Origin of the sequence: Baekduia sp. (assembly GCF_035318805.1) — a bacterium.
Classification (GTDB): Bacteria; Actinomycetota; Thermoleophilia; order Solirubrobacterales; family Solirubrobacteraceae; genus Baekduia.
In genome coordinates, this window is the sequence record NZ_DATHDY010000029.1 from 55,392 (window position 1) to 165,709 (window position 110,318).

The 110,318-nt window shown below is 73.3% G+C and carries 109 protein-coding genes, 1 other RNA gene and 1 pseudogene (1 of these 111 only partly in view); 55 read left to right on the forward strand and 56 right to left on the reverse strand.

The genetic code is table 11. The features are described from left to right. The 3 genes in view from VK501_RS06865 to VK501_RS06875 are tightly spaced (each overlapping or abutting the next) and all read right to left on the reverse strand, a layout consistent with a single transcriptional unit that may run on beyond the window. A protein-coding gene (locus tag VK501_RS06865) for a PstC family ABC transporter permease (protein WP_324335971.1) crosses the window boundary here: on the reverse strand, nt 1-261 show its beginning. 789 nt of this gene lie to the left of the window's left edge; the window shows 261 of its 1,050 coding nt (coding positions 1-261); its start codon is at nt 259-261; its stop codon lies off the left edge, out of view. After that, nucleotides 261-1,229 (reverse strand): phosphate ABC transporter permease subunit PstC, encoded by a 969-nt coding sequence (gene pstC, locus VK501_RS06870; protein ID WP_324335973.1) that lies wholly within the window; start codon nt 1,227-1,229, stop codon nt 261-263. Before pstC ends, VK501_RS06865 begins: the two co-directional genes overlap by 1 nt. Beyond that, nucleotides 1,229-2,044 (reverse strand): phosphate ABC transporter substrate-binding protein, encoded by an 816-nt coding sequence (locus VK501_RS06875; RefSeq protein ID WP_324335975.1) that lies wholly within the window; start codon nt 2,042-2,044, stop codon nt 1,229-1,231. The genes pstC and VK501_RS06875 overlap by 1 nt, the downstream gene beginning before the upstream one ends. A 229-nt stretch (nt 2,045-2,273) precedes the next feature. Here VK501_RS06875 and VK501_RS06880 point away from each other — a divergent pair, with 229 nt between their 5' ends. Next, on the forward strand, nt 2,274-3,737 hold the full coding sequence (locus VK501_RS06880) for an alkaline phosphatase family protein (protein ID WP_324335977.1): 1,464 nt from the start codon (nt 2,274-2,276) through the stop codon (nt 3,735-3,737). A gap of 131 nt (nt 3,738-3,868) precedes the next feature. Beyond that, nucleotides 3,869-4,498 (forward strand): hypothetical protein, encoded by a 630-nt coding sequence (locus VK501_RS06885; protein WP_324335979.1) that lies wholly within the window; start codon nt 3,869-3,871, stop codon nt 4,496-4,498. 1,157 nt (nt 4,499-5,655) lie between these two features. On the opposite strand, the gene VK501_RS06890 is transcribed toward VK501_RS06885, so the two are convergent. From VK501_RS06890 to VK501_RS06900, 3 genes are read right to left on the reverse strand one after another with little or no spacing between them, the layout of a single operon-like run. Beyond that, nucleotides 5,656-6,381, reverse strand: coding sequence for a DUF2334 domain-containing protein (locus VK501_RS06890; protein ID WP_324335981.1), 726 nt, complete (start codon nt 6,379-6,381; stop codon nt 5,656-5,658). Beyond that, nucleotides 6,378-7,514 carry a glycosyltransferase gene (locus VK501_RS06895; RefSeq protein ID WP_324335983.1) on the reverse strand — a complete coding sequence of 379 codons (1,137 nt, stop codon included), beginning with the start codon at nt 7,512-7,514 and terminating at the stop codon, nt 6,378-6,380. The genes VK501_RS06890 and VK501_RS06895 overlap by 4 nt, the downstream gene beginning before the upstream one ends. Further along, nucleotides 7,504-9,801, reverse strand: coding sequence for a glycosyltransferase (locus VK501_RS06900; RefSeq protein ID WP_324335985.1), 2,298 nt, complete (start codon nt 9,799-9,801; stop codon nt 7,504-7,506). The genes VK501_RS06895 and VK501_RS06900 overlap by 11 nt, the downstream gene beginning before the upstream one ends. A 182-nt stretch (nt 9,802-9,983) precedes the next feature. Here VK501_RS06900 and VK501_RS06905 point away from each other — a divergent pair, with 182 nt between their 5' ends. Next, nucleotides 9,984-10,349 carry a hypothetical protein gene (locus VK501_RS06905; RefSeq protein WP_324335987.1) on the forward strand — a complete coding sequence of 122 codons (366 nt, stop codon included), beginning with the start codon at nt 9,984-9,986 and terminating at the stop codon, nt 10,347-10,349. A 75-nt stretch (nt 10,350-10,424) separates the two neighbouring features. Here VK501_RS06905 and VK501_RS06910 read toward each other — a convergent pair whose 3' ends face one another. Together VK501_RS06910 and aroF are read right to left on the reverse strand one after the other, a co-directional pair. After that, a complete protein-coding gene (locus VK501_RS06910) occupies nt 10,425-10,769 on the reverse strand; it encodes a luciferase family protein (protein WP_324335989.1) in 345 nt (114 codons plus the stop codon). A 100-nt stretch (nt 10,770-10,869) separates the two neighbouring features. After that, nucleotides 10,870-11,889 carry a 3-deoxy-7-phosphoheptulonate synthase gene (aroF, locus tag VK501_RS06915; RefSeq protein ID WP_324335990.1) on the reverse strand — a complete coding sequence of 340 codons (1,020 nt, stop codon included), beginning with the start codon at nt 11,887-11,889 and terminating at the stop codon, nt 10,870-10,872. A 70-nt stretch (nt 11,890-11,959) separates the two neighbouring features. Here aroF and VK501_RS06920 point away from each other — a divergent pair, with 70 nt between their 5' ends. From VK501_RS06920 to VK501_RS06925, 3 genes and pseudogenes are all read left to right on the forward strand, one after another. Further along, entirely contained in the window at nt 11,960-12,520 is a 561-nt protein-coding gene (locus VK501_RS06920; protein ID WP_324335992.1) for a hypothetical protein, read from the forward strand. After that, a pseudogene (locus VK501_RS28730) lies at nt 12,517-12,672 on the forward strand (DUF1275 family protein); the annotation flags it as partial. The gene VK501_RS06920 and the pseudogene VK501_RS28730, both read left to right, overlap by 4 nt. Nucleotides 12,673-12,676: 4 nt before the next feature. Beyond that, the gene (locus VK501_RS06925) at nt 12,677-12,823 is read left to right on the forward strand and encodes a hypothetical protein (RefSeq protein WP_324335994.1); all 147 of its coding nucleotides are present in this window, start codon (nt 12,677-12,679) and stop codon (nt 12,821-12,823) included. Between the two features lie 69 nt (nt 12,824-12,892). On the opposite strand, the gene VK501_RS06930 is transcribed toward VK501_RS06925, so the two are convergent. From VK501_RS06930 to VK501_RS06950, 5 genes are all read right to left on the reverse strand, one after another. Further along, nucleotides 12,893-13,780 carry an MYG1 family protein gene (locus VK501_RS06930; protein ID WP_324335996.1) on the reverse strand — a complete coding sequence of 296 codons (888 nt, stop codon included), beginning with the start codon at nt 13,778-13,780 and terminating at the stop codon, nt 12,893-12,895. Nucleotides 13,781-13,808: 28 nt separating this feature from the next. Next, complete coding sequence (locus tag VK501_RS06935; RefSeq protein WP_324335999.1) at nt 13,809-14,711, reverse strand: sugar phosphate isomerase/epimerase; 903 nt, start codon at nt 14,709-14,711, stop codon at nt 13,809-13,811. 172 nt (nt 14,712-14,883) lie between these two features. Further along, entirely contained in the window at nt 14,884-16,857 is a 1,974-nt protein-coding gene (locus VK501_RS06940) for an ABC-F family ATP-binding cassette domain-containing protein (RefSeq protein WP_324336001.1), read from the reverse strand. A gap of 57 nt (nt 16,858-16,914) precedes the next feature. Further along, nucleotides 16,915-18,135, reverse strand: coding sequence for a D-alanyl-D-alanine carboxypeptidase/D-alanyl-D-alanine-endopeptidase (locus VK501_RS06945; RefSeq protein WP_324336003.1), 1,221 nt, complete (start codon nt 18,133-18,135; stop codon nt 16,915-16,917). Nucleotides 18,136-18,174: 39 nt separating this feature from the next. Then, nucleotides 18,175-18,906 carry an enoyl-CoA hydratase/isomerase family protein gene (locus VK501_RS06950; RefSeq protein ID WP_324336005.1) on the reverse strand — a complete coding sequence of 244 codons (732 nt, stop codon included), beginning with the start codon at nt 18,904-18,906 and terminating at the stop codon, nt 18,175-18,177. A gap of 28 nt (nt 18,907-18,934) precedes the next feature. Here VK501_RS06950 and VK501_RS06955 point away from each other — a divergent pair, with 28 nt between their 5' ends. The 4 genes from VK501_RS06955 to VK501_RS06970 all read left to right on the forward strand — a co-directional run bounded on the left by VK501_RS06955 (nt 18,935) and on the right by VK501_RS06970 (nt 23,401). Beyond that, complete coding sequence (locus tag VK501_RS06955) at nt 18,935-19,204, forward strand: hypothetical protein (protein ID WP_324336007.1); 270 nt, start codon at nt 18,935-18,937, stop codon at nt 19,202-19,204. A 105-nt stretch (nt 19,205-19,309) separates the two neighbouring features. After that, the gene (locus tag VK501_RS06960) at nt 19,310-20,077 is read left to right on the forward strand and encodes a crotonase/enoyl-CoA hydratase family protein (RefSeq protein WP_324336009.1); all 768 of its coding nucleotides are present in this window, start codon (nt 19,310-19,312) and stop codon (nt 20,075-20,077) included. 78 nt (nt 20,078-20,155) lie between these two features. Then, on the forward strand, nt 20,156-22,138 hold the full coding sequence (locus tag VK501_RS06965) for an SDR family oxidoreductase (RefSeq protein ID WP_324336011.1): 1,983 nt from the start codon (nt 20,156-20,158) through the stop codon (nt 22,136-22,138). Nucleotides 22,139-22,174: 36 nt separating this feature from the next. After that, nucleotides 22,175-23,401 (forward strand): MFS transporter, encoded by a 1,227-nt coding sequence (locus VK501_RS06970; protein WP_324336013.1) that lies wholly within the window; start codon nt 22,175-22,177, stop codon nt 23,399-23,401. Here VK501_RS06970 and VK501_RS06975 read toward each other — a convergent pair. Next, entirely contained in the window at nt 23,398-23,928 is a 531-nt protein-coding gene (locus VK501_RS06975) for a PadR family transcriptional regulator (protein WP_324336015.1), read from the reverse strand. The two genes, VK501_RS06970 and VK501_RS06975, sit on opposite strands and share 4 nt — an antisense overlap. Before the next feature lie 30 nt (nt 23,929-23,958). Here VK501_RS06975 and VK501_RS06980 point away from each other — a divergent pair, with 30 nt between their 5' ends. After that, nucleotides 23,959-25,386 (forward strand): carotenoid oxygenase family protein, encoded by a 1,428-nt coding sequence (locus VK501_RS06980; RefSeq protein WP_324336017.1) that lies wholly within the window; start codon nt 23,959-23,961, stop codon nt 25,384-25,386. Here the strand turns inward: VK501_RS06980 and VK501_RS06985 are convergent. After that, the gene (locus tag VK501_RS06985; RefSeq protein WP_324336019.1) at nt 25,373-26,056 is read right to left on the reverse strand and encodes an ArsR/SmtB family transcription factor; all 684 of its coding nucleotides are present in this window, start codon (nt 26,054-26,056) and stop codon (nt 25,373-25,375) included. The genes VK501_RS06980 and VK501_RS06985 overlap by 14 nt on opposite strands. 625 nt (nt 26,057-26,681) lie before the next feature. Between VK501_RS06985 and VK501_RS06990 the strand changes: the two genes are divergently transcribed. Then, the gene (locus VK501_RS06990; protein ID WP_324336021.1) at nt 26,682-27,602 is read left to right on the forward strand and encodes a histone deacetylase; all 921 of its coding nucleotides are present in this window, start codon (nt 26,682-26,684) and stop codon (nt 27,600-27,602) included. 88 nt (nt 27,603-27,690) lie between these two features. Here the strand turns inward: VK501_RS06990 and VK501_RS06995 are convergent, their stop codons facing one another. From VK501_RS06995 to VK501_RS07020, 6 genes are read right to left on the reverse strand one after another with little or no spacing between them, the layout of a single operon-like run. Next, nucleotides 27,691-28,536 carry a nuclear transport factor 2 family protein gene (locus VK501_RS06995; RefSeq protein WP_324336023.1) on the reverse strand — a complete coding sequence of 282 codons (846 nt, stop codon included), beginning with the start codon at nt 28,534-28,536 and terminating at the stop codon, nt 27,691-27,693. Continuing rightward, a complete protein-coding gene (locus VK501_RS07000; RefSeq protein ID WP_324336025.1) occupies nt 28,533-29,375 on the reverse strand; it encodes a phosphohydrolase in 843 nt (280 codons plus the stop codon). Before VK501_RS07000 ends, VK501_RS06995 begins: the two co-directional genes overlap by 4 nt. 25 nt (nt 29,376-29,400) lie before the next feature. Continuing rightward, entirely contained in the window at nt 29,401-31,575 is a 2,175-nt protein-coding gene (gene ppk1 / locus VK501_RS07005; protein ID WP_414641161.1) for a polyphosphate kinase 1, read from the reverse strand. After that, the gene (locus VK501_RS07010; RefSeq protein ID WP_324336029.1) at nt 31,572-32,204 is read right to left on the reverse strand and encodes a CHAD domain-containing protein; all 633 of its coding nucleotides are present in this window, start codon (nt 32,202-32,204) and stop codon (nt 31,572-31,574) included. The genes ppk1 and VK501_RS07010 overlap by 4 nt, the downstream gene beginning before the upstream one ends. Next, on the reverse strand, nt 32,201-32,698 hold the full coding sequence (locus VK501_RS07015) for a CHAD domain-containing protein (RefSeq protein ID WP_324336031.1): 498 nt from the start codon (nt 32,696-32,698) through the stop codon (nt 32,201-32,203). The genes VK501_RS07010 and VK501_RS07015 overlap by 4 nt, the downstream gene beginning before the upstream one ends. A 9-nt stretch (nt 32,699-32,707) precedes the next feature. Then, nucleotides 32,708-33,595 carry a hypothetical protein gene (locus tag VK501_RS07020; RefSeq protein WP_324336033.1) on the reverse strand — a complete coding sequence of 296 codons (888 nt, stop codon included), beginning with the start codon at nt 33,593-33,595 and terminating at the stop codon, nt 32,708-32,710. Between the two features lie 159 nt (nt 33,596-33,754). On the opposite strand from VK501_RS07020, the gene VK501_RS07025 reads away from it, so the two are divergent. Both VK501_RS07025 and VK501_RS07030 read left to right on the forward strand, forming a co-directional pair. Further along, nucleotides 33,755-34,645, forward strand: coding sequence for an ABC transporter ATP-binding protein (locus VK501_RS07025; protein WP_324336035.1), 891 nt, complete (start codon nt 33,755-33,757; stop codon nt 34,643-34,645). Next, nucleotides 34,638-35,390 carry an ABC transporter permease gene (locus VK501_RS07030; protein WP_324336037.1) on the forward strand — a complete coding sequence of 251 codons (753 nt, stop codon included), beginning with the start codon at nt 34,638-34,640 and terminating at the stop codon, nt 35,388-35,390. Before VK501_RS07025 ends, VK501_RS07030 begins: the two co-directional genes overlap by 8 nt. Before the next feature lie 81 nt (nt 35,391-35,471). Here the strand turns inward: VK501_RS07030 and VK501_RS07035 are convergent, their stop codons facing one another. Further along, nucleotides 35,472-36,083 (reverse strand): GNAT family N-acetyltransferase, encoded by a 612-nt coding sequence (locus tag VK501_RS07035; protein WP_324336039.1) that lies wholly within the window; start codon nt 36,081-36,083, stop codon nt 35,472-35,474. Nucleotides 36,084-36,103: 20 nt separating this feature from the next. Here VK501_RS07035 and VK501_RS07040 point away from each other — a divergent pair, with 20 nt between their 5' ends. Then, nucleotides 36,104-36,796, forward strand: coding sequence for a metallophosphoesterase family protein (locus tag VK501_RS07040; RefSeq protein WP_324336041.1), 693 nt, complete (start codon nt 36,104-36,106; stop codon nt 36,794-36,796). An 11-nt stretch (nt 36,797-36,807) separates the two neighbouring features. On the opposite strand, the gene VK501_RS07045 is transcribed toward VK501_RS07040, so the two are convergent. Then, nucleotides 36,808-37,950, reverse strand: coding sequence for a sensor histidine kinase (locus VK501_RS07045; RefSeq protein WP_324336043.1), 1,143 nt, complete (start codon nt 37,948-37,950; stop codon nt 36,808-36,810). 89 nt (nt 37,951-38,039) lie between these two features. On the opposite strand from VK501_RS07045, the gene VK501_RS07050 reads away from it, so the two are divergent. Together VK501_RS07050 and VK501_RS07055 are read left to right on the forward strand one after the other, a co-directional pair. Continuing rightward, the gene (locus VK501_RS07050; protein WP_324336045.1) at nt 38,040-38,537 is read left to right on the forward strand and encodes a hypothetical protein; all 498 of its coding nucleotides are present in this window, start codon (nt 38,040-38,042) and stop codon (nt 38,535-38,537) included. A 201-nt stretch (nt 38,538-38,738) separates the two neighbouring features. Further along, the gene (locus tag VK501_RS07055; RefSeq protein WP_324336047.1) at nt 38,739-40,097 is read left to right on the forward strand and encodes a reverse transcriptase family protein; all 1,359 of its coding nucleotides are present in this window, start codon (nt 38,739-38,741) and stop codon (nt 40,095-40,097) included. Between the two features lie 3 nt (nt 40,098-40,100). Here the strand turns inward: VK501_RS07055 and VK501_RS07060 are convergent, their stop codons facing one another. The 5 genes from VK501_RS07060 to VK501_RS07080 all read right to left on the reverse strand — a co-directional run bounded on the left by VK501_RS07060 (nt 40,101) and on the right by VK501_RS07080 (nt 46,340). Next, nucleotides 40,101-41,315 carry an acyl-CoA dehydrogenase family protein gene (locus tag VK501_RS07060; RefSeq protein ID WP_324336049.1) on the reverse strand — a complete coding sequence of 405 codons (1,215 nt, stop codon included), beginning with the start codon at nt 41,313-41,315 and terminating at the stop codon, nt 40,101-40,103. Continuing rightward, nucleotides 41,312-42,604 (reverse strand): acyl-CoA dehydrogenase family protein, encoded by a 1,293-nt coding sequence (locus tag VK501_RS07065; RefSeq protein ID WP_349260983.1) that lies wholly within the window; start codon nt 42,602-42,604, stop codon nt 41,312-41,314. The genes VK501_RS07060 and VK501_RS07065 overlap by 4 nt, the downstream gene beginning before the upstream one ends. 355 nt (nt 42,605-42,959) lie before the next feature. Beyond that, the gene (locus VK501_RS07070; protein ID WP_324336053.1) at nt 42,960-44,204 is read right to left on the reverse strand and encodes a cytochrome P450; all 1,245 of its coding nucleotides are present in this window, start codon (nt 44,202-44,204) and stop codon (nt 42,960-42,962) included. Nucleotides 44,205-44,243: 39 nt separating this feature from the next. Then, on the reverse strand, nt 44,244-44,750 hold the full coding sequence (locus VK501_RS07075) for a GNAT family protein (RefSeq protein WP_324336056.1): 507 nt from the start codon (nt 44,748-44,750) through the stop codon (nt 44,244-44,246). A gap of 120 nt (nt 44,751-44,870) precedes the next feature. Beyond that, the gene (locus VK501_RS07080; protein WP_324336058.1) at nt 44,871-46,340 is read right to left on the reverse strand and encodes an alkaline phosphatase family protein; all 1,470 of its coding nucleotides are present in this window, start codon (nt 46,338-46,340) and stop codon (nt 44,871-44,873) included. Nucleotides 46,341-46,445: 105 nt separating this feature from the next. Here VK501_RS07080 and VK501_RS07085 point away from each other — a divergent pair, with 105 nt between their 5' ends. The 3 genes from VK501_RS07085 to VK501_RS07095 all read left to right on the forward strand — a co-directional run bounded on the left by VK501_RS07085 (nt 46,446) and on the right by VK501_RS07095 (nt 49,736). Then, nucleotides 46,446-46,934: a flavin reductase family protein gene (locus VK501_RS07085; protein WP_324336060.1), complete on the forward strand. Its 489-nt coding sequence runs from the start codon at nt 46,446-46,448 to the stop codon at nt 46,932-46,934. After that, entirely contained in the window at nt 46,931-47,440 is a 510-nt protein-coding gene (locus VK501_RS07090) for a GNAT family N-acetyltransferase (RefSeq protein WP_324336061.1), read from the forward strand. Before VK501_RS07085 ends, VK501_RS07090 begins: the two co-directional genes overlap by 4 nt. A 481-nt stretch (nt 47,441-47,921) precedes the next feature. Beyond that, nucleotides 47,922-49,736 (forward strand): ABC-F family ATP-binding cassette domain-containing protein, encoded by a 1,815-nt coding sequence (locus VK501_RS07095; protein WP_324336063.1) that lies wholly within the window; start codon nt 47,922-47,924, stop codon nt 49,734-49,736. A gap of 12 nt (nt 49,737-49,748) precedes the next feature. Here the strand turns inward: VK501_RS07095 and VK501_RS07100 are convergent, their stop codons facing one another. Then, complete coding sequence (locus VK501_RS07100) at nt 49,749-50,141, reverse strand: DUF2237 domain-containing protein (protein ID WP_324336065.1); 393 nt, start codon at nt 50,139-50,141, stop codon at nt 49,749-49,751. A gap of 30 nt (nt 50,142-50,171) precedes the next feature. Between VK501_RS07100 and VK501_RS07105 the strand changes: the two genes are divergently transcribed. After that, a complete protein-coding gene (locus VK501_RS07105; protein WP_324336067.1) occupies nt 50,172-50,717 on the forward strand; it encodes an HhH-GPD-type base excision DNA repair protein in 546 nt (181 codons plus the stop codon). Between the two features lie 53 nt (nt 50,718-50,770). Beyond that, the gene (locus VK501_RS07110; protein ID WP_324336069.1) at nt 50,771-50,974 is read left to right on the forward strand and encodes a hypothetical protein; all 204 of its coding nucleotides are present in this window, start codon (nt 50,771-50,773) and stop codon (nt 50,972-50,974) included. Here the strand turns inward: VK501_RS07110 and VK501_RS07115 are convergent. Then, nucleotides 50,934-52,100: an acyl-CoA dehydrogenase family protein gene (locus tag VK501_RS07115; protein ID WP_349260984.1), complete on the reverse strand. Its 1,167-nt coding sequence runs from the start codon at nt 52,098-52,100 to the stop codon at nt 50,934-50,936. The genes VK501_RS07110 and VK501_RS07115 overlap by 41 nt on opposite strands. A gap of 97 nt (nt 52,101-52,197) precedes the next feature. Here VK501_RS07115 and VK501_RS07120 point away from each other — a divergent pair, with 97 nt between their 5' ends. Genes VK501_RS07120 through VK501_RS07130 form a run of 3 tightly spaced genes read left to right on the forward strand, consistent with a single transcriptional unit; the run spans nt 52,198 to nt 54,867 of the window. Beyond that, nucleotides 52,198-53,061 (forward strand): ABC transporter permease, encoded by an 864-nt coding sequence (locus VK501_RS07120; protein WP_324336072.1) that lies wholly within the window; start codon nt 52,198-52,200, stop codon nt 53,059-53,061. Between the two features lie 17 nt (nt 53,062-53,078). Further along, entirely contained in the window at nt 53,079-54,116 is a 1,038-nt protein-coding gene (locus tag VK501_RS07125) for an ABC transporter substrate-binding protein (RefSeq protein WP_324336073.1), read from the forward strand. Next, nucleotides 54,100-54,867 (forward strand): ABC transporter ATP-binding protein, encoded by a 768-nt coding sequence (locus VK501_RS07130; protein ID WP_324336074.1) that lies wholly within the window; start codon nt 54,100-54,102, stop codon nt 54,865-54,867. The genes VK501_RS07125 and VK501_RS07130 overlap by 17 nt, the downstream gene beginning before the upstream one ends. On the opposite strand, the gene VK501_RS07135 is transcribed toward VK501_RS07130, so the two are convergent. Both VK501_RS07135 and VK501_RS07140 read right to left on the reverse strand, forming a co-directional pair. Continuing rightward, nucleotides 54,854-55,654, reverse strand: coding sequence for an HAD-IIA family hydrolase (locus VK501_RS07135; RefSeq protein WP_324336075.1), 801 nt, complete (start codon nt 55,652-55,654; stop codon nt 54,854-54,856). The two genes, VK501_RS07130 and VK501_RS07135, sit on opposite strands and share 14 nt — an antisense overlap. Next, complete coding sequence (locus VK501_RS07140) at nt 55,654-56,436, reverse strand: alpha/beta fold hydrolase (RefSeq protein ID WP_324336077.1); 783 nt, start codon at nt 56,434-56,436, stop codon at nt 55,654-55,656. The genes VK501_RS07135 and VK501_RS07140 overlap by 1 nt, the downstream gene beginning before the upstream one ends. Nucleotides 56,437-56,513: 77 nt before the next feature. Between VK501_RS07140 and VK501_RS07145 the strand changes: the two genes are divergently transcribed. The 3 genes from VK501_RS07145 to VK501_RS07155 all read left to right on the forward strand — a co-directional run bounded on the left by VK501_RS07145 (nt 56,514) and on the right by VK501_RS07155 (nt 58,230). After that, complete coding sequence (locus VK501_RS07145) at nt 56,514-56,882, forward strand: hypothetical protein (protein ID WP_324336079.1); 369 nt, start codon at nt 56,514-56,516, stop codon at nt 56,880-56,882. Continuing rightward, complete coding sequence (locus VK501_RS07150) at nt 56,879-57,664, forward strand: FkbM family methyltransferase (RefSeq protein ID WP_324336081.1); 786 nt, start codon at nt 56,879-56,881, stop codon at nt 57,662-57,664. Before VK501_RS07145 ends, VK501_RS07150 begins: the two co-directional genes overlap by 4 nt. A gap of 161 nt (nt 57,665-57,825) precedes the next feature. After that, on the forward strand, nt 57,826-58,230 hold the full coding sequence (locus VK501_RS07155) for a hypothetical protein (RefSeq protein WP_324336083.1): 405 nt from the start codon (nt 57,826-57,828) through the stop codon (nt 58,228-58,230). 91 nt (nt 58,231-58,321) lie between these two features. Here the strand turns inward: VK501_RS07155 and VK501_RS07160 are convergent, their stop codons facing one another. Continuing rightward, on the reverse strand, nt 58,322-59,065 hold the full coding sequence (locus VK501_RS07160; protein WP_324336085.1) for a sulfite exporter TauE/SafE family protein: 744 nt from the start codon (nt 59,063-59,065) through the stop codon (nt 58,322-58,324). A gap of 114 nt (nt 59,066-59,179) precedes the next feature. Between VK501_RS07160 and VK501_RS07165 the strand changes: the two genes are divergently transcribed. Further along, entirely contained in the window at nt 59,180-60,157 is a 978-nt protein-coding gene (locus tag VK501_RS07165) for an ROK family protein (RefSeq protein WP_324336087.1), read from the forward strand. Then, nucleotides 60,154-60,816 carry a ribose-5-phosphate isomerase RpiA gene (gene rpiA / locus VK501_RS07170; protein ID WP_324336089.1) on the forward strand — a complete coding sequence of 221 codons (663 nt, stop codon included), beginning with the start codon at nt 60,154-60,156 and terminating at the stop codon, nt 60,814-60,816. The genes VK501_RS07165 and rpiA overlap by 4 nt, the downstream gene beginning before the upstream one ends. Before the next feature lie 3 nt (nt 60,817-60,819). On the opposite strand, the gene VK501_RS07175 is transcribed toward rpiA, so the two are convergent. After that, the gene (locus VK501_RS07175; RefSeq protein WP_324336091.1) at nt 60,820-62,430 is read right to left on the reverse strand and encodes a S8 family peptidase; all 1,611 of its coding nucleotides are present in this window, start codon (nt 62,428-62,430) and stop codon (nt 60,820-60,822) included. Here VK501_RS07175 and VK501_RS07180 point away from each other — a divergent pair. Further along, nucleotides 62,429-62,941 carry a GNAT family N-acetyltransferase gene (locus tag VK501_RS07180; protein ID WP_324336093.1) on the forward strand — a complete coding sequence of 171 codons (513 nt, stop codon included), beginning with the start codon at nt 62,429-62,431 and terminating at the stop codon, nt 62,939-62,941. The genes VK501_RS07175 and VK501_RS07180 overlap by 2 nt on opposite strands. A gap of 47 nt (nt 62,942-62,988) precedes the next feature. Then, on the forward strand, nt 62,989-63,531 hold the full coding sequence (locus VK501_RS07185) for a DUF1697 domain-containing protein (protein ID WP_324336095.1): 543 nt from the start codon (nt 62,989-62,991) through the stop codon (nt 63,529-63,531). 32 nt (nt 63,532-63,563) lie between these two features. Here VK501_RS07185 and infA read toward each other — a convergent pair whose 3' ends face one another. The 4 genes from infA to VK501_RS07205 all read right to left on the reverse strand — a co-directional run bounded on the left by infA (nt 63,564) and on the right by VK501_RS07205 (nt 66,891). Next, entirely contained in the window at nt 63,564-63,785 is a 222-nt protein-coding gene (gene infA, locus VK501_RS07190; protein WP_027006585.1) for a translation initiation factor IF-1, read from the reverse strand. Nucleotides 63,786-63,966: 181 nt separating this feature from the next. Continuing rightward, nucleotides 63,967-64,989, reverse strand: coding sequence for an acyl-CoA dehydrogenase family protein (locus tag VK501_RS07195; protein WP_324336100.1), 1,023 nt, complete (start codon nt 64,987-64,989; stop codon nt 63,967-63,969). Continuing rightward, entirely contained in the window at nt 64,986-66,131 is a 1,146-nt protein-coding gene (locus VK501_RS07200; protein ID WP_324336101.1) for an acyl-CoA dehydrogenase family protein, read from the reverse strand. The genes VK501_RS07195 and VK501_RS07200 overlap by 4 nt, the downstream gene beginning before the upstream one ends. A gap of 4 nt (nt 66,132-66,135) precedes the next feature. After that, nucleotides 66,136-66,891 (reverse strand): TetR/AcrR family transcriptional regulator, encoded by a 756-nt coding sequence (locus VK501_RS07205; protein ID WP_324336102.1) that lies wholly within the window; start codon nt 66,889-66,891, stop codon nt 66,136-66,138. 100 nt (nt 66,892-66,991) lie between these two features. On the opposite strand from VK501_RS07205, the gene VK501_RS07210 reads away from it, so the two are divergent. Next, nucleotides 66,992-68,983, forward strand: a complete 1,992-nt coding sequence (locus VK501_RS07210) for an MDR family MFS transporter (RefSeq protein ID WP_324336104.1) — start codon at nt 66,992-66,994, stop codon at nt 68,981-68,983. Between the two features lie 101 nt (nt 68,984-69,084). On the opposite strand, the gene VK501_RS07215 is transcribed toward VK501_RS07210, so the two are convergent. After that, complete coding sequence (locus tag VK501_RS07215; protein ID WP_324336106.1) at nt 69,085-69,519, reverse strand: nuclear transport factor 2 family protein; 435 nt, start codon at nt 69,517-69,519, stop codon at nt 69,085-69,087. Between the two features lie 98 nt (nt 69,520-69,617). Beyond that, the gene (locus VK501_RS07220; RefSeq protein WP_324336108.1) at nt 69,618-70,832 is read right to left on the reverse strand and encodes an ROK family transcriptional regulator; all 1,215 of its coding nucleotides are present in this window, start codon (nt 70,830-70,832) and stop codon (nt 69,618-69,620) included. 88 nt (nt 70,833-70,920) lie between these two features. Between VK501_RS07220 and VK501_RS07225 the strand changes: the two genes are divergently transcribed. Both VK501_RS07225 and VK501_RS07230 read left to right on the forward strand, forming a co-directional pair. After that, nucleotides 70,921-71,892 carry an ROK family protein gene (locus VK501_RS07225; RefSeq protein WP_324336110.1) on the forward strand — a complete coding sequence of 324 codons (972 nt, stop codon included), beginning with the start codon at nt 70,921-70,923 and terminating at the stop codon, nt 71,890-71,892. 43 nt (nt 71,893-71,935) lie between these two features. Then, nucleotides 71,936-73,066, forward strand: coding sequence for a sugar ABC transporter substrate-binding protein (locus VK501_RS07230; protein WP_324336112.1), 1,131 nt, complete (start codon nt 71,936-71,938; stop codon nt 73,064-73,066). Nucleotides 73,067-73,128: 62 nt separating this feature from the next. Here the strand turns inward: VK501_RS07230 and VK501_RS07235 are convergent, their stop codons facing one another. Beyond that, nucleotides 73,129-74,259, reverse strand: coding sequence for an MFS transporter (locus tag VK501_RS07235; protein ID WP_324336114.1), 1,131 nt, complete (start codon nt 74,257-74,259; stop codon nt 73,129-73,131). 77 nt (nt 74,260-74,336) lie between these two features. Between VK501_RS07235 and VK501_RS07240 the strand changes: the two genes are divergently transcribed. Genes VK501_RS07240 through VK501_RS07250 form a run of 3 tightly spaced genes read left to right on the forward strand, consistent with a single transcriptional unit; the run spans nt 74,337 to nt 76,392 of the window. After that, entirely contained in the window at nt 74,337-75,272 is a 936-nt protein-coding gene (locus VK501_RS07240; RefSeq protein ID WP_324336115.1) for a VOC family protein, read from the forward strand. Then, nucleotides 75,269-75,913 carry a phospholipase gene (locus VK501_RS07245; protein WP_324336117.1) on the forward strand — a complete coding sequence of 215 codons (645 nt, stop codon included), beginning with the start codon at nt 75,269-75,271 and terminating at the stop codon, nt 75,911-75,913. The genes VK501_RS07240 and VK501_RS07245 overlap by 4 nt, the downstream gene beginning before the upstream one ends. Then, nucleotides 75,892-76,392: a MarR family winged helix-turn-helix transcriptional regulator gene (locus VK501_RS07250; protein ID WP_324336119.1), complete on the forward strand. Its 501-nt coding sequence runs from the start codon at nt 75,892-75,894 to the stop codon at nt 76,390-76,392. Before VK501_RS07245 ends, VK501_RS07250 begins: the two co-directional genes overlap by 22 nt. Nucleotides 76,393-76,479: 87 nt before the next feature. Here the strand turns inward: VK501_RS07250 and VK501_RS07255 are convergent, their stop codons facing one another. After that, nucleotides 76,480-77,004 (reverse strand): hypothetical protein, encoded by a 525-nt coding sequence (locus VK501_RS07255; RefSeq protein ID WP_324336121.1) that lies wholly within the window; start codon nt 77,002-77,004, stop codon nt 76,480-76,482. An 83-nt stretch (nt 77,005-77,087) separates the two neighbouring features. Here VK501_RS07255 and VK501_RS07260 point away from each other — a divergent pair, with 83 nt between their 5' ends. Together VK501_RS07260 and VK501_RS07265 are read left to right on the forward strand one after the other, a co-directional pair. Continuing rightward, a complete protein-coding gene (locus VK501_RS07260) occupies nt 77,088-78,707 on the forward strand; it encodes an NAD(P)/FAD-dependent oxidoreductase (RefSeq protein ID WP_324336123.1) in 1,620 nt (539 codons plus the stop codon). A 9-nt stretch (nt 78,708-78,716) separates the two neighbouring features. Next, the gene (locus VK501_RS07265) at nt 78,717-79,406 is read left to right on the forward strand and encodes a TetR/AcrR family transcriptional regulator (protein WP_324336124.1); all 690 of its coding nucleotides are present in this window, start codon (nt 78,717-78,719) and stop codon (nt 79,404-79,406) included. A gap of 150 nt (nt 79,407-79,556) precedes the next feature. Here the strand turns inward: VK501_RS07265 and VK501_RS07270 are convergent, their stop codons facing one another. Next, nucleotides 79,557-80,585 (reverse strand): hypothetical protein, encoded by a 1,029-nt coding sequence (locus tag VK501_RS07270; RefSeq protein WP_324336125.1) that lies wholly within the window; start codon nt 80,583-80,585, stop codon nt 79,557-79,559. Between the two features lie 117 nt (nt 80,586-80,702). Here VK501_RS07270 and VK501_RS07275 point away from each other — a divergent pair, with 117 nt between their 5' ends. The 6 genes from VK501_RS07275 to VK501_RS07300 all read left to right on the forward strand — a co-directional run bounded on the left by VK501_RS07275 (nt 80,703) and on the right by VK501_RS07300 (nt 86,995). Next, entirely contained in the window at nt 80,703-82,253 is a 1,551-nt protein-coding gene (locus tag VK501_RS07275) for an AMP-binding protein (RefSeq protein ID WP_324336127.1), read from the forward strand. After that, the gene (locus VK501_RS07280; protein ID WP_324336130.1) at nt 82,250-83,053 is read left to right on the forward strand and encodes an SDR family oxidoreductase; all 804 of its coding nucleotides are present in this window, start codon (nt 82,250-82,252) and stop codon (nt 83,051-83,053) included. Before VK501_RS07275 ends, VK501_RS07280 begins: the two co-directional genes overlap by 4 nt. Continuing rightward, the gene (locus tag VK501_RS07285) at nt 83,050-83,712 is read left to right on the forward strand and encodes an HAD-IA family hydrolase (RefSeq protein ID WP_324336132.1); all 663 of its coding nucleotides are present in this window, start codon (nt 83,050-83,052) and stop codon (nt 83,710-83,712) included. The genes VK501_RS07280 and VK501_RS07285 overlap by 4 nt, the downstream gene beginning before the upstream one ends. Before the next feature lie 6 nt (nt 83,713-83,718). Continuing rightward, a complete protein-coding gene (locus tag VK501_RS07290; protein ID WP_324336133.1) occupies nt 83,719-84,972 on the forward strand; it encodes an acyl-CoA dehydrogenase family protein in 1,254 nt (417 codons plus the stop codon). A 197-nt stretch (nt 84,973-85,169) separates the two neighbouring features. Continuing rightward, nucleotides 85,170-85,718 (forward strand): RNA polymerase sigma factor, encoded by a 549-nt coding sequence (locus tag VK501_RS07295; RefSeq protein ID WP_324336135.1) that lies wholly within the window; start codon nt 85,170-85,172, stop codon nt 85,716-85,718. Further along, nucleotides 85,718-86,995: a hypothetical protein gene (locus tag VK501_RS07300; protein WP_324336137.1), complete on the forward strand. Its 1,278-nt coding sequence runs from the start codon at nt 85,718-85,720 to the stop codon at nt 86,993-86,995. Before VK501_RS07295 ends, VK501_RS07300 begins: the two co-directional genes overlap by 1 nt. A 151-nt stretch (nt 86,996-87,146) precedes the next feature. Here the strand turns inward: VK501_RS07300 and VK501_RS07305 are convergent, their stop codons facing one another. From VK501_RS07305 to VK501_RS07315, 3 genes are all read right to left on the reverse strand, one after another. Further along, complete coding sequence (locus VK501_RS07305) at nt 87,147-88,316, reverse strand: ATP-binding protein (RefSeq protein ID WP_324336175.1); 1,170 nt, start codon at nt 88,314-88,316, stop codon at nt 87,147-87,149. Between the two features lie 45 nt (nt 88,317-88,361). Beyond that, nucleotides 88,362-88,728: a transfer-messenger RNA gene (ssrA, locus tag VK501_RS07310) on the reverse strand. A 31-nt stretch (nt 88,729-88,759) separates the two neighbouring features. Beyond that, complete coding sequence (locus VK501_RS07315) at nt 88,760-89,317, reverse strand: GNAT family N-acetyltransferase (protein WP_324336139.1); 558 nt, start codon at nt 89,315-89,317, stop codon at nt 88,760-88,762. 236 nt (nt 89,318-89,553) lie between these two features. Here VK501_RS07315 and VK501_RS07320 point away from each other — a divergent pair, with 236 nt between their 5' ends. Together VK501_RS07320 and VK501_RS07325 are read left to right on the forward strand one after the other, a co-directional pair. Beyond that, nucleotides 89,554-91,356 carry a M3 family oligoendopeptidase gene (locus VK501_RS07320; protein WP_324336141.1) on the forward strand — a complete coding sequence of 601 codons (1,803 nt, stop codon included), beginning with the start codon at nt 89,554-89,556 and terminating at the stop codon, nt 91,354-91,356. A 17-nt stretch (nt 91,357-91,373) separates the two neighbouring features. Continuing rightward, nucleotides 91,374-92,249 carry a site-2 protease family protein gene (locus VK501_RS07325; protein ID WP_324336143.1) on the forward strand — a complete coding sequence of 292 codons (876 nt, stop codon included), beginning with the start codon at nt 91,374-91,376 and terminating at the stop codon, nt 92,247-92,249. Between the two features lie 91 nt (nt 92,250-92,340). Here the strand turns inward: VK501_RS07325 and smpB are convergent, their stop codons facing one another. The 6 genes from smpB to ftsE form a co-directional block, all read right to left on the reverse strand. After that, on the reverse strand, nt 92,341-92,820 hold the full coding sequence (smpB, locus tag VK501_RS07330; RefSeq protein ID WP_324336177.1) for an SsrA-binding protein SmpB: 480 nt from the start codon (nt 92,818-92,820) through the stop codon (nt 92,341-92,343). Between the two features lie 488 nt (nt 92,821-93,308). Then, nucleotides 93,309-95,060, reverse strand: a complete 1,752-nt coding sequence (locus tag VK501_RS07335) for a ribonuclease R family protein (RefSeq protein ID WP_324336145.1) — start codon at nt 95,058-95,060, stop codon at nt 93,309-93,311. Then, nucleotides 95,057-96,241, reverse strand: a complete 1,185-nt coding sequence (locus VK501_RS07340) for a S41 family peptidase (RefSeq protein ID WP_324336148.1) — start codon at nt 96,239-96,241, stop codon at nt 95,057-95,059. The genes VK501_RS07335 and VK501_RS07340 overlap by 4 nt, the downstream gene beginning before the upstream one ends. 34 nt (nt 96,242-96,275) lie before the next feature. Continuing rightward, nucleotides 96,276-97,142: an alpha/beta hydrolase gene (locus VK501_RS07345; protein WP_324336150.1), complete on the reverse strand. Its 867-nt coding sequence runs from the start codon at nt 97,140-97,142 to the stop codon at nt 96,276-96,278. Between the two features lie 61 nt (nt 97,143-97,203). Next, nucleotides 97,204-98,109, reverse strand: coding sequence for a cell division protein FtsX (locus VK501_RS07350; RefSeq protein ID WP_324336152.1), 906 nt, complete (start codon nt 98,107-98,109; stop codon nt 97,204-97,206). Next, a complete protein-coding gene (gene ftsE, locus VK501_RS07355; RefSeq protein ID WP_324336154.1) occupies nt 98,106-99,002 on the reverse strand; it encodes a cell division ATP-binding protein FtsE in 897 nt (298 codons plus the stop codon). Before ftsE ends, VK501_RS07350 begins: the two co-directional genes overlap by 4 nt. Nucleotides 99,003-99,075: 73 nt before the next feature. Between ftsE and VK501_RS07360 the strand changes: the two genes are divergently transcribed. From VK501_RS07360 to VK501_RS07375, 4 genes are all read left to right on the forward strand, one after another. Next, complete coding sequence (locus tag VK501_RS07360; RefSeq protein ID WP_324336156.1) at nt 99,076-100,326, forward strand: pitrilysin family protein; 1,251 nt, start codon at nt 99,076-99,078, stop codon at nt 100,324-100,326. Between the two features lie 113 nt (nt 100,327-100,439). Next, on the forward strand, nt 100,440-100,796 hold the full coding sequence (locus VK501_RS07365) for a hypothetical protein (RefSeq protein ID WP_324336180.1): 357 nt from the start codon (nt 100,440-100,442) through the stop codon (nt 100,794-100,796). An 82-nt stretch (nt 100,797-100,878) separates the two neighbouring features. Further along, on the forward strand, nt 100,879-101,862 hold the full coding sequence (locus VK501_RS07370) for a hypothetical protein (RefSeq protein ID WP_324336158.1): 984 nt from the start codon (nt 100,879-100,881) through the stop codon (nt 101,860-101,862). A 65-nt stretch (nt 101,863-101,927) separates the two neighbouring features. Continuing rightward, the gene (locus tag VK501_RS07375) at nt 101,928-102,614 is read left to right on the forward strand and encodes a DsbA family oxidoreductase (RefSeq protein ID WP_324336161.1); all 687 of its coding nucleotides are present in this window, start codon (nt 101,928-101,930) and stop codon (nt 102,612-102,614) included. A 7-nt stretch (nt 102,615-102,621) separates the two neighbouring features. Here VK501_RS07375 and VK501_RS07380 read toward each other — a convergent pair whose 3' ends face one another. The 3 genes from VK501_RS07380 to nadC all read right to left on the reverse strand — a co-directional run bounded on the left by VK501_RS07380 (nt 102,622) and on the right by nadC (nt 106,137). Further along, complete coding sequence (locus tag VK501_RS07380) at nt 102,622-104,118, reverse strand: ATP-dependent DNA ligase (RefSeq protein ID WP_324336163.1); 1,497 nt, start codon at nt 104,116-104,118, stop codon at nt 102,622-102,624. Between the two features lie 166 nt (nt 104,119-104,284). Next, on the reverse strand, nt 104,285-105,286 hold the full coding sequence (nadA, locus tag VK501_RS07385; protein WP_324336165.1) for a quinolinate synthase NadA: 1,002 nt from the start codon (nt 105,284-105,286) through the stop codon (nt 104,285-104,287). An 8-nt stretch (nt 105,287-105,294) separates the two neighbouring features. After that, nucleotides 105,295-106,137: a carboxylating nicotinate-nucleotide diphosphorylase gene (gene nadC / locus VK501_RS07390; protein WP_324336166.1), complete on the reverse strand. Its 843-nt coding sequence runs from the start codon at nt 106,135-106,137 to the stop codon at nt 105,295-105,297. Nucleotides 106,138-106,160: 23 nt separating this feature from the next. On the opposite strand from nadC, the gene VK501_RS07395 reads away from it, so the two are divergent. Together VK501_RS07395 and VK501_RS07400 are read left to right on the forward strand one after the other, a co-directional pair. Further along, nucleotides 106,161-106,712 carry a hypothetical protein gene (locus tag VK501_RS07395; protein ID WP_324336168.1) on the forward strand — a complete coding sequence of 184 codons (552 nt, stop codon included), beginning with the start codon at nt 106,161-106,163 and terminating at the stop codon, nt 106,710-106,712. A gap of 51 nt (nt 106,713-106,763) precedes the next feature. Next, a complete protein-coding gene (locus VK501_RS07400) occupies nt 106,764-107,570 on the forward strand; it encodes a tyrosine-protein phosphatase (protein WP_324336169.1) in 807 nt (268 codons plus the stop codon). A 118-nt stretch (nt 107,571-107,688) separates the two neighbouring features. On the opposite strand, the gene VK501_RS07405 is transcribed toward VK501_RS07400, so the two are convergent. Continuing rightward, complete coding sequence (locus VK501_RS07405) at nt 107,689-108,573, reverse strand: tocopherol cyclase family protein (RefSeq protein WP_324336171.1); 885 nt, start codon at nt 108,571-108,573, stop codon at nt 107,689-107,691. A gap of 147 nt (nt 108,574-108,720) precedes the next feature. On the opposite strand from VK501_RS07405, the gene VK501_RS07410 reads away from it, so the two are divergent. Beyond that, nucleotides 108,721-110,318, forward strand: a 1,598-nt coding sequence (locus VK501_RS07410; protein WP_324336173.1) for an ATP-dependent Clp protease ATP-binding subunit, incomplete at its 3' end; no start/stop codon positions are given.

Here is a 110,318-nt window from a genome sequence, read left to right on the forward strand (position 1 = left end):
GTGCGACCACAGCAGGCTCGGCTTCAGGTACTGCACGCCGCGCACCGCCATGTAGCCGACGATCAGCGCGGCGATCAGGCAGAGCCCGATGCCCGCCGCCCAGCAGAGCCCGTAGGCGATGCGGTCGGTCCAGCGCCAGGTCGAGATCGAGTCATAGCTCTTGCGCTTGCGGCCCGAGCCACCGCCTCCGCGCGGCGACTGATCCACGCCGAAGCCGCCGTGCGGCAGCTCGTCGAGCGTGCGCGGATGGGTGACCGACATCAGATGCGCGCTCCGTACTTCTTCATCGGCTGCTTGGCCAGGAAGCCGGCCAGCGAGAGGAACAGGCTCGAGAACAGCAGCAGCAGCGCGAAGGCATAGATGCTCGAGCGCACCGCGGGCGCCTGCAGCGACTCGGCGTCCTCGACGATCGTCGACGCGAGCGGACGCAGCGGCTCGAGCAGGAAGAGCGGGCCGTCGAACGGATTGGGCGCGAACCCCACCGAGCCCGAGACCATGGACAACATGATGGCCTCGCCCAGCGCGCGGGCGGTGGCCAGCACCGCGGCGGCGATGATGGCCGGCCGGGCGGCACGGACGCTGACGGTCCACATGGCGCGCCAGCGGTTGACGCCGAGGGCGACGGCGCCCTCCTTCCAGCCGCGTGGGACGGCGTAGAGCGCATCGACGATGATCGCGATCATGATCGGCACGATCATCACCGTGAGGATCACGACGGCCACGAGCAGGCTCGCGCCGCTCAGCTGCACGACGAACTCCACGGACTTCTTCTGACCGGCCGTCACGACGTGGCTGCCCACGAACGGCACCAGGACGAGGATGCCGATGAGGCCGAAGATGACCGACGGCACGGCCGCCAGCAGCCGCACCACGGGGACGATGATCGCGCGCAGGCGGTCGGGCGCGAACTCGACGATGAAGATCGACGCGAACACCGCGAAGACGAGGCCGAAGGCGACGGCCAGGCCGGTCGTGAGGACCGTGCCCCAGATCAGCGGCCAGGCGCGGAGGTGGTAGTCGTGGCCGCCGTTGACCATCTTGCCGATCTGCTCGTCGACGTTGCCGCCTGGGAGCAGCCACGACAGGCCGTTGTGGCGGAACGTCGGCCACGCCTCCTGCGCGACGAAGACGACCATCAACACGATCGTGAGCAGCACGGCGCACGCCAGCGCGCCGAGCATTCGCTCGGCGCGCTGGTCCGGCCACGGCTGTCGCAGCCGCTGCAGCATTACTTCAGCGGCACCCAGTGCTGGCCCACGATGGCCGCCGCGGTCTTGTTGTTCTGGGTCCAGGAGATGAAGTTCTGGACGACGCCGGTGGCGCGGCCACGCGTCACCATCCAGAAGTTGCGCACGCCGCCGTACTCGCCGGACTTGGCGTTGCGCAGGTTGCAGGCAACGCCGTTGTAGGCCGCCTGGCTGGTGCCGCTGACGAAGTCCAGCGACACGTAGCCGATGGCGTTCTTGTCGGTCTGCACGGCCTGCTGGACCAGCCCGTTGGAGGCCTTCGCCGCGATCGACGAGGTGACCGTCTTGCTCCCCATGAAGATCTTCTGGAAGGCGTCCTGGGTGCCGGAGGCGGCGGTGCGGCCGACGAGGTCGATCGTGCCGGTGATGGCGGCGCCGGGGACCTGGCCCCAGTCGCGGATGTCGCCGGCGAAGATCGACTGGATCGTGCTCTGCGACAGGTTGGCCAGCGGGTTGCCGGGGTTGGTGACCAGGCAGATGGCGTCGCGGGCGATCTTGTTGAAGAAGATGCCGCTCGGATCGCCGGACTTGGGGTCACGCGAGGACATGCCGATGGTCACGCGACCGGCGCCGACGTCGGCGATGCCCACGTCGGAACCGCCCTGGGCCAGCTTGAACTTCACCTTGCCGGGGTGGGACTTGACGTAGGACTTGGCCAGCAGGGTCGCGAGGGGCGCGACCGAGGTCGAGCCGCTCAGGGTGATCACGGGCGTGGCCGAGGCCGTGCCGGGGACGACGGCGGCGAGAACGCCGACCGAGGCCGCGCACACGCCGAGGCGGCGGAGGCGGGTCGTCATGTTCGGAGACTCCTTGTTCGAGGGGTGATGCCGCTGCCGGTGCAAGGGCGGATGAGCTCCGGCGGCACGCTGCGGACGGCAGACTGACCGCCAGTGTGGTTCGCCTTGTGAAGCGCTGGTGCCTTTCCCGTGAACGAGCTGTGAACGCGGGCCGTCGGCCGCGTCCGCCCGGGGGATCACGAGCCGTTCACACCGCGCCCTTCGCGCGCAGGCGACACTGCGCGCCCCGATGCCCGTGCCCTGCCGCAGCTGCCGCTCCCCGCTGGCCGACGATCAGCGCTACTGCCTGGAGTGCGGCGAGCGCCAGGGCGCGCCGCGGCTGGACTGGATGGCGATGGTGGCCGGCAGCGCGGCCGAGGCGCCCCAGGCGCCCCAGGCGCCCGGCGCCTGGCTGGCCGGCATGGCCGATCCGGCGCCGCTGGAGCGCGAGAGCGCCGGGCCGGGCCTGCCCACGCCGCGCATCGCCGCGGCGCTGGTGCTCGGCGTGCTCGCCTTCGGCGTCGTGCTCGGCAACGCCGCCGGTCCGGGCGCCAGCCCCGCCGACGCCGGCGGGCGGCGCAACCTGACCATCGTGGCGAGCGCCGCGCCGGCGCCGGCGCCGGCCGCCGTCGTCCCGCCCGCCGCGTCGCCGAGCCCCCCGGCCACCGACGAGGCGAGCGTCCCCGACGACCTCGGGTCGTCGGCGAGCGACGGCTCGGCGGCCGGCACCGACGCCGCGTCGAGCAGCGGGAGTGCGACCACCGGCGACGCGCCCTCGAGCGACGTGCCCGCCGGCGGCGACACGCCGGCCGCCACGGACGACGGCTCGACCACCACGCCATCCGGCACCGGCGACACCCCGGCCGCGACGCCTGCCCCGCAGCTGCCGCCCGTCAAGCACGTGTGGCTGGTCGCCCTCACCGGCCACTCGTTCGGCGAGACGTTCGGCGCGGCCTCACCGGCGCCCTACCTCGCCACCGAGCTGCGCGCCAGGGGCACGCTGCTGCCCTGGTACCACGCGGCCGGCCACGATCCCGCCGCCGGCGGGGTCGCGCTGCTCGGCGGCCAGAAGGACGCGACCGGCCCGTTCCCGCAGACCACCAAGACGCTCGCCGACCAGCTCACCGGCGCCGGACGCACGTGGAAGGCCTACGTCGAGGGCGCCGCCGACGGGCTGGCCGCGGGCGACGACCCCTGCCGGCGGCCGCCGGAGCAGGCGCCGCGCAACCCGTTCCTGCGCTTCGCCTCGATCACCGGCGCTGCGGAGTGCGGCAGCTCGCGCGCGGGCCTCGACCGCATCGCGCCGGACATCGCCGACGCCGAGTCGGCGCCGGCGTTCTCCTACATCCTGCCGGGCCCGGCCCACGACGGATCGACGTCGCTGGCCGACGCCGACGCGTGGCTGCGCACCACCGTGCAGCCGATCCTCGACTCCAAGGCCTACGCCGACGGCGGCCTGATCGTGGTGACGTTCGACGCCGGCGCCGCCGGGGACGCCGAGGCCGGCGGCGGCCGCGTCGGCGCGCTGCTGCTCTCCCCCTTCGTGGAGCCCGGCGGCACGATCGGGGCGCCGCACGACCCGTTCTCGCTGCTGGCGTCGATCGAGCGGCTCTTCGGCCTGGAGCCGCTCGGCTACGCCAAGGACACGCGTCTGAAGCCGTTCGGGCAGAAGGTCTTCGGGGCCTGGTCGCCGGCCGCCGCTGCCGGTTCCTAGGCGTCGTTCACCAATCGTTCACGCCCGAGCAACCTCGCGGTCACACCGCGGACACCGGTTGCCGCGGAGGATGCGGTCCTACTCGGCCGCTCCCCCGAACGGCCGCCACCCAGTACACGGAGGTCACGAACTTGCACGTCCCCGTCACGCGCCTGCGGTCGCGTCTGAGTCTCGCGCTGGCGGTGCTCGCGGCACTCACCGCCGCGGTGGTCCTGCTGAACCACTCGGCTCCGCCCGCGCCCGCCGACCAGAACCCCAACAACACGCTCTGCAAGGGACACATCACCAAGGGCAAGGCGGACCCGGCCGATCCCACGTCCGGCGTCGTCGAGTACACCTTCGCCTGCTCGCAGGCGATCACGGGCTACTCGATCATGCCCGACAAGGAGGCGACCGCCTTCGAGACCGAGGTCTTCGGCGTCGATCCCGCGACCAAGGAGATCGCCGCCACCGACGCGTTCTCCTGCGCCGGCTCGCAGCCGGGCTGGGGCGTCAACTGCACCGGCACCACGACCGGCAACTGGCACACGATCAGCTCGAAGTTCGACATCGACGGCGACGTCTGCGCCGAGCCGCGCGTCGATCCGCTCGTCCTGGTGACCTACGCCAGCGTGACCGCCGGCAAGGTCCAGCAGTACATCGCCGGCCCGTTCGACCTCGGCCGCCCGCGCGGCTGCCCGAAGTCGGCCAACAGCGGCAAGACCCGCATCCCGAAGGACACCGACGAGCCCACGACGCAGCTCGTGACGCCCGCGAGCTAGCCAGCAGGTTGGAGGTCACCGCGCCGGTCCGGGCCTCTTGAGCCTCGGGCCGGCGCGGTGCGTTGGGGGTGCGGTTTTCGTGGCGCCCGGCGTGGGTGGCGCCCCGCGCGGGCGTGCGGGCACCGCAGGCGTCCGGGAGGGCAATGACGACGCAGGTCGGTGTCACCGCGGGCGCCGACGGTCTGCCGCCAGGTGTGGTGGTCGACGGCGCGGTTCTCGTGGCGCCCCGCGCGGGCGTGTGGGCACCGCAGGCGTCCGGGATGGCAATGACGACGGAGGTCGGTGTCACCGCGGGCGCCGGCGGTCTGCCGCCGGCGCCCCGGGGGGCGTCGTTCGGGCGTGAACGACCACTCGGCGGGACGAATGGCGATTTGACGTTGCATCTCAACGTCAAATCGCCATTCGTCGCGCCGAGTGGTCGCCCCGCGGCCTCCGCGCGGGGCGGGCCCACCCCTCCACCCGAGCCGTCGCGGCAGTCCCCCGGCGCGGAGCGCTCCCTCCCGCTCACTCGTCATCGCCCCCAGACCACGCCCCGCGCACCGACCACGCCGGAGCGGAGCGCCCCCAGACCACGTGCCGGCGCCCGGGGGCGTTCGGGCGCAAATGGTGAGTCGGCGGGACGAACGGCGATTTGACGTTGCATCTCAACGTCAAATCGCCATTCGTCGCGTCGCCCGCGGCCTCCACGCGGGGTGGGCCCGTACGCCGCGGCCACACCGCGCCAAACGGGCCCACCCCTCCACGCACTCATCGGTGGGCCCGTCCGCCGCGGCCACACCGCGCCAAACAGGCCCACCCCGCCACGCGGCCGTCGCGGCAGACCCCCGGCGCGGAGCGCTCCCTCCCACTCACCCGTCATCGCCCCCAGACCACGCCCCACGCACCGACCACGCCCGAGCGGAGCGCCCCGAGCCCCGCCTCCAGGCCGTCGCGGCAGACCCCCGGCGCGGAACGCTCCCTCCCACTCACCCGTCATCGCCCCCAGACCACGCCCCACGCACCGACCACGCCGGAGCGGAGCGCCCCCGACCCACGCCGGCCGTCGCGGCAGACCCCCAGCGCCGAGCGCTCCCTCCCACTCACCCGTCATCGCCCCCCAGACCACGCCCCGCGCACCGACCACGCCGCAGCGGAGCGCCACGGACGACCGCCCCACCTCAGAGCGCCGCCGCGAGCTCGTCGTACGTCACCGCGGCGCGCCTGCGGGCGCCGCGGAGGACGTGCTCCAGCGCGCCGATGCAGCGTGGGTGGTCCAGGTCGGCCGGGTGCAGCTCGAGGCGCAGCAGATCGCCGGAGAGCAGCGCGCCGGCGCGGACGATCGGCGGTGAGGTCCAGCGCTTCAGCGCGGTCGAGGTGCCGAGGCCAAGGGCGGGCGCGGTGGTCGACGGGCGGTCGGCGCGGTGCAGCCGGCCCGCGCCCGCCCACCAGTCGAAGGTCGAGGCGAGCGTTTCGCGCAGCGCGGCGGTGTAGGCGTACGCGGGAGCGACGAAGCCGCGCGGCTGGATCCCGGCCAGGCGCAGCACGCGCCGGCCGGCGAGGACGGCGCGGCGCGTCTCGTCGCCGTCGAGCCCGACGAACTCCGCGGCCTCGCGCCCCTGCACGCGGGCCAGGAGCTGCCGATGCGCGGAGCCGCGGCGCACCTGGCGGTGCTGGAAGCCGTGCTGCGCCACGGCGTCGCCGCCGCGGGCGCACTCGTCGAGCCACTCGGCCATGTCGGGCCGGCGGTCGTGGAACGGATGGAGGTCGGGCGCCGGGATGACGAGCAGCGTCACGCGGTCGACGCCGTGGTCGTTGAGCCAGTCGCGGATCAGCGCGCAGCGCTCGAACGTCGCGGGCTCCACGTCGTGCAGCGACACGGCGATGGCGCCGCCGCAGCGGGTCATCCGAGCAGGTCCCGCAGCGACGCCAGCTCGGCGCGGAAGACGCGGTCCCAGCGGTGGCGCCAGGCCAGCGTGGCCGCGGCGGCCGGATCGGCGGGGGCGGCGCGGGCCGCGACGATCGCGCGGTCCAGGTCGTCGGGATCGCCCGGGACGAAGCCGTGGCCGAGGTCCCCGATGGCGTGCAGCGCCGGCGCCGTGGAGCACGCCGCGACGGGCGCGCCGCACGCGGCCGCCTCCAGCGCCACGAGTCCGAACGTCTCGTGCTCGCCGGGCATGACGACGCAGCGCGCCGCGGCGTAGCGGCGCGCGAGGCGCTCGGGATCCCGCGTGTGCGGGCGGAAGCTGATGCGGGCGCCGAGACCGAGACGCTCCGCCCGCGTGCGCAGCGTCTCCTCCAGCGGCCCGCTGCCGACCAGGCGCAACGGCCAGGGATCGGCACTGCGCGCGGCGGCGTCCAGCAGCTCGAGGACGCCCTTCTCGCGCGACAGTCTCCCGACGTACAGCACATGGTCGCCACGGCGCACGTCGGACCGTGGCCGGAACGCGTCGTGGACGCCGAGACGCAGCGGCATGGTGGCCAGCCGGCCGCAGTCGGCCATCGTGTCGACGTTCGACATCACCGCGTCGACGTGGCGCGCGGCGCGGCGCAGCCACGTGCGCAGCAGCGGCGCGTAGAGGCGCGACGGGCCGGGCAGCGCGGCCGCCTCCAGGCTGCTCGTGCCGTGGTGGACCGCGACGGTGCGCGCGCCGATCTCGCGGGCGCAGGCCGCGACGTCGGCCGGCCACCAGAACGGGTCGTGCAGCAGCACGACGTCGGGCCGCAGCTCGCGCAGCGTGCGCGTCAGCGCGCCGGCGCCGAGCGGCAGGCGATAGCCGTTGGCGGCGACGACACGCACCGACGGCAGCTCGTGGCGGCCGTCCGCGTGGCGCTCGCGCGCGCCGGGGACGAGCACGTGGTGCTCGATCTCGCCCGTGCGCGCCGCGTGCTCGGCCTTGGCGTCGAGGTAGGTGCGGATCCCGCCGCTGCGCCCGCCGTAGAACAGGGCGACGTCGGCGATGCGCAGGGGACGGTCGGGGACGACCGAGAGCCGCGCGCGGCCTGTGCCGCCGGCGACGACCGCGAGCTCAGGCGACATCGCGCACCTCCTCGCCGTGCCGCGCGGACGCGCCCGCCAGCGCGCGGCCATAGCCGTCGGCCAGGCGGCCGAGGGCGCGGTCCCACGTGCGCTCCATCACCGAGCGGCGTGCCGCGGTGGCGAGGCGCTCGCGGGCGGCGGGGTCGGCCGCCAGCGCGACGACCGCCGCGGCCAGCGCGGTGGCGTCGGCGGGCCGCAGCAGGCCCGTGACACCGTCGGCGACGATCGAGCACGGGCCGCCCTCGGCGACCGCGACGACCGGCAGGCCGCTGGACTGCGCCTCGAGCAGCACCTGCCCGAAGGTGTCGGTGCGGCTGGCGAAGAGGAAGACGTCGGCGTTGGCGTAGGCGTCGGCCAGCGCGTCGCCGTCCAACCACCCCAAGAACGTCGCGTGGTCGCCGAGGCGCTCGCGCAGCGCGTGCTCCTCGGGCCCGCCGCCGGCCAGCGCGAGGTGCAGCCGCGGGTCCTGCGCGCGGGCGGCGAGGAACGCCTCGGCCAGCAGGTCGGCGCCCTTCTCCTGCGTCAGGCGCCCGGCGTAGAGGACCGTGATCCGGTCGCCGCCGGCGCCCGAGCGCGGGCGCCGCCGGTCCGGAGAGAAGCGCTCGACGTCCACCCCGCGATCCCAGCGCCCGATGCGCTCGGCGCCGATCCCGAGCGTGCCGAGCACCGCGTCGCTGGCCTCGCTGGGCGAGAGCACGACCGAGCACTGGCCGTAGAACATGGCCATCGCCATGCCCGCGAAGGCCTCCAACATGGGATCGGCGGTGCGCAGCCCGGCGTAGGCGGCCAGCTCGGTGTGGTAGCTCCCGAGCACCGGGATGTCCATGGTCCGGGCGATCAGCAGCGCGGCGACGCCGGCCGGCCCCGGCGAGCACACGTGCACGAGGTCGTAGCGGCCCTCGGCCAGCGCATCGACGATCGCGGGCAGGCTCGGGACGCCCACCTGCAGCCCCGCGTAGAACGGGACCTCGACCTCGGCGACCGCACCGAGCCGGCGGTCGGCGATCAGGTCGGTGGAGACCACCTCGACCTCGAAGCCCGGCACGCCGCGCCGGCGCAGCTCCTCCAGCGTGTGCGTCACACCATGCATCGCGCCGACCCCGTCGGCGACCAGCGCGACCCGCAGCGGCTCGCCGTCGCGGGCGTGCAGCTTGGACTTCTCCTGGCCCAGGAACGCGGCGGCCGGCGCGTAGGGGATCGCGGCGACGCACGCGTCGAAGAGGTGCGCCGCGCCGGCCGCCAGCCCGGCGCCGCCGCTGGTGCGCAGCCCGGTGACGACCTCCTCCACCGCGCGGGCGAGCTTGCGCTCGTGGGTGTGGCGCGCGCGGCGGAAGAGATCGGCGTGGCGGAAGTCGTCGGCCTGCATCCAGGCCAGCAGGTCGGCCGAGCTGAGCCCGTCGAGCTCCACGGCGTCCAGCCACGCGCGCAGCAGCGCGGTGGCGTCGGCCGGCAGCAGGTCGGAGCCCATCGCGCCGCCGCGCGCGTCGCCCTCGCGCAGGACGCGCCGCACCATCCGCAGCACCGTCGCCGGCTCCAGCGTCTCGGGGGCGCCGTCACGGTCCAGCGTGCGGACGGCCAGCGCCATCGCGGCGTGCGTCCACTTCGCGGCGCTGCCCTGGTCGCCGGCGGCGCGGGCGCGGCCGGCCCGCACGTGCTCCAGGAACTCCTGCGGCGTGCCGGCGCGGGGCGTCTCGGTGAACGTCCGGCCGACGTCGACGCCCGCGTGGTCGTCCGAGCCGCCGACGCCGGTGCCGCCGTGGGTCTCGACGTACACGAACGCCGGGAGGTTGAGCTCCTTGGCGCGCGCGCCGTTGCGGACCTCCCAGGCGCCGAAGAGCTGTGCGAGCCGGCGGCGGTGGCGCGGCGCGAGCGGCGCCTCGACGGCGTAGAACGGGTGCGCCAGCGCGCAGGCGATCTCGTGCTCGTGGAGGTACTCGGCGACCGACTCCACGCAGTCGCTGCGGATCTCCAGCTCGGCGAACTGGTCGGGCGTGAGGTCGAAGCACAGCACGTGCACCGCCTGGGGCTTCTCGCGGAACCGGCAGGTCAGCTCCACCGAGACGAAGACGCGCGGGTCGTCCGCGATCTGCAGGACGCCCTCGATCGTGTCGTGGTCGGTGATCGTCACGAAGTCCATGCCTCGCTGCAGCGCGAGCTCCAGGACCTCCTGCGGCGGGGTGGCGCACTCCGGCAGTCCGAGGGCACGCTGCACCCCGAGCTTGGAGCGCTGCGAGGCGGTGGAGTGGCAGTGCAGGTCGGCCCGGCTGGCCCAACTCGGAGTCATCATCGTCTCCCCCTTGCTGATGAGTTCGTCGACACGGACTTTCGCCTGCACGCAGGCCACTTCTGTGAACGGGCGGCCAACATGATGTGACCGCGCGGTGATCGGCGGGTTTCGCGGATCGCCGTAAGCCAGGCTGCTGCGCCGGGTTCTCCTCGCGACACCTACTCGACCAGGAGCTCCCCAGAATGCGCATCAACCGCTCGTCCATCCGTGCCCTCCTCGCCGCCTTCGCGGTCGGCTCCGCCCTCGTCGTCGCGGCCTGCGGGACCGACGACGCCAAGATCAAGGACGTCCAGAAGCAGGGCGCCGACCTGCAGAAGCAGGGTCAGGCCGTCAAGGCCTCGGCCGAGAAGACGGCGGCCGATCTGAAGGCCGGCAAGATCACCGCCGAGGAGGCCCAGAAGCAGATCGAGGCGCAGACCAAGGAGCTCGAGAAGAGCGCCAAGAGCACGGCCTCCGACGCGATCGACGCCGTGAAGGGCAACAGCGCCGTCGACGACGAGACCAAGAAGGCCCTCGAGGACGCGCAGCAGCAGCTCGCCACGCCGTAGTCACCTCGCTGCGTCGAGGGACGACTGAACCACCGCATGCGAGGTCGAGTCGTCCCTCGACGCCCGGCTGAGGTGCTACACCGGCGCCGGCGGACCGTGCTGCGCGACGATCCGGTCGTAGTTGTCGCGCATCAGGCGGATGACGTCCTCGACGTCCTCGTCGCTCTCGATGCGCCGGGCGGCCGGGCCGCGCCGCCCGGGGAACACGGGGTGGTGGACGATCCGGCCCTCGGCGAACAGCTCGTCCCACACGTCCTTCGGGAAGCCGAAGTGCGCCGCGTGGTCGCCGTGCAGGTGGCCGAGCTCGCGCCGGCCGACGCGGAAGGCGAACTCGCCGCGCCGGCCGGGTCCGGCCTCCACGCCGGGCCACGACGTGACCTCGGTCGTGATCCGCTCGCTGGGTCGGGTCTGGGTGGTCATCGGGCGCTCCTTGGGTCCGGGGAGGAAGGGGTCCGGCCCATCGTGCACCTTCAAGTGCACTTGAAGTCAAGGAGCGCCGTCCGGACGGCGCGGGCGCCGGTCAGGCCGCCGCGGCCTGCGCCACGCGCCGGATGCGCGTGGTGAAGTCCCCCAGCGTGTCGAGCGTGATCGCCTGCGGCCCGTCGCAGCGCGCCTGCGACGGGTTGGGGTGGCACTCGACGATGAGCCCGTCGGCGCCGCACGCCGCCGCGGCCAGCGCGAGCGGCTCGACCAGCGCCCGCCGCCCCGCCGCGTGCGACGGATCGACGATCACCGGCAGGTGCGTGTGCTCCTTGAGCACGGTGACCGCGGCGAGGTCCAGGCACGACCGGGCCGGCGTGGCCTTGGCGTGGATGCCCCGCTCGCACAGCACGACGCGCGGGTTGCCCTCGGTGAGGATGTACTCGGCCGCGAGCAGGAAGTCGTCGATCGAGGCGCCCATCCCGCGCTTGAGCAGGACCGGGAGGCCGGCGCGGCCGAGCTCGGTCAGCAGCGGGAAGTGCTGCATGTTGCGGGCGCCGACCTGCACGCAGTCGGCGTACTCGACGACCGCGTCGATGTCGCGCAGGTCGGTCAGCTCGGTCACCACGGGCAGGCCGGTGCGCTCGCGAGCCTCGGCCAGGATCTTCAGGCCGTCGACCCCCAGTCCCTGGAAGGCGTAGGGGCTGGTCCGCGGCTTGAACGCGCCGCCGCGCAGCAGGTCGGCCCCGGCCGCGAGGCAGGCGTCGGCGGCCGCCAGCATCTGCTCGGGCGACTCGACCGCGCACGGACCGAGGATCATCCGGAACTCGGCATCCGGGCCGCCGAAGGCGACGCCGCCGACCTGCACCGCGTGCGGCAGGTCGCCGTGGCGGTGGCGATGCGCCAGCTTGTAGGGCGAGGACACCGGCACGACGCGGTCGACTCCGGGATCGGCGTCGAGCTCGAGGCTCGCCAGGTGGTCGCGGTCGCCGTCGATGACGCCGATGACCGTCTGCTCGGCGCCCACGACGCGCTGGGCGCCGGCGCCGGTGGCGAGGATGCGGTTGACGACGGCGTCGATCTCCGGAGCCGACGCGTCCGGATGGAAGATGACGAGCATGGCGGCACGGTCGCACACTGGTGCCCGCGACGGCGCCTGGCCCCGCAGGGACCCGTCGTACCATCTGGCCATGACGACCAAGGCCGCGTTCAACGCCGAGGAATGGACCGCCGTCACGACCGCGCCAGTCCTCACGGGGATGCTCGTGATGGCCGCCGACCGCGGCGGCTCCGTGCGCGAGTCCGTGGGGATCTCCCGCGCGTACGCCACCGCCCGCGCCGGGTCGCCCGGCGACCTGCTGAAGGAGATCCTCGTCACACCGCCGACGCTGGACCGCGCCACCGTCCCGAAGGACGCCGAGGGCCTGCTGACCCTGGCGTCCGCGAAGCTCCGCCAGGCCGTCCGCGCGCTCGATCGCCTCGCCTCCGACGACGAGGTCGTGGAGTACAAGCGATTCGTGTACGCCTTGGCCGAGACCGTCGCGCGCGCCCACCGCGAGGGCGGCTTCCTCGGCATCGGCGGCACCGAGATCAGTGAGCAGGAGCAGAAGGCGCTCGACGCGGTCGCCGCGATCTTCGACGAGCCGCCCGCGACGCGGGAGGAGCCGGCGCCGGAGCCGGCGGCCGAGGCACCGCCGGAGCCGGAGCCCGAGCCGGCGGCCAGCGACGGCGAGTCGCCGCCGCGCCCGTGACGGCCAGCCCGCCGCCGCGCCCGCTGATCTGGGTCCTGCTCGGGCTCACGTTCACGACCGGCCTGATCGACGCCGTCAGCTACCTCGGGCTGGGCCACGTGTTCACGGCGAACATGACCGGCAACGTGGTGCTCCTCGGCTTCGGCATCGCGGACGATGCTCACGGGTGCGCTCGCCGGCGCGCTGCTGCTGGAGGCCGACCTGTGGATCCCGCTGGCCGCGATCGCCGCCGGCTCCACCGTGCTGGCGTGGGTCGCCCGCGGCGTCGGCGCCCCGGCGGTGCCCCGGAGCGTGGGTCCCTAACCCGCCGCGGGTTTCGCCCCCTGGGCGAACACCCGCAGGGGAACACTGGCCCTCCGGGCCAGTGTTCCCCTAATCCCGCGCGTCGATCGCCAGCGTCGCGAGCGCGGTGATGCCCTCGCGGGTCTGCGCCGAGGCGTAGAAGCGCGCGGTGTGGCAGAAGATCGCGCCCTCGACGCCGGTGACCGCGGCGAGCTCGTCGCCCGTGAGTCCCGCCCACTGCGCGGGCAGGTCCTTGCGGTTGTCGAACGCGCCGAGCGCCTTCGGGACCGCCTGCATCCCCCAGCCGTCGGTCTTGGGATAGACGACGAAGAGCGCGTCGGGCGCGGTGGTCACGACCGCCTCGCGCCACGGCATGTTGCGGTCCAGCTCGATGATGCGCGGGTCGTCGGCGCGGCCGATCGCGGCGTGGACGAGGTCGTGGGCCCGGCGGAACGCCGCCGAGCCGGCGAGCTCGCCCTCGAGGATGCGCGTGGCGAGCGCGACGGCCGCGCCGAAGCGCGCGTCCTCCTCGGCGCTCGTGAGCGACTCGTCCCACGCCGGGTTCATCGCCGCGATCACGCCGCTGACGGTCATCGGCCGCACGCCGGCGACGAGCGACTCGGTGATCGTCTGGCCCGTGTCGTTGGCGTCGACGCCCTGGACGAGGCGCTCATCGATCGCCGCGGCGGCGTCGGCGCTGCCGGCCAGCCGCTCGCCGTAGGCTCGCCAGGCCAGGCCGAAGCTCGCGTAGCGGATGCCGTTGGGGCGCTCGCCCGCGCCGCCCTTCTGATGGTGGTCGAAGTCGCCGGTCGCCGGATCCGAGCGGCCGCCGACGTCGACGCGGACGTCGGCCGCCGCGTGCAGCGCCTCGTCGCGCGTGCGGAGGATCTCCAGCGGACCGTCGGCCACGAGGCCGATCACGGCGATCGCGAAGACGTCGTCGGCGTGGAAGTTGCCGGGATGGGTGGCCACCTTCATGGCCCTCCACGTTACGCAGCCGGCTGCGTCACGCCGCTGCCGGCAACGCCGGCGCACGCTGCAGCAGCGCGGTGGTGCCGGACGCGAGCGTCCCCGGCACCGCACCGTGGGAGCGCTCGACCTCGAGCATGAGCGGCGCGCGGTGCGCGGCGATCATCGGGGCCAGGCGGTCCCACGGCAGGCATCCGGCGCCGGGCGGGAGGTGAAGGTCCAGCTTGAGCGGATCGACCCCGGGGGCGCTGAGGTCGTGGCGCCGCGCGCCGAGGTTGTCGTGCACGTGGAAGAGCACCACGTCGTCCAGGACGGCGCGCACCGCCCGCTCGGCGCTCTCGCCGCGCAGGCTCGCCGTGATGTGCGCGTGGCCGAGGTCCAGCAGCATGCCCATCGCCGGCGAGTCCAGCCGGCGGACCAGGTCGCGGACGGCGAGCGGGTCGTGGCACACCCGCGGCGGGATCGGCGGCACCGGGTACATCGGCGCGAGGTTCTCGATGGCGAACACGACGCCGAGCGCCTCGGCGCGGGCGGCGAAGCGCTGCAGCGAGCGCTCCTCGGCGGCCAGGCGCTCGTCCAGGCGCGCCGCCGCGCTGGAGCCCTCCGCCATCGGGAAGTTGCGCCCGTGGTAGACGACCAGCTCTGCGCCCGCTTCGGCCGCGTAGCCCATCAACCCGTCGAAGGCCCGGTCGTGCTCGAGCGTCCCGGCGGAGAGGTCGTCGGGACCGTGGAGAAGGAGCCGCAGGCCGCACGGCGAGAGGGCGGCGCGCAGCGCACGTGCGTGGCGGCGGCAGCGCTCCCGGTCGGCCAGCATCGGGCGCGGCGGTGTGTGGACCTGGACCCACGCGAAGCCCGCTGCCTCGTAGGACTGCAGCAGCGGGGTGGTGGGCCATTGGTCTCGATGGACGTTGAGGCCGAGGCGGGCGCCGAGCTCGGTCATCACCCGCCGCAGGTTGGCGGTCGACCGATCCGGGGATGTGACCGGTCGGTGATGCGGCGGTGAACAGGCCGTGAAGGCCCCCGCCTGGGAGCGTAGGTCCCTAACCCGCCGCGGGTTTCGCCCCCTGGGCGAACACCCGCAAGGGAACCTGGCCCTCTGGGCCAGCGTTCCCCTACGCCTCGGTCTTCTCGAGGTGCTCCTCGAGCGCGGCGTAGGCATCGTCGACCGCGCGCTTGGCGGCGGTGTGGCGCGCCGTCGACTTCGCCGACTCGTACTGCGTGGCCCAGGCCTCGGGCGCGGCCAGCTCGACCTCGAGCGCCGACAGCGCCTCCTCGGCGGCCTCGACCGCCTTCTCCAGCCTGCCCGTCTCGCGCACGGCGTTCTTGGACTGCGCGGCCGCCGGCGCCGCGGGGGCGGCCTTCGGCAACCCGTTGGCCTTGGCCTTGGCGCCGTTGCCGTTGGCCGCCGCCTTCGCCTTGGGCGGGGCCGCGGCCTTCTTGGGTGGCGGACCCATCGGGTCCTCCCCCGCGGCCTTGCGGTCGTCGCGGATCCGCGCGTACTCGGCCCAGCCGCCGAGGTAGGAGCGCAGCGTCCGGTGCTCCAGCGCGACGGTGCGGTGGCCCACCGCGTCCAGCAGCGCCCGATCGTGGGTCACCAGCAGCAGCGCGCCCTCGAAGGACTTCAGGGCGTCCTCGAGCGCCTCGCGCGATTCCAGGTCGAGGTGGTTGGTCGGCTCGTCGAGGATCAGGACGTTGGCGCCCTGGCTGAGCAGGATCGCCAGCGCCAGGCGCTTGCGCTCGCCGCCGCTCAGGCCGTCCAGTGGCTTGTCGGCCTCCTCGCCGCTGAACAGGAACTTGCCCAGCAGCGACCGCGTCTGGTTGGGGTTCAGGCCCGTGCGCTTGCCCGCCGCCTCGGCGACGGTGCGCGCGGTGCCCAGGCCCTCCAGCTCGGAGTCGTGCTGGCTCAAGTACCCCACCTTGAGGTTGTGGCCGGTGCGCAGCTTGCCGTCGTCGAGCGGGCGGCGCCCGGCCAGCGCCTCGATGAGCGTGGTCTTGCCGGTCCCGTTCGGTCCGACGAGCGAGACGTGCTCGCCGCGCTCCAGCCAGATCTCGGCACCCTCGAGCAGCAGCTTGCGCTTGGGCGCGTCGCCGACCTCCAGCCGCCCGTCCTCGAGCTCGAAGATGACGCGGCCGGTGCGCTCGGGCTTGGCGAACTGGAAGCCCATCTCGCGCGTGTCGCGCGGGTCGCGGGTGATGCGCTCGACCTTGTCGAGGGCCTTGACGCGCGACTGCGCCTGCTTGGCCTTGCTCGCCTTGGCCCGGAAGCGCTCGATGAAGCCCTCCATCCGCGCGATCTCGGCCTGCTGCTTCTCGATCGCCCGGCCGAGTGCCAGCTCGCGCGCCGCCTGCTCGCGGCGCCACGCGTGCCAGGTGCCCTTGAAGTACCGCGAGCGACCGGCCTCCAGCTCGAGGACCGCGGTGCCGACGGCCTCCAGGAACCAGCGGTCGTGGGCCACGAGGACGATGGCGCAGTCCAGCGACGTCAGCGTCTGCTCCAGCCACTCCAGCGATTCGATGTCGAGGTGGTTGGTCGGCTCGTCGAGGAGCAGGAGGTCGGCCTCGACGGCGAGCGCGCGTGCCAGCGAGGCGCGCGTCAGCTGGCCGCCGGAGAACGTGTCGAGCTTGCGGTCCAGCGCGTCGTCGGTGAAGGCCAGGCCGTGGAGGTAGTTGTTGGCCCGCTCGCGCCAGCCGTAGCCGCCGGCGGCCTCGAAGCGCGCGTAGACGTCGGAGTAGCGGACCATGGCGGCCTCGTCGCCGTCGGCCATCTTCTGCTCCAGGACGCCGAGCTCGGCCTCGAGCTCGAGCTGCTCCCGGCAGGCCGAGAGCACGTAGTCGCGCAGCGTGATGTCGCGGTCGCGCGGCGGGCGCTGGTCGTGCAGCGCGACGCGGACGCCCTTCTGGAAGACGATCTCGCCGCCGTCGATCCCCGTCTCGCCCGACAGCATCCGCAGCAGCGTCGTCTTGCCCGACCCGTTGCGCCCGGCGATGGTCAGCCGGTCACGACGCTCGAGCTTGAACGAGACCCCCTGCATGAGGGGCTCGCCTGCCATGTCCTTGGAGAGGTCTGATGCGATGACGACGGCCACGTCCGCACATGGTAGGTCTGCGGGAGGTGCCGCCGCCTCTCCCTCGGACGGCGCGGCTCAGCGGCCGGCGGGGCCACCGGCGAGCCGCTGCACCATCGCGTCCTCGGCCGCCTTGGCGGCCGCCTGGCTGCCGACGTGGTCGCGCAGGATCGCGAAGACCAGCGTGCGACCGCCGACGCGGCACCAGCCGGCCAGCGCGCTCACGCGCGTCTGGGGCAGCGACCCGGTCTTCGCGCGGCAGACGCGGTGCGCCTTGCCGCGGGTCATGCGCGTCGCCAGCGTGCCGTCGACGCCGGCGACCGGCAGCGATGCGGCGAACGCCGCGTTGGTGCGCATCCGCCGGACGTAGCGGGCCAGCTGCCGGGCCGAGCCGCGCGTGCGGGTGTCGACCCCCGAGCCGTCGACCGGCGAGAGCGTCGCGCCCAGGTGCTTGGCGTGCGCGGCGGCGAGCGCGGCGCCCGCGGCGGTCGAGCCCGGACCGGTGCCCGCGGCAGCGGACAGGTCCTTGGCGAGCGTCTCGGCGTAGAAGTCGTCGGAGACCTTGTTGGTGGCCTTGACCACGGCGGTGATGGGCGTCGACACGCGGCCGACGACCACCGCGCCGGGCGGCGTGGCGCCGGCGCGCGGCGTCCCCCGGACGACGATGCCGCGGGCCTCGAGCACGTCGTCGAACCGGAAGGCGGCGGCGCGCGCGGGATCGGGCTGCAGCGGGCCGTTGGGCGCCTGGCGGCCGCGGGCGTAGGTCAGCGCGCCAAGCGAGCCCTGCAGCTCGAGGTCGAACGCACCGCTGGTGGCCGGGCCGCCGCGCAGCGCGTCGAACCGCGTCTCGTCGCCGACCACCGAGCCGGAGATCGCGGTGACGCCGAGCGCCTGGACGGCGTCGGCGAGGCGGGCGAGCTGCGGTTCGTCCAGCGTCGGATCGCCGCCGCCGCGCAGCACGAGGTCGCCGTTGAGCGTTCCCGCGGTGACGCCCGCGGCGGTGACGACCTCGGTCGCCAGCGCGGTGCTCGGGCCGAGCGCGTCGAGGGCGGCACCCGTCGTCAGCAGCTTGGCCGTGGAGCCCAGCGGCGCGACACGGTCGGGCTTCGAGGCGGCCAGCGTCTTGCCACCGGCGCCGTCGAGCACGACGAAGCCACCGCGCCCGCCCGCCCCGCCGGCGAGGCGGGTGAGGTCGGAGGTCAGCGTGCGGTCGGGGCTCGTGGCCGCCGACGCGGGCGCCGCGGCGATCGCGGTGGCGAGCGCGGCAGCGGTCAGCAGGACGGTGTGGGGCAGGCGCATCGGCGATCGCTCCCAGGGGTGCCTTAGCGACACGGTCTCCTAACCCCGGCGGACGCCGCCGTAGGGCAGGCCGCCGCCCACGCGCTGGAACTCGACGATCTCGGCGTTCTCGCGCGACACGCGCTCCTTCGTGTCCTCGTACTCGCGGAACAGCTGCTTGAGGTGGCGCAGGCCCTCGGGCGGGTGGACGGCGAGCTCCCGGGCCAGCGCGATCGCGGCGGCCTCGGCGCCGGCGGCGGGCGCGCGGCGCGCCAGCAGGCCGAGCGCGTCGGCCTCGTCGGGGCCGACGACCCGGCCCGTGAAGATGAGCTCGCGCGCCTTGGAGAGCCCGATCAGCGGGACGAGCCGCGCCGGGCCGACCGGCACGCCGAGCCGGGCGCCCGGGAACACGAGCTTGAGGTTGTCGCCGCCGACGCGCAGGTCGCAGCCCACCGCCAGCTCCGCGCCCGCGCCGACCACGTTGCCGACGCACACCGCGATCGTCGGAGCCGGGAACGCCTCGACGGCCGCGTACAGCGCCGTGAACCGCTCCATCCGCGCGACGCCGCCCGCGCGGTCGAGCTCCTCGGAGACGTCGGCGCCGGCGCACAGCGCGCGCTCGCTGGTCGTCGAGACGACCAGCGCGCGGAGACCGGCGTCGCCGGCCAGCTCCCGCAGCGCACCGTCCAGCTCCTCCAGAAGCGCGGTGTCCATGGCGTTGCGCACCTCCGGGCGGTCGAGGCGCAGCACCTCGATCCCGTCGTCCAGCCGCTCGCGCGTGAGTGCTCCCATGCGCCGCATTCAATACGATGCCCTGGCGATGCGCCGCCTGACCACGACCCTGTTGCTGACGATCTGGCTCCTGGCCCTCATGGTGCCGGTCGCGCTGGCCCAGAACTCCGGCGAGGGCACCTTCGGCGAGACGACCGACAAGGACGTCACGAACGCCGGCTTCATCCTGATCGCCGCGTTCCCGGCCTTCATCCTCGTCATGTCGCTGCTCCAGTACTCCCTGGACAAGCGCAAGGAGCGCAAGAAGAAGGCCATCAAGGCCGCCGGCGGCGACCGTCGCTGGCAGGGTGGCTGGTAGGGCCATCGCCCAGAGGGCGATGGCCTTGCGGGAGATCGCCCAGGGGGCGATTCCCGCGAGCCACGAGCGCCGTCGGGCGTCGTCGTGATCTCGTAGGGTCGGCCCATGTCCGACCCTGTGCGCTACGAGCGCGTCGGCGCCGCCGCCGTCGTCACGATCGACCGGCCCGAGCGGCGCAACGCCGTCGACGGCCCCACGGCGGAGGCCCTGCACGCCGCCTACGTGCGCTTCGAGGCCGACGACGCGGCGCGGGTCATGGTGCTCACCGGCGCGGGTGGCGTCGCGTTCTGCGCCGGAGCCGACCTGAAGGCCGTCGACACCTACGCCGGGCGCCTCGGCCTCGCCGGCGGCCCGATGGGCTTCACGCGCCTGACGCCCAGCAAGCCGACGATCGCCGCCATCGACGGCTGGTGCCTGGCCGGCGGCTTCGAGCTCGCGCTGTGGTGCGACCTGCGGATCGCGACGGCGCCGTCGATGTTCGGCTGCCCTGAGCGCCGCTGGGGCGTGCCGCTGATCGACGGCGGCACGCAGCGGCTGCCGCGCATCGTCGGCCTCGGCCGCGCGCTGGACCTGATCCTCACCGGGCGCCTCGTGGACACTGACGAGGCGCGCGAGATGGGCCTTCTGACCGAGGTGGTGCCCGCCGGCCAGGCGCTCGCCCGCGCGCTGGAGATGGCCGAGGGCCTCGCCTCGTTCCCCCAGGAGACGATGCTCGCCGACCGCCGAGCGGCGATCGAGGGCGTCGGCCTGCCGCTCGCCGAGGGGCTCGCCCTCGAGGCGCAGGCCGGCCCGGCCGTCTTCGCCGACGCCCAGGCCGGCGCCGCCCGCTTCGCCGGCGGCGAGGGCCGCGGCGGCGCCGGCGCCGGCGTCTGACCACGGACCGTGGCGTCGCCCCCTCGCCGTGCGGATAGGATCGCCCGGTCCCGCTGGAGGAGCTGAGGAGAGAGCTGCATGGCGTATTTCGTGACCGGAGCGACGGGCTTCATCGGCCGCCACCTCGTGGAGGAGCTGCTGCGCAACCGCACCGGCGACGTGTACGTGTTGGTCCGCGACAGCTCGCGTGAGCGCCTCGACGAGCTGATCGCCCGCTGGCCCGGCGCCGATCGGGTCCACCCCGTCGTCGGCGACCTCACGCAGCCCGACCTCGGCGTCGACCAGGCGTGGATCGACGAGCACCGCGGCCAGATCGACCACTTCTTCCACCTCGCGGCGATCTACGACATGACCGCCGACGAGGAGCGCAACGAGCGCCTCAACGTCGAGGGCACGCGCCACGCGGTCGACCTCGCCAACGCGCTGCAGGCCGGCATCCTGCACCACACGTCGTCGGTCGCCGCCGCCGGCTCGCACAAGGGCCTGTTCCGCGAGGACATGTTCGACGAGGGCCAGAAGCTCCCGACCGCCTACCACCGCACGAAGTTCGAGTCGGAGAAGATCGCCCGCGAGGACGCGACCGTCCCCTTCCGGATCTACCGCCCCGCCGTCGTCGTCGGCCACTCCGAGACCGGCGTGATGGACAAGGTCGACGGCCCCTACTACTTCTTCAAGGCGCTCCAGAAGATCCGCGGCTGGCTGCCCGAGTGGGCGCCGCTGATCGGCCCGGAGCTCGGCTACACCAACGTCGTCCCGGTGGACTACGTCGCCAAGGCGATGGACCACATCGCGCACGCCGACGGCCTCGACGGCCAGGCGTTCCACCTCGCCCACCCCAAGGGCCAGCGCTCCGGCGACGTGCTCAACGCGTTCGCCCGCGCCGGCCACGCGCCGCACATGGCGATGCGGATCGACAAGAAGCTGCTCGACATGCTGCCCAAGGGCACGCTGTCGATGGTGATGAAGCTGCCGGCGCTCAAGGGCGTCCGCGACTCGATCCTCAAGGACTTCGGGATCCCGCCCGAGGTCGTCGGGCACGTCGGCTTCACGTGCCAGTTCGACACGCGCGACACCGAGCGCGCGCTGGCCGACGCCGACATCACGGTCCCCGAGCTGGAGACCTACTCCGAGAAGCTCTGGGACTACTGGGAGCGCACGCTGGACCCGGACCTCTACAAGGACCGGTCGTTCGAGTACTCCGTCAACGGCAAGACCGTGGTCATCACCGGCGCGTCGTCGGGCATCGGCCTGTCGGCCGCGATGAAGATCGCCAAGGCCGGCGGCATCCCGATCCTCGTCGCGCGCTCGATGGACAAGCTCGAGGCCGCCAAGGCGGAGATCGAGCGCGCCGGCGGCACCGCCTACGCCTACAGCGCCGACCTCTCGGCGCTGGACTCGATCGACGACCTCTGCGCGCGCCTGCTGGCCGACCACGCGTCGATCGACATGCTGGTCAACAACGCGGGCCGCTCGATCCGCCGCTCGATCGCGCTGAGCCAGGACCGCTTCCACGACTTCGAGCGCACCGTCCAGCTCAACTACCTCGGCACGATCAAGCTGACGATGGGCCTGCTCCCGCACATGCGCGAGCGCCGGTTCGGCCACATCGTCAACGTGTCGTCGATCGGCGTGCAGACCAGCCCGCCCCGGTTCAGCGCCTACGTGGCCAGCAAGGCCGCGCTGGACGCGTGGACACGTGTCGCGTCGTCGGAGCTCATCGGCGACAACATCACCTTCACGACGATCCACATGCCCTTGGTGCGCACGCCGATGATCGCGCCGACCAAGATCTATGACTCGTTCCCGACGATCTCGCCCGACGAGGCCGGCGACATCATCTGCGAGGCGATCCGGTCCAAGCCGAAGCAGATCAACACGCGCCTGGGGACGTTCGGCGAGGTGCTGTACGCCGTCGCGCCGAAGGCCGTCGACCAGATCCTGCACATGGCCTACAAGGTGTTCCCGGACTCCGCGGCGGCCAAGGGCGAGAAGGACCCCGACGAGAAGGCCTCGGTCGAGCAGATCGCGATGGCCAACATCATGCGCGGCGTCCACTGGTAGCCAGCCTCGCTGTAGAAACCCGCTACACCTATAGGGGTGACGCCACTGCGCACCCGCAACTACCGCCTGTACTTCTCCGGCCAGCTCATCTCGGTGCCGGGGACGTGGCTGCAGACGGTGGCGCAGGCGTGGCTCGTGCTCCAGCTGACCTCCAGCGGCAGCGCGCTGGGCATCACGGTGGCGCTGCAGGCCCTGCCGGTGCTGGTGCTCGGGCCGTGGGCCGGATCGGTCGCCGACGCGATCGACAAGCGGCGGCTCCTGCTGTTCACCCAAGCCTTCCAGGGCGCGCTGGCCCTCGTGCTCGGCGTTCTGACGATCGCGAACGTCGTGGAGCTGTGGATGGTGTGGGTGCTGGCGCTCGGCCTGGGCGTGGCGCGCGCGATCGACGTCCCGACCCGCCAGGCGTTCGTCTCCGAGCTGGTCGACGACGCGGCGCTGCCGCGGGCGATCAGCATCAACTCGACGGTCGCGGCCGCCGCGCGCATGGTCGGCCCGGCGGCGGGCGGCACGATCATCGCCGCGTTCGGCGTCGGCGCCTGCTTCGTCATCAACGGCGCGTCGTTCGCCGCGCCACTGCTCGGCCTGATGCTCATGGACCCGCGGACGCTGCACCGCCCGGACACGCCGCCGGCGCGGACGCCGCGCGCCGTCCGGGCGGGGCTCTCCTACGTCCAGGGCCGCCGGGACCTGCTGATCCCGCTGTTGATGATGGTGCTGGTGGGCACGCTGGCCTACGAGTTCCAGGTGACGATCCCGCTCATGGCCCATGAGGCGTTCGGCCTCGGCGCGCGGGGCTTCGGGCTGCTGTACGCGGCGATGGGCGCCGGCGCGGTGGCCGCAGGACTGACGCTCGCCGGCCGCGTGGCGCCGCGGGTGCGCACGATCGCCATCGCGTCGCTGGCGTTCGCCGTGACCCTCGGCGCCGCGGCCGTGAGCCCGGGGCCGATCACGGCCGCGATCTGCCTGGCGCTGGCCGGCGCCGCGAGCGTCGTCTTCTCCTCGACCACCAACGCCACGCTCCAGCTGCGCGCCGATCCGGCGATGCGCGGCCGCGTCGTCGCCCTCTACATCGTCGCGTTCATGGGCTCCACGCCGATCGGCGGGCCGCTCGTCGGGCTGATCGGCCAGCTCGCCGGCCCGCGCGCCGCGCTGGGCGCGGGCGCCGTCGGCTGCCTGGCCGCCGCCGCGCTCGCGCTCGCCTACAGCGAGCGGTCGCGGCGCCGCGCGCCGGCCCGGGTGACGGCGGCGACGCTGGCGCGTTAGCGCGCGGGCGCCGGCCGGTCCTCGAGGCCCTCCCACAGGCCGACCATCGCCCGCTCGAAGGCGATGCCGAAGTCCAGCGCCCGCAGCTGCCCGGGCGTCAGCAGCGCGAGCACCTCGGCGCGCAGCGCCTCGTACTCGGCGAGCTTGGCGCGGTGCACGGTGAGCTGATGGTCGGCCACGGTGCCGGGGTCGGCGTCGAAGAACAGCTTCAGGACCCCGGCGTCGCGCAGCTCCGGCAGGTCGTCGGGCGCCTCGTGGCGCCACGCCTGCACGGCGGCGCGCCCGCGGTCGGTGATCGCGTAGAAGCGCCGGCGGCGGCCGGCCGCCTCGCGCCGCTCGGTCACGTAGCCGCCCGCCGCGAGGCGCTCGGGCTCGCGATAGACCTGCGCGTGCGGCGTCGGCCAGAAGTTGTCCACGCTGACGGCCAGTCGCTGCTTGATGTCGTAGGGCGTCATCTCGTCCTCGGGGGAGCCGTCGAGCAGCCCGAGGACGATGTAGGAGGTCGGCGACAGCTTCAGGTCTTGCAACGGTCTCTTTCGGACGGTACGGTTGGCACCATGAGCATCGTATCCGGCACGAGGACCGATCAACGGCTCGGCTTCGCCGACCAGACCGAGGAGGTCCGCGTGGCGGCGCTCGCGGTCTCCGGCGAGGTTCCCGCCTGGCTCACCGGCGGCCTGGTGCGCGTCACGCCGGCGCAGATGGACTTCGAGCGCCGCAGCGTCACGCACTGGTTCGACGGCATGGCGATGCTCAACCGCTTCGGGTTCGACGGCGGCGCCGTCTCCTACGCCAGCCGCTTCCTCGACACCGACGCCCGCCGCGCGGCGCTGGCCTCCGGCGGCGCGGCGATCAACGGCTTCGCCACCGATCCGTGCCGCACGCTGTTCCAGCGCGTGCAGTCGACGTTCCGCCCGGACCTGACCGACAACGCCAACGTCAACCTCACGCGCCTGGGCGACGAGTACCTCGCGATGACCGAGACGCCGATCCCGGTGCGCTTCGATCCCGAGACGCTCGAGACCCTCGGCCACGACCAGGGCGCCGCGGCGTTCGGCCAGCTGACGACCGCCCACCCCCACCACGATCCCGAGCGCGGCGAGCTCGTGAACTTCGCGGCGCACCTCGGGCGCAAGAGCGAGTACCGCGTCTACGCGCGACGCTCGTCGACCGAGAGCCGCACGCTCGCGACGATGCCGGTGCGCGAGCCGGCGTACATGCACTCCTTCGCGCTCACGCCGCGCTTCGCCGTGCTGCTGGAGAACCCGTTCACGGTCAACCCGCTGCGGCTCGCGTTCGGCGGCCGCTCGTTCATCCACAACTACCGGTGGAAGCCCGAGCTGGGCGTGCGCATCCACGCGTTCAGTCGCGCGACCGGCGCGCTGCACCGCTCGTGGACCGCCGATCCGTTCTTCGTGTTCCACACCATCAACGCGTTCGAGGACGGCGGCGACCTCGTCGTGGACCTCTGCGCCCACGCCGACGCCTCGATCATCGACCTGCTGAACCTCGACGGCCTGCGCGCCGGGACCAACGCGCCGCAGGAGGCACAGCCGCTGCGCCTGACGCTGCCGCTGGCCGGCGGCGCGGTCGGGTCGCGCCGGCTGGCCGACGTCGACCTCGAGCTGCCGCGCATCGACTACCGCCGCCGCAACGGGCGCGACTACCGCTACGCCTACGGCGTCAGCTCGGGCGGCTCGCCGTTCCTCAAGAGCCTCGTCAAGCTCGACGTCACCGACGGCACCCACGTCGTCTGGGACGAGCCGAACGCGTGGGCGGGCGAGCCGGTCTTCGTGCCGCGGGTGGGTGGGGATGGGCCCGACGGAGAGGACGACGGCGTGGTGCTGTCGGTCGTGCTCGACGCCGCGGCCGGCCGGTCGTTCCTCCTGGTGCTCGACGCGCAGACCTTCCAGGAGATCGCACGCGCCGAGGCGCCGCACCACATCCCGTTCGGGTTCCACGGCCAGTACTTCAGCGCGGCGTAGCGCCGGCCGCCCGCAGCAGCGCGTCGCCGGCGCGGGTGCGCCCGTAGAGCACATGGCGCCCCTCGCGCCGGCCGGCGACCAGGCCGGCGCGCCGCAGGACGCCGAGGTGCGCGGAGACGCCGGCGGGACTGGCGCGCAGGCGCTGGGCGAGCTCTTGGGTGGAGCTCGGGCGGCCCAGCGCCGCCAGGATCGTCGCCCGCCGGGCGCCGAGGAGGTCGTCCAGCGCGCCGGCGTCGTCGCGCCGCGGCGCCCAGAGGTCGGCGAGGCCACGGGGCGCGTAGACGATCGCCGGCTGCCACGGCGGATCGTTCATGGGCCAGACGTCCGGCCAGGCGAACGCCGCCGGGACGAGCAGCAGCCCGCGGCCGCCGAGGTCGACGTCGTTGTCGGTGCGCGAGTGGACCTCGACCGCGCCGTCGTGCCAGACGACCGTGTCGTGGAGGTCGGCGAAGGCCGCCGACGGACCCTCGGCGGCCAGCCGCCGGCCGCGGTGGGCGACCTCGGATTCGACCATCGCGAGGATCGCCTCCCAGCGCGGGGCGAGGACCGCGTCCCACCAGGCGCGCATCTGGGCGACGAGGCGCCCCAGACCGCGCCCGGGATCGTCGAGGAGCAGCTGCGCCGCGGGCGGGAGGCCGCCTGGATAAGCGCGGTGCAGCTCCGACGCCACCTGGGCGGGGTGGGTTTCCAGAACTCGGCGAAGCTCAGCCTCCAGTTGAGCCTGAGGCTCGCGCGGCGGCGGACTCACGAAATCGGGGTAGGGGCCGGCGGCGTTGTGCGCAGCGCATCCGGGTGGCGCCGGCGCCGGTGGCGTTCCGCGCAGCGCATCCGGGGCCGCGCCGACGCTGGTCTGCGGCAGCGACGAGAGCGAGCGCCCTGGGGCGGCGCCACCGCCGGCGGGCGTCCGCCGGCGCCTCGGCGCGTCGAGGGACGACTGAACCGCCTATATCCCGGTTCAGTCGTCCCTCGACGCTCGCACGCCCAGGGTGGGCCCGAACGCCGCGGCCCCACCGCGCGCAACAGGCCCACCCCCGGCCCCACGCCAGGGTGGGCCCGAACACCGCGGCCCCACCGCGCCCAACAGGCCCACCCCCGGCCACCGACGCCCACGGACGCCCGACGCCGCCCGGCCCTCCCCCACTCTCGCTCTCGTCATCGCCAACAGACCACGCCTCACAGCTCGACCACGATCCGCGCTGAACACCCCACCCCCACCATCGAGGGACGACTCAACCGCGCTATGCGCGGTTCAGTCGTCCCTCGATGTCCCCGCCCCCGCGTACCGTCCTCCACACATGCGCGCGTGGTCACACAGTCGCCTGACGTTCCCGCTCGGCGCCCGGACGCGGTATCCGCTGTCGAAGTACGCGCTGCTGCGGGCGCGGTTGGTGGCCGAGGGCACGGTCGGAGAGATCGGTGAGCCGGTCGCGCTCCCGTGGTCGGCGGTGCAGCGGACGCACGACCCCGCGTTCGTCGCGCGGATGCGCAGCGGCGCGCTCACGGCGCGTGAGCAGCGGGTGCTCGGCCTTCCGTGGTCGGCACGGCTGGTGGCGCGTACGCTCGCCGGCCTCCAGGGGACGATCGGCGCGGCGCACGACGCGCTGGCCCATGGCGTCGGCGCGATGCTGGGCGGCGGGACGCACCACGCGGGCCATGCGACGGCGCGGGGGTACTGCATGTTCAACGACGTCGCGATCGCCACCGGCGAGCTGCGGCGCGCCGGCGTCGCGCGCCGCGTGCTGGTCGTGGACTGCGACGTCCACCAGGGCGACGGCACCGCCGAGCTCCTCGGCCCCGACCCCGAGGCGTTCACGGTCAGCCTGCAGTGCGAGCGCAACTATCCGTTCACCCGCATCCCGAGCGACCTCGACGTCGAGCTGCCCGCCGGCACCGCCGACGACGACTACCTCCAGGCCCTCGACCGCGCGCTCGACGAGGCCCTCGCCCGCTTCCCCGCCCCCGACATGGTGTTCTACGTCGCCGGCGCCGACCCGTGGGAGGGCGACGCGCTCGGCCGCCTCGCCCTCACCAAGGACGGCCTGCGCGCCCGCGACGAGCTCGTCCTCGGCCGCCTCGCCGGCGCGGGCCTGCCGACCGCCGTCACGCTCGCCGGCGGCTACGCGCCCGACGTCCGCGACACCGTCGACATCCACGCGCAGACGATCGCGGTCGCCGCCCTGGCTCAGGAGAACCTTCGCACGACCTCCTCCGCGTAGAACCCCAGGAACTCCTCCTGGTCCGGGCCATGCCCGTCACCCGGCGCCGCGAGGCTTCAGTCTGGGGGCCGCCCGTCACCGACCCGGCTCACCCCTCGGCCGACAGCTCCTCGGCGTAGGCCAGGTACTCCTCCGCCTTGGCAGTCATCCGCACCAGCCCGTAGGTGTCGAGCACCGCCCGCGGCAGCTCGGTCGCGCCGGCGGCGCGCAGCCGGCGCATCAGCTCGGCGACCTCCTCGGGCGGCACCTCGTCCAGCGTCCGCGGGCCGAGCTCGCGCACGCGGACCTCGGCCGTCCCGGCCGGGCGCAGCACCTCGGCACCGTCGTCGAAGTCGATCGCGCCGGCCTGCCGCAGCCGGAACGCCGCGCCCGACAGCGGCGCCCGCGCGATCGACGTCAGCGCCTTGCCGCCGCTGGCCTTCAGGTACAGGCGGTAGGCGCGATCGGCGAGGACGGGTCCCTCGGCGTGCACGATCTCCAGCAGCACCGGCCCGATCGCCTCCCGGCCGGCGCGGCGCGGGTCGGGCACGGCGTGCGGCGCCCACGCGGTGTACGGCTCGAGATCGAGCTGCACGGCGCCCTTGCGCGCCGCGCCCCCGCCGGCGGCGGGGAACAGCCCGTTGACCTGCCGCGCGATCCGCTCGCCCCGCACGAAGATCGCGCCGTAGGCCTTGATCTCCTCGCCCGCCTGCTCGACGACCACCTGGAAGCTGACGAGATCCTCGGTCTCGGCGACGTTCAGCACCTCGCCGAACCGTGGCCGCCCTGCGACGTAGGCGGTGAAGTGCTCGCGCAGGGCGGCCTTGCCGCGCACCGTGCGGTCGAAGCGCACCAGCACGGCGTCCTCGTGGTAGAGCCCGACGAGCGCATCGACGTCGCCGGCCTCGATGAGCCGACGCTGGCGGTCGAAGAGCTCACGTGGCGTGGTCGTCATAGGCGGAAGACCGGCACCAGTCGCTGTTCGTGCTCGGCGTCGATCCGCGCGACGACCTCGAGGTGCTCGGCCAGCGGCGTGCCGCGCAGCTTGGTGCCGAGCCCCTCGTCGACCTGGTAGATCCCCGCGCTGTTGTTCATCTCGATCTCGACGCGCACGGCCTTCTCGCGCCCGGGCAGGATCTTCACCGACTCGATCGCGTAGGACGAGAGCGAGTGGATGTTGGGCAGCAGCTGCTCGAACGGGACGCGGGACCGGCCCTTGGCCATGTCGAGCGCGTCGGCGACGCGGACGATCGCACCCTCGATCGTGAACGGCTGGCCCTTGGTCCGGTGGCTGATGATCCCGTGCGACGCCTCGGCCACCACGACCGACCGCACCGGGTCGTCGTAGATGCCCCTCAGCAGCGTGGGGAGCTTGTCGGCGGTGAGGAAGAGCGAGAAGCGCTCGTGGTCCTCGCGCTGGATGGACATCCCGACGCAGTGGAAGAGCGACGCGGCGGCGATGACGACCTCCGCGTCGCGCTCGGTCAGGCCGTGGTCGGTGACGACCGAGGGAACGATCCCGCGCTTGAACAGCAGGCGCGACAGGCGCAGCGCGATGTTCGTGACGATCTGGATGTGAACCCATGAGTGGTCCGACATGCCGAGGCGCTGGGCGTTGACGCCGGCGACGTGCCACCACGCCTTGACCTGCTCGTCGGCGTTGACCGCGTCGACGAGCTGCTGGAGCTTGCGGTTGCCGCGCGACGGCAGCCGGATGTGCGCTGCGTCGATCCGCTCCTGAAGGCTCTGCGGCGGCTCCGCGGCCGGCTCGGGCGGCGGTTCGATCTCGCTCACGTCGCGGACCCTACCGCGGCCGCGGTCAGTCCCCGCCGGACGCCGGATCGCGCTCGGCGGCGCGGGCCTGGTGCCCGAGCATCAGCTCGCGCTGGAGATCGCGCGGCTCGGGCTCGTCCGGGTCGGGATGGCGGCGCTCCCACGTGCCGTCGGACTTCAGCTCCCACGAGTGCGTGTCGTCAGCGAACGCGCGCTCGAGCGTGTCCAGCAGGTCGTCGCGCAGCACCGGGTCCTCCACCGGCGCGACCAGCTCGACGCGCGTGTCGAGGTTGCGCGGCATGAGGTCGGCCGAGCCGATGAAGACGAGGTGCTCGTCGCCGCGCTGGAACGTGAACACGCGCGAGTGCTCCAGGAAGCGCCCGACGACCGATACCACGCGGATGTTCTCGCTCACGCCCTCGACGCCCGGCACGAGGCAGCAGATCCCGCGCAGGTTGAGGTCGACCGGCACGCCCTGCTGCGACGCGCGGTACAGCGCCTTGATGCAGGCGCGGTCCACGAGCGAGTTCATCTTCATCTGGATGCGCGCCGGCTCGCCGTTGCGGTGCGCCTCGACGGTCTTCTCGATCTGCTCGATGATCCCGTCGCGCAGGTGGTCGGGCGCGACGAGGGCCTTGCGGTAGCGCCGCGGGCGCGCGTAGCCGGTGAGGAAGTTGAACATGTCCGCCACATCGGAGCCCAGGCGCTCGTCGGTCGTGAACAGGCCGAAGTCCGTGTACAGCCGCGCGGTCGTCGGGTTGTAGTTGCCGGTGCCGACGTGGAGGTAGTGGCGCACGCCGTCACCCTCGCGGCGCACCACCAGGATGCATTTGGCGTGCGTCTTGAGCGCCGGATGGCCGTAGACGACGTGGACGCCCGTCTCCTCCAGCTTGCGCGCCCACTCGATGTTCGCGCGCTCGTCGAAGCGCGCCTTGAGCTCCACCAGGCAAACTGCCTGCTTGCCCCGCTCGGTCGCGCGGATGAGGGCCGGGATCAGGGGCGTGTCGTCGGACGTGCGGTAGATCGTGAGCTTGATCGCGAGCACGTCGGGATCGTTGGCGGCCTGGTCGACGAAGCGCCCGACCGACGTCGTGAACGAGTCGTAGGGATGGTGGACGAGGATGTCGCCCTGGCGCATCGCCGCGAAGATGTCGGCCTTCTCGCCGTCCTCCCCGCGCAGCCGCGGCTGGGTCACCGACGACCACGGCGGGTCGCGCAGCTCGGCGAAGCCCGGCAGCTTGACGATCTGCCACAGGTCGGTGAGGTCCAGCAGGTCGTACACCTCGTAGACCTGCCGGTCCTCGACCTCGAGCGCGTCGGTCAGCGCCTCGCGCAGCTGTGGCGACATCTGCGCGTCGACCTCGACGCGCACGACCTCGCCGAAGCGCCGGCGGCGCAGCTCGTCCTCGACGGCGAGCAGCAGGTCGTCGGCCTCGTCGCTGATCTCGAAGTCGGCGTCGCGGGTGACGCGGAAGGTCCCCTGGTCGATGACCTCCATGCCCGGGAAGAGCGTGTGGAGGTTGGCGGCGATGAGCTGCTCGAGCGCCACGAAGGTGGCCGGCTGGCCGTCGAGCGCCACGAACCGCGGCAGCATCTCCTTCGGCACCTTGACGCGCGCGAACGTCGTGTGGCCCGACACCGGGTCGCGCACGAGCACGGCGAGGCTCAGCGACAGGTTCGAGATGTAGGGGAACGGCCGGCCGAGCCCGACGGCCAGCGGCGTGAGCACCGGGAAGATCTGGCGACGGAAGCGCTGGTCCAGCGAACGGCGCTCCTCGGAGGTGACCTCGTCGATCGACAGCAGCCGGATGCCGTGCTCCGACAGCGCGGGCCGCAGGTCGTTGGCGAGCACGCGGCACTGGCGGTCGCCGAGCGCGAGGACCTTCTCGCGGATCGCGTCGATGACCTCCGACGGCGTGCGCCCGTCGGCCTTCGGCGTCGTGATGCCGGCGTCGACCTGGTCGTGCAGTCCGGCGACGCGGATCATGAAGAACTCGTCGAGATTGGACCCGAAGATCGCGGCGAACTTGCAGCGCTCCAGCAGCGTCTGGTTGGGGTCCTCGGCGAGCTGCAGGACCCGGTCGTCGAAGTCCAGCCAGGACAGCTCGCGGTTGAGGTACAGCTCGGGTGCGTCCAGGTCGGACGGCGGGGGCGCCGCCCGTTCCACCGCCTCCACGGCGCGAATGGACTCTTGGGTCAGGGCGGGATCCGGTGGGTTCATGCTGGAGCGTCGGACGCTAGGTCGTCGGTGGGGACTGCCCCGTTACCGTCGTGTGAACGCGATGTGAAGTCCTCGGGGTCGCTGGAGCGTTCGGCGAGGGCGAACTCCAGGCGGGTCCGGAAGCCCTGGCGCTCGAGCTCGTGCCACTGCTCCAGGAAGCGCTCGAAGAGCAGGTCGCGGCGCGCGCGCAGATAGATGTCCAGCGACTCGAGGCCGCGGAACGAGGCGGCGTGCGGTGCCCCGGCGGCCAGCGCGGCGTCGAGGTCGGTGGCGTCGCCGGCGAGCTGACGCACCTCGGCCGCGTCGCGCTCGCGCAGCTCGGCGAGCAGCGCCTCGACGCGTGGCAGGGTCACGTCGCAGTCGTGGATCTCGCCGACCAGGTCCTGCAGCTTCCTGGCCTTCTTGGCCGCGGTGGCGGCGTACGGGCCGAACGAGGGCGCGAACAGCTCGAGCACGTAGCGCAGCCGCTTGGCGGCGATGCGCAGGTCGTGCAGCGCGGTGACCTCCTGCGGATCGGCGGCCTGCGGCATGAACCCGCACAACTCGTCGAGCCGGACCGAGACGATGCGCGCGACGTTGTCGGCCAGCAGGCCGTCGGGGTCGAGGTGCTTGACCTTGCGCGGCTTCATGCGGCGCGCTCGGGATCCGCGTCGGCGGGTGCGGCGACGAGCGCGCGGACGCGACCCGCCAGGTCGTGCTCCTTCGTCGCCTGCAGCGCGGCGGCGAGCGTCAGGTTGCCCTGTGCCTGGTCGACGCGGATGCGCTGGGCGAAGACGTCCAGGCCCGGCTGGTCCTCTTCGGGCATCGACCGCGCGAGCGCCTCGAGCGCGGCGAGCTGGACGTCGGGGTCGCGCCGGGCGCCGAGCGCGTCGGCGAGCCGCTTGACGTCCCGAAGCACCGCACGGTGCTCGGCGCGGTCGAACGCGGCCTCGAAGACCTCGAGGACCGCGCGCAGCCGGCGCGTCGCGACGCGCATGTCGTGCACGCGCTCGATGTCGTCGGTGTCCAGGACGCCGCCGGCGTGCTCGAAGACCTCCCGAGCGCGCACCGCCACGGCCTCGCGCCCCGCCTCGCGGAAGGTCATCCGGCCGTCGATTCCCGGGATGTCTCGTGCCTTGGCCATGTCGCGTAGCTAGGTGTACCCGACCTGGGCGAGGAGGTCGAGGATGACGCCTTCCCGGAGGCCGCCCGAGCCGACGTGCAGCGGGCATGCCGCGGCGCGAGCGACCTCGGCGAGCAGGACCAGGCCGGCCGGGAGCAGGCGCACGCGCTCGACGTGCAGGTCGTACAGCAGCGCGGCGTCGATCGCCGGCAGCGCGACGAGCTGCGCGAGCGCGTTGTCCAGCGCGGCCGCGGTCAGCTCGGCGCCGCAGAGCCGCCGCAGCGACGTCGCGCTGCCGCCCACCGCCCAGGCCACGTCGGCCTTCGGGCACCCGGCCTCGGCGATCGCCGCGGCGGCCGCGGCGCGCGCCGCGGCGATCGCGGCCGGTCCGGGCGGGTCGGCGTGCAGGTAGGCGTCGGCGAGCACGCCGGAGCCGATCGCCAGCGACGCCCACCAGTCCGGCCGCCCTCCCGGGGCGCCGGCGGCCAGCTCGGTCGAGCCGCCGCCGACGTCGGCGACGACCACGCGCTCCGCGCCGCCGTCCAGCGGCGCGGTGGCGCCTGCGAAGGCGAGCCGCGCCTCCTCCTCCCCGCTGAGCACCTCGACCTCCACGCCCGCCGCGGCCGACAGGTGCGCCAGGAGCGCCGCACGCCCCGGCGCCTCGCGCAGCGCCGCGGTGGCGACCACGCGCAGCGCGTCGATGTCGCTGGCCCGCGCCGCCAGCGCCTGCTCGGCCACGGCCTCGGCGATGGCCTGGACCTTGATCGGCGGGAGGCCGTCGCGCCGCTCCGAAGCGGTCAGCCGGACGAACGCGCGATGGGCCGCCACCTCGATCAGGGCGCCCGGACGGTCCGGGTCCGGCTCGGCGACGAGCAGCCGCGTGGTGTTCGAGCCGATGTCGATGCAGGCCGCTCTCACGTCAGGGAGACCGATCCTTGCAGGTAGGCGCACCGCGCGTGCGACGCCGACCTTCTCCGCCAAGGTCGCCTCGCGCGCAGCGCGGCGCACCGCGCGGGGACGCCGGCGCCCTCCGCCAAGGTCGCCTCGCGCGCAGCGCGCCACTGCTTGAATGAAGGAGTGTCTGCCGCCGCCCCCGCGATCCTCGTGCGCGATCTGCGCAAGTCCTACGGAAGCTTCGCGGCGGTCCAGGGCATCGACTTCGAGGTCGCGCAGGGCGAGGTCTTCGGCCTGCTGGGCCCCAACGGCGCCGGCAAGACCAGCACCGTCGAGATCCTCGAGGGCTATCGCCAGCGCGACGGCGGCATCGTGTCCGTGCTCGGCCACGACCCCGAGCAGCGGCCGCGCGACCTGCGCCGGCGCATCGGCGTCGTCCTGCAGTCCACCGGCATGTACCGCCACATCACGGTGCGTGAGGCGCTGACGCATTGGGCCCGCTTCTACCCACATTCGCGCGACGTGGACGAGGTCCTCAAGCTCGCCGGACTGCAGGAGAAGGCCGACGCGATCGCGCGCACGCTGTCGGGCGGGCAGATGCGCCGCCTGGACTTCGGGCTGGCGCTGATCGGCGATCCCGAGCTGATCTTCCTCGACGAGCCGACCACCGGCTTCGACCCCGCGGCGCGCCGCGCGGCCTGGGACGTCGTCCGGTCGCTGCAGGACCTCGGCAAGACGGTCCTGCTGACCACGCACTACCTCGACGAGGCCCAGGCGCTCTGCGACCGCGTGGCGATCATCAAGGAGGGCCGGATCGTCGCGGAGGGCCCGCCCGCCGAGCTGGGCGCGTCGTCGTCGCGCTACCGGGTGGCGTGGCGTTCGTTCGAGACCGGCGCGATCGAGACGCGCGAGACCGAGGACCCGACGGCGCTGCTGCACCAGCTGACCTCCGCGGCGCTGGCCCGCGGCGAGGGGCTGCGCGACCTGTCGGTCACGCGGCCATCGCTCGAGGACGTCTATCTCGAGCTGACCGCCGAGCCCGCCGCCGCCGAGGAGGAGCCCGCCAATGCCTGACTCCCTGACGCTCGCGTGGTACCAGTTCCGGCTCGAGCGCCGGATGTTCTGGCGCAACCCGAGCGCCGCGTTCTTCAACTTCCTCCTGCCGCTGCTCTTCCTCGCGCTCTTCGGCGCGATCTTCAGCGGCAGCCAGAAGGACCTGAACGTGATCGTGCCCGGCATCGCCGGCATGTCCATCATGTCGACCACGTTCAGCGCGCTGGCGATGAACCTGACCTTCCTGCGCGAGCAGGGCGTGCTGAAGCGCATGCGCGGCACGCCGCTGCCGGAGGGCTCCTACCTGCTCGGCGTCTTCGCCAACGCGGTGACCAACGCGTGCATCCAGCTGACGATCGTCGTCCTGGCCGGCAAGGTGCTCTTCAACATCGACTGGCCGAAGGACTGGATCGAGTTGATGGTCTACCTCGGCGCCGGCGTGACGTGCCTCGCGGCGCTCGGCGTCGCGTGGTCGCACGTGATCCCGAACTTCGACGCCGCCCCGGCCTACACCAACATCATCTTCCTGCCGGTGATCTTCATCTCCGGCGTCTTCTACGACGTCGGCAACGCGCCGCAGTTCCTGCGCGACATCGCCCAGGCGCTGCCGCTCACCCACATCATCGACGGCCTCTCGGGCGCGCTGGTGAGCGGCCGCTCGCTGCAGGACAACTGGTCGGGCCTGGTCGTCATCGCGATCTGGGCCGCCGTCGGGATCTTCTTCGCGATCCGCGGCTTCCGCTGGGAGTCGCGCCGCAGCGACTAGGGGAATGGCCCAGAGGGCCAGGTTCCCTTGCGGGTCTTCGCCCAGGGGGCGAAACCCGCGGCGGGTCAGGGACCCACGCGCCTAGGTCGCCGGCACGGGCTCGTCCATCAGCCAGGCGGCGGGCGGCGCGCCGATCGCCGCGACGCGGACGTCGTGCAGCGGCGTGGCGGGCCAGTCGGTGCGCAGGAGGCCGAAGACCTGGACGTCGAGCTGGCGATCGCCGTGCCGGTGCCAGCCGCGCAGCGTGCCCTCGCCGAGGAAGCCGATCTTCTCCAGCGCACGTGCGCTCCGCGCGTTCTCTGGGTTGGAGTAGGCCCCGAGGCGCTCGAGGGCGCAGACGCCGAACGCGAGGTGCGCGAGCAGCGCCTTGGACTCGGCGTTGGCGCCGGTGCCCCAGTGCGCGCGACCGAGCCAGGTCCCGACCATCGCGCGGCGGTCGCGGCGGCTCAGCTCGGCCAGGCCGGTGATGCCGATCGGCCCGTGCTCGCGATGGTGGACGACGAAGTCGAGCTGCTCGCCGGACTCGCGCCTGGCCTCCTGCTCGGCGATCCAGCGCAGGGGCTCGTCGACGCTGCCGTACGGACCCCAGGAGAACCAGCGCGTGACCTCCGGATCCCGGGCCAGCGCGAAGAGCGCCGGCGCGTCCTCGGGCACGGGCAGGCGCAGCGTGATCTCTGGTCCGCGAAGCTCCATCGCGGGCATCATGGCGAATCATGCTCGCGATCCTGTACGACATCCACGGCAACCGCCCCGCGCTGGAGGCCGTGCTCGGTCACGCGCGGGAGCAGGGCGCCGAGCGCTTCGTCCTCGGCGGCGACTACTCGGCGTTCGGTGCGTGGCCCGTCGCGTGCGTGACGATCCTTCGCGGGCTGGCCTACACGACGTGGATCCGCGGCAACTGGGAGCGCTGGCAGGCCGAGCCCGGCGCCGTCCCCGACGACGCCGTCCTCCAGGGCGCGGAGGCGTGGGTGCGCAGCCACCTCGGCGACGAGCTCGTGGCCGAGCTCGCCGCGCTGCCGCCGACGGCCGTCGTCGGCGACACGCTGTTCTGCCACGCGTCGCCGGCCTCCGACATCGATCCCTTCCCGCGTGAGCCCGATCCCGAGGGCGACGACCAGCTCCTGGCCGGCGTGACGCAGCGCCGCGTGGTGTTCGGCCACACGCACGTGCAGTTCCGGCGCCGCTCGGCCTCCGGCATCGAGCTGGTCAACCCGGGGAGCGTCGGCCTGCCCTGGGACGGCGACGTCCGGCCGGCCTACGCAACCCTCGACGACGACGGCACGATCGAGCTGCACCGCGTCGAGTACGACATCGAGGCCGCGTCCGCCGCGCTGGAGAAGATCGGCGAGCCGTGGACGGTGCGGACGCGCGCGCGGCTGGAGCGGGCGCGGTTCGCCGTGGAATAGGCGAGAAGCGTTCAGCCCGCCGTGGCCGCGCGCGGCGTGCCCGGCACGGTCGGCGCGTCGGGCAGCAGGGTGTGGAAGGCGCTGCCGGAGTCCACCGAGGACTCGACGTAGATGCGGCCGCCGTGGCGCTCGGCGATCCGGCGGCAGATCGCCAGGCCGATGCCCGTGCCCGCGTAGGTGTCGCGGCCGTGCAGCCGCGTGAACATCGCGAAGATCCGCTCCTGGTCGGCGTCGGGGATCCCGATCCCCTCGTCGGCGACCGTCACCACGGTGCCGCCGATCGTGCGCCGCGCCGTCACGCGCACGACCGCGGGGCGATCCGGCGCGTGGAACTTCACCGCGTTGCCGATCAGGTTCTGCAGCAGCTGGGCGATCTGCCCGGGCTCGGCCTCGAGCGTCGGCAGGTGGCCGACCTCGATGGTCGCGTCCTCCTGCTCGATCGCCGGTCCCAGGATCTGGAGGACGTCGGCGACCAGCTCGCCGAGGTCGACCTGCTGGCGGCGCGGCTCCTCGTTGGCGACGCGCGAGTAGAGCAGCAGGTCGTCGATGAGGTGGCGCATGCGCCCGGCGCCGTCGAGCGCCTGGCGCAGGTACTCACGCCCGGACTCGTCGAGCCCGCCGGCGCTGCGGCGCTCCAGCAGCGACAGGAAGCTCGCGACCATCCGCAGCGGCTCGGACAGGTCGTGCGACGCCGTGTAGGCGAAGTCCTGCAGCTCGGCGTTGGTGCCCTGCAGCCGCTCGGCGCGCTGGGCCAGCTCGTGCTCCATCGCCAGCCGGTCGCTGACGTCGCGCCCGACGATGTAGAACGCCTCGTCGCCTGGCGCGCCGCTCCACGCCATCCAGCGGATCGACCCGTCGGCGCACAGCAGCCGGCAGACGTACTCGGTGACCGTCTCGCCGGCGGCCAGCCGCGCGATCTCGCGCTCGGTCGCCTGGCGGTCGTCGGGATGGACGATCTCCAGATAGGGCCGGGTCCCCAGCTGCGCGCGCGTCCAGCCGAGCTGCTGCTCCCACGCGTCGTTGAACTCCTTCAGCAGCCCGTCGAAGCCCGCGGCGGCCAGGAGATCGGGCGACATCGCGAAGAGTCGCGCCAGATGACCGGCCGCCTCCGGGGCGACGCTCGACGGTGCTGCGGCTGTGTGCAGGCGTTCCATGCCCTCGGCTCCTCCGGCGCCATCCTCTCACAGGGTCCGGTGGCTGGGTCAAGCGCCGATCTCCGTCGAGCGCGTGGCATCCTGCGGGCATGGACGACGCCGACGAACCGATCGACCTCGTCGCCTCGGTCGGACCCCTCGACGCGGTCGTCGAGACGCTGCGAGACGTGCTCCACCGCTCGGGCGCACTGCGCGTCGCGGTGGTCGTCGACCTGCCCGACCGCGCGCCCGCACTCATCGACGTGGGGCGCCTGACGCCCGTCGAGGTGCGCCTGGGCGACCGCATCCTCCACCTCCCCCACGCCATCGAGCTCGAGGCCGAGTCGCTCGGCGGGGCCATCGAGCTGCGCCAGCTGCCGCCGTTCGAGGTCGATGCGGCCAGCGGTCAGGTCGTCGGCACGATCGGCGGGCTGGACATGCTCGCCGACGCGATGCGCGACCTCTCGGAGCTGCTCGGCGGCCGCTCGGTCGCGATGGCGCAGTACCAGACCGTCACGCCCGACGTGTCGCTGACTGTGACCGCGCGGTTCGGCGAGCCGGTGCTCGTGACGCTCGGCGACGCCGAGTGGGAGCTGCCCGACCGGTAGCCGTATGCTCGCCCTGCGCGGCGCCGGATCCCGAGCCGACGCGGACCGCCTTCGGGCGGCGACGCGTCTCTCCGGGGCCACCCCGGGGATCCAGTGGAACCACCGCACGGCAACGCGTGCCCGTGGCTGCGCATCGCTGCAGGTCTGGGCACGCACGACGAGGGAGCGTCGGGGCCGGCGTCGCGCGCCCGAACCCCGCCGATGCCCGACCACCGCACCCGCCGCTTCCTCGCCAGGGCGCTCGCCGCCGCGTTCCTCGCGGGCGAGTGGGACCGGGCCGGTTTGACCGAGCGGGCACGCGCGACGGTGATCCCGCCGCCGCGGCGGCTGCGGCACGTGGTCGACCGCGTGCTGGCGGCCTACCCCCGGCCGCCCCGCGACGCGCCACGCGAGCTGGCCGCCTTCGTCGAGGTCGTGCTGGACGCCGTGCGCGGTCGCGCGGGACCGCCTCCGCCGCCGGCGCACGTGCGCCGATGGCTCCTGGACACCGGCGCGATGGGCCCGCGCCGGTGGCCCGCCGTGCCGGACCTCGCGACCGTCGCCGACCTCGGCGCCTTCCTCGATCTCGACGCCGGCCGGCTCGCGTGGCTCGCGGACGTCCGCTCCTGGGAACGCGCGGCGCCCGACCGGCGGCTGCGCCACTACACCTACGCCTGGATCGCTCGGCCCGACGCACCGGTGCGCCTGCTCGAGCAGCCCAAGCCCCGGTTGAAGGCGATCCAGCGCCGGCTCCTGCACGAGGTGCTCGCGTGGATCCCGGCCCATCCCGCGGCGCACGGGTTCGTCGCCGGCCGCTCGGTCGCCGGCCACGCCGCCGCGCACTGCGGCGCGCCCGCGGTCCTGCGCTTCGACGTGGAGGACTTCTTCGTCTCGCTCGCCGCCGGCCGCGTCTGGGGCGTGCTGCGCACCGCCGGCTACCCCGAGGCGGTCGCGCACGCTCTCACGGGCCTGATGACCAACAGCGTCGCGGCCGGCGCGTGGGCGGAGATCCCGGCGCCGAGCGCGCCGCACCTGCGACGGGCCCACGCGCTGCTCGGCCGGCGGCTGGCCGCGCCCCACCTGCCCCAGGGCGCGCCCACGTCGCCGATGCTCGCGAACCTCTGCGCCTTCTCCCTGGACCGGCGCCTCGCCGGGCTCGCCGCGCGCCTGGGCGCGACCTACACGCGGTATGCCGACGACCTCGTGCTGTCCGGTGGCCCCGGGCTCGCTCGCCGGGCCGAGAAGGTCACCGCCACCGTGCGGGCGATCGTCGCCGACGAGGGCCTGCGCCTCAACGAGCGCAAGACGCGGGTCATGACCGCGGGTGGCCGCCAGGTGGTCGGCGGCATCGTCGTCAACCAGCGCACCAACGTGCCGCGCGAGGAGTTCGACCGCCTGAAGGCGATCCTCCACAACGCCGCGCGGCACGGGCCGGCCTCGCAGAACCGCGCGGGCGTGGCCGACTTCCGCGCCCACCTGCTGGGCCGGATCGCGTGGGTCGCGGCGCTGAACCCGGCGCGCGGCGCGCGCCTGCTCCGGGTGTTCGACGCGATCGACTGGGACGCCGCCGCCGCTCGGTGACGCTCAGCGCAGCTGCGCCGACGACAACCCCAACAACTGCCGCGCGATGATGAGCAGCTGGATCTGCTGGGTGCCCTCGAAGATGTCGAGGATCTTCGCGTCGCGCGCCCACTTCTCCAGCAGCAGGTCCTCGCTGTAGCCGAGCGTGCCCGCGAGGCGGACGCAGCGCAGCGCCACGTCCACGCAGGTCCTCCCCGCCTTGGCCTTGGCCATCGAGGCCTGCAGCGAGTTCGGCGTGCCGTTGTCGGCCATCCACGCCGCCTGCAGCGTCAGCAGGCGCGCGGCCTCGTAGTCGGCGTCCATCGCCAGGTACTCCGCGGCCGCGGCGGTCTGCCGCGCCGCTGGGCGATCCCAGTCGACCTCGACGCCCGCCTCGCGCAGCAGCGCCCGCGTCTCCTCCAGGCACGCGCGGGTGAGCCCGACCGCCATCGCGGCGACCAGCGGCCGCGTGTTGTCGAAGGTCTGCATCGCGCCGGCGAAGCCGTTGGTGACCTCGATGCCGGGCGGCCCGAGCAGGTCCTCGCGCGGCACGCGGCAGTCCTCCAGCCGGAACGCCGCGGTGTCGGACGCGCGGATCCCGAGCTTGTGCTCGAGCCGGTCGAGCACCAGTCCCGGGTTGCTGCGCTCCACCACGAACGACTTGATCGCCGCGCGGCCCACCGAGCGATCGAGCGTCGCCCAGACCACGACGAGCTCGGCGCGCTCTCCGGCGGTGACGTAGATCTTCTCGCCGTTGAGGACGTACTCGTCGCCGTCGAGCACCGCGGTCGTGCGGATCGCGGCGGAGTCCGAGCCGGCGTCGGGCTCCGTGATCGCCATCGCCGCCCAGCGGCCGGCGTAGCGCTGCAGCTGAGCGTCGTCGGCGACCGAGGCGATCGCCGAGTTCCCCAGGCCCTGGCGCGGGACCGACAGCAGCAGCCCGACGTCACCGCGACACAGCTCCATGACGCTCAACGCCGTCGACAGGTTCGACCCGTTGCGGTTGCCCTGCGGGCCGTCGCCGTTGGCGGAGCGCCGCACGCCGGTCGCGCCCGCGCCCCCCGTCTCGCTGCCGTCGGTCATCCCGTCGATGACCGCGGCGAGCATGTCGAGCTCCTTGGGCCGCGCGTGCTCCTCGCGGTCGTACTTGCGCGAGATCGGCCGGAACACCTCGTCGGCGACCTGCCGCGCCTGCGCGACCAGCGGTCCGAACTTGCGGGGCACTTCGAGGTTGATCATGCGAGCAGGACGCCTTCCATGAGTCCGACCGCTCGCAGGTCCCGGTACCAGCGCTGCACCGGGTGCTCGCAGACGTAGCCGTGGCCGCCGAGCAGCTGCACGCCGTCGGAGCCGATGGTCGCGGCGCGCTGGTCGCACAGCATGCGTGCCAGGGCGGCCTCGCGGGCGAAGTCGAGGCCGGCGTCGGCACGGGCGGCGGCCCGCAGCGTGACGAGCCGCAGCCCCTCCAGCTCGATCGCGATGTCGCTGACCGAGAACGCGACGGCCTGGCGGTGGCTGATCGGCTCGCCGAACGCGACGCGCTCGTTGACGTAGGGGATGACGTGGTCCAGCACCGCCCGCGCCACCCCGACCGCGATCCCGGCCCACGCGACGCGGCTGCGCGCGAGACACTCGGCGTAGACCGCCGGGTCGGCCTCGCCGAGCAGCGCGCCGCGGTGCACGCGCACGTCCTCGAGGACCAGGCGCCCGGGCGCGGCGCCGCGCAGGCCCATCGCGGGGTCGGGCCGGACCAGCACGCCACCGTCGGCGGGTTCGACGACGAACAGCGCGGGGCGCGCGTCGTCGACGCGCGCCGCGACGACGAGCAGCTCCGCGTCCTCGGCGCGCGGCACGAGCGCCTTGGTGCCCGACAGCACGTAGCCGCCCGCGGCCGGGCGGGCCACCGTCTCCAGATGCTGCGGATCGAAGAGCGCGCGCGGCTCGGCGATCGCCAGCGCGGCGGCGGGCACGTCGTCGCCCACCAGCGCGGGCAGGTAGGTGGCCTGCTGGTCGGCGTCGCCCCACAGCGCGAGCGCGGTCGCCACCGCGGCGGGCGCCAGCGCGCCGACGGCGAGCCCGGCGTCGCCGTGGGCCAGCGCCTCGGCGGCGAGGATCGCGGTCACGGCGGAGCGCTCGCTCACGGCGCCGCCGAGCTCCTCGGGCACGCCGAGCATCGTCAGGCCCAGCGCGTCGGCCTCGCGAAAGGTGTCATGCAGCGTCGCGCGCTCGGCCTCGTCGGCGCGCGGCCGCAGCTGCTCGGCGGCGAAGTCGCGCCACGCCGCGACGAGCATCTCCTGCTCGTCGGTCGGCGCGAGGTCGAAGAGGCCGCCGCTGCCGCCCGTCGTGGGCAGGCGCGCGGGGGCCGAGCCGCGCCGGGCGGCGGCGAAGGTCCGGCCGGCGCGATCGACGACGCGGAAGCCGTCGCGCGTGGCGCGGTAGACCGCACGCTCGGCGGGCCGGCGCACGCCGAGGCGATCGACCACGTCCGAGCCCGCCAGGCGGGTCAGGGCCCGCAGCCCGAGGCCCATCGAGCGCTCGGCGACGCTCATCGGGTCTGCGACCCCTCCGGGGTGGCTTCAGGGGCATGGTGGTCTGCTGCCGGCATGGCGGCCGACCGTAAACTGAACGCCGACGTCTTGTCAATTGGCCGCCGGCGTTCGGATGACCCGATCGGGCTAGTGGGTCGCGCGGGGACGTTCGCCGGGAAATCCCGTTCGGCGGGGTCGGGGATCAGCGACGAGAACGCGCGCCGGGCTGGGCGCCGGCGGGTGGTGTCTCCGCGGGCGCCTCGGGTGGGGTGGGCCTGTTCGGCGCGGTGAGACCGCGCTCGACAGGCCCACCCCGAGCCAACAGCGACAGGCTCGGGCGGACGCCTTGAGGCATCTACACCGCCGTCTCGGCCCCCAGCCGCACCGGCAGGGTCTTCAGCTGGTTGATGAACGGCGACTCGGCGAACTCGGGCTGGCCCGCCAGCTCCATCGCCGGGTAGCGCGCGAGGGTCTCCTCCAGGAGGATCTGCAGCTCGAGCCGCGCCAGCGCCGTGCCGAGGCAGAAGTGCCGGCCGCCGGCGCCGAAGGCCTGGTGCTCGGGGTTGCGCCGCACATCGAAGCGGTCAGGGTCCTCGTAGCGGGTCGCGTCGCGGTTGGACGACACGTACCACATGACCACCTTGTCGCCCTCCCGGATCTGGGCGCCGTTGAGCTCGACGTCGCGCGTCGCGGTCCGGCGGAAGTGCGCGAAGGCAGGGAACATCCGCAGCGACTCCTCGACCGCCGACGGGATCAGCGACGGGTCGTCGAGCAGCAGCTGCCGCTGGTCGGGCGCCTCCAGCAGCGCGCGCATGCCGCTGCAGAACGTCGCCTTCGTGCTGTCGTTGCCGGCCGCCACGAGGAGGAAGAACCCCATGACGATCTCGTGCTCCTCGAGCTTCTCGCCGTCGATGTCGGCGTGCACGAGCACGCTCATCAGGTCCTCGGTCGGGCGCTCGCGCCGCTCCGCGATGAGCGCCGCACAGCGGGCGAAGATCTCGGGGACGTCGCGCTCCATGACGGTCTGCACGCCCTCGGGGTTGAGGTCGGGATCGCCGGCGCCGAGCGTCGTGTTCATCAGGCGCGCCCAGATCTCGTCGTCCTCGGGCGCGGTGCCCATGAAGCTGCCGATGACGCGCGCGACCACGGGCTGCGCGACGTCGGTCACGAGGTCGCACGCGTCGCGGCCGTCGAGGCGGTCCAGCACGCCGCGCGCGATCTCCCGGATGGCGGGCTCGTGCTCGGCGATGCGCTTGGGCGTGAAGCCGCGCTGGAACAGGGCTTTGAGGCGGTCGTGCTTGGGCGGGTCCATCCCGATGAACATCGCCTGGCCGAGCTCGAGCGGGAGGATCGCGTTGGTCAGGGCGGTGAAGCCCGTCGCCGACGAGTAGGTCTCCCAGTCGCGGCTGACCGCGTGGACGTCGTCGGCCGTCGTGACCGACCAGAAGCCGTCCTCCTCGGGGTACTCGGTGATCTCCGAGGTCCAGTGCACCGGGCACTCGCCGCGCATCCGCTCGAACACGGCGTGTGGCGGACCGTCCTGCCACAGCTCGCGCTCGGTGACGAGCGTCTCTTCGAGGGGAACGGGATCGGCGGACATGTCTGACCTCGTGCTCGGGACCGGCGGACAGCGTTGACACTATGTCAAAGGGCGCTCGAACACCAGCTCTCTTCCGTCCCGCTCGTCCCATTGCTCACCGGTCCGCTCGAAGCCGAACGACGCCGCGAGCGCCAGCGAGGGCGCGTTGCGGGGCGAGATCGATGCCCGCGCGGTCCGGGCGCCGTGCTCGCGGGCGAAGTCCAGCAGCGCCGCCAGCGACGCGCGGGCGTAGCCGCGGCGCCGGTGTGCGGGCACGATGCGGTACCCGACCTCGACCATCCCGTCGGCGTCCGGCTCGCCATGGAAGCCGGCATGCCCGACCGCGGCGTGCCCCGGCCGCGGCACGACCGCGCGCACGAGCCACGGCGCGCACGCGGGCTCGCCGATCAACTGGCCCAGGCGCAGCGACCAGAGCCAGGTGTCGTCGAGGAACTCCGCCGGCAGCGCGACGCCCGCCTCGGCACTGGCGCCGGCCAGGTCGGCCGCGACGAGCGCCTGCAGCGCGTCGGCGGAGAGGATCACGAGCTCGATGTTCGCGGACGTCACGCCGTCATCTTGGCGCTTTGCCGGCTAGGGGTGCCGTAGGCGGCCAGCGAGGCCGAGGCCCACGATGGCCAACCGTCGCCGCCGGAGGTGGGTCCCCAGTCGCGATAGCGACACAGTCTCCTACGGCTGCCCGGGCGGCGCCGCCTTGGCCTCGCGCAGCGCGGCGACGAACGTCGCGAACTCCTCCTGGAAGGCGTGCGGGACGAAGTCCTGACCGGCGCCGTCGGAGGCCTCCGAGACCGCCGCCGGCGCGGCCGACTGGCGGGCGCGGCGCGCCTCCGCGCGCCAGCGGTCCATGGCGTCGTGCAGGTCGCCGCGGTCCGGCAGGTCGGTGCGCACCGTTTCCTGGAGGACCTCGCCGAGGTCGTTGGCGCGCTGGACGCGCTGCGGCATCGCGGCCAGCGCCGCGTTGGGGTCGTCGGCGAACGCCGTGAGGATCGTCTTGACGAGGGTGGCGTGGTCGAACAGCCTGTGGTTGACGTGCCGCTTGACCCGCGGACCCACGACGATCGCGGGAACCCGGACGCCGTAGGTGGAGTACTTGCCACCGTCACCGTCGTCGACCGGCGGCGGCACCTGGTGGTCGAAGAAGCCGCCGTGCTCGTCGTAGACCAGCACCAGCAGCGTGTCGTTCCAGTCGCGGCTGTTGACCAGCGCCTCGTAGACGTCGAGCACGAGCGCCTGGCCGGCCTTGACGTCGGACGGCGGATGGTCGTCGTTGGAGTTGGGGTCGAGCACGTGCAGGTCGATGAAGTTGGGGTCGATCCACGACACCTGGCGCAGCTCGCCCTTGGCGGCGTCGTCGAGGAAGCTGTCGCGCGTCGTGATGATCGACTCCAGCAGCTCGGTCGCGAAGCTCACGCGCTTGCGGTCGAAGTAGGTGAAGTTGTCGCGGTACAGCTTGGTGGGGTCGCGGTAGCGGCCGTCGGCCGCGCGCAGCGTGCCGGGATCGTGGGAGTACCAGCGCCACTGCTCGTCGCGCAACCGGCGCGTGAACGCCGGCACGTCGAAGATCGGCGCGCCCTGCAGCCTGTCCCACAGCTTGCTGTTCTCGAGGCCGTGCGCACGCCCGAACGCCTCGGCGACGCGCTCGCTCTCCTGGCCCGCCAGCGCGTACTGGCGGTTGGGCCATGTGTCGCCCGGGACCGAGCTGTGCCAGGCGTCGCAGACGCAGAAGTGCCGGGCCAGGTGGTCGTAGACCGGCAGGTGGTCGGCGGTGTAGTAGCCCATCACGAGGTCGCGCCGGGCGAACGCCTCGTCGCTGCGGCTGGCGATGAACTGCGTGACGAAGCCCTGGTTCCCGTCGGCCAGCTGCAGCGCGACGCCGTCGGGCCCGTGGTCGGGGTCGTAGGAGTGGTCGTACGGCTTGCCCGCAACGGTGAACGCGGTCTCGCCGGCGCCGAACGGATGGATGGGGACGGCGACGCCCTCGGCGTCGGGGTTGGACATCCCCTCGACCAGCCCGTTGACGCCCTCGAGCTTCCAGGGATCGAGGTTCAAGTACCCCAACATCTGGTCGAACGACCGGTTCTCCATCATCAAGACGACGATGTGCTTGATCGGGGCCAGCGTGCCGCGTTCGGGTGCCATCAGCGCTCCTCGGTCTGGAATCCGGCACGACCGTATCCGACGGCGGGCGGCCGGTGCAAGATGTTCACCAACCAGTACCGGTCGCCGTGGCGGTAGCTTGGAGGGGTGACCGGCCCCTCGGTGTTCGACGAGCTCATGGGTGAGCTCGACTACCCCATGTTCATCGTGACGGCGGCCGCCGGCGGCGAGCCGGCCGGATGCCTCGTCGGGTTCGCGACCCAGACGAGCATCCATCCCTCACGGTTCCTGGTGTGCCTCTCGCGCCGCAACCACACGACGCGCGTGGCGGCGCAGGCGGAGCGCCTCGCGGTGCACTTCGTGCCCGACTCCGCCGTCGAGCTCGCCGAGCTGTTCGGCGGCACGACCGGCGACGACGCCGACAAGTTCGCCCGGACGGCGTGGCATCCCGGGCCCGGCGACGTGCCGCTGCTCGACGCGTGCGAGAACTGGTTCGCCGGCCGGATCCTCGTGCGCCTGGACCTGGGCGACCACATCGGCCACCTGCTGGAGCCAGAGGCGTGCCGGCACGGCGCGACCGGCCCGGAGTTCACCTTCCACCGCGCTCGCCACATCCACCCGGGACACGAGGCATGAGCGGCGCGCCCGCGTTCACGATCCGCGACGCGACCGGCGCCGACTGGCCGGCGATCTGGCCGTTCTTCCACGAGATCGTCGCCGCGGGCGAGACGTACGCCTACCCGCGCGACGTCGGCGAGCAGGGCGCACGCGCGATATGGATGGTCGCCCCGCCGGGGCGCACCGTCGTGGCGGTCGACCGCGACGACGGCACCGTCCTCGGCTCGGCGAGCATGTACGCCAACCGGATGGGGCCGGGCGCGCACGTCGCGAGCGCGAGCTTCATGGTCGACCCGGCCCACGGGCGCCAGGGCATCGGCCGCGCCCTCGGTGAGCACATGATCGCGTGGGCCCGCGCGTCCGGCTACCGCGCGATCCAGTTCAACGCGGTGGTGCAGACCAACGCCCCTGCCGTGGCGCTCTGGCGCTCCCTGGGCTTCGAGATCATCGGCACCGTGCCCGAGGCGTTCGACCATCCGGCCCTGGGCTACGTCGGGCTGCACGTGATGCACCGCCGGCTGTGAGTCGCGGGTGCGCGGGCGCCCCGAGTGTGGCCGTACTTTTCCCGCTGAACATCAGAGCAATTAGTTCCCGAACCCTGATCTTTGCGCACGGACGCTCGCGCATCGCAGCGGCCGCGGCCTGCATCGCGGGACTCCTGCTTCTGGCTCTCGACCTCCCCAGAGCACATCGCGACGGCGTCGCAGCGTTCGAGGTCAAGGCTGCCGGCGTGCTCTCGATCACCGTCGGATCCGAGACGCGCCACCTCGCAGTCATGCCGTACGAGCCCGAGCGAGGGTTCTACCGCGACTGCGGCAACGGCCGCATCGTGAAGGTCGGGAGTAGGCGGGACATGGCCGAGGATCGACGCGCGGCGGTATGCAGGTAGATACACCGCCGTCGTGAGCACCCGCCGAAGGCACAGCAGTAAGCGACCCGTCGGTCGACGCGCGACGGTGCAGGCGGCGGACGCCCGCGCCGCGTTCACGGCAGGATGGGAGCGAGATGGCCGCCTCGCGCAATCTCGTCAATCTCAAGGACGTCGACAAGGGGTACGGGAGCCGGTCGGTGCTGCGCGACGTCACGCTCGGGGTCGCGGCGGGAGACCGGATCGGGATCGTCGGGCGCAACGGCGACGGCAAGTCGACGCTGCTGCAGCTGATCGCGGGGCTGGAGGAGCCCGACGCAGGGGCGATCACGCGGGCCGGCGACGTCGGGCTCGCGCTGCTGGGCCAGGGCGACGAGCTCGACGACCGGCGCACGATCCGCGAGGAGCTCATCGGCGGGCGCGCCGACCACGAATGGGCGGGCGACGCGACGTTCCGCTCGGTGCTCGACGGCCTGCTCGGCGGCGTCGCGATGGCGCGCTTCCCGCAGGGGCTCGACACGCCCATCGCGCCGCTGTCGGGCGGGGAGCGGCGCCGGATCGCGCTCGCAAAGCTCCTGCTCGACGGCCCGGAGCTGCTGCTGCTCGACGAGCCGACCAACCACCTCGACGTCGAGGGCGTCGACTGGCTGGCGCGGCACCTGGCGGCCCGCCGCGGGTCCATGCTCGTCGTCACCCACGATCGCTGGTTCCTGGACGCCGTCTGCACCGCGACCTGGGAGGTCTCCGACGAGGCCGTCCACCAGTACGAGGGCGGCTACGCGGCCTACGTGCTGGCGCGGGCCGAGCGCGACCGGCAGGCGTCGGCGCGCGAGGACCGCCGCCAGCAGCTCATGCGCAAGGAGCTGGCGTGGCTGCGCCGCGGGCCTCCCGCCCGCACCGCCAAGCCGAAGTTCCGGATCGAGGCCGCCAACGCGCTGATCGCCGACGAGCCCGAGGTCCGCGACCGCGCCGAGCTGCTGCGCTTCGCCACGTCGCGCCTGGGCGACAAGGTCCTCGACGCCGTCGACGTCTCGGTCGCCTACGGCGAGCAGCGCGTCCTGCGCAAGGTCACCTGGCGCCTCGGCCCCGGCGACCGGGTCGCGCTCGTCGGCGTCAACGGCTCCGGCAAGACCACGCTGATCAACCTGCTCAGCGGCGAGCTGGCGCCGAGCACCGGCGAGGTCGACCGCGGCGCGACCGTCCGGATCGCCCACCTGTCGCAGGACACGGTGGAGATCCCCGGTCACCAGCGCGTGCTCGAGTCGCTGGAGGCCGTGCGCGGACGGGCGACGCTCAGTGGCGGCGAGGAGATCACCGCCGGGATGCTGTGCGACCGCTTCGGCTTCCGCGGCGACCGCGCGCGCACGCTGGTGCGCGACCTCTCCGGCGGCGAGCGGCGGCGGCTGCAGCTCATGCGCCTGCTCATGGACGAGCCCAACGTCCTGCTGCTCGACGAGCCGACCAACGACCTGGACATCGACACGCTCACCGCCCTGGAGGACCTGCTCGACGGCTGGCCCGGCACGCTCGTGGTCGTCAGCCACGACCGGTACTTCGTCGAGCGGGTGACCGACGACGTCTACGCCCTGGCCGGCGACGGCGGCCTCCAGCACCTGCCGGGCGGCATCGAGCAGTACGTCGAGCTGCGCCGGTCGGCGGCGGAGGCCGCGGCCGCGCCGGCGCCCGGGTCCGGGTCCGGGTCCGGGTCCGGCGCGGCGAAGCCCCCGCCCTCCGGCGCGGTCGTGCGCGCGGCGCGCAAGGAGGTCGCGCGGCTGGAGCGCGCGCTCGACAAGCTCACGGCCCGCGAGGCGCAGCTGCACGAGGACATGGCCGCCAGCGCGACCGACCACACCCGCCTGCGCGAGCTCCAGTCCGAGCTCACCGCCGTCCTGGCCGAGCGCGAGGAGCTCGAGTCGGCGTGGCTGGAGACCGCGGAGTCGCTCGAGGGCTGAGCGGGGCCGCGGTCAGTCCCGCAGCGAGCCCGGGTCCGACGGCACGTCGACCGCGTGCTCCTTGAGCGCCTCGATCGGCACGACCTCGAGCGCGCGCTCGTGGGTGGACGCCAGGATGACGTAGGCGGCAGCGCCGTCCTCGTGGGCCTGCAGCCAGTTCGCGGCGGTCACGCACCAGCGGTCGCCGGGCACGAGCCCGGGGAAGTTGTAGGCCTCCATCGGCGTCGTCAGGTCGTTGCCGATCGAGCGCTGATGGGCGAGGAACTCCGCCGTCACGACGGCGCAGATCGTGTGGCTGCCCCGGTCCTCGGGGCCGGTGGTGCAGTAGCCGTCCCGGTAGAAGCCGGTGACGGGGTCGATGCCGCAGGACTCCAGCGGTCCGCCCAACACGTTGAGGTCGCTCACGCCAGCAGTATCGCGGGGTAGGATCGCGTCGTGCCCGACGCCCTGCATTTCACCGACTCAGACGAGGCCAACGCGCTGATCGCCAGCGACCCGATGGCGCTGCTGGTCGGCTTCGTCCTCGACCAGCAGATCACGGTCCAGAAGGCGTTCGCCGGACCGCTCGCGCTCCAGGAGCGCCTCGGCGCGATCGACGCCGCCACGCTCGCCGGCGCCGACCTCGAGCCCGTCTTCCGCCAGAAGCCGGCGATCCACCGCTTCCCGGGATCGATGGCCCAGCGCGTGCACGACCTCGCCGTGTACGTCCGCGACCACTACGACGGCGACGCCGCCCGCGTCTGGACCGACGCCGCCGACGCCGACGCGCTGCGCGCCAACCTCCAGGCGCTGCCCGGGTTCGGCGAGATGAAGATCAAGGCGCTGGGCGCGGTCCTGGCCAAGCGCTTCGGCGTCGAGGTCGCCCAGGACCTGGTGCCGTGGCACCCGACGCTCGGCGACGTGGACTCCGCACAGGCGCTGGCCGACTACCAGGCGGCCAAGCGCGTGCACAAGGCCGAGTGGTCCAAGGCCAAGGCGTAGAACCGAGCACTTTCGGAGAAGACACGGCGCGGAGCGTCGATTACCTTCGCCCGATGTGCCATCACCTCCTCCCCGCCGGTGCCCTCCTGCGTGACGCCGACGCGCTGATCCCCACGGCCCTGCCGCGCATCGACGGCGTCGTCGAGTGCGCCACGCCCGAGTTCCTCGGCATCCGGACCAGCGACGGCGGCTACCGGCTCATCCACGCCGAGCCGGCTATGGCCGGACCTCCCCCAGCCCCAGGTCGCGCCCGATGATCTCCTTCATGATCTCGTTGGACCCGGCCCAGATCTTCGTCACGCGCGCGTCCATCCACGCGTGGGCGACCTCGTACTCCTCCATGTAGCCGTAGCCGCCGTGGAGCTGCACGCAGGCGTCGATCACGACGTTCTGGACCTCGGCGCTCCACCACTTGGCCTTGGCGGCGTCGACCGCCGACAGCTGATGCGCGACGTGCGCCTCGATGCAGCGGTCGACGAACGCCTGCGTCACGTCGACGCGCGTCTGCAGGTCGGCGACCAGGAAGCGGCTGTTCTGGAACGTGCCGACGGGCCGGCCGAACGCCTTGCGTGACTTGATGTACTCCAACGTCACGCCGAGGATGTGCGCCGCGTTGGCGAGGTTGGAGATCGACGACCCCAGCCGCTCCTGCGCGAGGTGCTCCATCATGTGGTGGAACCCGCGGTCGACCTCGCCGATCAGCGCGTCGTCGGTGACGCGCACGTTCTCGAAGAAGAGCTCCGCGGTGTCGGCCTCGTGCTGGCCGACCTTGTGGAGCTTGCGCCCGCGGGTGAACCCCTCCATCCCCTCCTCGACGGCGAAGAGCGAGATGCCGCGGCCCTTCGGGTCGGTCGCCGTCCGCGCGGCGACGATGACCATGCCCGCGTGGGCGCCGTTGGTGATGAACGTCTTGGAGCCGTTGATGACCCACTCGCCGGGGTGCGCGGGATCGCGCCGCGCGGTGGTCTTGAGGCCCTGCAGGTCCGAGCCGGCCTCGGGCTCGGTCATGCCGATCGCGGTGATCATCTCGCCGGAGCAGAACTTCGGCAGCCAGCGCGCCTTCTGCTCGTCGGTCGTCAGGCGCGTGAGGTACGGCGCGCAGACGTCGGAGTGGATCGTGAAGGACGAGGAGTACGCCATCCCCGCGCGCGAGAGCTCCTCGTTGAAGATCGCGTTGTAGCGGAAGTCGACATCGCTGCCGCCGTGCTCCTCGGGGACGGCGACGCCGAGGAACCCCATCTCGCCGGCGGTCAGCCAGAGCTCCGCCGGGATGCGCCGGGCCTCGCGGATCTCCTCGGCGCGGGGCAGGATCTCGCGGTCCACGAACGCCGCGGCGGACTCGCGGAACAAGCGATGGTCGTCGTCGAACAATGTGCGGGTCAGCGACATGCGGCGGGACCTTAGGGCGCCCGCGTCCGACGTGCCTTCCGGGGCTTTCCCTACATTGTTGGTCGAAATTAGGTAGGTTGCGCGGCGTCGCATGTCGGACACCACCGCCACCCTCCCCCGCACTGCCACGGACGACCGGCCGCGCCGGTCCGCCCGGCGGCTCCTGACCGCGCCGCGGACGCGCCGCGTCGCGCTGCGAACGCTGTCGCTGGGCGTGTTCCTCGGCGCCTGGTGGCTCATCGCCGAGCTGAACGTCTGGTCCGACCTGTTCGTCCCGGATCCGAGCGCCGTCTTCGAGCGGCTGATCGACGGCGAGACCACGCACGACGGCGCCCGCGGCCTCAGCGGCTACTACCTCCACGAGCACCTGTGGCACAGCCTCTGGCGCATCATCCGCGGCGTCGGCTGGGCGATCGTGGTCGGTGTCCCGCTCGGCCTGCTGCTGGCGACCGTCACGCCGTTTCGCGTCATCTTCGAGCCGTACGTCACGTTCGTGCGCGCGCTGCCGCCGCTGGCGTACTTCAGCCTGCTGATCATCTGGTTCGGCATCGAGGACGCGTCGAAGGTCTGGCTCCTCTTCCTCGCCGCCTTCCCGCCGATCACGCTCTCGGTCCTGCACGGCGTGCGCGGCATCCCGCGCCGGCAGATCGACGGCGCCCTGGCGCTCGGCGCCAACCGCTGGCAGGTCACCCGCTTCGTCGTCCTGCCGTCCGTCCTGCCCGAGCTGTTCACCGGCGTCCGCCTGGCGATCGGCTTCGCCTGGACGACGATCGTCGCCGCCGAGACCGTGGACGGCATCCCCGGCATCGGCGGCCTCGCCTGGGAGACCAAGAAGTTCCAGCAGACCGACGTCGCGGTGCTCTGCATCGTGCTGATCGGGCTGTCGGCCATCGTCCTCGACCAGCTGGTCCGAGCGCTCGAGCAGCGCGTCGTCCCCTGGCGCGGCAAGTCCTGACCAAGGAGACCCACCCCATGACCCCGAGACCCTTCCTCCTCGCCCTGCTGCTTGCCGGCACGCTCGCCCTGGCCGCCTGCGGCTCCGACGACGGCGGCAGCGCCGGCGGCGCGCAGGCCGACGCCAAGCCCGCGACCAGCGCCCCGAAGAAGATCACCATCGCCTACCAGGCGATCCCCAACGGCGACCTCGTCGTCAAGCACGAGCAGTGGCTGGAGAAGGCGCTGCCCGGCACCGAGATCGACTGGAAGCTCTTCGACTCCGGCGGATCGGTCAACGAGGCCGTCGCCGGCGGCAGCGTCGACATCGGCCTGGCCGGGTCGAGCCCCGTCGCGCGCGGCCTCTCGCAGCCGCTGCCCTACGAGGTGCCGTGGATCCACGACGTGATCGGCAAGGCCGAAGCGCTGGTCGTCAAGAAGGACATCACCTCGATCGACCAGCTCAAGGGCAAGAAGGTGGCCACGCCGCTGGCGTCAACCTCGCACTACTCGCTGCTCGCCGCGCTGCAGGGCGCCGGGCTGTCGGCCAAGGACGTCAAGGTCATCGACGCCGAGCCCGACGACATCGCGGCCGCCTGGAGCCGCGGCGACATCGATGGCGCCTACGTCTGGAACCCGAACCTCGCCAAGCTCATCAAGGACGGCGGGCACGTGCTGATCAGCAGCGCCGACCTCGCCCAGCAGGGCAAGACCACCTACGACCTCGCGGTCGTGACCAAGGACTTCGCCTCCAAGTACCCCGACGCCGTCAAGACCTGGGTCGCCCAGCAGGACCGCGCGGTCAAGCTGTTCCGGTCAGATCCCAACGCGGCCGCGACGGCCGTCGGCGCCGAGCTCAACGTCGGGGCGGAGGAGGTGCTGCCGCAGATGAAGGACCTCATCTTCCTCACCGCGGCCGAGCAGACCGGTGCCGACTACCTCGGCGGCGGGCTGGCCAAGAACCTCCTCGCCGCGGCGGAGTTCAACAAGTCCTTGGCCCAGATCCCGAAGGTGCAGCCCGAGGCGTCATACGCGTCGGCCGTCGACGCCACATTCGCCAGTGCCGTCGGCGGCTGAGCCCGTCGCGCTCCGGGGCGTCGCCCACACCTACGACGGGCGCGGTGCCGAGGTGCACGCCCTCGGCCCGCTCGACCTCGAGATCGAGGCGGGCGAGCTCGTCGCGCTGGTGGGCCCGTCGGGCTGCGGCAAGACGACGCTGCTGCAGCTGCTGGCCGGCTTCCTGACGCCGTCGACGGGCGAGGTGCTCGTCGGCGGCGCGCGGGTCGCCGCGCCGGGGCCCGAGCGCGGCGTCGTCTTCCAGCAGCCCAACCTGTACCCGTGGCTGAGCGTGCGCGAGAACGTCGCGCTCGGCCCGCGGCTGCGGGGCGCGCGCCGGGCGCAGCGCCACGCGATCGCCGACGAGCAGCTGGCGCGGGTGGGCCTGGCCGAGTTCGCCGCCGCCGCGCCCTACGAGCTCTCGGGCGGCATGCAGCAGCGCTGCCAGATCGCCCGCGTCCTGGCCAATGACCCGGCGATCATGCTGCTCGACGAGCCGTTCGGCGCGCTCGACGCGCTCACGCGCGAGCGCCTGCAGGCTGAGCTCCTGCGCGTCTGGCTCGGGTCGGGCAAGACCGCGCTGTTCATCACCCACAGCGTCGAGGAAGCCGTCTTCCTCGGCACCCGCGTGCTGGTCATGTCGCCCCGCCCGGGCCGCATCGTCTTCGACGAGCGCCCGCCCTTCACGCCCGAGGACCGCACCGACGGGCTGCGCGGCGACCCGTCGTTCGTGGCCTTCCGCGAGCAGGTGCGCGCGGCTATCCGGGAATGACCGCGCCGGCTTCGATCTCCTCGGCCAGGTTCGCCACGGAGTCGACGATGCGGGAGGGGCGGAAGGGGAAGCGCTCGGCGCTCTCGCGGGTGGCGACGCCGGAGAGGACGAGGACGGTCTCCAAGCCGGCTTCGAGGCCCGAGACGATGTCGGTGTCCATCCGGTCGCCGATCATGGCGGTCGTCTCGGAGTGGGCGTCGATCGCGTTCAGCGCCGAGCGCATCATCAACGGGTTGGGCTTGCCGACGTAGTAGGGCTCGACGCCCGTGGCGCGGCTGATCAGCGCCGCGACCGAGCCGGTGGCCGGCAGCGGGCCGTCGGGCGTCGGACCGGTCGGATCAGGGTTGGTGGCGATGAAGCGCGCGCCGGCCGCGATGAGGCGGATCGCCTGCGTGATGCGCTCGAACGAGTACGTGCGCGTCTCGCCCAGGACCACGTAGTCGGGTGAGCGCTCGGTCAGCGTGTAGCCGGCCTGATGCAGCGCGGTGGTCAAGCCCGCCTCGCCGATCGTGAACGCCGAGCCGCCGGGGCGCTGCTCCTCCAGGAAGCGGGACGTCGCGTTGGCCGAGGTCCAGATCGCGGTCTCGGGCACCTCGAGGCCGGACGCGCGCAGCCGCGCCGACAGGTCGCGCCGCGTGTAGATGGAGTTGTTGGTCAGCACCAGGAACGGGATGCCGCGCGCCTTCAGCCCGTCGAGGAAGCGGTCGGCGCCGGGGATCGCCTGCTCCTCGTGGACGAGCACGCCGTCCATGTCCATCAGCCAGGACCTGATCTCGCGGCGATGCATCAGACGCGCTCCAGGAACGCGACGACGGCCTCCGAGCAGGCGCCCGGCTCGTCGTCGTAGACGAAGTGGCCGGTTCCCGGCACGACGTGCAGCTCCGCGTCGGGCAGCTCGCGGGCGAAGCGGTGCGCGCCGGCGACGGGCGCGAAGGGATCGTCCTCGCCCCACAGGAGCAGGGATGGGACCGCCAGCTGGGAGAGGTCGTACCGCGCGAGCTCGGAGAACTCGCCCGAGCGGTACAGCTCCAGCTGGCCGCGCCGGGCCTCCTCGGAGGCGTAGGCCTTGAAGTACTCGTCGATGCTGCGGTCGTCCAGGTTCGGGCTCACGGTTCGCAGCATGCCCGCGAACCCGTCGCGGTCAAGTCCGTCGACGAGCTGTTCACCCTGACCGGGTGTGCGCAGCGCCTGGGCCATGCCGTGCCATTTGCCGTCGGGAAAGAAGCCCGTGTCGCTGATCACCAGCGCCCGGACGGCCTCGGGGTGCTCGCACGCCCAGCGCAGGCCGATCAGCCCGCCCCAGTCGTGGACGACCAGCACGACGTGCCCCAGCTCCTGCTCGCGGTGGAACGCGTCGACCGCGTCGACGTGCGCCTGCCACGTGCCCGAGCCCCCGTAGGGCGAGTCGCCGTAGCCCGGCAGGTCCGGGGCGACCGCCTGCCAGCCCGCGTCGGCGACCGCCTCCAGGAGGTGGCGCCACATGTAGGACGACTCGGGGTAGCCGTGCAGGCACAGCACCGTTCCGAACGGCTCCTGGACCGGGACCGTCTCGCGATAGACCAGCGGCATCGGGGCAGCCTATCCACGGCTCGTCTGCCGCAGGCGGTCGGGTCGGCGACGGCCCGGCGACGGGTAACTTGCCGGGCGTGACCCGCGTCCTGAAGCTCCTCGCCGGCCCGCTGTTCGTCGTCGCCGGCGCCCTGCACTTCGTCAAGCCCCGGATCTACGAGTCGATCATGCCCGACTACCTGCCGGCGCGGCGCGGGCTGGTCTACGCGAGCGGCCTCGCCGAGGCGGCCGGGGGTCTGGGGCTGCTGCACCCGTCGCCGAAGGTGCGCCGCTGGGCGGGCCGGTGGCTCGTCTCGACGCTGGCCGGCGTCTTCCCCGCCAACCTGCACATGGCGCTGAACCCGGAGCGGTACGCGCAGATCCCCCGGCTCGCGCTCTACGCCCGGCTCCCGTTCCAGCTGGTCTTCGCCCGCTGGGTCCTGGCGTCGGCCGAGCGCGACGCGTGAAGGCGCGGCTGATCGCGGCGGCGCGCGATGCATTGCGCGCTCGCGGCGTCGAGGTCCGGCGCACCGGCGGCGGCGGCCCGCGGCGGACGCTGCCCGAGGTGCTCGAGCACCTCAAGCGCCGCGGCGTCGCGCCGCAGACGATCGTCGACGTCGGCGTCGCCCGCGGCACGCCCGAGCTGTACGCCGCGTTCCCCGGCGTGCCGCTGCTGCTCGTCGAGCCGCTGGCCGAGCACGAGGGCGACCTGCAGCGCATCGTCGCCGGCCGCCCCGGCTCGCGCTACGCCCTCGCCGCCGGCGGGGCCGAGCCCGGCGAGCTGGAGATCTCGGTGCACCGCGTCACCGCGTGCTCGTCGGTCCTCGGCGACCGCGACCCCGACGGCGAGCCCGGGCAGCGGCGGACCGTCCCGGTCGTCCGCGTCGACGACCTCGTCGCCGAGCACGCGCTCGCCGCGCCGTTCGTGGTCAAGGTCGACGTCGAGGGCGCCGAGCTGCACGTCCTCGACGGCGCCCGGGGGACGCTCGCGCGCGCCGACGTCGTGCTGCTGGAGGTGTCGTTCTTCGCGCTCGTGCCGGGCGGCGCGCAGTTCGCCGACGTGATCGCCTGGATGGCCGAGGCGGGGTTCAGCGCCTACGACATCTACGCGGGCCACACGCGTCCGCTCGACGGCGCGCTGGCCCAGGTCGACATCGCGTTCGTGCGCACCGACGGCCCGCTGCGGGCCGACCACCGGTACGCCACGGCGCAGCAGGCCGACGCGCTGTACCGCAGCTGGGGCCTGTAGCGCCGCGACCCCGCAGAGCGACGCCCAGGATGCCCGCGCGGGCTGGTATCAGACGTTACGGTGACGCGCTGCGCCGGGCGGGCGGTGCGCGCCTGCGGTCCGAAGAGCCCGGTGACACCGACCCACGGGACAGGCGAGGCGCCGTGGTCTTCGGGGGATTCTTGGCCGGCATCGTCAACGGCCCGTACCCGCCCGCCTCACCTCCGGAGGACTCCTTGCGCACGACGAGACGTACGAAGTGGACGACGAAGTGCGCTGGCGGCGGGGCGGGCCTGCTCGCCGCATTGGCCATCGCGGCGCCCGGGAGTACGGCAAACGCGCAACCGGCCGCCGACTCGCCGATGGCGGGATTCCCTGCGACACCGGCGCTTCCGCCGCCGGCGACCGCCGCCGCAGACTGGGCCCTGGAGGGCGGGCTGGCGACTGTGCCCGTGCCGGCCGTGCCACTCGGTGGCCGGCTCGTCTTCGGCGGCTATTCCATCGCAAATGTCCTCAACGGTGGCACGTCGGTGGTCGTTGCCAACGGCGGGCCTGTCTACAGCGGCAACGTGATCGCGTCGCCCTGACGTCACTGCAGCCGGCCGCGACGCGTCACCGGCACGGGCGTGCGCGGCCGGCTGCGCACCAGCGCGGTGTCGCAGGGCTCGAGCTGCTGAGTCAGAGCAGCAGCGCGATCGCCACGACCACGCCCAGCGTGATGACCGCGGCGCGCAGCACCGGGTCGGGGAGGCGCCGCGCGACGCCGACGCCGACGCGCCCGCCGACCAGCGTCCCCGCGCCGACGATGAGCGCCGAGAGCCACGCCACCGGCCCGAAGAGCGCCACGGCCACGGCGCTGACGATGGCCACCGTCAGCGAGAGCACCTGCTTGACCGCGTTGAGGCGTTGCAGCGTCTCCTCCAGCGTGAGCCCCAGCGCGGCGAGCAGCACGATGCCCAGACCGGCGCCGAAGTAGCCGCCGTAGATCGACGCGACCCCGACCGAGATGACCAGCTTGCGCGGCGCCGGGTGCGCGTGCGCGGTCGAGACCCAGCGCGCGACGAACGGCTGGAGCGCCAGCAGCGCGCAGGCCAGCAGGACGAGCCACGGCGCCAGGGACGCGAAGAGATCCTGCGGCCCGACCAGCAGCAGCGTCGTGCCGACGACCGCCCCGGCCGCCGCGGCGGCGGCCAGCGTCCGCAGGCGGGTCCGCTGTCCGACCAGCTCGTCCCGCGAGGTGGCCGCCGCGCTGACGTAGCCCGGCAGCGTCGCGACCAGGTTGGTCACGTTGGCCGACAGGGGCGACAACCCCGTGGCCAGCAGGGCCGGGAACGAGACCAGCGACCCACCGCCCGCGACCGCGTTGATCGCGCCGGTCGTCAGACCGGAGGCGGCGAGCAGGGCGGCATCGGCGGCGTCCATCGGCGCGGAAGTCTGCCGGTCCGCGGCCCCGGGAGCCGTCCCCGTGCGTCGTACCGGGCGCCGACGCCGAACTGACGTTGCCAAAGCACCCCCGGTGGGCAAGGGTGCAGGGATATGGCACAGCACGCGCTACGCGGCGGAGTCGACCTCGGCGGGACCAAGATCCAGACGGTGGTGGTCGACGCCGAGCACCAGGTGCTGGGCCAGGCCCGCCGGTCGACGCCGACCGACGGCGGCCCGCCCGACGTGATGGGCGCCATCGAGGAGGCCATGCGCGAGGCGACCGATCAGGCGGGCGTGCCGCCCGGCAACCTGAACGGCGTCGGGATCGGCGCGCCCGGGGCCATCGACGAGGAGTCGGGCTCCCTCGCCCGCGCCGGCAACCTGCCGGGATGGCGCGAGGCGTACCCGCTGGCCTCCGAGCTGGGCGCTCGCCTCGGCACGAGGGTGCTGCTCGGCAACGACGTCCAGGTCGCCACCGACGCGGAGTTCACGCTCGGCGCCGGTCGCGAGTTCGATTCGGTGCTCGGCGTCTTCTGGGGCACGGGCGTCGGCGGCGGGATCGTCCTGGACCGCCGCCCCTGGCTCGGGCGCGGCGCGGCGGGCGAGATCGGGCACGTCGTCGTCAAGCCGCACGGCGCGCACTGCCCGTGCGGGCGGCGCGGCTGCATGGAGGCCTACGCGGGCCGGCGCGCGATGGAGAGCCGCGCTCGCAAGGCGCACGACGAGGGTGAGAAGACGATCCTCTTCAAGCTGATGGAGGAGCGCGGCCGCGACCGGCTGACCAGCGGCGTCTGGTCGCGGGCGATCGAGCGCGGCGACGAGCTCGCGACGCGCCTGGTCGACGAGGCGGTCGCAGCGATGGGCGTCGGCGTCGCGTCGACGTGCAACGTCCTCGACGTCGACGCCGTCATCATCGGCGGCGGGATGGGCGTGCGCTTCGGCGAGCCCTACGCCCGCCGGATCATGGACGCGATGATGCCCCACCTGTTCCACGACGACGCGCCGCCGGCGATGCGGGTCGCCGAGCTGGGCGACCTCGGGGGCGCGCTGGGCGGCGCCCTGCTCGTCGTCGACGCCGTCCCGGCGTGACCGAGGACCTCGAGGCGCTCAAGCGCGCGGCCGCCGAGGCCGCCGCACAGCTCGTGCAGGACGGCATGGCGGTCGGCCTGGGCACCGGCTCGACCGTGCGCCACCTGCTGCCGGCGATCGCCGCGCGACAGCTGCGGGCGGTGCGCTACGTCGCGACGTCGCCCGCGACCGCCGAGCAGGCGATGGCGCTGGGCCTGGCGATCGAGCCGTTCGACACGCTCGACCGGCTGGACCTGGCCATCGACGGAGCCGACCAGGTCGCCGCCGACGGCGCGCTGGTCAAGGGCGGCGGCGGCGCGCACGTGCGCGAGAAGGTCGTGGCCGGGGCGGCCGACCGGTTCGTGGTGATCGTCGACGCGACCAAGGCGGTCGAGGCGCTGGTCGCCCCTGTGCCGCTGGAGCTGCTCGCCTTCGGGCTGCGCGCGACGCTCGCGCAGATCGCTCCGGCCGCCGTGCGCGACGGCGCGGCGCTGAGCCCGGACGGCAACGTCATCGCCGACTACACGGGGCCGGTGGGCGATGCCGCCCCGCTGGCGGCGCGGCTCGACGGCGTGCCGGGCGTCGTGGGCCACGGCCTGTTCGCCGCGGCGATGGTCTCCGACGTGTTCGTCGGCGGGAGCGGAGGCGTCCAGCACCGCACCGTGCGATCGGGCCGCTGACCCCTACCCGCGGGCGAGCTTCAGCGTGTACGGCGCGTCGAACGAGCGCGCGGCCAGGCTCGGCGCGACGATCGCGACGTAGTAGGTCGCGGCCCTGCCGGCGTGGTTGCCGACGCGCACGACGTCGGCGTGGCCGGTGCCGCGCTGCGACTTGGCCAGCGGCGTGGCGGCCAGGGACTTCGCCTTGCCCGGGTACACGCGGAGGTCGGCGTTGCCGGCGCTCGGCGTCAGCGTGAACTTCGCCTGCCGATGCGCCTTGATCCGGACGCGGTAGACGTCGACCGGATCCTCGACGGGATCCACCGCGGCCGTCACCGTCTTGGCCGCGCCGCCGTCCCACAGGTGCTTGTCGGGCTTGGAGAACACCGCGCCGTCGACGAACGAGATGCCGTCGTTGGGCTCCAGCGGGTCGACGGGCGGGGTCGGCGCCTGCAGCGCGGCGGCGAGGTTGACGAGCCCGAAGCCCGTGTCCTTGTCCCAGCCCGGCGCGCCCAGGTCCCGGGCGCTGCGGCGCAGCATGTCGGAGTACTGCCCCGGCTCCAGGCCCGGCCGGGCGCCGATGAGCCACGAGGCGACGCCTGAGACGATCGGCGCCGCGAAGCTCGTGCCGTCGGCGCGGGTGATCCCGTCGGCGGTGCCGTCGAGGTCGAACGCGAGAGGGACCGCGACGGGCACGGACTCGCCCGGCGCGGCGAGGTCGACCGCCGCGTTGGCGGTGGAGAACGAGGCGGCGGCCAGCGTCATGTCCAGCGCGGCGACGCTCAGGACGTGCGGGTAGGCGGCCGGGTAGACGATCGGGTTGCCCGCGCCGAACTCGTTGCCCGCGGCGGCGACCACGAGCGTGTTGGTGGCGAACGCGTCGGCGACCGCCAGCTGGAGCGCGAAGCAGTCCTCGGTGGCCCCGAAGCTGAGGTTCAGCACGCGCGCGCCGCCCTCGGCGGCGGCCAGGATGCCGTTGACCGCCTCGGCGCACGACAGGTCCTTGAGGCCGAACGACAGCAGCGGCGCGCCGGGCATGATGCCGACGACCCCCGTGCCGTTGAGCTGCGCGGCCGCCGCCGAGGCGACCTCGGTGCCGTGCCCGTCGAGCACCTGCGTGGTCGCGCTGCCCTTCAGGAGCCTGGCCTGGGAGACGTCGGGCAGGCTGGCGTCGACGACGTCGTCCACGATGCCGATCGTCCCGGGCGTGGCCGGCGGCACGAGGTCCGGCGCGACGACCGGGCCGCGCGCCCAGCCCGTCTCCAGGCCGTTGCCCTCGTAGGCCGAGCTGCGCGCGACGGCCGTGTCGGCCTGGCTGTAGCGCAGCAGGCCGCGGGCGCGCAGCGCGGCGGCGAGCGCGCGGGCCCGGGCCGCCGGCACGCTGTAGGCCCCGGCCAGCCGCAGCGGGCGTGCGCCGTGGGCGCCGGCGATCCGGTCCGCCGCGGCGCCCGGGCGGGCGCCGACGATCCAGCGCGCCGGGCCGGCGGCGGCGGCGTGCGCGCCCGGCGCGGGAAGCGCGTGGGGCACGTGGTCGGCCGCCTGCCACCGGGGCTCGGCCCCTCCGGCGGGCGCCGCGAGCAGCAGGAGCGCCAAGACGACGACGGCGACGGGATGGGACAGCGTCGTCCGTGGCATGGTCGCGGCAGGGTACCGGAGGGTCGCACCGAAGAAGGCGGGCGTGGAGGAGGCGGCGGGCGTCCGCATCGAGGAGGTTCGGGCCGCGGTCGTGCGTCCGCTGCGCCAGAAGGTGCTGCGCCCGCACCAGACGCTCGCGGACCAGGTCTACCCCGGCGACTCGCCGCCCGGCGCCCGGCACTTCGCGGCGTACGGGAAGGACGATGCGGTGCTGGGCGTGGCGTCGATCTCGCCCGAGCCGTATCCACGAGCCGGCGGGTCGCCCGGCCCGGGCGACCGGCGCATCCGCGGCATGGCGACCGAGCCGGCCGCCCGCAGACGAGGGATCGGCGCCCTGCTGCTGGCCGCCTGCCTCGAGGTCGCCCGCGCCGACGAGGGTGCGACCCGCGTCTGGTGCAACGCACGCTCGGGCGTCCGGGGTTTCTACGAGCGCGAGGGGTTCGTCGCCGACGGCGAGGAGTTCACGCTGCCGGAGATCGGGCCGCACTTCTTGATGTGGTTGGCGGTGTAGGGCATCGCGCCCCGCTCCGGGCGCCGCCGCCGGTTAAGGTCCATCCGATGGAACGCCAGGTCGCGCTGCTGCGCGGGATCAACGTCGGCAAGAGCGCGCGGCTCGGCATGGCCGATCTCCGCGCGCTCCTGCAGGACGCCGGCTACGAGGACGTCAAGACGCACCTGCAGAGCGGCAACGTCGTCCTCACCGCCGACGCGACGGGCGCCGACCTCGAGCGCGCGCTGGAGCTCCTGCTCCGCGATCAGCTCGCGAGCCCGATCCGCGTCGTCGTCCGCAACGCGACGCAGCTGGCCGAGATCGTCGACGCCGACCCGCTGGCCGAGGTCGCCGACAAGCCGTCGCTCAAGCAGGTCAGCTTCCTCGGCGACGAGCTCGACTCCGCGATCGCGAAGGAGCTGGAGGCCGCGGCGCCCGACCTCGCGCCCGAACGACTCGTCGTCCGCGGCCGCGAGATCTACACCTGGCATCCGGACGGGATCCAGTCGTCCCCGACGGCCAAGCTGCTCACCGACAAGCGGCTGCAGACGACCGTCACCGCCCGGAACTGGAACACCGTCACGAAGCTCCTGGAGCTCGTGACGGCGTAGCCGCTGCGCGATCGCGAGGGATCGCCCGGCGGCTACTTCATCCGGTAGACGATCCGCCCGCGGGTGAGGTCGTACGGGCTGACCTCGACGCGCACGCGGTCGCCCGGGAGCACGCGGATGCGGTTGCGGCGCATCTTGCCGGCGAGGTGCGCCAGCACCTCGTGGTCATCCATGTCGAGCTGGATGCGGAACAGCAGGTTCGGCAGGGACTCCACGACTTCGCCTTCGAGGGCGACCTTGTCTTCTACGGCCATGCGGCCTCCTTCAACGTTCGAGATTGCGCACGCGCGAAGAAGCGCCGCGAAGGCCGCGGCCGGTCGAACCTCATCGCGCCGAGAGGGTGGAAACCGCGCGGGAACACGGGATCCGACACTCATTGTACCCCGCCTGAGCGCCGGATCCCACCCAACTGGCCGGTCGGCCAGCGAAACCCGCCTATGCGGCAGCCGGCTGCAGGCGCGCCGCCAGCAACCTGGCCAGGCGCGCGCGATGCACGCCCGAGCCGCCCAGCCAGGCCGCGTCGACCTGGGCCCGCTTGTAGAGCCAGTGCACGTCGGCCTCCCAGGTGAAGCCGATGCCGCCGTGGGCCTGGATCGCCGACGCCGTCACGTCGCGGCCGCCGTCGGAGGCCGCCGCCTTGGCCAGCGAGGACGCCTCGGCGAGGAAATCGGCCCCACCCACCCCCGCGTCGGCCGCCCAGGCGGCGAAGTACGTGGCCGACCGCGCCCCCTCGGTGTCCTTGAGCATCTGCGCGCACTTGTGCGAGACCGCCTGGTAGGCGCCGACCGGCGTGTCGAACTGCTTGCGGTCCTTGACGTAGGCCAGCGTCATCTCGAGCGCCCGCTGCGCGACGCCGACCAGCTCGGCGGCCACGACCACGGTCGCGCGGTCGACGGCCGCCGCGGAGTCGCCGCCCAGCGGCTCGCCGTTGGTTGGTGGTGCGTAGACCCGCGCGGCGCGCCGCGTGGGGTCGATCGAGTCGACCGGCGTGACGTCGGCCTCGGCCCGGGACAGCACGCGCGCCACGCCGTCCTCGCCGATCAGGACGATCACGGCCGCCGCATCGGCGTCGGGCACGAGCCCGTCGACCGAGCCCAGCGTGCCGGTCGCCTCGCCGGAGGCCAGCAGCGGCAGCCACCGCGCCTGCTGCTCGGGCGTCCCGGCGACGCCGATGGCCTCCGCGGCCGCGACGGTCGCCAGGAACGGCGACGCCGCCACGGCGTAGCCCAGCTCCTCGCTCAGGATCGCCAGCTCGACGGCGCCGAGCCCCTGGCCGCCGTGCTCCTCGGCGATCGCGATGCCCGGCCAGCCGAGCTCGACGAGCTCCTTCCACAGGCCGTCGTCGTAGGACTTGGCCTCGGCCGCCGCGCGGACCTTCGCGAGCGACGAGCGGCTGCCCAGCAGCTCGCGCGCCGTCTTCTTGATCTCGTGCTGGTCCTCGGTGAAGTCGAAGTTCATGCTGCCCCCTTCAGTCGCGGCAGGCCGAGCACGCGCTCGGCGACGATGTTCTTGAGGATCTCGGTCGTCCCGCCCTCGATGGTGTTGCCGCGCGAGCGCATCAGCTCGTAGGCCCAGCGGTTGCCCGCCGTCAGCGCGTCGGCGCCGAGGAGGTCGGCGGCGAACTGCGCGAGCTCCTGGTTGGTCTCCGACCACATCCACTTGGTCAGCGAGCCCTCCGGGCCCGGCGTGCCGTACTTCTCGATCGTGGTCAGGCCGCGGTAGGCCGTCAGGCGCAGGATCTCGGCCTTCATGTGCAGGTACCCGAGCCTGTCGGCGACGACCGCATCGTCCAGCAGCCCACGCTGCGCCGCCTCCTCGATCAGCTCGTCGAGCAGCTGGCGCAGGCGCACCTGGAGGAAGAACGCCAGTCCGGAGCGCTCGTTCATCAGCGTCGTCAGCGCCACCTTCCAGCCGTTGCCGATTCCGCCCAGGACGTTCTCGTCGGGGATCCGCGCGCCGTCGATGAACAGCTCGTTGAACTCGGGCTCGCCGGTGATCTGCACGAGCGGGCGGATCTCCACGCCCTCCTGCTCCATGTCCATCAGGAAGTAGGTCAGGCCCTTGTGCTTCGGCGCGTCGAAGTCGGTGCGGGCGACCAACATGCACCACTTGGAGTGCTGCGCGCCGGAGGTCCAGACCTTCTGGCCGGTGACGACCCACTCATCGCCGTCCTTTACCGCCTTGGTCTTCAGCGCGGCGAGGTCGGAGCCGGCGTCGGGCTCGCTGAAGCCCTGGCACCAGACCTCGTCGGCGGTCAGGATTGGCGAGAGGTAGCGCTCCTTCTGCTCGTCGGTCCCGTAGGTCATGATCGTCGGGCCGGCCAGCAACAGGCCCAGGACGTTGGCCGGCAGCGGTGCGCGGGCCCGGCCCAGCTCCTCGAAGAAGATGGCCGACTCGGTCATCGTCGCGCCGCGCCCGCCGTACTCGCGCGGCCAGTGGACGCCGGCCCAGCCGCCCTCGGCCAGGCGGCGCTGCCAGTCGCGGCGCCAGGCGTAGGCGGCGTCGTCGCCGGACGGCTCGACGCCGGGGTCGTTGGTCGCGAACCAGGCGCGCAGCTCGTCGCGGAACGCGGCCTCGGAGTCGGAGAAGGTCAGGTCCATGGGGTCAGGAGGCTCCCTCGGGAGTGGTCGGGTCGATGGCCGCGGCGAACCCCCGCGATGCGGGAAACGGCACTTGTGCCGCGCCTTCGAGGAAGGCGACGGCCGTGAGCGTCAGCTCGTCGGTGAGGTCGGGCAGCTGCGCCAGCGCGCCGGCGCGCACCCTGGCGCACACGAGCTGGTCGACGCCGGCCGACAGGATGAAGAGGGCGTCGTCGGAGGGCATCCGCAGCTCGGGGCGCTCGCGCAGGGAGGCCCTCCGCCCACCGGCTTTCGCGTTCTCTTCCTCCCGTTCGCGCAGGGCGGCGCGGAACGAGGAGCGGTAGCGATCGGCGAAGGCGCGCAGCGCGGCGTCGCGCTCGGCGCCCGCGCGCGGGCCCGCGAGGTGTACCTCGAAGAGGTGGGTGCGGGCGAAGCGCGGCTCGCCGGCGAGCGTCTCGAGGTAGGAGCGCAGGCCGGTGCGCAACCGGGCGACCCAGTCGCCCTGCTCGGCGCGGATCGCGGCGCGGATGCGCTCGACGATGACGTCGATGCCGTACTTGTAGGCCTCCAGGAAGCACTCCTCCTTGGAGGCGAACTGCGCGTAGAACGTGCCACGCGAGACGCGGCCGGCGCGCACGACGTCGGCGACCGTCGCGGCGGCGTAGCCCTTCTCGGCGACCGCCTGGATCATCCCCTCGACCAGCCGCGCCCGCTGCGAGCCGCGGGCGTCCAGCTGATGCCCGACATCGGGATGGGCGGCAACGAGGGACGGGTCTGCCACGAGGTCCCGTACCTTAGAGGTACGGGACCGTACCCGCAAGGTACGGGCCCGGTCCGGGGGCTGACCGGCTCCGTTGACGGGTAGAAGGAGGAGCCGTCCCATGGCCGCCAGCGCCGCCGACCCCGCCATCTCCCCCGTCCCCGATCACCGCCGCGTGCTGGTCGTCGCCAGCGGCCTGATGCTCGTCATGCTGCTGGCGTCGCTGGACCAGACGATCGTCTCCACGGCGCTGCCGACGATCGTCGGCGACCTCGGCGGGCTGGCGCACATCTCGTGGGTGGTCACCGCCTACCTGCTGGCGATCACCGCGGTGACGCCGCTGTACGGCAAGCTCGGCGACCTCTACGGCCGCAAGGTCGTCCTGCAGGGTGCACTGGTCCTCTTCCTGATCGGCTCGGCGCTCTGCGGCCTCGCGCAGGGCATGACCGAGCTGATCGTCTTCCGCGCGATCCAGGGCCTCGGCGGCGGCGGGCTGATGGTGAGCGCCCAGGCGGCGATCGGCGACGTCGTCGCCCCCAGCGAGCGCGGCCGCTACTCCGGGCTGTTCGGCGCGGTGTTCGGCGTCTCCAGCGTGGCCGGCCCGCTCATCGGCGGCTTCCTGACGACGCACGTCTCGTGGCGCGCGATCTTCTACGTCAACCTGCCCCTCGGAGCCCTCGCCTTCGCCGTGCTGGCGGTCACGCTGCCCTCCGTCGCAGAGCGGCGCCGGCACCAGGTCGACTACGCCGGGACCGCGCTGCTCGCGCTCGGGCTGAGCGCGCTCATCCTCGCCACGAGCCTCGGCGGCAACACCTACGCCTGGGCGTCGCCCGAGATCGTCGGGCTGGGGATCGCGTGCGTGGTGTCGCTCGTCGCGCTCGGCTTCGTCGAGCAGCGCGCCGCCGAGCCGATCCTTCCGCCGTCGCTGTTTCGCAACCGCGTCTTCGTCGTGTGCGCGGCCGTGAGCCTCGTCGTCGGCTTCGCGCTGTTCGGCGCGCTCACCTACCTGCCGCTCTTCCAGCAGGTCGTGCGCGGGCTGAGCCCGACCGCGTCCGGGCTGCAGCTGATCCCGGTGATGGGCGGCCTGCTGACCTCCTCGATCATCTCGGGCCAGATCATCTCGCGCACCGGCCGCTACAAGGCCTGGCCGATCGCGGGCACGGCGATCGCCGCGCTGGGCCTGTGGATGTTGTCGTCGTTGGACCAGACGACCTCGACGGGCGCCGCGGCGCTGCACATGCTCGTGCTGGGCCTCGGCCTCGGGATGGTCATGCAGGTGCTCGTCCTGGCGGTCCAGAACTCGGTGTCCTACGAACAGCTCGGCGTCGCCACGTCGGGCGCGACGCTGTTTCGCTCGATCGGCGGCTCGCTCGGCACCGCGGTGCTCGGCGCGATCTTCACGGGCCGCCTGACGCACGAGCTCTCCGCCAAGCTGCCGTCCAGCGGCGGCGCCGTGGAGGGCGGCGTGAACCCCGCGCAGATCGGCCGGCTGCCCCAGCCGATCCACGACGCCTACATCTCTGCGTTCACCGACGCGCTGCACGTGGTCTTCCTCGTCGCCACGGCCGTCGTGGTGGTCGCGTTCCTGCTCTCGTGGCTGATCGAGGAGCGCCCGCTGCGCGCGACGGTCGAGACCACCAACATCGGCGAGTCCTTCGGCGCGCCCGTCGACACCGACTCGCTGCGCGAGATCACGCGCGCCCTGGCCCGCGCGGTCGGGCGCGACCGCACGCTGGACTTCCTGACGCGCGCCACGGCGCACGCCGGCGTCGACCTCTCCCCCAGCGCCTCGTGGCTGCTGCTGCGCGGCGGCGCGTCGCACGCCCCGCCGCTGCCGGAGCTCCGCACGCTGCCGAACGTCGACACGGTGGCGTTCGACCGCGCGCTCACCGAGCTGCTCGAGCGGCGCCTCGTCGCCGGCGGCGTGCTGACGCCGGCCGGCCACGCGGTGCGCGACCAGCTCGTCGCCGCGCGCACCGACTGCCTGCGAGCGCTCATCGAGGACTGGGAGCCCTACCGGCACCCGGAGCTCGACCCGCTGCTGGAGCGCCTGTCGGCCGAGCTGGCCGAGCCGCCGCGCACCAACGCGCGCGCCGCGACCACGCCCTCCTAGGAGACTGTGTCGCTATCGCGACTGGGGACCCACCTCCGGCGGCGACGGCTGGCCGTCGCGGCCTCGGCCTCGCTGGCCGCCTACGGCACCCCTAGCGGCAGCTACAGCCCGCCCTCGCCCGGCGTCACGCGCAGATCCGCCTCCTCGATCCGCTCGTCGTTGATGCTCGCGAAGCGGCGGGCCATCAGGCCGCCGGCGTCGAACTCCCACAGCTCGTTGCCGTGGGAGCGCCACCACTGGCCGTCGGCGTCGCGGCTCTCGTACTCGAAGCGCACGGCGATGTGGTCGCCGGTGAACGCCCAGAGCTGCTTGCGGAGGCGATAGTCGCGCTCGCGCTCCCACTTGCCGGCCAGGAACACGCGGATCTCGTCGCGACCGCGCAGGAACTGGTCGCGGTTGCGCCACTCGGAGTCCTCCGTGTAGGCGAGCGCCACGCGGTCGGGGTCGCGGGTGTTCCACGCGTCCTCGGCCGCCTGGACCTTCGCGGCCGCGGTCTCGGCCGTGAACGGGGGGCGGATGTCGGTCGGCTTGGGCATCCCTACAGCTTGACCACCAGCGCCAGGGGCGAGCGTCGAGGGACGACTGAATCTCGCTGTACGAGATTCAGTCGTCCCTCGACGCTCGTTGGGCGGGCTCAGCCGGCCCGGCCGTCGCCCGCGCGCTCCTGGAAGACCACGTCGCGGGCGGCGTCCAGGGCCGTGGCGATCGCGCCGAGGACGATCGCCTCGGAGCCCAGCTCGGACAGCACGACCGGCGGGCGCAGCGGCGTGAGGCGCTGCACCGCGGTCTCCAGCAGCGGCAGCAGGACGGCGGCGTTGGCGCCGATCCCGCCGCCGAGGACGACGAGCGCGGGATCGACGATCGCCGCGACGGCCGCGACGACGACCGCGAGGCGCTGCGCCTCGGCCGCGACGGTCGCCAGCGCCGTCGGGTCCCCGGCCGTGGCCGCGTTGAAGATCCGCTCGGCGGTCAGCGTGCCGCGCAGGCCCATCGCGCGGCCGGTCCGCACGACGCCGCCGGCCGCCGCGGCCTCCTCGAGCGCGCCGCCGCGCGCGCGGCTCGGCCCGGGGGCGTCGGCGCCCAGGCCGCCGCCGGCCAGCGGCAGGAACCCGACCTCGCCGGCGGCGCCGCGGGCCCCGCGGTACAGCTCGCCGCCGACGACGATCCCCATGCCGATGCCCGTGCCGATCGACAGGTAGACGAAGTCGTCGACGTCCCGCCCGCGGCCGTAGGCGCGCTCGCCCAGCGCGGCCAGGTTGGTGTCGTTGTCGATCGCCAGGCTCGGGGTCAGCGCGGCGCGCAGCTCGCCGACCAGGCCCGGGCGGCTCCAGCCCGGCAGGTTGGCCGCGTAGCGCAGCCGCTCGGTGCCGGGATCGAGCACGCCCGGGCTGCCGACGACCGTGTGGACGACGTCGTCCCACGCGACGCCGGCGCCCGCCACGACCTCGTGCGCGAGGTCGTGCACGCGGCCCACCAGCGCGGAGGCGCTGCGGGCGCGGCTGCGCTCGTCGCGCCGCCCGACCACCTCGCCGCCGAGATCGGCGACCGCCACGCGGACCCAGGTGCGCCCGATGTCGACGCCCGCGACGTACGCCGCGGTGGTGTCCAGCTCGTAGAGCAGGGCCGACCGGCCGCGCTCGCCGAGCCGCTGCCCGGCGGCCCGCACGAGCCCGGCGCGCTCGAGGTTGGACAGTGCCTGGCCGACGGTCGGCTTGGAGAGCCCGGTGCCGTGCGCCAGCTCGGTCCGCGACCGCGGCCCCTCGGCGCGCAGCCGTTCGAGCACGGCGCGCTCGTTGATCGCCCGGAGCAGGCGCGGGCGCCCCGGTCGCAGGTGCTCGTCGGCCGACACCGCGCAGAGCGTACACGCCATTTCGCAAGGAACCTGACGAACCCGCTTGACGTCGCGCGCATTCGGAAAGTAGGTTTCCTATCTCCGGATGACGCCCAACTCCTCCTCCCCCGACTTCGTCGTCGCCCTTGACTTCGGCGGCACCAAGCTCGACGTCGCCACCGCGACGCTGGACGGCCGTCTCATCGCGTCCGAGCGCCTGCAGACCGACGCGGACGGCGGCGCCCACCAGGCCGTCGAGCGCGCGCTGGAGTGCGCCCGCTCGCTCGGCGACGCCGCCACCGCGGCCACCGGCGGCCGGCTCGTCGCGGCCGCCGCGTCGAGCCCCGGCATCGTGCTCGACGACCGCATCCTGCTGGCCCCCAACGTCCCCGGGTGGACCGAGCTCCCGCTGGCCGCCCGCCTGCGCGAGGGCCTCGACCTCGCGACCGTCGTCACCGAGACCGACGTCAAGGCCGCCGCGCTGGCCGAGTCGCGCTGGGGCGCGCTGCGGGGCGCCGATCCCGGCGTCTTCCTCAGCCTCGGCACCGGCATCGCGGCGGGCATCGTCGTCGGCGGCCGCGTGCTCCACGGCGCCAACGGGGCCGCCGGCGAGATCGGCTACGCGCTGCGCGGCGTGCACGACGACGCGGGCGCCGCGAACGGCCGGGCGCCGCTGGAGGAGTACGCCGGCGGACGCGCGATCGGCGAGCGCGGCAGCCGCCTGCTCGGGCGGCCGGTGAGCGCCGCGGACCTGTTCACGCGCGCCGAGACCGACCTCGACGCGCGGATGCTCGTCGACGAGACGCTGGCCGAGCTGGCCGTCCACGTCGCCAACCTCGCCGTGCTGGTCGATCCCGCGCGCATCGCGGTCGGCGGCGGGCTGATGAACAGCTCCACGCTGATCCTCGCCGCGCTGCGCCGCCGCGTCCGCCAGGCCGTCCCCTTCCCACCCGAGGTCGTCGCGGCGCAGTTCGTCCACGACGCGCCCCTGCGCGGCGCGATCGCGCTGGCGATCGACGCCAGCCGGCATGCCGGCGTCCCCGCGCCGGCCGCCATCGCACCGGAGGCGACCGCATGAGCGGCCACCGAGACCCACTGATGCACGAGGAGGAGCAGCACCCATGAGACTCACCCCCAGAAGTGCGTTGACCGCGCTGGCGTGCGTGGCGGCGACGGCGGGCCTGGCGGCCTGCGGAAGCGACGACAGCAGCAAGGGCTCCGGCACGACGAGCACCGCGACGGCGGCGTCCAGCAGCGGGAAGGGCGGCTCCATCGCGCTGCTGCTCCCCGAGACCAAGACGACGCGCTACGAGCTGCACGATCGTCCGAGCTTCGTGGCCAAGGTCCAGGCCCTCTGCCCGGACTGCACGATCGACTACGCCAACGCCAACCAGGACCCGGTCCGCCAGCAGCAGCAGGCGGAGGCCGCGATCACCAAGGGCGCCAAGGTCCTCGTGCTCGACGCCGTCGACGCCAAGACCGCCGTGGCAACGGTCAACCGCGCCAAGGCGGCGAACATCCCGGTCATCGCCTACGACCGCCTGATCACCGGCGCGCCGATCAGCTACTACGTGTCGTTCGACAACGTGAAGGTCGGCAAGCTGCAGGCCCAGACGCTCGTCGACAAGATCGGCGCCGCGGGCAAGGGCAAGTCGGTGGTCATGATCAACGGCTCCCCGACCGACCCGAGCGCCGGCGACTACAAGAAGGGCGCGCACTCCGTGCTCGACACCGCCGACGTCAAGATCGGCAAGGAGTACGACACGCCCGACTGGTCGCCGGACAAGGCCCAGCGCGAGATGGAGCAGGCGATCACCGCGCTCGGCAAGAGCCAGATCGTCGGCGTGTACTCCGCCAACGACGGCATGGCCGGCGGCGCGATCGCCGCGATGAAGGGCAACGGCGTCGACCCCAAGACGCTGCCCGTCACGGGTCAGGACTCCGAGCTCGCGGCCATCCAGCGCATCCTCGCCGGCGAGCAGTTCATGACCATCTACCTGGCGATCAAGAAGCAGGCCGAGACCTCGGCCGAGATCGCCGTCGCCCTCGCGCAGGGCAAGCCGGTCCCCTCAGGCCTGGTCAACGCGAAGACCGACAACCAGTCGGGGCAGGTCCCGTCGGTGCTGCTGGCCCCGACCGCGGTGACCAAGGACAACATCAAGGACACGATCATCGCCGACGACTTCCTCAAGGCGTCGGAGATCTGCACCGGCAAGTACGCCTCCGCCTGCATGGCGGCCGGCATCCAGTAGCTCCACCCGAGTCCCCGCCCCGCGCCGCGCCGGTCGATCGCCGGCGCGGGGCGCCAGAGGATTCAGCCCTCGCCGACGGCTGCCGGGCGCAGCGCCGCCGCGCCCGCGCTGACCAGCGCGGTCAGCGCGGCGACGACGACGAAGGCGCCGGGCAGCGAGACGACGGCGGCGATCCCGCCGATCGCCCCGGGCGCGGCCAGGCCGGCGCCGTAGGAGACGGTCGCCACCGCCGCGATGCCCTGCCCCGCGTGCGGCACGGCTCGCCCGCCGGCGGCGAACGCCAGCGGCACGACCACCGCGATGCCCAGGCCGATCAGGGCGAAGCCCGCGATGCCGAGCACCGGCGTGCGGGCCGCGACCACCAGCAGCGCGCCGGCAGACGCGAGCAGCCCGCCGATCCGCACCGCGCGCACGGCGCCGATGCGCCGCACGACCGCGTCGCCGCGCAGCCGCCCGGCGGCCATCGCGGCCGCGAAGCCCGTGTAGGCGACGGCCGCGGTCCCCGGCGCGCTGCCCATCACGTCGCGCAGGTACACCGCACACCAGTCGGCGCTGGCGCCCTCGGCGAACACCGCGCCGAAGCCGACGGCGCCGATGAGCAGCACGGGCCGCGACGGCCACGCCAGCGCCAGCGGCTCGTGGCCGGCACCGGCGGGCGCGGGCGGCGCCTCGAGCAGGCCCCGGCACGCCACCAGCGCGACGGCCAGCAGCGCGACGGCCATCGCGCCGAGGTGCACGCGCGCGTCGAGGCCGGCGTGCGCGGCGAGCGCGCCGATCGCCCCGCCGGCGATGCCGCCGATCGACCACGCCCCGTGCAGCCCGGACATGATCGAGCGCCCGACGCACTCCTCGACGAGCACGCCCTGCGTGTTCATCGCGATGTCGGCCATCCCGCCCAGCGCCCCGAAGACCAGCAGCGCCAGGCACAGCCAGCCGAGGCTCGGCGCCAGCGCGGGCAGCGCGAGCGCGAGGCAGAACGCGCCCACCAGGATGCGGGTGATCGTCCGGCCGGGGAAGCGGTGCACGAGCGCGCCCGTGGCCGGCATGGCGAGCAGCGCCCCCAGCGCCGGGACGAGCAGCGCGAGGCCGAGCGCGCCGGCGCTCAGCCCGAGGCGGTCGCGGATCCACGGGATGCGGGTGGCGAAGCTGCCGGCCACGGCGCCGTGGACGGCGAAGGCGACAGACGTCGACACCCGCGCGCGGCGGGTGGTTGCGTCCGCAACCACCTCTGTTATAGTTGCGCTAGCAAGCAACTTGAACGGACGGCCACATGCGGCTCGAAGGTCTACACCACATCACCATGATCACCGGCGACGCGCAGTCCAACGTGGCGTTCTACGCCGACGTCCTCGGTCTCCGCCTGGTCAAGAAGACCGTCAACTTCGACCAGCCGAGCGCCTACCACCTGTATTTCGGCGACGAGACCGGCGCCCCCGGCTCGATCCTCACGTGGTTCGAGTTCGCCGGCGCCCAGCGCGGCCGCGCGGGCCTGGGCATGATCCACACGCTGCAGCTCGGCGTCCCCTCCGCCGCCGCGCTCGACTTCTGGGAGTCGCGCCTGAAGGCCAAGGGCGCCAACCCCCGCCGCGGTGAGACCTCGCTGCACGTCGACGATCCCGACGGCCTCGCGCTCGAGCTCGTCGTCGCCGACGGCGGCAACCCGCCGCTGCGCGCCGAGCACCCCGACGTGCCGGCCGAGCACGCCGTCACCGGCCTGGAGGGCGCCCGCGCCTACGCGGCCTACGCCTCGGTGACCGAGGGCGTCCTCACCGAGGTCCTGGGCTTCACGCACCTCGGCGAGGGCGAGTACCGCCTCGACGGCGAGCAGCGCCACTTCCACTGGGCCTACGACCAGGCGCCCGACGTCAACCCCGCGCCCGGGTCCGGCACCGTGCACCACATCGCGTGGGCGTCGCGGGACGAGGACCACCTCGTGTGGCAGTCGCGCATCGCCGAGGCCGGCGGCTACGTGACCGACGTCAAGGACCGCGACTACTTCCACGCGATCTACTTCCGCGAGCCGCGCGGCGTCCTCTTCGAGATCGCCACGCTCTCCCCCGGCTTCGCGGTCGACGAGGCGCCCGAGCACCTCGGCGAGGCCCTGCGGCTCCCGCCCCAGCACGAGCACCTCCGCGCCGAGCTGGAGCAGTCGCTGATCCCGGTGGTCAACCCGCGCGCCGCACGGCGCCAGGAGCAGTCGGCATGAGCGCGCTGGCCTTCGAGGAGCGTCCGGCCGCGGGTGAGGCGGCCGGGCTGCTGGTCCTCCACCACGGCCGCGGCGCCGACGAGCACGACCTGCTGAGCCTGGCCGACGTGCTGGACCCCGAGCAGCGCCTGCACGTCGTCACGCCGCGCGCGCCGCTGACCGTCCCGGGCTGGCCCGGCAACCACTGGTACCTGGTCCCGCGCGTCGGCTACCCGGACGCCGACTCGTTCCGCGCCGCGCACCGGCGCCTCGCCACGTTCCACGACGAGCAGTGGGAGCGGACCGGCACCGCCCCGGAGAACACCGTCTTCGGCGGGTTCTCGATGGGGTCGGTCATGAGCTACGCGCTCGGCCTCGACGGGTCGCGCCCGGCGCCCGCCGGCGTCCTGGCCTTCTCCGGCTTCGTGCCGACGGTCGACGGCTGGCAGCCCGACGTCGCCGGGGCTGCGGCGAGCGGCCTGCGCGCGTTCGTCGCGCACGGGCGCAACGACCCGGTGATGGACGTCGCGTTCGCCCGCCGCGCCCGCGACCTGCTCGAGGCCGGCGCCGTCCCCGTCGAGTACCACGAGTCCGACGCGGCCCATCACATCGATCCCGACCACGTGCCGGCGGCGGTGCAATGGCTGTCCGCGACGGTGTAGCCGGCTGGAGCCCCGACGAGGCCGACGCGTGGATCGGCCTGCTGGAGGCCCACAAGCAGCTGACGCGCGCGCTCGACGCCGAGCTGGACGCGGCGCACGGCCTCGGGCTGAGCACGCTCGAGATGCTCGGGCGCCTCGCCGCCGCGGGCGACCGCTGGCCGCGCCTGTCGGAGCTGGCCGCCGAGACGGGGCTGAGCCTCAGCCGGGTCTCGCGCCACATGGACGCGCTGGAGCGCCGCGGCCTCGTGCAGCGCCGCCGGTGCGAGACGGACTCGCGCGCCGTCGAGGCGCACCTGACCGGCGCGGGGGCCGCGCTGCAGCGGGAGGCCGAGGCGGCCCACGCCGGCGCGGTCCGCGAGCGGTTCCTCGACCAGCTCAGCGAGGAGGAGCTCGCCGCGCTGGCGACGGTGTTCCGCCGCTTCGCCCCGCGCGCCGCGGCGGCCTGCGACGCGGTGCCGGCGACGGGCGAGCAGGACTAGGAGCGGCGGGGGTCCCTAACCCGCCGCGGGTTTCGCCCCCTGGGCGAACACCCGCAAGGCAACCTGGCCCTCTGGGCCAGTGTTCCCCTAGGACTCGGGCGCCGCGTCGTCGCCCAGCACGGGCGGGAACCGCGCGAGCGCCCACTCGTCGGTCAGCTCCTCGCGCATGTAGGGCCGGCCGGCGATGAGCACGTACTCGCCCGTCCGCGGGTCCATCGGCAGCTGCCGCTCGACCGGGTACCACTGGTTGTGGTCGCGGATGAGGTCGTTGACGTCCTCGAACGAGTGGCGGGCGACGCGCCGGCGCCACGCATCGGCGAACCCTTCGGGATCCTCCGCATGGTCCTCGCGCTCCTGGGCGTAGGCCTCGGCCAGCGCGCGCCGGTGCTCGTCCATGCCGCGGTGGATCTCCTTCAGGCGCTCCATCCAGCGCGGCATGACGGCGCCACGCAGGTAGCTCTCGACGGTCCGCTCGCGCAGCAGCTCCTCGTTGGGGATCCGCCGGCCGCGGCGATCCTCGCCGTCGAGGCTGCGCATGACGCGGCGCTCGACGGGCGACAGGGTGGGCGGCTCCTGCGCCCGGTGGTCCTGCGAGCGTCGATCCTCGGGCATGGCCCATTCCAAGTTAGCGCCCGCGAAATGACCGCTCGCGGACCATCGCCGACCACGCGTCTCGGCGATGATGCGTCGCCTCGATGACCCCCACGCACAGCAACCACGACGCCGTCGTCGTCGGCGGCGGCCACAACGGCCTGGTCGCGGCCGCCTACCTGGCGCAGGCGGGCCGCAGCGTGCTGCTGCTCGAACGGCGCGCCGAGCTGGGCGGCGCCGCGGTGTCGGAGATCGCCTTCCCGGGCGTGGACGCGCGCGTCTCGCGCTACGCGTACCTGGTCAGCCTGCTGCCGCGTCTGATCGTCGACGAGCTGGGGCTGGACCTGCGGCTCGTCCGCCGGCGCATCGCGTCCTACACGCCCGACCCGCGCGCCGGCGGCCGGCACGGCCTGCTGGTCGACCACGGCGACGCCGCGGCGACCCGCGCGTCGTTTGAGCGGGTCACCGGCGACGGCGCGGACCAGGCGGCGTGGGAGGCGCTGTACGCGCAGACCGCCCGGGTCGCGGAGCGCGTGTTCCCGACGCTGACCGAGCCGCTGCGCTCGCGCGAGGAGCTGCGCGCGATCGTCGGCGACGACGAGGCCTGGACCATGATGTTCGAGACGCCGCTCGGCGACACGCTGGCGCGCACCTTCGGCGACGACCTCGTCGCCGGCGTCGTGCTGACCGACGCGCTGATCGGCACGTTCGCCGCCGCCCGCGACGGCGACCTGCGGCAGAACCGGTGCTTCCTGTATCACGTGATCGGCGGCGGGACCGGCGACTGGGACGTGCCGGTCGGCGGCATGGGCGCGGTGTCGGGAGCGCTGGCGCGCGCCGCTCTCGGTGCCGGCGCCCAGCTGCGCACCGGTGCCGAGGTGCTCGCGATCGACGCCGACGACGAGGGCGGGGCCGAGGTGCGGTTCGTCGAGGGCGGCGGTGCGCAGCGCACCGTGCGCGCGCGCCACGTCCTGGTCAACGCGGCGCCCGCCGAGCTCGACCGCCTGCGCGGCCGCGTGCCGGCGTCCGAACCGCCCGAGGGCGCGCAGCTGAAGGTCAACCTGCTGCTCTCGCGCCTGCCGCGCCTGCGTGATCCGGATGTCACGGCCGAGCAGGCCTTCGCGGGGACGTTCCACGTCAACGAGACCGCCGCGCAGCTGCAGCGCGCCTACGCGGAGGCGGCCGCCGGTCGCATCCCGACCCTCCCGCCGTGCGAGACCTACTGCCACTCGCTGAGCGACCCGTCGATCCTCGGACCGCAGCTGCGCGCCGCGGGCGCGCAGACGATGACCCTCTTCGGTCTGCACATGCCGGCGCGCCTGTTCCGCGGCGGCGCGGCCGCGCACGACGCCGCCCGCGCGCAGGCGCTGGCCGCGACGCTGCGGTCGATCGACGCCGTGCTGGCCGAGCCGATCGCGGACTGCGTGCTGCGCCGCCCCGACGGCGAGCCCTGCGTGGAGGTCCGCACGCCCGTCGACCTCGAGGACGAGCTGCGCCTGCCGGGCGGCAACATCTTCCACCGCGACCTCGCGTGGCCGTTCGCCGAGGACGGGGGCGAGGTCGGGACCTGGGGCGTCGAGACCGCCGACCGCTGCGTCCTGCTCTGTGGCGCGGGCGCGCGGCGTGGCGGCGGCGTGTCGGGCATCCCGGGCCGCAACGCGGCGATGGCGGTGCTCGGCGCGCCCGTGCACGCCGCACTTGAACCTGATCCCAGGTTCAGGTAGAACGACCCGGTGAACGCCGTCGAGAACGACCTGGCCGCCGGCCGCGAGCCGCCGCGCACCGCGCGCGGCGCCCGAACTCGCGCAGCCTTGGTGACCGCTGCGCGGACGGTCTTCGAGCGCGACGGCTACCTCGACGCCCGGCTCACCGACATCACGGCCGAGGCGCAGTGCTCGACGGGCTCGTTCTACACGTACTTCACGAACAAGAAGGAGGTCTTCGCCGCCGTCCTCGAAGAGGCGCAGGAGGAGATGCTCCACCCGCACGTGCGCGAGGTCGCCGGGGCCGAGGACCCGGTCGCGGTCATCGAGGCCAGCAACCGCGCCTACCTCACGGCCTACCAGCGCAACGCCAAGTTGATGCGGTTGCTCGAGCAGGTGTCGACGATCGACGCCGACGTGCGCGAGCTGCGCCGCCGCCGCGGCGCCGCGTTCGCCGAGCGCAACGCGGCGTCGATCCGCGACCTGCAGGCCCGCGGCCTCGCCGACCCCGGGCTCGACGCCGCCATCGCCGCGCAGGCCCTCTCTGCCATGGTCGGCCGCACGGCCAACGCCGTCTACGTGCTCGGCGACGACATCCCGTTCGAGGCGCTCGTCGCCACCCTCACGCGCCTGTGGGCCAACGCGCTGCAGCTCGAAGTGCCGCCGGCGCGTGCGGCGAAGAAGCCGCGCGCGCGGCGGGGCGCGGCGGCCAAGGCGTAGGCGTCCGGCGAGGTCCGTCGAGGGTCCGGGTCGATTCGTGATGAATAGGTCCCCACGAGGCGACCCGGACCTCGAAGAGTGGCGATGCACGCCCGAACGATTCCCCCACGGCGCCGGCGCCACCACTCCAGGGTCCCCCGGCGCCCGGGCTCAGGACCCCGCGGTCGCCGTGGCGGAGTCGGCCGGCGCCGGCGCGTCGCGGCGGGCGGCGAAGAACGCCTGCGGGTTGCGGTGCATCATCTGGTCGATCTGGTCCTCGGTCACGCCGTTCTCCAGCAGTCCCGGGATCAGGCTGCCCTGGATGAAGCCGTAGCTCCACTCCGGGAGCGCCGCGCGGACGCCCTCCTCGGGGAACCAGTCCGACGTGCAGTGGCGGTCGTGGGACAGCACGATCTGGCCGGCGTAGCCGCGGCGGCACAGCTCGGCGAGCGTCTCCTGCTGGTCGGCCAGCGGCTGGTCGATCTTCAGGCCGCAGCGGTCGAAGCCGAGATAGGAGCCGGCGTCGAGCACCTCCATGAGGTAGTCGAGGTCGGCGGTCTCGTTGGAGTGGCCGATGAGCACGCGCGAGAGATCGACGCCCTCCTCGCGCAGGATCCGCTGCTGGTCCAGGCCGCGCTTGGACTTGGCGTGCGTGTGGGTCATGATCGGCACGTCGGTGCGCAGCTGGGTCTTGGCGACCGCGCGGATCAGCCGTTCGATGTCCTCGGTGACGCCCGGGAGGTCGGTGCAGCACTTCACGACGCCGGCGCGGATGTCGGTGCCCTCGATCCCCTCCTCGACGTCGCGGACGAAGAGGTCGACGAGGAACGCGTCGTCGGGGTCGTTGTTGAACAGCTTGCCCGGGCCGTTGTACTTCATGGGGAACGGCAGGTCGGTGTAGGTGTAGTAGCCGGTCACCACGATGATCTGCAGGCCCGTCCCCTCGGCCGCGCGGGCGACGCGCTGGACCTGGCGCCCGAGGCCCGGCACCGTCATGTCGACGATGGTGTCGATGCCGGCGGCCTTCAGCCCCTTCAGCTTCTCGCGGGCGCCGGCGATCGCGGCCTCCTCGTCCCAGCCCATGAACCCCGGCCATGCCTCCTGCAGCTCCGGCGTGCGCACGAAGACGTGCTCGTGCATCAGCGTGTTGCCGAGCTGCGAGACGTCGATCTCCCCACCGACGATCGGGATCCGCGTCATGGGACTCTCCTCCTGGCTTGGGACGGTGACCGGCCGCGAACGTAGCTGAACTTGAATGCAGACTCAAGTCCTAGTACGAATGGATCCCGCGCCGCCGTACCCAACAGGAGGAGACCCATGTCGAACGCCGCCCAGGCCGCCTGGGACCACGCGTCAGCCACGCCCGACCGCATCGCCCTGCGCGGCGCCGATCACCCCTGGTCCTACGCCAAGCTGCGCGAGCGCGTGGCCGCCGTCGCCGCGCGGCTGGCCGAGGCCGGGATCGCGCCGGGCGACCGCGTGCTGCTGATCGCCCCCAGCGTCCCTGAGTTCGCCGGCGCCTACTACGGCATCCTCGCCGCAGGGGCCGTGGCGGTGACGGCCAACACGATGTCGACGCGCCCCGAGCTCGAGTACGCCGGCACCGACGCGGGCGTCAAGCTCGTGCTCGGCTGGCACGACGTCGTGCCCGCGCCGGCCGACGCCGCCGCCGCCCTCGGCGTCCACTACTGGCCGCTGACCGACGACCTGGGCGACTTCCCCGCCGGCGCGCCGCGCGACGCGCCACACGCCACCGCCGACGACGACAACGCGGTCATCCTCTACACCTCGGGCACCACCGGCCGGCCCAAGGGCGCGCAGCTGACGCACGGCAACCTGATCGCGTGCGCCGAGATCTTCGGCGAGGTCCTGGCCTTCGCGCCGGAGGATCGCTTCGGCACCGCCCTGCCGCTGTTCCACGTCTTCGGCCAGGCCGTCGTCATGGGCACGACGATGCACGCGGGCGCGACGCTCTCGCTGCTGGAGCGCTTCGGCGCCGAGGACCTGCTGGACCTCCTGCGACGCGACCGACTCACCGTGATGGCCGGCGTGCCGACGATGTGGAACGCGCTGCTGCACGCGCCCGTCGGCGAGACCGACGCGGCCGACTTCGCCAGCCTGCGCCTGGCCGCGTCGGGCGGCGCGGCGATGCCGGCCGAGGTCATGCGCGCCTTCGAGGAGCGCTTCGGCTGCGTCATCCTCGAGGGCTACGGCCTCTCGGAGACGGCAGGCGCCGCGACCTTCAACGGCCTCGGCCGCGAGCGCAAGCCCTCGTGCGTCGGCATCGCGCTCCCGCGCTGCGAGGTCGCCGTCCGCGGCGACGACGGCGCGGACGTCGGCGAGGGCGACGTCGGCGAGGTGTACATCAAGGGCCCGGTCGTCATGAAGGGCTACTGGAACCGCCCGGAGGCGACCGGCGAGGTGCTGCAGGACGGCTGGCTGCGCACCGGCGACCTCGGCACGAAGGACGCCGACGGCGACATCCGCATCGTCGACCGCAAGAAGGACCTCATCATCCGCGGCGGCTACAACGTGTACCCGCGCGAGGTCGAGGAGGTGCTCTACGAGCATCCCGACATCGTCGAGGTGGCCGTCATCGGCGTGCCCGACGCGCACTTCGGCGAGGAGGTCGCGGCCGTCATCGCGCTGCGCCCGGGCGCCGAGCTCGACCCGCCGGCCCTCCGCGCGTGGGCCAAGGAGCGGCTGTCGGCCTACAAGGTCCCGCGCCTGTTCCAGACGCTCGACGCCCTGCCCAAGGGCCCGACGGGCAAGATCCTCAAGCGGGCCATCGACCCCGAGGAGGTCCGCGCGGCCTCGGCGGGCGCTGCCCGGGACGCGGCGGCCGGCGCCACCGGGGTCGCGCCGTGAAGCTCGACGGCAAGGTCGCCGTCGTCACGGGCGGCGGCGGCGGGATCGGCGGGGCGCTCTCGCAGCGGCTCGCCGGCGCCGGCGCGTCGGTGGTCGTCGCCGACCTCGACGGCGACCGTGCCGCGGCGGTGGCGTCCGGGCTCGGCGACGCCGCGGTCGCGATCGGCTGCGACGTCTCGTCCACCGACGACCTGCGCCGCGTGCTCGACCTGGCCGAAGACCGCTTCGGCCCGGTGGACGTGTTCTGCGCCAACGCCGGCGTCCCGGGCACCAACGGCCTCGGCGACGGCGACGCGTCGTGGGCGCACACCATCGACGTCAACCTGCTCGCCCACGTGCGCGCCGCGCGGCTGCTCGTCGGGCAGTGGCTGGAGCGCGGCTCGGGCTACTTCGTCTCGACGGCGTCGGCGGCGGGCCTGCTGACGCAGATCGGCGCCGCCGAGTACTCGGTGACCAAGCACGCGGCGGTCGGCTTCGCCGAGTGGCTGTCGGTCACCTACGGCGACCGGGGCATCGGCGTCAGCTGCCTGTGCCCGATGGGCGTGGACACCAACATGCTCAACGACGGGCTCGACGCCGGCGACGAGGCCACGCAGCTCGCCGCCAAGGTGGTCGCCCACGCCGGCGAGGTCCTCCCGCCCGGCGAGGTCGCCGATCGCGTGCTGGAGGCGATCGCCGACGAGCGGTTCCTCGTGCTCCCCCACCGCGAGGTGCTCGAGTTCTACCGGCGCAAGGGCGCCGACTACGACCGCTGGCTGCGCGGCATGCGCCGCCTGCAGGGCACGGCGACGATCGCATGAGCGACGCCGGGCGCACCGCGCTGCTGGTCGACTTCGGCGGCGTGCTGACCACCAGCGTCCACGCCGCGTTCCGGGCGTTCGCGGCCGAGATCTCCGACGACCCGGAGCTGGTCCTGCGGTTGCTGGGCACCGACCCGGAGTCCTCGAAGCTGCTGGTCGACAACGAGTCGGGCCGCATCGACGACGAGGCGTTCGAGCGCGGCTTCGCGCTGCGGCTGGCGGCGCACGGCGCGCCGGTGGAGGCCGCCGGCCTCCTGCGGCGCATGCAGGCGGGCTTCCGCGCCGACCAGGCGATGGTCGGCGCGCTGGCGGGCCTGCGCGCCGCCGGCGTGCCGGCGGCGCTGGTCACCAACGCGTTCGGGCGCGACTGCTACGAGGGCTTCGACCTCGCCGCGCTGGCCGACGTGGTGGTCGTCTCCTCCGACATCGGCGTGCGCAAGCCGTCGCGCAGGATCTACGCCATCGCGTGCGAGCGGCTCGGCGTGGCCCCCGAGGCGGCGGTGATGGTCGACGACATCGAGCACAACCTCGCCGGCGCGGCGCGGCTGGACATCGCCGGCGTGCTGCACCGCTCGGCCGCCGAGACGCTGGCGGAGCTGGACACGCGCTTCGGCATGCGTCCCGGTAGACTTGAATCCGAACTCAACTTCGAGAGGTAGACGAGCATGAACTTCGAGCTGACCGATCGCTGCAAGGACTACCAGGCACGCGTGCAGGCCTTCATGGACGAGCGCATCTACCCGGCCGAGGCCGTGTACCACCAGCAGATGCACGACTCCGGCGATCCGCACCACCAGCCCGCGATCCTCGAAGAGCTCAAGGACGAGGCCCGACGCCGCGACCTGTGGAACCTGTTCCACCCGCATGAAGCGTGGGGCCCCGGCCTCACCAACGCGGAGTACGCGCCGCTGGCCGAGATCATGGGCCGCAGCGCCCATCTCGCGCCCGAGGCGATGAACTGCAGCGCGCCCGACACGGGCAACATGGAGGTCTTGACGCTCTTCGGCACCGAGGAGCACAAGGACAAGTACCTGCGCCCGCTGCTCGACGGGGAGATCCGCTCGGCCTTCGCGATGACCGAGCCGGCCGTCGCCTCCTCCGACGCCACCAACATCGAGACCCGCATCGAGCGCGACGGCGACGAGTACGTCATCAACGGTCGCAAGTGGTGGACGTCCAACGCCCTGCACAAGAACTGCAAGGTGCTGATCGTCATGGGCAAGACGAATTCCGGCGGGCCGAAGCACCAGCAGCAGTCGATGCTCGTCGTCCCGATCGACGCGCCCGGCGTGACGATCGTCCGCGGCCTGCCGGTCTTCGGCTACCAGGACCGCGAGGGCCACGCCGAGGTCGTGTTCGAGGACGTCCGCGTCCCGGTCACCGCGCTGCTCGCCGGCGAGGGCGAGGGCTTCATGATCAGCCAGGCCCGCCTCGGGCCCGGCCGCATCCACCACTGCATGCGCTCGATCGGCATGGCCGAGCGGGCGCTGGAGCTCATGTGCCAGCGCGCCCAGCAGCGCGTCACGTTCGGCAAGAGCGTCGCCGAGAACGCCAACATCCAGGACTGGATCGCCGAGTCGCGCATCGAGCTGGAGATGATCCGGCTGCTGACGATGAAGACCGCGTGGCTGATGGACACGGTCGGCAACCGGCACGCCCGCGTGGAGATCGCGGCGATCAAGGTCGCCGCGCCGCAGGTGGCGCTGAAGGTCATCGACCGTGCGATCCAGGTGCACGGCGGCGGCGGCGTCTCCGACGACTTCCCGCTGGCCAGCATGTACGCCCACCAGCGCACGCTGCGCCTGGCCGACGGCCCCGACGAGGTCCACAAGCGCACGATCGCCCAGCACGAGCTGCGCAAGTGGGAGACGACCACCCCGGCCGGCACCGGCGCGCGTCCCGCGGCGGTGGCCGGCTGAGACGGCCGCGCGAACGCCCCTGCTCTTGCGCCAGCCGCGCAGGGGCGGCACGAGCACCTCGACGGCGTCCTCGCGCGTCAAGCGCCCAGGATGGGCTGAGCAGTAGGTCTCCGCGTCCACGCGGCAAGGCTCAGCGGGCCGGCGGGTGTCCTCGCGCGCTGTCACACGCGCGCTCGATCCGTCATACAACGGGGTGGATGGAGCTGGAGCGACTCAGCGACGAGGAGCTGTTGGTGGCCGCCCGCGACACCCCGCGGGCGTTCGGCGCGTTCTACCGCCGTCACGTGCACGCCGTGCAGGGCTACTTCCGCCGGCGGGTCTTCGACGTCGAGACCGCGTTCGACCTGACCGCCGAGACGTTCGCCGCCGCGCTGCGGGCGGTGCCGCGCTACGAGCCACGGCCCGAGCCGGCGCGGGCGTGGCTGTTCGGCATCGCTCGGAACACGCTCTCCGACGCGCTTCGCCGTGGGCGGGTGCAGGATCGCGCACGGCGGGCGCTGGCGATGCAGCCGATCGTGCTCGACGAGGCCGACGTGGCGACGCTGGAGCTGCTGGCCGAGACGCCGGCGGTCGAGGCGATGACGAGCCTGCCCGACGACCAGCGCGCCGCGGTGATGGCCCACCATGTCGACGGCGAGTCCTATGCGGAGATCGCGCAGCGACTCGCGTGCTCGGAGAGCGTCGTGCGCCAACGGGTCAGCCGCGGGCTGCGCACGTTGAGGACCCGGCTGGAGGAGGGTCGCTGATGTCGCGCCCGACCCCGTTGGAGCGGCTGGGCGGCGAGCTGGAGGCGGCGGCCGCGCGCCAGGTCGGCGCGGCCCCCGCCGTTCCCCGGCGCCGGCGGTGGCGGTGGCAGGGGCTCGCGGTGACGATCCTGGCCGTGGGTGCCGGCGCGGGCGCGGCGGCCTGGGCCGGGACCTCGCTGCTGTCGTCCGGCTCGCCCGTGCCGTTCCAGCGCGGAGCGCCGATCGCGGGCCGCGCTCAGGGTGCGCCCATCCCCGGCACGGTGAAGCTGCTGACCGACGACGTCGCCGATCCCGGCGGCGGGGCCCCGTGGGGGCTGCGCTACTGGGAGACCGACCGCAAGTACGGGTGCCTGCAGGTCGGCCGCGTCCACGCCGGCGAGCTCGGCCAGATCAGCGGCGGCAAGGTCTTCCACGCGCTGCGCCTCGGCGTCACCCGCGGCGGGCTCGGCGGCTGCTTCGTGCTGGACGGCGGCGGTCACGCCTTCACCGCGATTCACACCCACGCCGAGCGCGGCGCGCAGCCGCAGCCCTGCCCCGGCAGCTTCCGGCCCGGAACGGAGCTTCGTGGGCTGCATGGCGCCGTCACGCGGTGCGAGACGCCGGACCGCACCGTGGACTTCGGCCTGCTCGGCCCGAACGCCAAGAGCCTGACCTACCGGGCCGGCGGCGAGGACCACACGACGACCCCGCTCGGCGGTGTCGGCGCCTACCTCGTCGTGCAGAAGCGCCTCCAGCCGGTCATCCGCGAGTTCGGCTTCCACCATCGCGATCCCAAGCTCAACCTGCGCGGGCCGGCCGAGCCGTACATCGGCCTGACGCCGGGCTCGCAGGTCATCAAGCGCATCACGTACACGCGCGGCACCTGCGTCGTCCACGTGACGGCCGGGCCCTACGGCGCGTGCAACGCCATGGCAGGCTTCGTCCCGATCCCGCAACCGCAGGTCGGCGACGTGCGGGCGCCGATCCGAGCCTTCGCGGCGCCCGCCGGCCGGGGGATCCGCGTGCGGTTCCGCGCGCGCCAAGCCGTCGTCGACGGTCGCAGCGGCTACAACATCGAGGTCCGTCCCGTCGGCGCCCGCGGCTTCATGACGCAGACCTACTCGCGCAACGTCGAGGCCGGCGACATGGTCCGCACGACGGTCGACCTCTACAACAAGCGTCGCGGGCCCTACCGCATCGTCGTGAGGTACCGCACGGTCAGCGCCCTCCCGGGCCCCTACGCGAGCCTCGGCTACCCGGGACTCCTGGTCGGACAGGCACGCGTGGATGTGCGGTGATGCGGAGGGTTGCGGGCCGTACGGGACTGCCGGGGCGGGAGGCCCACAACCATGAGGCGCCGCGGATGTCCTCAAGCGCCCGTGTGTATCCCAGTCTCTACCCGTTTATACCGGGATCGGCTATAAATGGGTAGAGACGCCGATAACGTGATCAGCCGTCGAACGGGTAGTTCCGCCGGACGAAGCGCGCGCAATGCGGAACCGTGAAGTCGACGAACCCGCGGTTCGGTGCATAGATCACAGCGGTTCGCATCAGATCATCACGCACCGGCGACAGCGACGTGGTCGTTCGCCCCATCAGCTCAGCGATGTCGCGGACACGTTGAGGGCCGTCGCCGAGATGAGCGAGCGCCGATGCGTACAGGCGCTCGGCGTCTGTGAGCTTGCCGATGCGGTTCTCGTAAAACTCCTCGTCCAGCTCGGCCTCCACGACGGGTTGGGCGCCATCGACGTCGCTGCGAGTGATCCGGGGCGAATCGTCAAGACGCCAGACGCGGCGACCGTACTCCTGAAGGAAGAACGGATAGCCCTCGGTGAGTTCGAGCACTCGGTCGACGGCCGCGTCGTCCCAGCGGACGTCCAGTCGCTCGGCCGGCAGCATCAACGCTGCGCGTGCGGCCGCCCGCGGAAGGGCTCCCAGCTTCGGAAACACAAACATACGCTCGGCGTAGGACTTCGCGTCCGTCGTCAACGCCGGAAGCAACGGCAGGCCTCCGCCAACGAACACCACGGGCAGCGCCTTCTGCTTGGCGCGGTGCAAGGCCATGATCAGGGCCTCGTACTCGTCCTTGGTGGCGTTCTGCAACTCGTCGAGGATCAGGGCGAACCCGACGCCGCTCTCCTCGGCCGCCTGTCCTACCGCGACGAGCAGGTCGCGCATGTCCTCTGCAAGCACGCCGGAATCCGCGACACCGGCGAGCGCGTCCACCTCTACCTTCAGCGTCGCGGCGCCGAGGATCGAGATCTCAAAGGACTTCAAGGCGCCAAGCGCGCGCCGCAACTTCGCCCCGGCGCGCTTACGTGCGTCCATGTCGAGGAGTGCAGTTCGGGCAACTCGGCTCACCAGGGTCACCAGAGGTGTGGTGCGCCCCACCTCCTTGGTGTCGGCGTACCACCCTGCCTCCGCGCACATCGTCTCGAATTCGTTGAGCAGCACGGTCTTGCCGACGCCGCGCAGGCCGGTGATCAGGACGAGGCGCCTCGCGCGGCGACGCGCCGGACGCGAGCGCGGAGACGAGTAGCTCCGCGGCGTCCAACGTGTTGACGGGCCGCCGCTGGGAGAGCATCGGAATGGATCCCGATTCCTCGGGATCCATTCCAGTGTGCTTGTGCTCCTTGTTACTCACCGAATTTGGCTCTGGAGCTGGAGTGGAGACGGTGGGAATTGAACCCACGTCCGCAATCGCGTATGAACGGCTTCTACGAGCGTAGTCGGCACTCTGATCTCGTCTCCCGATCGCCTTGCCGACGGGGTTTCGGGAGACCAGCCTCCTGAAGATGTCCCCGGCTTGGCAGAGGCGTACCGCCCCGGGTGAAGCTGACTTGTTTGATTCCGCACACTCCGCGGTCAGCAGGCGGAGGGCGAAACCTCACTCGCTTAGTCTGAGACTAGGCAGCGAGGGCGTACTCGTGAGAGTCCGCACATATGGTTTTCCCGGTGTTTTACGAGGCCTCCGGGACCTCGGCTCGCAACCATCCCTACGGAACCGACCACGTCGAAGCCTGTCGTCCCCGGGGATGAAGCACGTTCCATTGTAGCTCGTGTCACGCGGTCGCGACCGCATCCGACGCGATTCCGAGCACGTTGACGCGCATGTTCGCGCCCGTGTGGAACCGGTCGGGCCGCGCGGTCATCCCGAGCTTCTCGGTCACGCGCAGCGACCGCACGTTGTCGGGGTTGACGATCGCCAGGATCTCGCGCATCCCGTGCGCCGGGCCGAAGCCGAAGGCCAGCGCCGCCCGTGCCGCCTCGGTCGCCAGGCCCCGGCCCCAGGCCCGGGGTGCGAGCCGCCAGCCGACCTCGACCGCCGGCAGCAGGTTGGGCAGGAACATCGGCACGGTCAGCCCGCAGAACCCGAGCAGCTCGCCCGGCGCCGCGCGCTCCTCGACGGCCCACAGGCCGAACCCGCGGTCGGCCCACTCCCGCTCGAAGCGGCCCAGCAGGTCGTCGCTCAGCCCGCGCCCCAGCACCGCGCCACGGCCGATGAAGCGCATCACCTCGGGATCGGCGTTGATGGCGGCCAGCGGCGCGGCGTCGCTCGGACGCCAGCGGCGCAGCACCAGGCGGTCGGTCTCGACGGCGGTGGCGGCGGCGGCTCCCACCCCCTGAACCCTGCCAGAGACAAAGGAGACGCAGGACCGGTCCGCCTGGAGGACCCGCTCGCCCTCGCGCCCCGAAGGGCCTGCGTTGGGCGGCTGGTGGCGGGCCTCGCACCTCACGGCCTCGCTCTTTCGCGGTCCGGTCCCGCGTCTTGAGCGCAACGCTACGCCGGGTGCGTAACGGGTGTCAACCGCGACTCCCCGGAAGTCATGCATCGTGCGATGAATATCGTTGGGGGATGACCACGACCGCACCCGAGAGCGTCGCCTGGGACCTGGAGCCGCTCGTCGACGGCGAAGGCGAAGCCGGCGCCGACCGCCTGCTCGCCGAGGCCGACCGGCGCGCCACCGCCTTCGCGCAGCAGTACGCCGGAAAGGTCGAGGCCCTCGACGGCCCCGGCCTCGTCGCCGCGATGGACGAGCTGGGCACCATCTCCGAGCTCGTCGGGCGCGTCGGCTCCTACGCCGCGCTGCGCTTCAGCACCGACACGGCCGATCCGGCCAACGGCGCGCTGATGCAGCGCGTGCAGGAGCGCGGCACCCAGATCGAGACCCAGCTGCTCTTCTTCGAGCTGGAGTGGGCGGCCCTGGACGACGAGCGCGCCGACGAGCTGCTCGGCGCCGAGGGCCTCGACCACGCCCGCCATCACCTCCGCACCGCGCGCCGCTACCGCCCGCACCTGCTCACCGAGCCGGAGGAGAAGATCTCCGCCGAGAAGTCGGTCACCGGTCGCGACGCCTGGTCGCGCCTGTTCAGCGAGGTCACGAGCGCGATCACCGTCACGCTCGACGGCGAGGACGAGCCGGTCGCGCTCGACGTCGCGCTGGCCCGCCTCGCCTCCTCGGACCGCGAGGTGCGCGCCCACGTCGCCGAGCGCGTCACCGAGGCGCTGCAGCCCACGATGCGCATCCGCGGCTACATCTTCAACACGCTGCTGGCCGACAAGTCCACCGAGGACCGCCTGCGCAGCTTCGACACGTGGATCTCCTCGCGCAACCTCGCCAACGAGGCCAGCGACGAGTCGGTCGCGGCGCTGGTCGAGGCCGTCCGCGACAACTACGAGATCCCGCGCCGCTGGTACCGCCTGAAGGCACGGCTGCTCGAGATCGACCGGCTCGCCGACTACGACCGCATGGCCTCGGTCGTCGAGGGTCCCGAGCCGGAGTACGACTGGGACGAGGCGCGCCAGATCGTCCTCGACTCGTTCGCCGACTTCTCGCCGACGCTCGCCGACGGCGCCCGCCGGTTCTTCGAGGAGAACTGGATCGACGCGCCCGTCCGGCCGGCGAAGCGCGGCGGCGCGTTCTGCGCGTACACGGTGCCGAGCGTCCACCCCTACGTGCTGCTCAACTACACCGCCAAGCGCCGCGACGTGCTGACGCTCGCCCACGAGCTCGGCCACGGCCTGCACGCCTACCTCGCGCGCGACCGGGGCGTCTTCGAGCAGAACACGCCGCTGACGCTCGCCGAGACCGCTTCGGTGTTCGGCGAGACGCTCGTCTTCCGGCGCCTGCTCGACGCCGCCGACACGCCGGAGTCGCGCCTCGCGCTGCTGGCCGAGAACATCGAGGGCTCGATCGCGACGGTGTTCCGTCAGGTCGCGATGAACCGCTTCGAAAACCTCGCGCACACCGCCCGTCGCGAGGAGGGCGAGCTGAGCCTGGACCGCATCGGCGAGCTGTGGACCGCGTCGCAGGAGGAGCTGCTCGGCGACGCCGTCGAGGTGACCGAGGGCTACCGCGGCTGGTGGTCCTACGTCCCCCACTTCATCGCGACGCCCGGGTACGTGTACGCCTACGCCTACGGGCAGCTGCTGGCGCTGTCGGTCTACGGCAAGTACCTCGAGGAGGGCGAGGGGTTCATGCCCAAGTACCTCGAGCTGCTGAGCGCCGGAGGCTCGCGCAGCCCCGAGGAGCTGGCGGCGATCGCGGGCCTGGACCTCACCGACCCCGGCTTCTGGCGCGCCGGCCTCGACCTCGTCCGCGAGCAGCTCGAGCTCGCCGAGCAGGCCGCCGAGGAGGTCCTGGCCCAGCGCAGCTGAGGCCTACACTCCAACCGGTGACCGACGACCGCTGGCTTCCGCCCAGCGCCCCCGCCTCCGAGCCGCCGATGCCGCCCGCGTCCGCGGCGCCCGAGGGTCCGCGTCGCGGCCCGCAGGGCGGCGATCACCGCGGCCTGCTCGGCCGCCTGGTCGCCCCGCTGGTGGCGATCTTCGCGTTCTTCGGGAAGATCAAGATCGTCCTCATCGCCCTGACCAAGGTGAAGTTCCTGGTCACGGCGGGCTCGATGGCCGTCTCGATCGTCGCCTACGCGTCGATCTGGGGCTGGACGTTCGGCGTCGGCTTCGTCCTGCTGCTGCTCGTCCACGAGTACGGCCACGTCGTCCAGCTCAAGCGCGAGGGCGTCAAGGACGTCAGCGCGCCGCTGTTCATCCCCTTCCTCGGCGCGCTCATCTGGGCCAAGGAGCTGGGCGGCAACGCCGCCGCCGAGGCGCGCGTGGGCCTCGCCGGGCCGATCCTGGGATCCGTGGGCGCGCTCGCCTGCCTGGTCGTCTACGCCTTCACCGGTGAGGACTTCTGGCGCGCGCTGGCGTTCACGGGGTTCTTCCTCAACCTGTTCAACCTGCTGCCGGTCAGCCCGCTCGACGGCGGGCGCGCGGCCGCGGCGCTGAGCCCGTGGGTCTGGCTGCTCGGCGTCTTCGGCATGGCCCTGCTCGTCCTGACGATCCCGAACCCGATCCTCATCCTGATCGCGCTCGTCTCGATCTACCAGACCTACCACCGCTTCAAGCAGTTCCGCTCCGCCGACCCGGCGGTGGCCGCCTACTACGCGATCGCCCGGCGCGACCGCATCATGATCGGCGCGACGTACCTGCTGCTGATCGTCGCGCTGGCCGGCGCGATGTCGGCCACGCACTTGGAGCGCACGCTTTAGGAGCTGTGTCGCTATCGCGACTGGGGACCCACCTCCGGCGGCGACGGCTGGCCGTCGTGGGCCTCGGCCTCGCTGGCCGCCTACGGCACCCCTAGCGATTGACTTCGCGCAGGGCGCGCTGGACGTCGCGCTCCTGCTCGCGCTTCTTCAGCGACTCGCGCTTGTCGAAGCGATCCTTGCCCTTGGCCAGGGCGATCTCGACCTTGGCCCGCGAGTCCTTGAAGTACAGGCGCGTGGGGACGAGCGTGAGCCCGCGCTCGGTCGTGCGGCCGGAGATCTGGTCGATCTCGCGCCGGTTGAGCAGGAGCTTGCGCGGGCGCTCGGGCTCGTGGTTGTCGCGCGACGCCGGGCCGTACGGCGGGATGTGCACGTTGTAGAGCCACACCTCGCCCTCGCGGATCGAGGCGAAGCCGTCCTTGAGCTGGGCCCCGGACTCGCGCAGGGCCTTGACCTCGGTCCCCTGCAGCACGAGACCGGCCTCGAACTTGTCGAGGAACTCGTACTTGTGCGACGCCGTGCGATTGCTCGCGACGTCACCCGGCGCCACCTTGCGTTTCTTGCCCTTGGCCATACGGCTTTCGAGTCTAGGGCTCGGTGGTCGCGCGTGGGCGACGCTCGTGGTCGATGCTGCCGCGGTGTAGCGCGGGGTGGCGCGGGCGTCGTTGGCGCGCAGTGCGGACATGTCGGGGGCTGCGCGGCGTGGTTCGTCGGCGATGACGAGTGCGCGCTGTGGCCGAGCCGGCGTTGGTCTGTCCTCCGCGGGCGCGCGCGGTGCCTCGGGCTGGGCGTCCGTGGGATGGATGGCATCTAGACCTCGCATATGGAGGTCTAACTGCCATCCATCATCGGCCGGGAGATGGATGGCCCGTAGGGGTCGATATACGACCCTCAGGTGCCATCCGTCTCCGTTCACGCCCGAACGACCCGCGCCCCCGGCGCCGGCGGAGGACCGAGGACGCCGGCACCCCGGGAGACCGCACTCGTCATTGCCGACAGACCACGCCCCGCGCCTCCAGCCACGCGACGAGCGGAACGCCACCGACGCGCGCACCCGATCACTCACGCCGCCACGTCCAGCTCCACCCGCCCCCGCGGCGCTTCGACCTTCCGCACCGCCACGCGCACGGCATCGCCGATGCGGATCGAGCGGCCGGAGTCCTCGCCGGTGAGGATGGTTCCGACCTCGTTGAGCTCCCACCAGTCGCCGCGCAGGCGGCGGGCGGGCAGGAAGCCCTCGAAGCCGTCGCCGAAGGCGACGAAGGCGCCCGCGCCGACGAGCCCGGCGACCTCGCCGTCGAACTCGCGCTCGTGGCTGTTCTCGAACAGCTCGCGCTCGAGCAGGAACGCGCGCGCGACGTCGTCGGCGCCGCGCTCGATCGACATCGCGTCGCGCTCGCGGCCCGAGGTCCACTCGGCGACCTCGTCGAGCGTGGAGGCGCGCGGGGCGTCCTCCCCGCCCCCGACCGCGGACATGAGCGCGCGGTGCACCACGAGGTCGGGGTAGCGGCGGATCGGTGAGGTGAAGTGCGTGTAGGCGCTGGAGTGCAGCCCGGCGTGACCCTTGTTCTCCGGCGCGTAGCGCGCCTGCTTGAGGGCCCGCAGCACCAGGGACGTCAGCCCCAGCCGCCCGCGCCCGCCGCGCCGGCGGATCTCCTGCGCCACCAGCTGCGACGCCGCGGCGATGACGTCGGCCGCCTCGCCCGGGCCGATGCTCTCCGACGCCGGAGGAGTCGGCACCCCGAGCGACTCGAGCTGCTCGAGCAGTCGCTGCGCCGCCGCGGGCGCGGGGCGCTCGTGGATGCGGTAGAGCGACGGGACGCCGCGGTCGCTGAGCAGCCGGGCGACCGCCTCGTTGGCGGCGATCATCAGGTGCTCGATCACCTGGTGGGACTCGGTCTGGACCGAGGCGGCCGCGGAGGCGACGTGGCCGCCGCGGTCGAAGCTGAACTCCGGCTCGCTGGACTCCACGGCCAGCGCGCCGGCGGCCTCGCGGCGCTCCCGCAGCGCAGCGCTCGCCGCGCGGGCGGCCGCCAGCGGCTGCGCCCACGGAGCCCGCGCGGGCTCCTCGCCGGCGAAGATTTGGTCCACCCGGTCGTAGTCCAGCCGCTCGTCGGAGCGGATCCGTGACCGGTAGAAGGCGCTGCGCACGACGTCGGCGCCCTCGAGCTCCAGCTCCACGGTGACCGCCAGGCGCTCCTGGCCGGGCACCAGCGAGCAGGCGCCGGCCGACAGCACCTCGGGCAACATCGGCTCGACGGCGCCCGGGACGTACACCGAGGTGCCGCGACGGTAGGCCTCGCGGTCGACCGGCGACCCGGGCTTGACGTAGGCCGACACGTCGGCGATGTGGACCCACACGCGCCGGCGGCCCGGGTGGGCGGGATCGATCACTTCGGCGCTGATCGCATCGTCGAAGTCCTTGGCCGTGATCGGGTCGATCGTGAAGGTCGGCAGGTCGCGCAGGTCGCGGCGAGCCACCTCGACGTCATCGCCCGTCGCGTCCTCCATCCGCTCCACGGCCTCCTTGGCCGCCCGCTCGACGCCCGGCGGGAACTGGCGGCGCAGGCCGCGGTCGAGCATCAGCGCCTCGACGACGTCGCGCGCCACGTCCGGGCGCCCGATGACCTTGACCACCTTGGCCCGCGCCTTGCCACGCCCGCCGGCCCGGACGAGCACGAGCTGCCCGGGGCGCGCGTTGCGCCCCGCGTCGACGACCGTGCGCTTGCCCCTCCGCGCGTCGAAGAACGGCTCGGCGACGACGAACCGGCCGCGCTTGGCCAGCAGCCCGACGGTGAAGCCGTCGCCGTTCATGACCTGGCCGCTAGGACATCGAGCGCCCTGTCCAGCGCCTCGTCGACCTTCGGGGTCTTGGGATCGTCGGTGGCGGCCACGTCGGGCGTCAGCCCGCTGCCCGTCGAGGTCCCCTTGCCACCGAGGTTGCGGCCCGACGGCAGGAAGTACTGGCCGGCGGTGATGTCCAGCGCCCCGCCGTTGGAGAGGTCGATGACCTCCTGGAAGACGCCCTTGCCGAACGTGCGGGTGCCGACGAGCGTCGCCCGCTTGCGGTCCTGCAGTGCGCCGGCGACGATCTCGGCGGCCGAGGCGCTGTTGCGGTTGACCAGCACGACCATGGGCGTCTTGGGGGCGACGGGATCGCCGGTCGCGCTCAGCGTGCGCGACGGCACCGCGCGGCCCTTGGTCGTGACGATCTTGCCGTCCGGGAGGAAGGCGGAGGCGACGAGCTGCGCCTCGGTGACCAGCCCGCCCGGGTTGTCGCGCAGGTCGAAGACGATGCCCTTGGCGCCGGCCTTCAGCTCCTTGCGGACGGCCTGAGCGACCTCGGCGTGCGCGCCCGAGGAGAACTGCGCGAGCTTGACGACGCCCAGCTCCTTGCCGCGCACGGTCTTGTCCTTCGACGCCACGACGGGGACCGAGATCGTGGCGCGCGTCAGCGTGACCTCGCGAACGGTGCCCTTGTGGCGGACGCCGAGCCTGACGTCGGTTCCGATTCGCCCCTGGATCAGCGCGACGGACTGCTTGCTCGTGCGGCCCTTCAGCGACGTGCCGCCGACGCGGAAGAGGACGTCGCCGACCTCGACCTTGGCGCGGCTGGCCGGCGAGTTGTCGTAGACCTCGGCGACGCGCAGCCCGTCGGCGACCTCGGTCACCTGCACGCCGATGCCGGCGAACTCGCCGCTCTGCTGCTGCTGGAACTTCGCATACTGCTGCGGATCGAAGTAGTTGGAGAAGCGGTCCTTCAGCGACGCGACCATGCCCCTGATCGACGCGTTGGCGAGGTCCTTGTCGGGGATCTCGCGGTAGTAGGTGTTGTGGACCTGGTCGAGCGCCTCGCCGATCACGCGCGTGTCCTGGTCGCCGACCAGCGGATCCCGCACGAAGCCGGGCAGGCCGCTGGGGTGGCCGCCGAGGTAGATCCCCGCGCCGAGCAGGACGAGGACGAGGACGAGCGAGGCGAGGACGCGACGGATCATGATCGCCGCACAGGCTAGGGGTCCGACGGCGGTGCTACGCCGCCGTGAGGAAGTCGACGAGCAGGCGGTTGACCGCCTCGGGCTCGTCGTGCTGCACCCAGTGGCTGGCGTCGGGCAGCCACGCCATCCGCGCATCGGGCACGAGCGCGGCAGCGGGCTCGGCCCATTCGGCGCCGAGGTGGCGGTCCTGGCGGCCCCAGATGACGAGCGTGGGCGCCGGGATCGGCCGGTGGAGCCGGGCGAGCGTGGCCGGGTTGCGGCGCAGCGCGGCCCGGTACCAGTCGATCGGGCCCTTCATGCCGCCAGGGCCCAGCAGCGCCTGCTCGTAGCGGTCGAGGTCGGCCTCGGTGAACGCGCCGGGGCGCGCGTCGCCGTAGATCTTCTCGAGGGACCGGCGCCCGCCCGCGCGCAGGAGGCGCTCGGGCAGCCACGGGAGCTGGAAGAAGAGCATGTACCAGCTGCGGCGCAGCTGCCTGGCCGACGTGCGCAGCGCGCGCTCCATGCGCTCGGGGTGCGGCACGTTGAGGATCGCGAGGCGCTCCACGCGCTCGGGATGCAGCGAGGCCAGCGTCCACGCCACGGCGGCGCCCCAGTCGTGGCCGACGACGTGCGCGCGCTCCTCGCCCAGCGCCGCGATCAGGCCATCCACGTCGGCGGCAAGGCGCTCGACGCGGTAGTCCCGCCAGCTGCGCGGCCGGTCCGATAGCGCGTAGCCGCGCTGGTCGACGGCGACGACGCGGAAGCCCGCAGCGACGAGCGCCGGGATCTGCCGCCGCCAGCTCCACCAGAACTCGGGGAAGCCGTGCAGCAGCACGACCAGCGGCCCCTCGCCGGCCTCCACGTAATGCAGGCGCACGCCGTCGACGACGACGAACCGGTCTTCGAGCTCCTCGACCCTCATGGGCCGGCAGCCTATGGACCCGGACGCGCCGGCGAGCCGGCACGCGGGCGCCGTCCGCCGCTCAGACCCGCAGGAACTTGCGCAGCGAGATGCTCGACCCGGCGGCCGACACGCCCACGCTGGCGACGAGCAGCAGCACGGCCAGCAGGCCGAAGCCGATCGTCTCCGGCGCGGCGATCAGTGCGAAGTCCGACGACAGCGGGTCCAGCAGCGCCACCTTGCCGACGCCGAGCAGCAGCACCGCCACGACCCCGCCCAGCGCGCCGAGCACGATGCCCTCGATCACGAACGGCCAGCGGATGAACGAGTCGGTCGCGCCGACCAGCTTCATGACCTCGACCTCGCGGCGCCGCGAGAACAGGCTCAGGCGGATCGTGTTGGAGATCAGCAGCACCGAGGCGACGATCAGCAGGATCGCGAGGCCGCCCATGGCGAGCTTCACCACGCGCGTCGCGGTGAGGATCTTGGTGGTCTCGTCCTTGCGGTTCTTGACCTGCTCGATCGACGTGTCGACCGGCGCGCGCCGGGTGGGCGGGCCGGACACCGCCGCGGGCATCAGCGCGTCACGCAGCTTCAGCACGTTGTCGGGCTTGTCGGGCGTGACGCGGAACGTGTCGGGCAGCGGGTTGGCCCCGAGCAGCTGGTAGGCCTCGGGGTTGCGCTTCTTCTCCTGCGCGTAGGCCTGGGCCTTGGAGACGTACTCGACCTTGCCGACGTGGTCGACCTTGTCGCGCAGCAGCCCCTGGACGCGGGCGATGTCCGCCTTGGTCGCGTGCTTCTTGAGGTACACGTCGACGAGCACGCGGCCGCGCACCTCGTTGGCGGCGCCGGTGGTCGCCTGGACCACGGGGATGAAGACGCCGAGCACGAGCACGGTGACGAGCACCGACGCCATGGCGGCGAACGACGGGATGGCGTTGCGCGAGATCGAGCGCATCGCCTCCTTGACGAAGAAGGCGGGCTTCATGACTCCGAGGGGAAGATGTCGTCGAACTCATCGCGGTCGCGACGGGCCGCGTCGCGGCTGCGCTGGCGGTCGGCCTGGGGGCCGCGCTTGGGCTCCGGGGCCGGCTCGCGCAGCAGCGCGCCGAACTCGGCGGTGTTCATGTCGCTGCGCGCGTACTGCGCGTCGAGCTCGTCGCGGACCAGGCGGCCCTGATGGAGCTCGAGCACCCGGCGGCGCATGCGGTCGACCATCGTCGCGTCGTGCGTCGCGACGAGCACGGTCGTGCCGGTGCGGTTGATCCGGTACAGCAGCTGCATGATGCCGACCGACGTCTCGGGGTCGAGGTTGCCCGTGGGCTCGTCGGCCAGCAGCAGCGGCGGGTGGTTGACGAACGCGCGCGCCACCGCGACGCGCTGCTGCTCGCCGCCCGACAGCTGGTCGGGGAACGAGTGCAGCTTGGTCGCCAGCCCGGTCAGGCGCAGGATGTCGGGGACCTTGGCCCGGATCTCCTTGCGCGAGCTGCCGGTGACCTGCAGCGCGTAGGCGACGTTGTCGTAGACCGTGCGGTCGAGAAGCAGCTTGAAGTCCTGGAACACGATCCCGATGTTGCGCCGGTAGTACGGGACCTTCTTGCGCGTGATCTCCGAGAGGTCGCGCCCGGCGACGCGGATCGTGCCGGCGGTCGGCTCGATCTCCTTGATCAGGAGCTTCATCAGCGTGGACTTGCCCGAGCCGGTGGACCCGACCAGGAAGACGAACTCGCCTCGCTGGATCGAGAACGACGCGGTCTCGAGGCCACCGTTGGTGGGCCCGTAGTTCTTGGAGACGCCGCGGAACTCGATGACGGACGGCGCGCGGTCCCGGGGGGCCGCGCTGCGCTCGAGCTCCTGCTTGTGGCGTTCGACGATCGCCATGGTCCGACTGACCTTAGCCCCGGTGGCGCCGATCCCTGCCGAAGCATGCGTTCGTGCAAGCTAGATTGCGTGTGTGCCTTCCATCACGAGCGAGACCCTCGCCAACGGTCTTCCGCTGCACCGCGTAGAGCTCCCCGGGACGCGTGCGGTCACGATCCTCGCCGCCTTCGACGCCGGGGCGCGCACCGAGCGCCCCGAGGAGAACGGCATGGCGCACTTCCTGGAGCACCTCGTCTTCAAGGGCGGGGAGAAGTACGACCACTACAAGAAGGTCAACGAGACCGCCGAGCGCATGGGCGGGACGCTCAACGCGTACACCTCGCACGATCTCGTGGCCTTCCACATCACCGTCCGCGCCGAGGCCGCGCTGGAGGCCATCGACCTCCTGACCGACTTCGTCGGCCGGCCGCTGCTGGACGCCGAGGAGCTCGACCGCGAGCGCGGCGTCGTCATCCAGGAGATCCAGCGCTACAAGGACCAACCGTCGGCCGTCGCCGAGGAGCTCATCGACCGCGCCGCGTTCGGCGAGCACCCGCTCGGCCGGACCGTCCTCGGCCCCGAGGAGCACCTGCGCACGTTCAGCCGCGACGCGATCGTCACGTTCCGCGAGCGCCGCTGGGCCGGGTCGCGCGGCGGGGCGTTCATCGTCGGCAACATCGACCACGTGCCGGCCAACGGACAGGTGTCCGAGCTGTTCGAGCGCTTCCCGACGCTCGTCGCGCCCGAGCCGTTCGACCCCGCGCCGAGCCTGCAGCAGGAGGTGCTCGTCGAGCGCCGCGACTCCAACCAGTCGCACCTGCGCCTCATGTACGCCCCGCAGGTCGACGTCACCGATCCGGCGCAGCGCGCGGCGATGACGATCTACTCGACGCTGCTGGGCGGTTCGATGGGCTCGCGCCTGTTCGACGAGATCCGCGAGCAGCGTGGCCTCTGCTACTCGGTCTACTCCGTCGACCACTCGCTGGCCGACGCGTCGATCCTCCAGCTCGGCGCCGGCCTGGACTCGTCCAAGACCGGCGAGGCCTACGGCCGCATGCGGGAGATCGTCGCCGAGCTGCACCGCGACGGCCCCACCGAGGAGGAGGTCGAGCGGGCCCGCGCGTACGCCGCCGGGCGCCGCGTCCTCGCCTTCGAGAACACGAACGCCGTGGCCCGCTTCGCGGCGTCACAGGCGATCGTCTTCGGCGAGGACATCGATCCCGACCGCGCGATCGACGCGCTGGACGCCGTCACGTTCGACGACGTCGCCGCCATCGCGCGCAACGTCGATCCGGCCACCGCCGCCGTGGCGGTCGTCGGGCCGCACGACGAGAGCGAGTTCTGAGCTCCGAGCCGGCGTCACACAAGGAGTGGCGCCGGCTCGCGCGTTCTGCGACAGTCATCCGTCGTGGTCGTGGCGAGAGAACGATGACTGCCAGCCCGCCATTCGTGGCCGAGATGCTGAACGAGCGCGAGCTGCACCGGTACGTCCAGCGCGTGGACGGCCGCTGGCCGCTGGAGCGGGTCATCCTCGGCGGCGCGCGCGTGCTCGACCTGCAGGGCGCCCCGCCCCAGCGCGAGCGCGGCAGCGAGTACGTCGCGATCCTCATCTCGGAGTACTTCGCGGGCGTTCCGTGGCTGGAGCGCGTCTACCAGGCGGGCAACCTCTGGGACGCCTCCGAGATGGGCGGCACCGCGGACGTGCACTGCTACACCCCCGGCGAGTTCGAGCGCAAGCGCGACACGTTGCCCGTCGTGCGCCAGGTCGCCGACCACGGCATCGAGCTCATCGACGCCGCCCCTCCCCAGAACTGAGGACCCCCGGGCCGGACGCGCGGCCTAGATCGCGGGCCGTTCCGTCAATGCCTCGGGCCGGACGGCCGAGGGGAGGGGCACGATGCCTGCCGCCCCCCTGATGCGCGTCCCTGCGCTGGCCGTCGTCGCAATCGCCGCTCTCGCGCTGCCTGCGACCACCTCCGCCAAGAAGAACGCCGCGCCCAAGCTCCCCACGAAGTTCCAGCAGCGCTACCACGTGAAGTCCGCCGTGGCCGACCCCGACAAGGACGGCCTCACCAACTACACCGAGTACCGCGCCCACACCAACCCGAAGCAGGCCGACTCCGACAAGGACGGCACCCGGGACGCCGGCGAGGATCGCGACGGCGACCGGCTCGACAACGCCTCCGAGCAGCGCGCCGGGACCAACCCCGACCAGCGCGACTCCGACCGCGACGGCCGGGCCGACGGCCGTGAGGACGCCGACCGCGACGGCCTGAGCAACCTCTCCGAGCAGCGGACCGCCAACGACCCCGGCGATCCCGACTCCGACGACGACGGCACCAAGGACGGCAGCGAGAACGCCGGCCAGGTCGTGTCCTTCGCCGACGGCGACCTGACCGTGCGCCTCGCCTCCACGGGCAAGACGGTCACCGCCGCGGTCGACGTCCAGACGACCGTCGAGTGCAACGCGACCGGCGCCTTCGAGGCGGGCTACGACGACTCGGCCGCCGGCGACACGTCCGCGACCGACGACGCGACCGGCGACCACGGCAGCGCCGGCGACGATCCCGCCGCGACCGACGACGCGAGCGCCGACTCCTCCAGCGCCGACGAGGGCGACGACGCCACCGGCGACGCGTCGGCGTCCACCGCCTCGGCCAAGCTGCTCTCCGGCTACCACGGCCTGGTCCCCGCCGCCGACGACGGCTCCGACCCGCTCGCCGACGACGCGACCGACGACGGCTCGGCGGACCCGTCCGGCGACCCGTGCCTCGACGAGGTCCTCGGCGCCGGCGCGTGGGTCCACGAGGCCGAGCTCTCCACCGACGAGGACGGCGCCCGCCTGTTCGACGCGGTCGCGCTGGTCGACGACCAGGGCTGATCCTGCCGCCGTGAGCGCTACGATCCACTGAGGTAGTTGCTCACTCAACGAAGGAACCGGTCGTCGTGAACGTCGAGATCTGGTCGGACATCGCCTGCCCGTGGTGCTACGTGGGCAAGCGTCGCTTCGAGGCAGCAATGGAGAGCTTCGAGCACCGTGACGAGGTCACGGTCACGTGGCGCAGCTTCGAGCTCGATCCGGCCGCGCCGGCCGAGGTCGAGGGCGAGCGCGCCGCGCGCCTGGCCGAGAAGTACGGCGTCTCGGTCGACGAGGCCCGCGCGATGGAGCAGTCCATGACCGACACCGCCGCCCGCGACGGCCTGGACTTCCACTTCGACCGGGCGCGCTCGGGCAACACGTTCGACGCGCACCGCCTGGTGCACCTCGCCGCGACGCACGGCCGGCAGGACGCGATGAAGGAGCGGCTGTTCGCCGCCTACCTCACCGAGGGCGAGCTGATCAGCGACCACGACACGCTGCGCCGCCTGGCCGCCGATGTGGGCCTGCCGGCCGACGAGGTCGCCGGCGTGCTCGCGAGCGACCGCTTCGCCGACGAGGTCCGCGGCGACGAGCGCACCGGCAGCTCGCTCGGCATCCGCGGCGTGCCGTTCTTCGTCATCGACCGGGCCATGGGCGCCTCGGGCGCCCAGCCGCCGGAGGTCCTGGCCGACTTCCTGCAGCAGGGCTGGGACGCCCGCCCGCCGCTGGCGGTGGTGGCCGACGGCGCGACGTGCGGCCCCGACGGCTGCTGAGCCGCCCTCAGGGTGCGAGCGCCAGCACCGCGGCGAGGTCGTCGGCCTCCGCCGCGGTCTTGTCCTCGCGATAGCGCAGCACGCGGGCGAAGCGCAGCGCGACGCCGCCCGGGTAGCGCGGCGAGGTCTGCACGCCGTCGAAGGCGATCTCCACGACGAGCTCGGGGCGGACGTGCACGGTGATCCCGCGCTGCTCCACGGCGAGCTCCTGCAGCCGCTCGGTCTGCCAGGCGAGCATCGCGTCGGTGAGGCCCTTGAACGTCTTGCCGAGCATCACGAACCCGTCGCCGTCGACGGCCCGCGCGCCGAGGTGCAGGTTGCTCAGCCAGCCCTGGCGGCGGCCATGGCCCCACTCGGCGGCGAGGATCACGAGGTCGAGGGTGTGGCGCGGCTTGACCTTCAGCCAGCCGGCGCCGCGCCGGCCCGCGGCGTACGGCGCGTCGAGCGCCTTGACGACGACGCCCTCGTGCCCGGCCGCCAGCGCGGCGTCGAAGTGCGCCTGGGCGGCGGCCGGATCGCCGGTCACCACGCGGGGTACCCGCAGCGCCTCGGGCGCCGCGGCGTCCAGCGCCTCGGCGCGGCGGGCCAACGGCGCGTCGAGGAGGTCCTCGCCGTCGAGGTGCAGCACGTCGAAGAGCACGGGCACGATCCCCGGCGCGCCCGACGCGATGCGCGACGAGGTCACCTGGAACGGCTCCGGCCGCCCGTCGGCCCGGAGCGCGATCGCCTCGCCGTCGAGCACCACGCGACGCGCGGGAAGGGCGCGCGCCGCCGCGACGACCTCGGGCAGCCGCGCCGTCAGGTCGTCCAGCGAGCGGCTGTAGACCGCCACGTCGTCGCCGTCGCGGTGGACCTGGATCCGGGCGCCGTCGAGCTTCCAGTCCACGACGCCCTCCCCCACCCGCTCCATCGCCTCCTCCAGCGACGCCGACGGCGACGCGAGCATCGGCCCCAGCGGCCGGCCCACCTCCAGCCGGAACTGGCCGAGCCCGGCCTCGCCCTCGCGCAGCGCGACCTCGGCCACCGCGCGGGCGTCGCCGCGCAGCATCGTCGCGCGGTCAACCGCCGCCCGCGGGAGCCCGGTGGCGGCGGCGACGGCATCGGCCATCACGCCGGCCAGCGCGCCCTGGCGGACCTCGCCCGAGATCAGCGCGCGCAGCAACGCCTGCTCGGCAGCGGTCGCGCGCGCGAACAGCGCGGTGATCGCCTCGCGCCGCGCCGCCTGCGACCCCGCGCCCGAGAGCGCGGCGATCCGCTCCAGCGCGCCATCGACGTCGCCGACCTCCAGGCTCGGCTCCACGGCCGGCGCCGGCAGCTCGCGCAGCGCCGCCCAGCCGACGCCGGTGCGCCGCTGGCGCAGCTCGCCGCTGAGGTACGCCACGCCGGGCTCGACCTCGGCGAGGTCGAGCTGCCGCAGCGCGGCCCCGAGCAGCTCGGCCTTGCGCTTGCGCGAGCGGGTGTCGCGGACGGCGGCGGACGTGGCGGCGAGGTCGGCGAAGAGCACCCGAGCATCGTGGCGCACGCCACGCCCCCGCCGTACGCTGACCGGCGTGCGCCTCGACGCGATCACCCTCGCCGACCTCGACGAGCTGATCGTCGAGGCCTGGCTGGCGCGCGCGCCGAAGCGGCTGTCGAAGGCCTACCTCGACGGAGCGACCTAGCCGATCGGCCTAGCCGATCGCGACCATGCGCTCGATCGGCAGGCGCGCGCGCTCGGCGAGGGCCGGGTCGACCTGCACGCGGCCGCTGAGGTCGCGCAGGCAGTCGCGCAGCTTCGGCAGCGTGATCATCTTCATGTAGCGGCAGGAGGCGCGCTCGTTGGCGGCGACGAAGTCGACGTCGGGCGCGGCCATGCGCAGCTGGTGCAGCATGCCGGTCTCGGTCGCCATGATCGCGGTGCCGCCCTGGCCGGCGTGCTCCTTGGCGTAGTCGAGCATCCCGCCCGTCGACAGCATGTGGACGCCCTCGGTCGCGATGTCGCCCGCGGCCACGTACTCCATGACCTGGGTCGAGCAGCCGCACTCCGGGTGGATCAGGAAGTCCGCGTCGGGGTGCTCGGCGCGCATCGTCGTGATGTCCTTGGGGCGGATGCCGGCGTGCACGTGGCACTCGCCGTCCCAGACGTGCAGCGAGCGGCCGACCTGCTTCTCGACGTAGGCGCCCAGCCACATGTCGGGGCCGAACAGGATCTCCGCATCGGCACCGCGCTCGGCGAGGATGTGCTGGACGACCTTGACGGCGTTGGACGACGTGACGCAGTAGTCGGTCAGCGCCTTGATCTCGGCCGTCGTGTTGACGTACATGACGGTCACCGCGTCGGGGTGCTTGGCCTGCCAGGCCGTGAGCTGCTCGGGGGTGATCGAGTCGGCCAGCGAGCAGCCGGCGTCGAGGTCCGGGATCAGGACGGTCTTCTCGGGCGACAGGATCGACGCCGTCTCGGCCATGAAGTGCACGCCGCAGAACGCGATGACCTCGGCGTCGACGGCGGCCGCCTTGCGGCTCAGGCCGAGGCTGTCGCCGACGTAGTCGGCGGCGTCCTGCACCTCGGGCACCTGGTAGTTGTGGGCCAGGATGACGGCGTTGCGCTCGGCGGCGAGCGCGCGAACCTCGGCGGTCAGCACGCTGATCTCGTCGGCCGTCAGGGCCTGCGGGGCAGTGGGGCTGGGGGCCATGGGGAGGTTCATGGCAGACGCTCCAGGATGAGGGAGAGGTCGAGGGCTGGTGCGGAGTGCGTCAGCGCTCCGACCGACACGAAGTCTACCCCCGTGCCGGCGGCGTTCCGGACGGTGTCGAGGTTGATGTTGCCGCTGGCCTCCAGCTCGGCTCGGCCGGCGACGTCGGCGGCGATCGCGCGCATCTGGTCCGGGGTCATGTTGTCGAGCAGGATCCGGGGCGCGCCCGCCTCCAGCGCCTCGGCGACGTCCTCGCCGGTCTGCGCCTCGACCTCGATCGGGAGGCCGGCGAACCGCTCGCGCGCCGCGCGCACCGCCGGACCCACGCCACCGGCCGCGGCGACGTGGTTCTCCTTGATCAGCACCATGTCGAACAGGCCGAAGCGATGGCTCGTCCCGCCGCCGGCGACGACGGCCGCCTTCTCCAGCGGGCGCAGCGTCGGCGTGGTCTTGCGCGTGTCGAGGATCTTGGCGCCGGTGCCCTCGATCGCGCGGACGTAGCGGGCCGTCAGCGTCGCCACGCCGCTCAGGCGCTGCAGGAAGTTGAGGGCCGTGCGTTCCGCGACGAGGATGCCGGCGGCCGATCCGGTGATGCGCAGGACCGGCGTGCCGGGTTCCTGCCACGCCCCTTCCGGGCACAGGCGTTCGATCAGCAGCTCGCCGTCAGCCTGCCGGAACGCCTCCTCGGCGACGTCGAGGCCGAAGACCACGCCCGGGGCCTTCTGCGTGATGGTCGCGACCGCCCGGGCGCCGTCGGGGACGGTGGCCTGCGTGGTCACGTCGCCGGCGCCGACGTCCTCGGCGAGCGCGCGGGCGACGACATCGGCGACGAAGCGGGGATCCAGGGCCATGGGTCCACGAGGATAGGTGTCGGGTGCCCGACCACGACCTCCCCTTCGACCTCGACGCCTGGCTCCCGCAGCCCGCCGTTCGCACCCGGCATCGGCGCGTCTCGCACGCGAGGCCCGACGCCCTGTGGGACGCCGCGGCGGCGCTCCGCCTCGACGAGACCGGCCGGCTCGGGCGCCTGGTGCGCTGGCGGATCCCCGACCTGCCGCCGGGCGTGACGTTCCGGGCGATGTTCGCCGCGCCGCCGTTCGCCGTGCTGGCCGAGGACGAGCGCTGGTCGGTCTCCGGGCTGGTCGGGCGGATCTGGACGATCCGGCGCGACTACCCGCGGCTCGACGGCGCCGAGGCGTTCCGCGCGTGGCACCGGCCCGGGACGGTCCGCGTGCTCTTCGCCCACGGCGTCGTGGACGACGGGCCCGGCCGCAGCGCGCTGATCTCCGAGGCCCGCATCGCGCCGGTGGACCGCTCCGCGGCCCTGCGCCTGCGCGCGCTGTGGGCGGTCGTCGGCCCGTGGGAGCGCCTGATCGGCGGCGAGGCGCTGGCGCGCGCCGTGCGGCGGGCCGAGCGCGACGGCTGAGCACCGGTCCTTCACGCGCCCACCAGCGTCGCCTCGCTACCGTCGAGGGGGATGACGCTGACCGACGCCGCTCCCCGCTGGATCGACCTGGAGGGCGCCGTCAACGCCCGTGACCTCGGCGGCGTGCCGCTGTGTCAGGGCGGGGCGATCGCGCCCGGACGCCTCCTGCGGTCCGACAACCTGCAGGACCTCTCGGCCGCCGACGTCGCCCATCTGGTCGACGACCACGGCGTCCGCGCGGTCGTCGACCTGCGCACGGGCGTCGAGGTCCGGCTCGAGGGCCCCGGTCCGCTGCTGGCCCACGACCGCGTGGTCGTCGAGCACCGGTCGCTCTACCCCGAGGCCGGCGAGCACACCGACGTCGTCGACGCCGACACGATCGTGCCCTGGCAGATGGGCATCGGCGGCGCTCCGATTCCCGGCGAGTCGCCGACGGTGCAGACCTACATGGGCTACCTCGAGCACCGGCCCGACTCCGTGATCGCCGCGCTGCGCACGATCGCCGACCCGCCCGAGGGCGGTGCCGCCCTCGTGCACTGCGCCGCGGGCAAGGACCGGACCGGGATCGTCGTCGCGCTGGCGCTCGACGCGGCCGGCGCGGACCGCGACGCGATCGTCGCCGACTACGCGCTGACGGCCGAGCGGATCGAGGCGATCGTCGCCCGCCTGGCGTCGTCGCCCACCTACGCCAGGGACGTCGAGGGCCACGCGGCCGACCGCCACGCGCCGCGCCCCGGGAGCATGCGCCGCATCCTCGAGCTCCTCGACGAGCGCCACGGCAGCCCAGCGGCCTGGCTGCGCGAGCAGGGCTTCGAGGACGAGGCGCTCGCTGCGCTGCGGGCGCGGCTGACGGCGTAACCGCGGCGAGGGGGCCCCGGGCGTCGAGGGACGACTCAACCGCGTATAGCGCGGTTCAGTCGTCCCTCGACGCCTGCGTCGCCCGTCCCGGCCCTCCCGGCGCCCCTCACCCCGCCGATCACCCCGCCCCCCGCTCCAGCCCCGCCAGCCGCGACGTGCCCTCGTAGAGCGTGCGCCCACGGCGGCGCAGGACCACCCGCAGCTCGCCCGCCAGGTGCTGGGACGCGGCGTCCTCGCGGTGGCGCCGCTGTGCCGGAAGCGGGATCGGCAGCCGGTGGGGCGCCGTGCCGTTGGCGTGGCCCTCGACCTCGACCGACACGCCGCCGGCGGTGCGGCCGGAGAACCGCCACCCGCGCGCGTCCACGCCGACGCGCAGCGGCTGAAGCGGCCGCACGAGCCGGACGAGCTCGCCGCCGGCCCGCACCACCAGCGAGGTCGCGAGCATCCGCAGCGGCCCGACCCCGGCGCGGCCGCCGGCGAACGCCACGCAGGCGTGCTCGTCGGTGTCGAACGCGTGCGCCTGCCCCCACCACCACGCCTCCGGGAAGCCGCCGTTGGACCAGTTCTTCTCCGCGTAGGCGATCGCGCCGTCGAGGTCGATCCGCACCCCGCCGGCGACCGCGTGGCCCCGCACGCGCGCCTGCAGCAGCCACGGGTGCCAGTACTGGCTGAGCCCCGGGATCGCCTGCGCGGCGCCCAGCCCGCCGAACGCGCGCCGCGGCCACGGCACGGCCGCGTCGAGCTCGACCGAGAGCTGGGCGTCCGGCCCGAGGTCGAGCCGCACCGATCGAGGGTCGGCGTGTAACGCCTGGCCGATCGCGATGGACGAATCGACACCGACCTCGGCGCTGTCGACCAGCGCCGACCGTGAGAACCCGCCCGGATGGGCCGCCAGGCCGACGGTCCCCCACGCACGGCCGTCGGCGGCCCGGTTGACCCCCGCCAGCGCCACCACGACCGCCCCGCTCCGGGGCTCCGTGATGCGCCAGAACCAGCCTTCCATCGCCACCCCATGGGGTCGGCGCGGATCGCCGAACGGGGGGTCGGCACCGGAACGTCGGTAGGCGGACAGCATGAGGCGGCATCCTCTCACGACGCTAGACTTAAGTGTGTTCGACTGAGATTTTCTTTCTGAGAGACGAGAACAAAGTTGCCTGAACAGCCCAACTTCAACGCCGTCCCCTGCGCCGTCTGTGGCGAGCGCCCCGGGACGATGCACATGGTCGTCGCCACCGAGACCGGCCGCCACGCGGCCGCGATGTGCGACGTCTGCGCCCGCGGGCTCATGCAGGGCTTCGGCCAGGCCGGCGTCAACCCCGCCGACGTCGGCGCCACGCCGATCGACGGCGCCGGTATCCCCGACCCCTCCCAGACCCGTGTCCAGACCGAGCAGCAGCAGTCGGCCACGCCGGCGCTCGACGAGTTCGGACGCGACCTGACCGGCGATGCGCGTGAAGGCCGGATCGACCCGGTCATCGGCCGCCGTGAGGAGATCGAGCAGACCGTCGAGATCCTCGCCCGCCGTCGCAAGAACAACGCCGTCCTCATCGGCGAGGCCGGCGTCGGCAAGACCGCCATCGTCGAGGGTCTCGCCCTGCGCATCACGCAGGACGACGTCCCCGACACGCTCCGCGACGCCCGCGTCGTGGCGCTGGATCTCGGCAGCCTGGTGGCCGGGAGCCAGTACCGTGGCCAGTTCGAGCAGCGCCTCAAGGCCGTCCTCTCCGAGGTCGTCGCCTCCGAGGGCCGCATCGTGCTGTTCATCGACGAGCTGCACACCGTCCTGGGCGCCGGCGGCGCCGAGGGCGCGATGGACGCCGCGAACCTGCTCAAGCCGATGCTCGCCCGTGGCGAGCTGCAGATGATCGGCGCGACGACGCTGTCGGAGTTCCGCCGGATCGAGCGTGACGCTGCGCTGGCGCGCCGCTTCTCGCCCGTGATGGTCGAGGCCCCGTCGGTCGACGAGACCGTGGAGATCCTCCGCGGCCTGCGCTCGGCCTACGAGGAGCACCACGGCGCCGACATCACCGACGACGCGCTGAACGCGGCGGCCCGGCTGAGCGACCGCTACATGACCGAGCAGCACCTGCCCGACAAGGCCATCGACCTGGTCGACCAGGCCGCCGCCAAGCTGCGTCTGCAGACGCCGGCCCCCGCCGACGTCGAGGCGCTGCGCGACGAGCTGCGCATCGCCGTGGAGGCCGAGGAGTACGAGCGGGCCGCGACGATCAAGCGCCGCCTGGCCGTCGCGGCCGAGGCCGGCCCGGAGATCCCCGAGCGTCCCACGGTCGACGAGACCGCGGTCGCCGCGGTGGTCGCCGCGCGCACCGGGATCCCGGTGGGCGAGCTGGTCGCCGGCGAGCTGCAGCGGCTGGTGGACCTGGAGGACGACCTGCACCTGCGCGTCGTCGGCCAGGACGAGGCGGTCGAGAAGGTCGCCGACACCATCCGCCGTGCCCGCGTCGGGCTGTCGGAGCCGGACCGGCCCCTGGGCTCGTTTCTGTTCCTCGGCCCCACCGGCGTCGGCAAGACCGAGCTGGTCAAGGCGCTCAGCGAGCGGCTGTTCGCCACCGAGGACGCCCTGGTCCGGATCGACATGTCGGAGTACCGCGAGCCGCACACGGTCGCGCGCCTGATCGGCTCGCCTCCGGGCTACGTCGGCTACGGCGACGGCGGCCAGCTCACCGAGCCGGTCCGGCGCCGTCCGTACAGCGTGATCCTGCTCGACGAGATCGAGAAGGCGCACCC

Coding starts and splice junctions, on each gene's coding strand:
- pstC (WP_324335973.1), bottom strand. CDS start 1,229: ATGCTGCAGCGGCTGCGACAGCCGTGGCCGGACCAGCGCGCCGAGCGA.
- VK501_RS06875 (WP_324335975.1), bottom strand. CDS start 2,044: ATGACGACCCGCCTCCGCCGCCTCGGCGTGTGCGCGGCCTCGGTCGGC.
- VK501_RS06880 (WP_324335977.1), top strand. CDS start 2,274: ATGCCCGTGCCCTGCCGCAGCTGCCGCTCCCCGCTGGCCGACGATCAG.
- VK501_RS06890 (WP_324335981.1), bottom strand. CDS start 6,381: ATGACCCGCTGCGGCGGCGCCATCGCCGTGTCGCTGCACGACGTGGAG.
- VK501_RS06895 (WP_324335983.1), bottom strand. CDS start 7,514: ATGTCGCCTGAGCTCGCGGTCGTCGCCGGCGGCACAGGCCGCGCGCGG.
- VK501_RS06900 (WP_324335985.1), bottom strand. CDS start 9,801: ATGATGACTCCGAGTTGGGCCAGCCGGGCCGACCTGCACTGCCACTCC.
- VK501_RS06905 (WP_324335987.1), top strand. CDS start 9,984: ATGCGCATCAACCGCTCGTCCATCCGTGCCCTCCTCGCCGCCTTCGCG.
- VK501_RS06910 (WP_324335989.1), bottom strand. CDS start 10,769: ATGACCACCCAGACCCGACCCAGCGAGCGGATCACGACCGAGGTCACG.
- aroF (WP_324335990.1), bottom strand. CDS start 11,889: ATGCTCGTCATCTTCCATCCGGACGCGTCGGCTCCGGAGATCGACGCC.
- VK501_RS06920 (WP_324335992.1), top strand. CDS start 11,960: ATGACGACCAAGGCCGCGTTCAACGCCGAGGAATGGACCGCCGTCACG.
- VK501_RS06925 (WP_324335994.1), top strand. CDS start 12,677: ATGCTCACGGGTGCGCTCGCCGGCGCGCTGCTGCTGGAGGCCGACCTG.
- VK501_RS06930 (WP_324335996.1), bottom strand. CDS start 13,780: ATGAAGGTGGCCACCCATCCCGGCAACTTCCACGCCGACGACGTCTTC.
- VK501_RS06935 (WP_324335999.1), bottom strand. CDS start 14,711: ATGACCGAGCTCGGCGCCCGCCTCGGCCTCAACGTCCATCGAGACCAA.
- VK501_RS06945 (WP_324336003.1), bottom strand. CDS start 18,135: ATGCGCCTGCCCCACACCGTCCTGCTGACCGCTGCCGCGCTCGCCACC.
- VK501_RS06950 (WP_324336005.1), bottom strand. CDS start 18,906: ATGGGAGCACTCACGCGCGAGCGGCTGGACGACGGGATCGAGGTGCTG.
- VK501_RS06955 (WP_324336007.1), top strand. CDS start 18,935: ATGCGCCGCCTGACCACGACCCTGTTGCTGACGATCTGGCTCCTGGCC.
- VK501_RS06960 (WP_324336009.1), top strand. CDS start 19,310: ATGTCCGACCCTGTGCGCTACGAGCGCGTCGGCGCCGCCGCCGTCGTC.
- VK501_RS06965 (WP_324336011.1), top strand. CDS start 20,156: ATGGCGTATTTCGTGACCGGAGCGACGGGCTTCATCGGCCGCCACCTC.
- VK501_RS06980 (WP_324336017.1), top strand. CDS start 23,959: ATGAGCATCGTATCCGGCACGAGGACCGATCAACGGCTCGGCTTCGCC.
- VK501_RS06990 (WP_324336021.1), top strand. CDS start 26,682: ATGCGCGCGTGGTCACACAGTCGCCTGACGTTCCCGCTCGGCGCCCGG.
- VK501_RS06995 (WP_324336023.1), bottom strand. CDS start 28,536: ATGACGACCACGCCACGTGAGCTCTTCGACCGCCAGCGTCGGCTCATC.
- ppk1 (WP_414641161.1), bottom strand. CDS start 31,575: ATGAACCCACCGGATCCCGCCCTGACCCAAGAGTCCATTCGCGCCGTG.
- VK501_RS07010 (WP_324336029.1), bottom strand. CDS start 32,204: ATGAAGCCGCGCAAGGTCAAGCACCTCGACCCCGACGGCCTGCTGGCC.
- VK501_RS07015 (WP_324336031.1), bottom strand. CDS start 32,698: ATGGCCAAGGCACGAGACATCCCGGGAATCGACGGCCGGATGACCTTC.
- VK501_RS07030 (WP_324336037.1), top strand. CDS start 34,638: ATGCCTGACTCCCTGACGCTCGCGTGGTACCAGTTCCGGCTCGAGCGC.
- VK501_RS07035 (WP_324336039.1), bottom strand. CDS start 36,083: ATGGAGCTTCGCGGACCAGAGATCACGCTGCGCCTGCCCGTGCCCGAG.
- VK501_RS07040 (WP_324336041.1), top strand. CDS start 36,104: ATGCTCGCGATCCTGTACGACATCCACGGCAACCGCCCCGCGCTGGAG.
- VK501_RS07045 (WP_324336043.1), bottom strand. CDS start 37,950: ATGGAACGCCTGCACACAGCCGCAGCACCGTCGAGCGTCGCCCCGGAG.
- VK501_RS07050 (WP_324336045.1), top strand. CDS start 38,040: ATGGACGACGCCGACGAACCGATCGACCTCGTCGCCTCGGTCGGACCC.
- VK501_RS07055 (WP_324336047.1), top strand. CDS start 38,739: ATGCCCGACCACCGCACCCGCCGCTTCCTCGCCAGGGCGCTCGCCGCC.
- VK501_RS07060 (WP_324336049.1), bottom strand. CDS start 41,315: ATGATCAACCTCGAAGTGCCCCGCAAGTTCGGACCGCTGGTCGCGCAG.
- VK501_RS07065 (WP_349260983.1), bottom strand. CDS start 42,604: ATGGGCCTCGGGCTGCGGGCCCTGACCCGCCTGGCGGGCTCGGACGTG.
- VK501_RS07070 (WP_324336053.1), bottom strand. CDS start 44,204: ATGTCCGCCGATCCCGTTCCCCTCGAAGAGACGCTCGTCACCGAGCGC.
- VK501_RS07080 (WP_324336058.1), bottom strand. CDS start 46,340: ATGGCACCCGAACGCGGCACGCTGGCCCCGATCAAGCACATCGTCGTC.
- VK501_RS07090 (WP_324336061.1), top strand. CDS start 46,931: ATGAGCGGCGCGCCCGCGTTCACGATCCGCGACGCGACCGGCGCCGAC.
- VK501_RS07095 (WP_324336063.1), top strand. CDS start 47,922: ATGGCCGCCTCGCGCAATCTCGTCAATCTCAAGGACGTCGACAAGGGG.
- VK501_RS07110 (WP_324336069.1), top strand. CDS start 50,771: ATGTGCCATCACCTCCTCCCCGCCGGTGCCCTCCTGCGTGACGCCGAC.
- VK501_RS07120 (WP_324336072.1), top strand. CDS start 52,198: ATGTCGGACACCACCGCCACCCTCCCCCGCACTGCCACGGACGACCGG.
- VK501_RS07125 (WP_324336073.1), top strand. CDS start 53,079: ATGACCCCGAGACCCTTCCTCCTCGCCCTGCTGCTTGCCGGCACGCTC.
- VK501_RS07135 (WP_324336075.1), bottom strand. CDS start 55,654: ATGCATCGCCGCGAGATCAGGTCCTGGCTGATGGACATGGACGGCGTG.
- VK501_RS07140 (WP_324336077.1), bottom strand. CDS start 56,436: ATGCCGCTGGTCTATCGCGAGACGGTCCCGGTCCAGGAGCCGTTCGGA.
- VK501_RS07160 (WP_324336085.1), bottom strand. CDS start 59,065: ATGGACGCCGCCGATGCCGCCCTGCTCGCCGCCTCCGGTCTGACGACC.
- VK501_RS07165 (WP_324336087.1), top strand. CDS start 59,180: ATGGCACAGCACGCGCTACGCGGCGGAGTCGACCTCGGCGGGACCAAG.
- VK501_RS07180 (WP_324336093.1), top strand. CDS start 62,429: ATGGTCGCGGCAGGGTACCGGAGGGTCGCACCGAAGAAGGCGGGCGTG.
- VK501_RS07175 (WP_324336091.1), bottom strand. CDS start 62,430: ATGCCACGGACGACGCTGTCCCATCCCGTCGCCGTCGTCGTCTTGGCG.
- VK501_RS07185 (WP_324336095.1), top strand. CDS start 62,989: ATGGAACGCCAGGTCGCGCTGCTGCGCGGGATCAACGTCGGCAAGAGC.
- infA (WP_027006585.1), bottom strand. CDS start 63,785: ATGGCCGTAGAAGACAAGGTCGCCCTCGAAGGCGAAGTCGTGGAGTCC.
- VK501_RS07195 (WP_324336100.1), bottom strand. CDS start 64,989: ATGAACTTCGACTTCACCGAGGACCAGCACGAGATCAAGAAGACGGCG.
- VK501_RS07200 (WP_324336101.1), bottom strand. CDS start 66,131: ATGGACCTGACCTTCTCCGACTCCGAGGCCGCGTTCCGCGACGAGCTG.
- VK501_RS07210 (WP_324336104.1), top strand. CDS start 66,992: ATGGCCGCCAGCGCCGCCGACCCCGCCATCTCCCCCGTCCCCGATCAC.
- VK501_RS07215 (WP_324336106.1), bottom strand. CDS start 69,519: ATGCCCAAGCCGACCGACATCCGCCCCCCGTTCACGGCCGAGACCGCG.
- VK501_RS07225 (WP_324336110.1), top strand. CDS start 70,921: ATGACGCCCAACTCCTCCTCCCCCGACTTCGTCGTCGCCCTTGACTTC.
- VK501_RS07230 (WP_324336112.1), top strand. CDS start 71,936: ATGAGACTCACCCCCAGAAGTGCGTTGACCGCGCTGGCGTGCGTGGCG.
- VK501_RS07240 (WP_324336115.1), top strand. CDS start 74,337: ATGCGGCTCGAAGGTCTACACCACATCACCATGATCACCGGCGACGCG.
- VK501_RS07245 (WP_324336117.1), top strand. CDS start 75,269: ATGAGCGCGCTGGCCTTCGAGGAGCGTCCGGCCGCGGGTGAGGCGGCC.
- VK501_RS07250 (WP_324336119.1), top strand. CDS start 75,892: ATGGCTGTCCGCGACGGTGTAGCCGGCTGGAGCCCCGACGAGGCCGAC.
- VK501_RS07255 (WP_324336121.1), bottom strand. CDS start 77,004: ATGCCCGAGGATCGACGCTCGCAGGACCACCGGGCGCAGGAGCCGCCC.
- VK501_RS07260 (WP_324336123.1), top strand. CDS start 77,088: ATGACCCCCACGCACAGCAACCACGACGCCGTCGTCGTCGGCGGCGGC.
- VK501_RS07270 (WP_324336125.1), bottom strand. CDS start 80,585: ATGACGCGGATCCCGATCGTCGGTGGGGAGATCGACGTCTCGCAGCTC.
- VK501_RS07275 (WP_324336127.1), top strand. CDS start 80,703: ATGTCGAACGCCGCCCAGGCCGCCTGGGACCACGCGTCAGCCACGCCC.
- VK501_RS07285 (WP_324336132.1), top strand. CDS start 83,050: ATGAGCGACGCCGGGCGCACCGCGCTGCTGGTCGACTTCGGCGGCGTG.
- VK501_RS07290 (WP_324336133.1), top strand. CDS start 83,719: ATGAACTTCGAGCTGACCGATCGCTGCAAGGACTACCAGGCACGCGTG.
- VK501_RS07295 (WP_324336135.1), top strand. CDS start 85,170: ATGGAGCTGGAGCGACTCAGCGACGAGGAGCTGTTGGTGGCCGCCCGC.
- VK501_RS07300 (WP_324336137.1), top strand. CDS start 85,718: ATGTCGCGCCCGACCCCGTTGGAGCGGCTGGGCGGCGAGCTGGAGGCG.
- VK501_RS07320 (WP_324336141.1), top strand. CDS start 89,554: ATGACCACGACCGCACCCGAGAGCGTCGCCTGGGACCTGGAGCCGCTC.
- smpB (WP_324336177.1), bottom strand. CDS start 92,820: ATGGCCAAGGGCAAGAAACGCAAGGTGGCGCCGGGTGACGTCGCGAGC.
- VK501_RS07335 (WP_324336145.1), bottom strand. CDS start 95,060: ATGAACGGCGACGGCTTCACCGTCGGGCTGCTGGCCAAGCGCGGCCGG.
- VK501_RS07340 (WP_324336148.1), bottom strand. CDS start 96,241: ATGATCCGTCGCGTCCTCGCCTCGCTCGTCCTCGTCCTCGTCCTGCTC.
- VK501_RS07345 (WP_324336150.1), bottom strand. CDS start 97,142: ATGAGGGTCGAGGAGCTCGAAGACCGGTTCGTCGTCGTCGACGGCGTG.
- VK501_RS07350 (WP_324336152.1), bottom strand. CDS start 98,109: ATGAAGCCCGCCTTCTTCGTCAAGGAGGCGATGCGCTCGATCTCGCGC.
- ftsE (WP_324336154.1), bottom strand. CDS start 99,002: ATGGCGATCGTCGAACGCCACAAGCAGGAGCTCGAGCGCAGCGCGGCC.
- VK501_RS07365 (WP_324336180.1), top strand. CDS start 100,440: ATGCTGAACGAGCGCGAGCTGCACCGGTACGTCCAGCGCGTGGACGGC.
- VK501_RS07370 (WP_324336158.1), top strand. CDS start 100,879: ATGCCTGCCGCCCCCCTGATGCGCGTCCCTGCGCTGGCCGTCGTCGCA.
- nadA (WP_324336165.1), bottom strand. CDS start 105,286: ATGGCCCCCAGCCCCACTGCCCCGCAGGCCCTGACGGCCGACGAGATC.
- nadC (WP_324336166.1), bottom strand. CDS start 106,137: ATGGCCCTGGATCCCCGCTTCGTCGCCGATGTCGTCGCCCGCGCGCTC.
- VK501_RS07400 (WP_324336169.1), top strand. CDS start 106,764: ATGACGCTGACCGACGCCGCTCCCCGCTGGATCGACCTGGAGGGCGCC.
- VK501_RS07405 (WP_324336171.1), bottom strand. CDS start 108,573: ATGGAAGGCTGGTTCTGGCGCATCACGGAGCCCCGGAGCGGGGCGGTC.